This is a genomic window from Streptomyces sp. NPDC058257 (assembly GCF_042881845.1).
Taxonomy (GTDB): domain Bacteria; phylum Actinomycetota; class Actinomycetes; order Streptomycetales; family Streptomycetaceae; genus Streptomyces.
In genome coordinates this window covers 1-114030 of the sequence record NZ_JBHVXJ010000023.1, presented here as the reverse complement: position 1 = coordinate 114030, position 114030 = coordinate 1, and the positions used below count along the sequence as shown (strand labels likewise).

100 protein-coding genes and 1 tRNA gene (1 of these 101 only partly in view) are annotated in these 114030 nt (G+C 69.8%); 42 read left to right on the top strand and 59 right to left on the bottom strand.

Annotated elements, in window-relative coordinates; translation table 11 throughout:
• The 6 genes from ACFVXC_RS36465 to polA all read right to left on the bottom strand — a co-directional run.
• On the bottom strand, nt 1–218 hold the 5' portion of the coding sequence (locus ACFVXC_RS36465) for a DUF3068 domain-containing protein (protein WP_389914577.1). 775 nt of this gene lie to the left of the window's left edge; the window shows 218 of its 993 coding nt (coding positions 1–218); its start codon is at nt 216–218; its stop codon lies off the left edge, out of view.
• Nucleotides 219–232: 14 nt separating this feature from the next.
• The gene (locus ACFVXC_RS36460) at nt 233–367 is read right to left on the bottom strand and encodes an SPW_0924 family protein (protein ID WP_389914574.1); all 135 of its coding nucleotides are present in this window, start codon (nt 365–367) and stop codon (nt 233–235) included.
• Between the two features lie 228 nt (nt 368–595).
• Nucleotides 596–2317, bottom strand: a complete 1722-nt coding sequence (locus tag ACFVXC_RS36455) for a lytic transglycosylase domain-containing protein (protein WP_389914571.1) — start codon at nt 2315–2317, stop codon at nt 596–598.
• A gap of 137 nt (nt 2318–2454) precedes the next feature.
• Entirely contained in the window at nt 2455–2913 is a 459-nt protein-coding gene (locus tag ACFVXC_RS36450) for a hypothetical protein (protein WP_389914568.1), read from the bottom strand.
• 41 nt (nt 2914–2954) lie between these two features.
• Entirely contained in the window at nt 2955–3095 is a 141-nt protein-coding gene (locus tag ACFVXC_RS36445; RefSeq protein ID WP_389914565.1) for a hypothetical protein, read from the bottom strand.
• A gap of 229 nt (nt 3096–3324) precedes the next feature.
• Complete coding sequence (gene polA, locus ACFVXC_RS36440; RefSeq protein ID WP_389914562.1) at nt 3325–6069, bottom strand: DNA polymerase I; 2745 nt, start codon at nt 6067–6069, stop codon at nt 3325–3327.
• A gap of 122 nt (nt 6070–6191) precedes the next feature.
• Here polA and ACFVXC_RS36435 point away from each other — a divergent pair, with 122 nt between their 5' ends.
• From ACFVXC_RS36435 to ACFVXC_RS36395, 9 genes are all read left to right on the top strand, one after another.
• A complete protein-coding gene (locus tag ACFVXC_RS36435; protein ID WP_389914560.1) occupies nt 6192–8471 on the top strand; it encodes an FdhF/YdeP family oxidoreductase in 2280 nt (759 codons plus the stop codon).
• A 46-nt stretch (nt 8472–8517) separates the two neighbouring features.
• Nucleotides 8518–8991 carry a PaaI family thioesterase gene (locus ACFVXC_RS36430; RefSeq protein WP_383281676.1) on the top strand — a complete coding sequence of 158 codons (474 nt, stop codon included), beginning with the start codon at nt 8518–8520 and terminating at the stop codon, nt 8989–8991.
• A gap of 123 nt (nt 8992–9114) precedes the next feature.
• On the top strand, nt 9115–9489 hold the full coding sequence (locus tag ACFVXC_RS36425) for a hypothetical protein (RefSeq protein ID WP_389914556.1): 375 nt from the start codon (nt 9115–9117) through the stop codon (nt 9487–9489).
• A complete protein-coding gene (locus tag ACFVXC_RS36420; protein WP_389914553.1) occupies nt 9486–10121 on the top strand; it encodes a Tat pathway signal sequence domain protein in 636 nt (211 codons plus the stop codon). Before ACFVXC_RS36425 ends, ACFVXC_RS36420 begins: the two co-directional genes overlap by 4 nt.
• A 255-nt stretch (nt 10122–10376) precedes the next feature.
• Nucleotides 10377–11624 (top strand): branched-chain amino acid ABC transporter substrate-binding protein, encoded by a 1248-nt coding sequence (locus ACFVXC_RS36415; RefSeq protein WP_389914550.1) that lies wholly within the window; start codon nt 10377–10379, stop codon nt 11622–11624.
• 154 nt (nt 11625–11778) lie between these two features.
• Nucleotides 11779–12708: a branched-chain amino acid ABC transporter permease gene (locus ACFVXC_RS36410; RefSeq protein ID WP_389914547.1), complete on the top strand. Its 930-nt coding sequence runs from the start codon at nt 11779–11781 to the stop codon at nt 12706–12708.
• A 5-nt stretch (nt 12709–12713) separates the two neighbouring features.
• On the top strand, nt 12714–14558 hold the full coding sequence (locus ACFVXC_RS36405; RefSeq protein WP_389914544.1) for a branched-chain amino acid ABC transporter permease: 1845 nt from the start codon (nt 12714–12716) through the stop codon (nt 14556–14558).
• Nucleotides 14559–14561: 3 nt separating this feature from the next.
• Nucleotides 14562–15425 carry an ABC transporter ATP-binding protein gene (locus ACFVXC_RS36400; RefSeq protein WP_389914541.1) on the top strand — a complete coding sequence of 288 codons (864 nt, stop codon included), beginning with the start codon at nt 14562–14564 and terminating at the stop codon, nt 15423–15425.
• Nucleotides 15425–16141, top strand: coding sequence for an ABC transporter ATP-binding protein (locus tag ACFVXC_RS36395; protein WP_389914538.1), 717 nt, complete (start codon nt 15425–15427; stop codon nt 16139–16141). The genes ACFVXC_RS36400 and ACFVXC_RS36395 overlap by 1 nt, the downstream gene beginning before the upstream one ends.
• 93 nt (nt 16142–16234) lie before the next feature.
• Here ACFVXC_RS36395 and ACFVXC_RS36390 read toward each other — a convergent pair whose 3' ends face one another.
• A complete protein-coding gene (locus ACFVXC_RS36390) occupies nt 16235–16891 on the bottom strand; it encodes a response regulator (RefSeq protein WP_344526157.1) in 657 nt (218 codons plus the stop codon).
• A gap of 97 nt (nt 16892–16988) precedes the next feature.
• On the opposite strand from ACFVXC_RS36390, the gene ACFVXC_RS36385 reads away from it, so the two are divergent.
• The 3 genes from ACFVXC_RS36385 to ACFVXC_RS36375 all read left to right on the top strand — a co-directional run bounded on the left by ACFVXC_RS36385 (nt 16989) and on the right by ACFVXC_RS36375 (nt 19984).
• Nucleotides 16989–17074: transfer RNA gene (locus ACFVXC_RS36385), tRNA-Leu, on the top strand.
• An 82-nt stretch (nt 17075–17156) separates the two neighbouring features.
• Complete coding sequence (locus ACFVXC_RS36380; RefSeq protein WP_389914535.1) at nt 17157–17945, top strand: helix-turn-helix domain-containing protein; 789 nt, start codon at nt 17157–17159, stop codon at nt 17943–17945.
• A gap of 119 nt (nt 17946–18064) precedes the next feature.
• Nucleotides 18065–19984, top strand: coding sequence for an alkyl/aryl-sulfatase (locus tag ACFVXC_RS36375; RefSeq protein WP_389914532.1), 1920 nt, complete (start codon nt 18065–18067; stop codon nt 19982–19984).
• Nucleotides 19985–20096: 112 nt separating this feature from the next.
• On the opposite strand, the gene pyk is transcribed toward ACFVXC_RS36375, so the two are convergent.
• A complete protein-coding gene (gene pyk, locus ACFVXC_RS36370; RefSeq protein ID WP_389914529.1) occupies nt 20097–21533 on the bottom strand; it encodes a pyruvate kinase in 1437 nt (478 codons plus the stop codon).
• Between the two features lie 176 nt (nt 21534–21709).
• Nucleotides 21710–22423, bottom strand: coding sequence for an SIMPL domain-containing protein (locus ACFVXC_RS36365; RefSeq protein ID WP_389914526.1), 714 nt, complete (start codon nt 22421–22423; stop codon nt 21710–21712).
• A 208-nt stretch (nt 22424–22631) separates the two neighbouring features.
• Between ACFVXC_RS36365 and ACFVXC_RS36360 the strand changes: the two genes are divergently transcribed.
• On the top strand, nt 22632–24437 hold the full coding sequence (locus tag ACFVXC_RS36360) for a bifunctional metallophosphatase/5'-nucleotidase (RefSeq protein WP_389914523.1): 1806 nt from the start codon (nt 22632–22634) through the stop codon (nt 24435–24437).
• 62 nt (nt 24438–24499) lie between these two features.
• On the opposite strand, the gene ACFVXC_RS36355 is transcribed toward ACFVXC_RS36360, so the two are convergent.
• From ACFVXC_RS36355 to ACFVXC_RS36335, 5 genes are all read right to left on the bottom strand, one after another.
• A complete protein-coding gene (locus ACFVXC_RS36355; RefSeq protein WP_389914521.1) occupies nt 24500–25942 on the bottom strand; it encodes a lysine N(6)-hydroxylase/L-ornithine N(5)-oxygenase family protein in 1443 nt (480 codons plus the stop codon).
• Nucleotides 25939–27330, bottom strand: coding sequence for a pyridoxal phosphate-dependent decarboxylase family protein (locus ACFVXC_RS36350; RefSeq protein ID WP_389914621.1), 1392 nt, complete (start codon nt 27328–27330; stop codon nt 25939–25941). The genes ACFVXC_RS36355 and ACFVXC_RS36350 overlap by 4 nt, the downstream gene beginning before the upstream one ends.
• A 244-nt stretch (nt 27331–27574) precedes the next feature.
• Nucleotides 27575–30103, bottom strand: coding sequence for an aminopeptidase N (pepN, locus tag ACFVXC_RS36345; protein WP_389914519.1), 2529 nt, complete (start codon nt 30101–30103; stop codon nt 27575–27577).
• A gap of 103 nt (nt 30104–30206) precedes the next feature.
• Nucleotides 30207–30542 (bottom strand): chorismate mutase, encoded by a 336-nt coding sequence (locus ACFVXC_RS36340; protein WP_389914517.1) that lies wholly within the window; start codon nt 30540–30542, stop codon nt 30207–30209.
• An 11-nt stretch (nt 30543–30553) separates the two neighbouring features.
• Complete coding sequence (locus ACFVXC_RS36335) at nt 30554–31462, bottom strand: helix-turn-helix domain-containing protein (RefSeq protein ID WP_389914515.1); 909 nt, start codon at nt 31460–31462, stop codon at nt 30554–30556.
• A 137-nt stretch (nt 31463–31599) separates the two neighbouring features.
• Here ACFVXC_RS36335 and ACFVXC_RS36330 point away from each other — a divergent pair, with 137 nt between their 5' ends.
• A complete protein-coding gene (locus ACFVXC_RS36330) occupies nt 31600–33435 on the top strand; it encodes a beta-galactosidase family protein (protein ID WP_389914512.1) in 1836 nt (611 codons plus the stop codon).
• Nucleotides 33436–33493: 58 nt separating this feature from the next.
• On the opposite strand, the gene ACFVXC_RS36325 is transcribed toward ACFVXC_RS36330, so the two are convergent.
• Together ACFVXC_RS36325 and ACFVXC_RS36320 are read right to left on the bottom strand one after the other, a co-directional pair.
• Nucleotides 33494–36607 (bottom strand): endo-alpha-N-acetylgalactosaminidase family protein, encoded by a 3114-nt coding sequence (locus tag ACFVXC_RS36325; RefSeq protein ID WP_389914509.1) that lies wholly within the window; start codon nt 36605–36607, stop codon nt 33494–33496.
• Nucleotides 36608–36874: 267 nt separating this feature from the next.
• The gene (locus ACFVXC_RS36320; protein WP_389914506.1) at nt 36875–37756 is read right to left on the bottom strand and encodes a S1 family peptidase; all 882 of its coding nucleotides are present in this window, start codon (nt 37754–37756) and stop codon (nt 36875–36877) included.
• A gap of 211 nt (nt 37757–37967) precedes the next feature.
• Here ACFVXC_RS36320 and ACFVXC_RS36315 point away from each other — a divergent pair, with 211 nt between their 5' ends.
• Entirely contained in the window at nt 37968–38861 is an 894-nt protein-coding gene (locus ACFVXC_RS36315; protein ID WP_389914503.1) for a hypothetical protein, read from the top strand.
• Between the two features lie 37 nt (nt 38862–38898).
• Here the strand turns inward: ACFVXC_RS36315 and ACFVXC_RS36310 are convergent, their stop codons facing one another.
• The 3 genes from ACFVXC_RS36310 to ACFVXC_RS36300 form a co-directional block, all read right to left on the bottom strand.
• On the bottom strand, nt 38899–39816 hold the full coding sequence (locus ACFVXC_RS36310) for a pentapeptide repeat-containing protein (protein WP_389914501.1): 918 nt from the start codon (nt 39814–39816) through the stop codon (nt 38899–38901).
• Nucleotides 39817–39950: 134 nt separating this feature from the next.
• A complete protein-coding gene (locus ACFVXC_RS36305; protein ID WP_389914499.1) occupies nt 39951–41657 on the bottom strand; it encodes a DEAD/DEAH box helicase in 1707 nt (568 codons plus the stop codon).
• A gap of 94 nt (nt 41658–41751) precedes the next feature.
• Complete coding sequence (locus tag ACFVXC_RS36300) at nt 41752–41955, bottom strand: cold-shock protein (RefSeq protein WP_030362889.1); 204 nt, start codon at nt 41953–41955, stop codon at nt 41752–41754.
• A gap of 393 nt (nt 41956–42348) precedes the next feature.
• On the opposite strand from ACFVXC_RS36300, the gene ACFVXC_RS36295 reads away from it, so the two are divergent.
• Nucleotides 42349–43329, top strand: a complete 981-nt coding sequence (locus tag ACFVXC_RS36295) for a tyrosine-protein phosphatase (protein ID WP_389914496.1) — start codon at nt 42349–42351, stop codon at nt 43327–43329.
• A gap of 22 nt (nt 43330–43351) precedes the next feature.
• Here the strand turns inward: ACFVXC_RS36295 and ACFVXC_RS36290 are convergent, their stop codons facing one another.
• Nucleotides 43352–44077 (bottom strand): vWA domain-containing protein, encoded by a 726-nt coding sequence (locus tag ACFVXC_RS36290; RefSeq protein ID WP_389914493.1) that lies wholly within the window; start codon nt 44075–44077, stop codon nt 43352–43354.
• A gap of 71 nt (nt 44078–44148) precedes the next feature.
• Between ACFVXC_RS36290 and ACFVXC_RS36285 the strand changes: the two genes are divergently transcribed.
• The 4 genes from ACFVXC_RS36285 to ACFVXC_RS36270 all read left to right on the top strand — a co-directional run bounded on the left by ACFVXC_RS36285 (nt 44149) and on the right by ACFVXC_RS36270 (nt 46984).
• Complete coding sequence (locus ACFVXC_RS36285; protein WP_389914618.1) at nt 44149–44880, top strand: SDR family NAD(P)-dependent oxidoreductase; 732 nt, start codon at nt 44149–44151, stop codon at nt 44878–44880.
• A 111-nt stretch (nt 44881–44991) separates the two neighbouring features.
• Nucleotides 44992–45462 carry a winged helix-turn-helix transcriptional regulator gene (locus tag ACFVXC_RS36280; RefSeq protein WP_389914490.1) on the top strand — a complete coding sequence of 157 codons (471 nt, stop codon included), beginning with the start codon at nt 44992–44994 and terminating at the stop codon, nt 45460–45462.
• A 64-nt stretch (nt 45463–45526) separates the two neighbouring features.
• Nucleotides 45527–45940, top strand: a complete 414-nt coding sequence (locus ACFVXC_RS36275) for a nuclear transport factor 2 family protein (protein ID WP_389914488.1) — start codon at nt 45527–45529, stop codon at nt 45938–45940.
• Between the two features lie 144 nt (nt 45941–46084).
• A complete protein-coding gene (locus ACFVXC_RS36270) occupies nt 46085–46984 on the top strand; it encodes a chitosanase (RefSeq protein WP_389914485.1) in 900 nt (299 codons plus the stop codon).
• A 29-nt stretch (nt 46985–47013) separates the two neighbouring features.
• Here the strand turns inward: ACFVXC_RS36270 and ACFVXC_RS36265 are convergent, their stop codons facing one another.
• The 4 genes from ACFVXC_RS36265 to ACFVXC_RS36250 all read right to left on the bottom strand — a co-directional run bounded on the left by ACFVXC_RS36265 (nt 47014) and on the right by ACFVXC_RS36250 (nt 52703).
• A complete protein-coding gene (locus ACFVXC_RS36265) occupies nt 47014–47847 on the bottom strand; it encodes a carbohydrate ABC transporter permease (RefSeq protein ID WP_389914482.1) in 834 nt (277 codons plus the stop codon).
• Nucleotides 47844–48839, bottom strand: coding sequence for a carbohydrate ABC transporter permease (locus tag ACFVXC_RS36260; RefSeq protein ID WP_389914479.1), 996 nt, complete (start codon nt 48837–48839; stop codon nt 47844–47846). Before ACFVXC_RS36260 ends, ACFVXC_RS36265 begins: the two co-directional genes overlap by 4 nt.
• A 19-nt stretch (nt 48840–48858) precedes the next feature.
• Nucleotides 48859–50157 (bottom strand): sugar ABC transporter substrate-binding protein, encoded by a 1299-nt coding sequence (locus tag ACFVXC_RS36255; RefSeq protein ID WP_389914476.1) that lies wholly within the window; start codon nt 50155–50157, stop codon nt 48859–48861.
• A gap of 1883 nt (nt 50158–52040) precedes the next feature.
• Nucleotides 52041–52703, bottom strand: a complete 663-nt coding sequence (locus ACFVXC_RS36250) for an ATP-binding protein (RefSeq protein ID WP_389914473.1) — start codon at nt 52701–52703, stop codon at nt 52041–52043.
• A 189-nt stretch (nt 52704–52892) separates the two neighbouring features.
• On the opposite strand from ACFVXC_RS36250, the gene ACFVXC_RS36245 reads away from it, so the two are divergent.
• Nucleotides 52893–53765: a helix-turn-helix domain-containing protein gene (locus tag ACFVXC_RS36245; protein ID WP_389914470.1), complete on the top strand. Its 873-nt coding sequence runs from the start codon at nt 52893–52895 to the stop codon at nt 53763–53765.
• Nucleotides 53762–53968: a DUF397 domain-containing protein gene (locus ACFVXC_RS36240; protein WP_389914468.1), complete on the top strand. Its 207-nt coding sequence runs from the start codon at nt 53762–53764 to the stop codon at nt 53966–53968. Before ACFVXC_RS36245 ends, ACFVXC_RS36240 begins: the two co-directional genes overlap by 4 nt.
• A 134-nt stretch (nt 53969–54102) precedes the next feature.
• Here the strand turns inward: ACFVXC_RS36240 and ACFVXC_RS36235 are convergent, their stop codons facing one another.
• The 3 genes from ACFVXC_RS36235 to ACFVXC_RS36225 all read right to left on the bottom strand — a co-directional run bounded on the left by ACFVXC_RS36235 (nt 54103) and on the right by ACFVXC_RS36225 (nt 61184).
• Nucleotides 54103–55563: a glutamate synthase subunit beta gene (locus ACFVXC_RS36235; protein WP_389914465.1), complete on the bottom strand. Its 1461-nt coding sequence runs from the start codon at nt 55561–55563 to the stop codon at nt 54103–54105.
• On the bottom strand, nt 55556–60142 hold the full coding sequence (gltB, locus tag ACFVXC_RS36230) for a glutamate synthase large subunit (protein WP_389914462.1): 4587 nt from the start codon (nt 60140–60142) through the stop codon (nt 55556–55558). Before gltB ends, ACFVXC_RS36235 begins: the two co-directional genes overlap by 8 nt.
• Before the next feature lie 310 nt (nt 60143–60452).
• The gene (locus ACFVXC_RS36225) at nt 60453–61184 is read right to left on the bottom strand and encodes a VIT1/CCC1 transporter family protein (protein WP_389914461.1); all 732 of its coding nucleotides are present in this window, start codon (nt 61182–61184) and stop codon (nt 60453–60455) included.
• A 225-nt stretch (nt 61185–61409) separates the two neighbouring features.
• Between ACFVXC_RS36225 and ACFVXC_RS36220 the strand changes: the two genes are divergently transcribed.
• The 7 genes from ACFVXC_RS36220 (at nt 61410) to ACFVXC_RS36190 (ending at nt 69220) form a co-directional block, all read left to right on the top strand.
• The gene (locus ACFVXC_RS36220) at nt 61410–62417 is read left to right on the top strand and encodes an ADP-ribosylglycohydrolase family protein (protein WP_389914459.1); all 1008 of its coding nucleotides are present in this window, start codon (nt 61410–61412) and stop codon (nt 62415–62417) included.
• A gap of 134 nt (nt 62418–62551) precedes the next feature.
• Entirely contained in the window at nt 62552–63742 is a 1191-nt protein-coding gene (locus ACFVXC_RS36215; RefSeq protein ID WP_389914615.1) for an ADP-ribosylglycohydrolase family protein, read from the top strand.
• On the top strand, nt 63702–64865 hold the full coding sequence (locus tag ACFVXC_RS36210) for an ADP-ribosylglycohydrolase family protein (RefSeq protein ID WP_389914458.1): 1164 nt from the start codon (nt 63702–63704) through the stop codon (nt 64863–64865). The genes ACFVXC_RS36215 and ACFVXC_RS36210 overlap by 41 nt, the downstream gene beginning before the upstream one ends.
• Nucleotides 64862–66304: an ADP-ribosylglycohydrolase family protein gene (locus ACFVXC_RS36205; RefSeq protein ID WP_389914455.1), complete on the top strand. Its 1443-nt coding sequence runs from the start codon at nt 64862–64864 to the stop codon at nt 66302–66304. The genes ACFVXC_RS36210 and ACFVXC_RS36205 overlap by 4 nt, the downstream gene beginning before the upstream one ends.
• Entirely contained in the window at nt 66301–67206 is a 906-nt protein-coding gene (gene rbsK / locus ACFVXC_RS36200; protein WP_389914452.1) for a ribokinase, read from the top strand. The genes ACFVXC_RS36205 and rbsK overlap by 4 nt, the downstream gene beginning before the upstream one ends.
• A complete protein-coding gene (locus tag ACFVXC_RS36195; RefSeq protein WP_389914449.1) occupies nt 67203–68390 on the top strand; it encodes a CaiB/BaiF CoA transferase family protein in 1188 nt (395 codons plus the stop codon). The genes rbsK and ACFVXC_RS36195 overlap by 4 nt, the downstream gene beginning before the upstream one ends.
• On the top strand, nt 68387–69220 hold the full coding sequence (locus ACFVXC_RS36190) for an HpcH/HpaI aldolase/citrate lyase family protein (protein WP_389914446.1): 834 nt from the start codon (nt 68387–68389) through the stop codon (nt 69218–69220). Before ACFVXC_RS36195 ends, ACFVXC_RS36190 begins: the two co-directional genes overlap by 4 nt.
• 73 nt (nt 69221–69293) lie before the next feature.
• On the opposite strand, the gene lgt is transcribed toward ACFVXC_RS36190, so the two are convergent.
• The 10 genes from lgt to ACFVXC_RS36140 form a co-directional block, all read right to left on the bottom strand.
• The gene (lgt, locus tag ACFVXC_RS36185; RefSeq protein WP_389914443.1) at nt 69294–70271 is read right to left on the bottom strand and encodes a prolipoprotein diacylglyceryl transferase; all 978 of its coding nucleotides are present in this window, start codon (nt 70269–70271) and stop codon (nt 69294–69296) included.
• A gap of 100 nt (nt 70272–70371) precedes the next feature.
• Nucleotides 70372–71151 carry a DsbA family protein gene (locus tag ACFVXC_RS36180; RefSeq protein ID WP_389914440.1) on the bottom strand — a complete coding sequence of 260 codons (780 nt, stop codon included), beginning with the start codon at nt 71149–71151 and terminating at the stop codon, nt 70372–70374.
• A 63-nt stretch (nt 71152–71214) separates the two neighbouring features.
• On the bottom strand, nt 71215–72030 hold the full coding sequence (gene trpA / locus ACFVXC_RS36175) for a tryptophan synthase subunit alpha (RefSeq protein ID WP_389914437.1): 816 nt from the start codon (nt 72028–72030) through the stop codon (nt 71215–71217).
• Nucleotides 72027–73313 (bottom strand): tryptophan synthase subunit beta, encoded by a 1287-nt coding sequence (gene trpB / locus ACFVXC_RS36170; RefSeq protein WP_389914434.1) that lies wholly within the window; start codon nt 73311–73313, stop codon nt 72027–72029. Before trpB ends, trpA begins: the two co-directional genes overlap by 4 nt.
• Before the next feature lie 100 nt (nt 73314–73413).
• Nucleotides 73414–73635 carry a tryptophan biosynthesis modulator TrpM gene (gene trpM / locus ACFVXC_RS36165; RefSeq protein WP_389914431.1) on the bottom strand — a complete coding sequence of 74 codons (222 nt, stop codon included), beginning with the start codon at nt 73633–73635 and terminating at the stop codon, nt 73414–73416.
• Between the two features lie 7 nt (nt 73636–73642).
• Nucleotides 73643–74452 (bottom strand): indole-3-glycerol phosphate synthase TrpC, encoded by an 810-nt coding sequence (gene trpC, locus ACFVXC_RS36160; RefSeq protein ID WP_389914428.1) that lies wholly within the window; start codon nt 74450–74452, stop codon nt 73643–73645.
• Nucleotides 74453–74637: 185 nt separating this feature from the next.
• On the bottom strand, nt 74638–75096 hold the full coding sequence (locus ACFVXC_RS36155) for a DUF2752 domain-containing protein (RefSeq protein ID WP_389914425.1): 459 nt from the start codon (nt 75094–75096) through the stop codon (nt 74638–74640).
• A gap of 113 nt (nt 75097–75209) precedes the next feature.
• The gene (locus ACFVXC_RS36150; RefSeq protein ID WP_389914423.1) at nt 75210–75446 is read right to left on the bottom strand and encodes an HGxxPAAW family protein; all 237 of its coding nucleotides are present in this window, start codon (nt 75444–75446) and stop codon (nt 75210–75212) included.
• A gap of 116 nt (nt 75447–75562) precedes the next feature.
• Nucleotides 75563–76258 carry a TIGR02234 family membrane protein gene (locus ACFVXC_RS36145; protein ID WP_389914420.1) on the bottom strand — a complete coding sequence of 232 codons (696 nt, stop codon included), beginning with the start codon at nt 76256–76258 and terminating at the stop codon, nt 75563–75565.
• Nucleotides 76242–77744, bottom strand: coding sequence for an anthranilate synthase component I (locus ACFVXC_RS36140; protein WP_389914417.1), 1503 nt, complete (start codon nt 77742–77744; stop codon nt 76242–76244). Before ACFVXC_RS36140 ends, ACFVXC_RS36145 begins: the two co-directional genes overlap by 17 nt.
• 78 nt (nt 77745–77822) lie before the next feature.
• On the opposite strand from ACFVXC_RS36140, the gene ACFVXC_RS36135 reads away from it, so the two are divergent.
• The gene (locus ACFVXC_RS36135; RefSeq protein WP_389914414.1) at nt 77823–78290 is read left to right on the top strand and encodes a hypothetical protein; all 468 of its coding nucleotides are present in this window, start codon (nt 77823–77825) and stop codon (nt 78288–78290) included.
• On the opposite strand, the gene hisI is transcribed toward ACFVXC_RS36135, so the two are convergent.
• Entirely contained in the window at nt 78271–78711 is a 441-nt protein-coding gene (gene hisI, locus ACFVXC_RS36130) for a phosphoribosyl-AMP cyclohydrolase (protein WP_389914411.1), read from the bottom strand. The genes ACFVXC_RS36135 and hisI overlap by 20 nt on opposite strands.
• An 82-nt stretch (nt 78712–78793) precedes the next feature.
• Between hisI and ACFVXC_RS36125 the strand changes: the two genes are divergently transcribed.
• Both ACFVXC_RS36125 and ACFVXC_RS36120 read left to right on the top strand, forming a co-directional pair.
• Entirely contained in the window at nt 78794–79429 is a 636-nt protein-coding gene (locus ACFVXC_RS36125; protein ID WP_389914409.1) for a TIGR03085 family metal-binding protein, read from the top strand.
• Nucleotides 79429–79830 (top strand): VOC family protein, encoded by a 402-nt coding sequence (locus ACFVXC_RS36120; RefSeq protein WP_389914406.1) that lies wholly within the window; start codon nt 79429–79431, stop codon nt 79828–79830. The genes ACFVXC_RS36125 and ACFVXC_RS36120 overlap by 1 nt, the downstream gene beginning before the upstream one ends.
• 9 nt (nt 79831–79839) lie before the next feature.
• Here the strand turns inward: ACFVXC_RS36120 and ACFVXC_RS36115 are convergent, their stop codons facing one another.
• From ACFVXC_RS36115 to hisD, 10 genes are all read right to left on the bottom strand, one after another.
• The gene (locus ACFVXC_RS36115; RefSeq protein ID WP_389914403.1) at nt 79840–81105 is read right to left on the bottom strand and encodes an MFS transporter; all 1266 of its coding nucleotides are present in this window, start codon (nt 81103–81105) and stop codon (nt 79840–79842) included.
• A 13-nt stretch (nt 81106–81118) separates the two neighbouring features.
• Nucleotides 81119–81700: an ArsR/SmtB family transcription factor gene (locus tag ACFVXC_RS36110; RefSeq protein WP_389914401.1), complete on the bottom strand. Its 582-nt coding sequence runs from the start codon at nt 81698–81700 to the stop codon at nt 81119–81121.
• Between the two features lie 115 nt (nt 81701–81815).
• Nucleotides 81816–82571 (bottom strand): imidazole glycerol phosphate synthase subunit HisF, encoded by a 756-nt coding sequence (gene hisF, locus ACFVXC_RS36105; RefSeq protein WP_389914398.1) that lies wholly within the window; start codon nt 82569–82571, stop codon nt 81816–81818.
• Entirely contained in the window at nt 82568–82963 is a 396-nt protein-coding gene (locus tag ACFVXC_RS36100; RefSeq protein ID WP_389914395.1) for a RidA family protein, read from the bottom strand. Before ACFVXC_RS36100 ends, hisF begins: the two co-directional genes overlap by 4 nt.
• Nucleotides 82960–83685: a bifunctional 1-(5-phosphoribosyl)-5-((5-phosphoribosylamino)methylideneamino)imidazole-4-carboxamide isomerase/phosphoribosylanthranilate isomerase PriA gene (priA, locus tag ACFVXC_RS36095; protein ID WP_389914612.1), complete on the bottom strand. Its 726-nt coding sequence runs from the start codon at nt 83683–83685 to the stop codon at nt 82960–82962. Before priA ends, ACFVXC_RS36100 begins: the two co-directional genes overlap by 4 nt.
• Nucleotides 83686–83702: 17 nt before the next feature.
• On the bottom strand, nt 83703–84344 hold the full coding sequence (hisH, locus tag ACFVXC_RS36090) for an imidazole glycerol phosphate synthase subunit HisH (RefSeq protein ID WP_389914392.1): 642 nt from the start codon (nt 84342–84344) through the stop codon (nt 83703–83705).
• 17 nt (nt 84345–84361) lie between these two features.
• On the bottom strand, nt 84362–84526 hold the full coding sequence (locus tag ACFVXC_RS36085; protein ID WP_202121127.1) for a hypothetical protein: 165 nt from the start codon (nt 84524–84526) through the stop codon (nt 84362–84364).
• Nucleotides 84527–84530: 4 nt separating this feature from the next.
• Nucleotides 84531–85124 (bottom strand): imidazoleglycerol-phosphate dehydratase HisB, encoded by a 594-nt coding sequence (gene hisB / locus ACFVXC_RS36080; protein ID WP_383271190.1) that lies wholly within the window; start codon nt 85122–85124, stop codon nt 84531–84533.
• Entirely contained in the window at nt 85121–86248 is a 1128-nt protein-coding gene (locus tag ACFVXC_RS36075) for a histidinol-phosphate transaminase (RefSeq protein WP_389914389.1), read from the bottom strand. Before ACFVXC_RS36075 ends, hisB begins: the two co-directional genes overlap by 4 nt.
• Complete coding sequence (hisD, locus tag ACFVXC_RS36070) at nt 86224–87585, bottom strand: histidinol dehydrogenase (protein WP_389914386.1); 1362 nt, start codon at nt 87583–87585, stop codon at nt 86224–86226. The genes ACFVXC_RS36075 and hisD overlap by 25 nt, the downstream gene beginning before the upstream one ends.
• A gap of 305 nt (nt 87586–87890) precedes the next feature.
• Between hisD and ACFVXC_RS36065 the strand changes: the two genes are divergently transcribed.
• The 4 genes from ACFVXC_RS36065 to ybaK all read left to right on the top strand — a co-directional run bounded on the left by ACFVXC_RS36065 (nt 87891) and on the right by ybaK (nt 91900).
• A complete protein-coding gene (locus ACFVXC_RS36065; RefSeq protein WP_389914609.1) occupies nt 87891–89405 on the top strand; it encodes an oxidoreductase in 1515 nt (504 codons plus the stop codon).
• A 208-nt stretch (nt 89406–89613) separates the two neighbouring features.
• Nucleotides 89614–90621 (top strand): hypothetical protein, encoded by a 1008-nt coding sequence (locus tag ACFVXC_RS36060; RefSeq protein ID WP_389914383.1) that lies wholly within the window; start codon nt 89614–89616, stop codon nt 90619–90621.
• Between the two features lie 11 nt (nt 90622–90632).
• Nucleotides 90633–91373, top strand: a complete 741-nt coding sequence (locus ACFVXC_RS36055; RefSeq protein ID WP_389914380.1) for an LON peptidase substrate-binding domain-containing protein — start codon at nt 90633–90635, stop codon at nt 91371–91373.
• Nucleotides 91374–91390: 17 nt separating this feature from the next.
• Nucleotides 91391–91900, top strand: a complete 510-nt coding sequence (gene ybaK, locus ACFVXC_RS36050; protein WP_389914377.1) for a Cys-tRNA(Pro) deacylase — start codon at nt 91391–91393, stop codon at nt 91898–91900.
• Nucleotides 91901–92060: 160 nt separating this feature from the next.
• Here the strand turns inward: ybaK and ACFVXC_RS36045 are convergent, their stop codons facing one another.
• The 4 genes from ACFVXC_RS36045 to ACFVXC_RS36030 form a co-directional block, all read right to left on the bottom strand.
• Nucleotides 92061–92735: a DUF2567 domain-containing protein gene (locus ACFVXC_RS36045; protein WP_389914374.1), complete on the bottom strand. Its 675-nt coding sequence runs from the start codon at nt 92733–92735 to the stop codon at nt 92061–92063.
• Nucleotides 92736–92822: 87 nt separating this feature from the next.
• Nucleotides 92823–93641 carry an ABC transporter permease gene (locus ACFVXC_RS36040; RefSeq protein ID WP_389914371.1) on the bottom strand — a complete coding sequence of 273 codons (819 nt, stop codon included), beginning with the start codon at nt 93639–93641 and terminating at the stop codon, nt 92823–92825.
• 130 nt (nt 93642–93771) lie between these two features.
• Entirely contained in the window at nt 93772–94794 is a 1023-nt protein-coding gene (locus tag ACFVXC_RS36035) for an ABC transporter ATP-binding protein (RefSeq protein ID WP_389914368.1), read from the bottom strand.
• Between the two features lie 123 nt (nt 94795–94917).
• Nucleotides 94918–96171, bottom strand: coding sequence for an NYN domain-containing protein (locus tag ACFVXC_RS36030; RefSeq protein WP_389914365.1), 1254 nt, complete (start codon nt 96169–96171; stop codon nt 94918–94920).
• Between the two features lie 258 nt (nt 96172–96429).
• Between ACFVXC_RS36030 and ACFVXC_RS36025 the strand changes: the two genes are divergently transcribed.
• On the top strand, nt 96430–96615 hold the full coding sequence (locus ACFVXC_RS36025; RefSeq protein ID WP_383271199.1) for a hypothetical protein: 186 nt from the start codon (nt 96430–96432) through the stop codon (nt 96613–96615).
• Between the two features lie 117 nt (nt 96616–96732).
• Here ACFVXC_RS36025 and dnaE read toward each other — a convergent pair whose 3' ends face one another.
• The gene (dnaE, locus tag ACFVXC_RS36020) at nt 96733–100275 is read right to left on the bottom strand and encodes a DNA polymerase III subunit alpha (RefSeq protein ID WP_389914362.1); all 3543 of its coding nucleotides are present in this window, start codon (nt 100273–100275) and stop codon (nt 96733–96735) included.
• A gap of 248 nt (nt 100276–100523) precedes the next feature.
• Between dnaE and ACFVXC_RS36015 the strand changes: the two genes are divergently transcribed.
• From ACFVXC_RS36015 to ACFVXC_RS36005, 3 genes are read left to right on the top strand one after another with little or no spacing between them, the layout of a single operon-like run.
• The gene (locus tag ACFVXC_RS36015) at nt 100524–101864 is read left to right on the top strand and encodes a DUF2252 domain-containing protein (protein WP_389914359.1); all 1341 of its coding nucleotides are present in this window, start codon (nt 100524–100526) and stop codon (nt 101862–101864) included.
• Nucleotides 101865–101921: 57 nt separating this feature from the next.
• On the top strand, nt 101922–102608 hold the full coding sequence (locus ACFVXC_RS36010; protein ID WP_389914356.1) for a hypothetical protein: 687 nt from the start codon (nt 101922–101924) through the stop codon (nt 102606–102608).
• A gap of 44 nt (nt 102609–102652) precedes the next feature.
• Nucleotides 102653–103471: a thioredoxin domain-containing protein gene (locus tag ACFVXC_RS36005; RefSeq protein ID WP_389914353.1), complete on the top strand. Its 819-nt coding sequence runs from the start codon at nt 102653–102655 to the stop codon at nt 103469–103471.
• A 199-nt stretch (nt 103472–103670) separates the two neighbouring features.
• Here ACFVXC_RS36005 and ACFVXC_RS36000 read toward each other — a convergent pair whose 3' ends face one another.
• Nucleotides 103671–104240 carry a dienelactone hydrolase family protein gene (locus ACFVXC_RS36000; RefSeq protein WP_389914351.1) on the bottom strand — a complete coding sequence of 190 codons (570 nt, stop codon included), beginning with the start codon at nt 104238–104240 and terminating at the stop codon, nt 103671–103673.
• Between the two features lie 30 nt (nt 104241–104270).
• Here ACFVXC_RS36000 and ACFVXC_RS35995 point away from each other — a divergent pair, with 30 nt between their 5' ends.
• A complete protein-coding gene (locus ACFVXC_RS35995) occupies nt 104271–105362 on the top strand; it encodes a mechanosensitive ion channel family protein (protein WP_389914348.1) in 1092 nt (363 codons plus the stop codon).
• A 36-nt stretch (nt 105363–105398) separates the two neighbouring features.
• On the opposite strand, the gene ACFVXC_RS35990 is transcribed toward ACFVXC_RS35995, so the two are convergent.
• The 5 genes from ACFVXC_RS35990 to ACFVXC_RS35970 form a co-directional block, all read right to left on the bottom strand.
• The gene (locus tag ACFVXC_RS35990) at nt 105399–106988 is read right to left on the bottom strand and encodes a Na+/H+ antiporter (protein ID WP_389914345.1); all 1590 of its coding nucleotides are present in this window, start codon (nt 106986–106988) and stop codon (nt 105399–105401) included.
• A gap of 129 nt (nt 106989–107117) precedes the next feature.
• A complete protein-coding gene (locus tag ACFVXC_RS35985; protein ID WP_389914342.1) occupies nt 107118–107588 on the bottom strand; it encodes a GNAT family N-acetyltransferase in 471 nt (156 codons plus the stop codon).
• Entirely contained in the window at nt 107585–108526 is a 942-nt protein-coding gene (locus ACFVXC_RS35980) for an RluA family pseudouridine synthase (protein ID WP_389914339.1), read from the bottom strand. The genes ACFVXC_RS35985 and ACFVXC_RS35980 overlap by 4 nt, the downstream gene beginning before the upstream one ends.
• A gap of 103 nt (nt 108527–108629) precedes the next feature.
• Entirely contained in the window at nt 108630–109178 is a 549-nt protein-coding gene (gene lspA, locus ACFVXC_RS35975) for a signal peptidase II (RefSeq protein WP_389914606.1), read from the bottom strand.
• Between the two features lie 153 nt (nt 109179–109331).
• Nucleotides 109332–110165 (bottom strand): TraR/DksA family transcriptional regulator, encoded by an 834-nt coding sequence (locus ACFVXC_RS35970; protein ID WP_389914337.1) that lies wholly within the window; start codon nt 110163–110165, stop codon nt 109332–109334.
• A gap of 626 nt (nt 110166–110791) precedes the next feature.
• Between ACFVXC_RS35970 and ileS the strand changes: the two genes are divergently transcribed.
• Nucleotides 110792–113932 (top strand): isoleucine--tRNA ligase, encoded by a 3141-nt coding sequence (ileS, locus tag ACFVXC_RS35965; protein WP_389914335.1) that lies wholly within the window; start codon nt 110792–110794, stop codon nt 113930–113932.
• Nucleotides 113933–114030 lie beyond the last annotated feature (98 nt).

The window sequence follows — 114030 nt, the reverse complement described above, 5'->3', positions numbered from 1 at the left end:
CCCTTGAGCGTCTGCACGATGGTGACCTTGTCGATCTTCTTGGCCCGCATGCTCCCGTAGTCGATGAGTGTCGGGCTCTTCGCTTCGAGGACCGCCTCCTGGTACTGGCCCGGCGGGATCTTGGCCAGGCGCGGGAAGGCGTACCAACGCATGAGCGGGGACATCGCCGTGAAGAACACGGCGAAGGCGAGCAGGATCAGGCTGGCCTTGCGGCGCATCGCGGCGGCCCTCCCTACGGGTGCTTGGGGACGGTGGTGAGCAGGGGCTCGGGCGATGTCTCGCCGGGTGGGGCCCCCATCGCCGTGATCGTCATGACCAGGGCGAGGGCGACGGCAAGACCGGTCGCGGCGGCGATGAGAGCACGCATGCGGATCCTCCCGAGGCGGGAAAACTGCTGACACTGATGAACGTCGACAAACACTGATCAACACTGATGGACACAGACCATGAGCTGACAGGTCGTCAGGGCTGGGGCACCGTAGCAACGCGGCGGCCAGATGAGAACACGTTGCACACACACGAACGCCCCTGCGCCGGGCGGGCGCAGGGGCGTTGCGTGCGGGGCGTGCGTGCGGGGCGCGGGACGCGCGTGCGGCTAGGCCGCGGGCGCCGCCACCTTCAGTTCGACCGTGAGCGTCGCGCCGCCCGCGGTGGTGACGCGGAGCAGGAACGTGCCCGCGTCGTCGTCCGCGTACATCTTGGGGAGCTTGAGCACGCCGTTCGCGTCGGTCTTCAGGGCCTTGAGGGTGCGGACCGGCTTGCCGTCCGCGCCCTTGAAGTACGGACCCTTGTCGTTGGCCGTGGCGCCGGCCGCCGACTTGATCATGGTCGCGGTGGCCGCGACACGGTCGGCGGCCTCGCCCTCGTACGTCGCCTTGACCTCGACCTGGTCGGCGAACTCCTTGCCCGGCTCGCAGATCAGCGCCTTGTCGCTGGTCCTGGCCAGCTTGTCGGCCTGGCGCGCGGTGACCGTCGCCGTGTGGTCGAGGCCGGGCAGTGAGCGGCCGACGACCTTGGCCCGGACCGTGAACTCGCCCGTCTTCTCGCCCGCCCTGAGCGCCGGGGCGGTGGCCTTGCCCGAGGCGCTCGTGGTGACGGTCGCGCTGGTGGCGCCGCCAGGGAAGCGCGCGTCGGTGTCACCGACGATCGAGAACTTCACCTTGACCTTGGCCACGCCCGAGCCCGACGCGGACTCCGTGCGCACCGCGACGTGCTCGGTGAAGGCGTCGCCCGCCGTCGCGGAGAGCTTGCCGGTACCGGCGTTCTCCAGGCTCGCGACCCGGTCGGTGGGCGAGGGGGCCGGAGTGGACGGGTCGGGGCTCTGGGAGCCGCCGCCGTTGCTCGGCGGCTTGGACGGGCTGCCGCCGCCGCTGCCGGGCTTGGACGGCTTCTCGGGCTTGTGGGTGCCGGGAGCGGACGGCTTCGTCGAGGGCGAACCGGACGTCGAGGGTGTGGGGGACGTGCTCGGGCTCGTGCTCGGGCTCGTGCCCGGGCTGTCGCCGTCGCTGAGGTCGCCCGGCAGGTCGCCCGTGCCGTCGGGGATCTCGCTGACGCCCTTGCGGTAGTGCTCCAGCCACGTCAGGACCGTGTTCAGGTAGTCCGTCGAGTGGTTGTAGCTGAGGATCGCCTTGTGCAGATCGGCCTCGACGGACAGGTCGCGGTCGCTCGCGCAGAGATAGCTTCCCGCGGCGAGCGCGGCGTCGTAGATGTTGTTCGGGTCCGTCTTGCCGTCCGCGTTGCCGTCCTTCGCCCAGGTGTCCCACGTCGAGGGGATGAACTGCATGGGGCCGACCGCGCGGTCGTGCGTCTTGTCGCTGTCGTACGCGCCGTTGTCGGTGTCGGTGATCTTCGCGAAGCCGTCGCCGTTGAGAACGGGGCCGAGGATCGGTGCGATCGTCGTGCCGTTCGCGTCCACACGGCCGCCACGCGCCTGGCCCGACTCGACCTTGCCTATCGCGGCGAGCAGCTGCCAGGGGAGGTTGCAGCCCGGCTTGGAGGTGGCCAGGGACGCCTCGGCCTTCTTGTACGCGTCGAGGACGGTGGCCGGGATCTCCGATTCGGTCTCGTCGTCGCCGCCGTCGGGCGCTCCGGTCGGCGGGACCGGGGTCTTCAGGTCCGGCAGGTCGGTGTAGTACGGGGAGTTGCCGGTCGCGGAGTCCTCGGGTGGCTGCGTGGTTTCGGACGCCCCCGCCCGCTCGTCGCGCGGGACGTCCGTCACGCCCGGTGCCTGGGACGCCGCGAGCGCCGCCACCGCTGCCGCGGCCACCGCGGTGGTCACCGCTCCCCTGCGCATCCGCCTGCCGAATACCGCCGCCATGACTGTGGACCCCTCCCCTTGACGACTGTGCCTGTCGCCACCCGCTCTGTGGTGTTTTCCGTTGCGCTCCCCAGCGGGCCGACTCAGGCGACACTACGACAACTTCCGGCGCCCAGACACCCGTTCGTGCCCGATTTTCACCGGTTGGCCGTGCTCCGTTCGGTCGGGGCCTCGGGAGGGACGTCATCGGATCCCTCGGCCGAGCCGTCGTACGGCGCCGAGCCGTCGGACACTTCGCTGATCTCGCTCTCCGGGGTGAGCTCCCGGACCGCGGAGCGGCCCTTGGCGAGCGCGCGGTGCACGGCCTGAGCGACGCGTTCGATCGTACGGACTCCGTACTTCATCGTGGGGTTGTCGTGCGAGAGGACGACGATGCGGTAGGCACGGTCGCGGGCCCTCGTTGTCGGCTCGGCCGCCGGTTTCGTCGTCGTCGCCTTCTCCTTCTCCGCCGCCTTCGCTGTCGACGGTCCGGCGAACGCTCCGATGCTGTGTACCCGCCAGCCGTGCGTGGACCGGGGCAGCCAGCCGTTCTTGAGGTACGCCTTGGTGCCGCGCGGCATTCCGGCGGGCACGCCCCAGCGCTGGTCGCGCCGCACCTCGTTCAGCTGCTTCAGTCCGTACGCGCGTGAGCTCGCCCTCAGCAGGGCACGGGCTCTGGCCCGGTGAGGACGCCGAGGAGTTTGAGCTGGTCGGCCGCGGAGGTGCGGGTCAGGCCCCAGAGGCCGTACGGGTTGAGCGTGGTGGCGGTGGTGCCCGCACGGCCCAGATAGCGGGCCACGCAGGGCTGGCCCAGACGGAGACGGTGCCCCGCCGGGCCGCCAGGACGGCGCGGATGTCGCGGGGTTTGCGGGGCTCGGGGGCGGGGTCCACGTGGGTGAGGGCGCCGGGGGCTCTCCCCTGAATCGCCGGACGGGCTGAGATCTTCAGCCCGTCCGGCGATTGAGGACGAACTCGGCGAAGCCGGTGATGACGGCGCGCCCAAGGAACGCCGCTCAAGCCCGACGCAGTCAGTGCGCCGCCGACTCCCAGTCCGCCCCGACTCCCACCGACACATCCAACGGAGCCCGCAGCGACGCCGCGCCCGCCATTTCGTGGCGGACGATTCCCTCCACCTCGGCGCGCTCGCCCGGCGCGATCTCCAGGACGATTTCGTCGTGGACCTGGAGCAGCATCCGGGAGTCGAGCTTCGCCTCCGTCAGGGCGCGGTGCACGTTCAGCATGGCGATCTTGACGATGTCCGCGGCCGTGCCCTGGATGGGCGCGTTCAGGGCCATCCGCTCGGCCATCTCACGGCGCTGGCGGTTGTCGCTGTTGAGATCGGGGAGATACCGGCGGCGGCCCAGCATCGTCTCCGTGTAGCCCGTCGCGCGGGCCTCGTCGACGGCTCGGCGCAGATAGTCGCGGACGCCGCCGAAACGCTCGAAGTACGTGTCCATCAGCGCGCGGGCCTCGCCCGCCTCGATGTTCAGCTGCTGGGAGAGGCCGAACGCGGAGAGGCCGTACGCGAGGCCGTACGACATGGCCTTGATCTTGCGGCGCATCTCGGCGTCGACGGCGGAGCCATCCACGCCGAACACCTGGGACGCCACGGTCGTGTGCAGGTCCTCACCCGACGCGAACGCCTCCAGGAGGCCCTCGTCCTCGGAGAGGTGGGCCATCACGCGCAGTTCGATCTGGCTGTAGTCCGCGGTCATCAGGGACTCGAAGCCCTCGCCGACCACGAAGCCGCGGCGGATCGCCCGGCCCTCGTCCGTGCGCACCGGGATGTTCTGCAGGTTCGGTTCGGTGGAGGACAGACGCCCCGTCGCCGCGACCGTCTGGTTGAACGTCGTGTGGATGCGGCCGTCCGCGGCGATCGCCTTGATCAGACCCTCGACCGTGACGCGCAGCTTCGCCTGCTCGCGGTGGCGCAGCATGATGACCGGCAGTTCGTTCTCGGTCTGGGCCGCGAGCCAGGCCAGGGCGTCCGCGTCCGTGGTGTAGCCGGTCTTGGTCTTCTTCGTCTTGGGGAGGTTCAGCTCGCCGAAGAGGACTTCCTGGAGCTGCTTGGGCGAGCCGAGGTTGAACTCGTGGCCCGCCGCCTCGTGCGCCTCCTTCACCGCCTGCTGCACCGCGCCCGCGAACTGCTGCTCCATCGCCTCCAGATGGGCGCGGTCCGCCGCGATGCCATGCCGCTCCAGGCGGGCCAGGAGGGTGGACGTCGGCAGTTCGATGTCCGTGAGGAGATTGCCCGCGCCGACCTCCTCAAGCTTCTCGCCGAAGGCCGTGCCCAGGTCGAGGATCGTGCGGGCCTGCGACATCAGCGCGTCGGCCTCGGCCCGGTCGTCCTCTTCTTCCGTACCGAAGGCGAGCTGCCCTTCGGGGGCGGACGCGGGCGCCAGCTCCCGGCCCAGGTACTCCAGGGAGAGGGCGTCCAGGGCGAAGGAGCGGCGGCCCGGCTTGACCAGGTACGCGGCGAGCGCCGTGTCCATGCCGACGCCGTCCACGGTCCAGCCCTGTTCCGGGAAGACCCGCATCGTGGCCTTGGCGTTGTGCAGGACCTTGGGCTTCTTCGGGTCGGCGATCCAGGCCGCGAAGGCGTTCTCGTCGGCCTCGTCCAGGCGGGAGGGGTCGAACCAGGCCGCCGCTCCCCCGGCCGCCGCGAGGGCGACCTCGGTCACCGAGCCCGTGCCGAGCTGCCAGGTGTCGACCGTGGCCACGCCCAGGACGGCCTTGCCGTGCTCGGCGAGCCACGGCGCGAGCTCGCCCGCGCCGAGCACCGAGCCGTCCAGCTCCACGCCCGGCTCGGCCGGGGCCTCGTCGGCCTCCTCGGCGCCGGGGTCGACGGCAAGGAGACGCTCGCGCAGCGAGGGGTTGCGGATCTCCAGGGTGTCCAGGACGAGGGCGAGGGCCGTGCGGTCGTACGGAGCGCGCTCCAGGTCGGTGACCGCCTTGGGAAGCTCGACGTCGCGCACCATCTCCGTGAGGCGGCGGTTCAGCTTCACGGCGTCCAGGTGGTCGCGGAAGTTCTGCCCGGCCTTGCCCTTGACCTCTTCGGCACGCTCGACGAGGTCCGCGAAGGAGCCGAACTGGTTGATCCACTTCGCGGCGGTCTTCTCGCCGACGCCGGGGATGCCGGGGAGGTTGTCCGACGGGTCGCCGCGCAGGGCCGCGAAGTCGGGGTACTGGCTGGGCGTGAGGCCGTACTTCTCCTCGACCTTGTCCGGTGTGAAGCGCGTCAGCTCGGAGACGCCCTTCGTGGGATACAGCACCGTCACGTGGTCGGTGATCAGCTGGAAGGAGTCGCGGTCGCCGGTGACGATCAGGACGTCGAAGCCGGCCGCCTCCGCCTGGGTGGCGAGCGTGGCGATGACGTCGTCCGCCTCGAAGCCGTCCACCGCGAACCGCACCGCGTGCATCGCGTCGAGCACCTCGCCGATCAGCTCGACCTGGCCCTTGAACTCGTCCGGGGTCTTGGAGCGGTTCGCCTTGTACTCGGGGAACTCCGAGGAGCGCCACGTCTTGCGCGAGACGTCGAAGGCCACCGCGAAGTGCGTGGGCGCCTCGTCACGCAAGGTGTTCGCCAGCATCGACGCGAAGCCGTAGATCGCGTTCGTCGGCTGGCCCGTCGCGGTCGTGAAGTTCTCCGCGGGCAGCGCGAAGAACGCCCGGTAGGCCAGGGAGTGCCCGTCCATGAGGAGCAGGCGCGGACGCTGCTCGCCACTCGGCTTCGTCGCGGTCTCGGACTTCTTCTTCGCTGCTTTTTCTGCCACGTCCCCGATCCTGCCACGCCCCACTGACACTCAGGCCCAACCCTCACCCGCGGCCGCGCTGTCACTGCCGCGTGGGAGGATCGAAGACGTACCTCACGCACGTGCTCGAAGGGGAGCCGACCATGGCAAGGAAGTCGCCCAAGGGTGATCCGGTCCAGGACGCACCGCAGGTCGCCGAGGTGCAGCACGCCGCGGCGGGCCTTCCCGCCATCGGGCACACGCTGCGCATCGCCCAGCAGCAGATGGGGGTGCGCCGCACGGCGCTGACCCTGCTGCGGGTCAATCAGAAGGACGGCTTCGACTGCCCCGGCTGTGCCTGGCCCGAGCCGGAGCACCGGCACAAGGCGGAGTTCTGCGAGAACGGCGCGAAGGCGGTCGCCGAGGAAGCCACCCTGCGCCGCGTCACCCCCGGCTTCTTCGCCGAGCACCCCGTGACCGACCTCGCCACCCGCAGTGGGTACTGGCTGGGTCAGCAGGGCCGCCTCACCCACCCGATGTATCTGGCGGAGGGCGCCGAGCGCTATGAACCCGTCCCCTGGGAGCGGGCCTTCGACATCATCGGCGAGGAACTGGCCGCCCTGGACAGCCCGGACGAGTCCGTCTACTACACCTCGGGCCGCACCAGCAACGAAGCGGCGTTCCTGTACCAGCTGTTCGCCCGCGAGCTGGGCACGAACAATCTGCCCGACTGTTCGAACATGTGCCATGAGTCGTCCGGCTCCGCCCTCACGGAGACCATCGGGGTCGGCAAGGGCAGCGTCCTCCTTGAGGACCTGTACAAGTCGGATCTGATCATCGTCGCGGGGCAGAACCCGGGCACGAACCATCCGCGCATGCTCTCCGCCCTGGAGAAGGCGAAGAACAACGGCGCGAAGATCATCACGGTCAATCCGCTGCCCGAGGCCGGCCTGGAGCGCTTCAAGAATCCGCAGACCCCGCAGGGCATGCTCAAGGGCACCGCCCTCACCGACCTCTTCCTGCAGATCCGCCTCGGCGGCGACCAGGCCCTGTTCCGTCTCCTGAACAAGCTCATCCTCGACACGGACGGCGCGGTCGACGAGGAGTTCGTCCGCGAGCACACCCATGGGTACGAGGAGTTCACCGAGGCCGCGCGCCGCGCCGACTGGGACGAGACCCTCGCCGCGACCGGCCTCCCCCGCGAGCACATCGAGGAAGCCCTCGCCATGGTCCTCGCCTCCGAGCGCACCGTCGTGTGCTGGGCGATGGGCCTGACCCAGCACAAGCACGCCGTGCCGACCATCCGCGAGGTCGTCAACTTCCTTCTGCTGCGCGGCAACATCGGCCGCCCCGGCGCGGGCGTGTGCCCGGTGCGCGGGCACTCGAACGTGCAGGGCGACCGCACGATGGGCATCTTCGAGCGGCCCGCCCCCGCCTTCCTCGACGCCCTGGAGAAGGAGTTCGGCTTCGCCCCGCCGCGCGAGCACGGCCTGGACGTCGTCCGCGCGATCGAGGCGCTGCGGGACGGCAAGGCGAAGGTCTTCTTCGCGATGGGCGGCAATTTCGTCGCGGCGTCGCCCGACACGGACGTGACGGAGGCGGCGATGCGCAAGGCCCGCCTGACCGTCCATGTGTCGACGAAGCTGAACCGCTCGCACGCCGTCACGGGCGCGCGGGCGCTGATCCTGCCGACGCTCGGCCGCACCGAGCGGGACCTCCAGGGTGGCGGCGAACAGTTCGTGACCGTCGAGGACTCCATGGGCATGGTGCACGCCTCGCGCGGCCGTCTGGAGCCCGCGAGTCCGCACCTGCTCTCCGAGCCGGCCATCGTGTGCCGCCTCGCCCGCCGCGTCCTTGGTCCCGAATCGGCCACGCCCTGGGAGGAGTTCGAGAAGGACTACGCCACGGTGCGCGACCGCATCGCGCGCGTGATCCCCGGCTTCGAGGACTTCAACGTCAAGGTGGCCGACCCCGCGGGCTTCGCCCTGCCGCACGCCCCGCGCGACGAGCGCCGCTTCCCCACGGCCACCGGCAAGGCGAACTTCACGGCGGCCCCCGTCGAGTTCCCCGACCTGCCGGAGGGGCGGCTGCTTCTGCAGACGCTGCGCTCCCACGATCAGTACAACACCACGATCTACGGCCTCGACGACCGCTACCGAGGCATCAAGAACGGCCGTCGGGTCGTCATGGTCAACCCCGATGACGCCCGCGATCTCGGCCTCGCCGAAGGGTCGTACGCCGACCTCGTCAGCGAGTGGAAGGACGGCGTCGAGCGGCGCGCGCCCGGCTTCCGGATCGTGCACTATCCGACGGCCCGGGGCTGCGCGGCGGCGTACTACCCGGAGACGAACGTCCTGATCCCGCTGGACGCGACGGCCGACACGAGCAACACCCCCGCCAGCAAGTCCGTCGTCGTCCGCCTGGAACAATCGGGAACCGACTGAGCGTTCGCTCAGCAACAGGTGAGGACGACGGACGGAGCAGGGTCCCATGGGCGAGCAGCACAGCGTGAAGTTCCCGCAAGAGGTCATCGACGAGTACGCGGCGCTCGGCGTCGACCTGCCCGCCCTCTTCTCCGCGGGCGACCTCGGCACCCGCATGGGCGTCCAGATCGTCGAGGCCTCCGCGGACCGTGTCGTCGGCACCATGCCGGTCGAGGGCAACACCCAGCCGTACGGCCTGCTGCACGGCGGCGCCTCCGCCGTCCTCGCCGAGACCCTCGGTTCGGTCGGCTCGATGCTGCACGGCGGGAGCAAGAAGCTCGCCGTCGGCGTCGACCTGAACTGCACCCACCACCGGGGCGCGCGTTCGGGCCTGGTCACCGGCGTGGCGACGCCCGTACACCGGGGTCGCTCGACGGCGACGTACGAGATCGTCATCACCGACGAGCAGGACAAGCGGGTGTGCACCGCGCGGCTGACCTGCCTGCTGCGTGACGTGGAGCCCAACGGCTCTGCCGGATAAGACGGTTGAGGGCGGCGCGCCCCCACACGATCAGGAGTTCCCCCACACGATCGGGAGTTCCCCACGGGATCAGGCGCGCCCCACGCATTGTCGGAGCGTGCGGCTCCGGTCTAGCTTCTGTGCATGAGGCACCGGAAACCGCTCTGTGCGCTCGCCTTCGCCACCCTCCTCGCCGCCACCGGATGCGGGAGCTCCCCTTCCGCCGACTCCCCTGAATCCTCGCCCGCCACGACATCACCCGAGGACCTCTGCACGGCCCTGATCACCACGTGGGGACGGCAGATCTACGACTCGGGCAAGGAGACCTACGGCGACTACCAGTCGATGGGCCTCTCCAACGGGCAGTACATGATCCTCCGGGACACCCTCGACCTGGCCCGCGCCGAGCGCGAGCGCCACGGAGCCGCCGCGGGACGGAAGTTGATCGCCCGCGAGGCCCACGAGCGGTGCGAGAAGCGCTACCGCCACGGTGAGCCGAGCGGCGGGCCGTGGGTGTGAACGCCATCGGCCCGATCGAGCCGGGCGACAACACCTACGACACCAGCACCGACACCGGAACCGACGCAGCGGATCGGGCAGCCGCACACCCCGTACGCCCCCGCCGGCTCCTCACCCGTCACCGCCGCACCGCCCTGGCCCTCGCCGCGGCCGCGGTCCTCGGGGCGGCCGGAGTCAGCCTCTACCTGACCCGCCCCCACCCCCCGGAGCCACCGCCCCCGCTCTATCCGTCGCAGACCGTGTCCGTGACGTACAGGGGCGAGATGACGCACCCGAAGGCCGGTGACCGCACGTTCAGCTTCGCCGTCAGCATCGGTCAGTACTCGGGGCCGCCGGTGTCCGTCAGACGGATCGCCCAGCCGACGGCAGCCCTTTCGGTCACCGCCACCCCCCATACCCCATTCACAGTGAAAGCGGGAAGGCCTCGTACGGCACGAATCACGATGCACATTCGCGAATGTGGAAAAGTGCAGCGGAATGCCGGACTCCCTTTCCTGAACGTAACACTGCGTAATGCGCGCGCAATGCAGATACAGAGCTTCATCCTCGGCCCGGCGTACGCGAAAGATCTTTCCGGGGCCCTGACAGCCGCATGCCCTCCGAACACTGATGTCATGAGTGAAACACCCTGACAGTCCTGCAAGTTCTCACCATGCGGGATACGCCGAAGATGGCGCATTCCGCCCCAACCACCCCCTGAGTTCCAGCGCGGAATACTCCGTGGCATAACAAGAGCGTCACACCTTTGCCCGGACTACTCCACCAGGAACAAAGCGCCCCTTAGAGTCACGGCCAGTCACCGCGCCCACCGGATTCCTGTCAGTTCGGTTCCGCGCTCGACTCGGCCACCCAACAGGGGACGGCCGTGCCAGGGGAAAGGACTGACCGTGCGTCAACGTTCGCTCATAGCCATCACCGCTGCACTCACCGCGGGGGCACTCACCCTCACCGCCTGTGGCTCACGCGACGACAAGGACAAGAACGATGCCGGGGGCGGCGGCACCACCGTGGTCATCGGCGTCGACGCGCCACTGACCGGCGACCTGTCCGCGCTGGGCCTCGGTATCCGCAACTCCGTGGATCTCGCCGCCAAGCAGGCCAATTCGAAGAAGTACGTCGACGGCATCACCTTCAAGGTGGAGTCCGCCGACGACCAGGGGCAGCCCGCGTCGGGCCAGACCAACGCGACCAAGTTCGTCGCGAACAAGGACATCCTCGGCGCCGTCGGCCCCCTGAACTCCTCCGTCGGCGAGTCGATGCAGAAGGTCTTCGACGACGCGAAGCTCGTCCAGGTCTCCCCCGCCAACACCAACCCGGCCATGACCCAGGGCCAGGACTGGAACGGCGGCAAGAAGGTCCGCCCGTACAAGGCCTACTTCCGTACGGCCACCACGGACGCGATCCAGGGCCCGTTCGCCGCGCAGTACCTGTTCAACAAGGCAAAGAAGAAGAAGGTCTTCGTCGTCGACGACAAGAAGACCTACGGTGCCGGTCTGGCCGCCACCTTCAAGGACGAGTTCACCAAGCTCGGCGGCAAGGTCGCGGGCACCGAACACGTGAACCCGGACACCAAGGACTTCGGCGCCGTCGCCACGAAGATCAAGAACTCTGACGCGGACGTCGTCTACTACGGCGGCGAGTACCCCGCGGCAGGCCCGCTCAGCAAGCAGATGAAGAAGGCCGGTGCCAAGATCCCGCTCGTCGGCGGTGACGGCATCTACAGCGCCGACTTCGTGAAGCTCGCGGGCGCGGAGGGCAAGGGTGACTACGCCACCTCGGTCGGCCAGCCCGTCGAAGAGCTGCCGTCCGCCAAGGAGTTCATCGCGAACTACAAGAAGGCCGGCTACAAGGAGGCCTACGAGGCCTACGGCGGCTACTCGTACGACTCGGCCTGGGCGATCATCGAAGCGGTCAAGAAGGTCGTCGACGACAACAACGGCAAGGTGCCCGACGACGCTCGCGCCAAGATCGTCGAGGCCATGCAGGGCGTCTCGTTCGACGGTGTGACCGGCAAGGTCTCCTTCGACAAGTACGGCGACGCCACCAACAAGCAGCTCACCGTGTACCAGGTGAAGTCCACCCAGGACCCGACCAAGGGATGGAAGCCGGTCGAGTCCGGCACGTTCACCGGCTGACCCACCCCGCAGCCCACGACACCCCCGCGCGGGGCGCTGCTCCTGTCAGCGCCCCGCGCGGCGTCGCATCCGTCACCTGAGTCGTACGGCCGCCGCGAGGCACCCCGCCCCCGCGAACACGCCGCACGACACCGAAAGACTCGGAGGACCTGCGGTGCACGAACTGCCGCAACAGCTGGTCAACGGCCTGCTACTGGGATCCATGTACGGCCTGATCGCCATCGGCTACACAATGGTCTATGGCATCGTCCAGCTCATCAACTTCGCCCATGGCGAGATCTTCATGGTCGGCGGATTCGGCGCCCTCACCGTCTGGCTCTGGCTGCCGGGCGGCACCAGCATGTGGCTCGCCCTGCCACTGATGCTCATAGGCGCCGTCATCGTCTCGACCCTCATCGCGGTCGGAGCCGAACGCTTCGCCTACCGCCCACTGCGCGGCGCACCCCGCCTCGCACCCCTCATCACCGCCATCGGACTCTCCCTCGCGCTGCAACAGGCCGTCTGGGCCTGGTACCCCAACGCGAAGTCGTCCCGCACCTTCCCCGAGTTGCCAGGCGGCTCCATCCACATCGGCTCCGTCACCATCCAGCCCGGCGACATCTTCCTGCTGATCACCGCCCCGATCTGCATGTTCGCCCTCGGCTACTTCGTGATGAAGACCCGCGTCGGACGCGGCATGCAAGCCACCGCGCAGGACCCCGACACCGCCAAGCTCATGGGTGTCAACACCGACCGCGTCATCGTCGTCGCCTTCGCGATCGGCGCCGCCTTCGCCGGCATCGCCGCCGTCGCCTACGGCTTCCGCTACGGAGAAGTCCAGTTCCGCATGGGCTTCCTCTGGGGCCTCAAGGCCTTCACGGCCGCCGTACTCGGAGGCATCGGCAACATCTACGGAGCGATGATCGGCGGCCTCGTCCTCGGCGTCGCCGAAGCCATGGCCACCGCCTACATGAACGACATCCCCGGCATGAGCCAGCTCGGCGGGCAGTCCTGGGCCGACGTCTGGGCCTTCGTACTCCTCATCGTCGTACTCCTCGTCAGGCCACAAGGTCTCCTTGGCGAGCGCGTCGCGGACAGGGCGTGACAACCATGACCACACAGAACACCGCGGCCGACGCGCCGAGCCCCAAGCAGAACCACACCCGTACCGGTCTCATCCCCATCCCCGAGGGCCCCGCCCGCGCACTGGCCACCGGCGGCGGCATCCTCACCATCATCTCCACGTTCCTCGCCTGGACCTGGACCTCCGCGTTCCCCGGCGACCTCACCGTCTACGGCTACCCCGGCGGCCTCCAGGTCCTCGTCCTGATCGCCGGCGCCCTGACGACGCTCTTCGGCCTCGCCTCGTACGGCGTCAAGGGCGTACGCGCCCTCGCACCCGGCGGAGCCGACGCCGCGCTCAAATACGCGACGCTCGCCGCCTTCGCCACCACCTGGTACACGATCATCTCGATCAGCTACCAACTCGGCGGCCTCGCCAACCTGGAAGCCGGCGGCTGGATCGCCGCGCTCGCCACCCTCGCCGCCTTCGTCGGCGCCCTCGCCCTGCCCTTCACCCGGCCGCACACCTACGCGGTCGACACCGAGGACACCGGCAGCGAGCAGTTCAAGCACCGCATGCGCAACGGGAGGATCATCTTCAAGGGCGCCTTCGCGGCCGAAGCACCGCCCACACCGCGCAAACTCCCCAACTACGTCGAGATCCTCGTCATCGTCGCCGCACTCGCGGTGGGCCTCCTTGTCTTCACCTACGGCATCGGCACCGAGTACGACGAACTCTTCATCGGCTTCCTGGTCACCGTGGCCTTCGGCTTCGCCGCGCTGACCAAGGCGGGCCTCGTCGCGCAGGTCTCCACGTACACCGCGCGGCACCGCCACGTCACACTCACCGGCGCGTTCCTGGCCGCCGCCGCCTTCCCGTTCACGCAGAGCGACGACCAGTACGCCACCATCGGCGTCTACATCCTCATCTTCGCCACCGTCGCACTCGGCCTGAACATCGTCGTCGGCCTCGCCGGACTCCTCGACCTCGGATACGTCGCCTTCCTCGGCGTCGGCGCCTACGCGGCGTCCATGGTCTCCGGCTCCCCGTCCTCCCCCTTCGACATCCACCTGCCGTTCTGGGGCGCGATCCTGGTCGGCGCGGGCGCATCACTCGTCTTCGGCGTGCTCATCGGCGCGCCGACCCTGCGACTGCGCGGCGACTACCTCGCCATCGTCACCCTCGGCTTCGGAGAGATCTTCCGGCTCGTCGCGATGAACTCCGACGGCACATCGGGACCGGACATCACGAACGGCTCGAACGGCATCTCCTCGATCCCGAACCTCAAGATCCTGGGCTTCGACCTGGGCATCGAGCACAGCATCGGCGGCTTCACCATCGGCCGCTTCGCGAACTACTTCTTCCTGATGCTGCTCATCACCCTCGTCGTCGTCCTGGTCTTCAAGCGCAGCGAGGACTCCCGCATCGGGCGTGCCTGGGTCGCCATCCGCGAGGACGAGACCGCGGCGCTCGCCATGGGCATCAACGGCTTCCGCGTGAAGCTCATCGCCTTCGCGCTCGGCGCCTCGCTCGCCGGACTCGCGGGCACGGTACAGGCACACGTCACCTACACCGTGACACCCGAGCAGTACCAGTTCGCCAACACGGTCCCGCCCAACTCGGCGTTCCTGCTCGCCGCGGTCGTCCTCGGCGGCATGGGCACCATCAGCGGACCCCTCGTCGGCGCGGCGCTGCTCTACCTCATCCCGAGCAAGCTCTCGTTCCTGGGCGACTACCAGCTCTTCGCCTTCGGCCTCGCGCTCGTACTGCTCATGCGCTTCCGCCCCGAGGGCCTCATCCCCAACCGCCGCCGCCAGCTCGAATTCCACGAGGCCGAACTGGCTCCCGGCGACACGCCGCCACCCACAGTCCTCAGCAAGACAGGGGCCTGAGCCATGACCACCGACACCACCAGCAAGGACAACCCGGCCGCGACACCGACCGGCGAGACCGTCCTGGACGCCAAGGGCGTCACGATGCGCTTCGGCGGCCTCACCGCCGTGCGCTCCGTCGACCTCACCGTCAACAGCGGCGAGATCGTCGGCCTCATCGGCCCCAACGGCGCGGGCAAGACCACCTTCTTCAACTGCCTCACCGGCCTCTACATCCCCACCGAGGGCGAAGTCCGGTACAAGGGCAAGGTCCTGCCCAGCAAATCGTTCAAGGTCACCGCGGCCGGCGTGGCCCGCACCTTCCAGAACATCCGTCTCTTCGCCAACATGACGGTCCTGGAGAACGTCCTCGTCGGCCGCCACACGCGGACGAAGGAAGGCCTCTGGTCAGCCCTCCTGCGCGGTCCCGGCTTCCACAAGGCCGAGGCCAAGTCCAGGGCCCGCGCCCTGGAACTGCTCGAATTCGTCGGCCTCGCCGAGAAGGCGGAACACCTCTCCCGCAACCTGCCCTACGGCGAACAGCGCAAGCTGGAGATCGCCCGGGCACTCGCGAGCGAGCCCGGCCTGCTCCTCCTCGACGAGCCCACCGCGGGCATGAACCCGCAGGAGACCCGCGCCACCGAGGAACTCGTCCTCGCCATCCGGGACATGGGCATCGCCGTACTCGTCATCGAGCACGACATGCGCTTCATCTTCAACCTGTGCGACCGCGTGGCCGTACTCGTCCAGGGCGAGAAACTCGTCGAGGGCGACAGTGAAACCGTCCAGCAGGACGACCGCGTCATCGCCGCCTACCTGGGCGAGCCCTTCGAAGGTGCCCCCGGCAGCACAGAGGCCGACGCGACGGGCGACGAGGAGAACAGCTGATGACCGCACTGCTCGAAGTCGAGGACCTCAAAGTCGCCTACGGCAAGATCGAGGCCGTCAAGGGCATCTCCTTCAAGGTCGAGGCCGGCGAGGTCGTCACCCTGATCGGCACGAACGGCGCAGGCAAGACCACCACGCTGCGCACGCTCTCCGGGCTCCTCAAGCCGGTCGGCGGCTCCATCAAATTCAACGGGAAAGCACTGCGGAAATACCGCGCCGACCAGATCGTCGCGCTCGGCCTGGCCCACTCTCCCGAGGGCCGGCACATCTTTCCGCGCATGACGATCGAGAACAATCTGCGGCTCGGCGCATATCTGCGCAGCGACAAGCCCGCCATCGAAAAGGACATCGCGCGCGCCTACGAACTCTTCCCCATTCTCGGAGAGCGCAGAAAGCAGGCGGCGGGCACGCTCTCCGGCGGTGAGCAGCAAATGCTCGCCATGGGACGCGCGCTCATGTCCCAGCCGAAACTGCTCATGCTCGACGAGCCTTCCATGGGCCTTTCACCGATCATGATGCAGAAGATCATGGCGACCATCTCCGAGCTCAAGTCCCAGGGCACGACCATTCTGCTCGTAGAACAGAATGCCCAGGCGGCACTCTCGCTCGCCGACCACGGTCATGTCATGGAGGTCGGCAAGATCGTCCTGTCCGGGACGGGGAACGACCTACTGCACGACGAGTCCGTGCGCAAGGCGTACCTCGGCGAGGACTGAGCACTTCGTACGCGCCTACGCATACGTAACGGCCCGCACCCCGAATCCGGGGTGCGGGCCGTTACGCGTACGAGGACAAGCTGTCCGGGGCTGCTACTGCCCCTTCGCCGCCTTCTTCTCGTCGGCGTCCTCGATGACCGCCTCCGCGACCTGCTGCATCGAAAGGCGCCGGTCCATCGACGTCTTCTGGATCCAGCGGAACGCGGCGGGCTCGGTGAGGCCGTACTCCGTCTGAAGGATCGACTTGGCGCGGTCGACCAGCTTGCGCGTCTCCAGACGCAGAGTGAGGTCGGCGACCTCCTTCTCCAGCGTCTTCAGCTCCGTGAAGCGCGAGACGGCCATCTCGATGGCGGGCACCACGTCGGTCTTGCTGAAGGGCTTGACGAGGTACGCCATCGCGCCGGCGTCCCTGGCCCGCTCGACCAGGTCACGCTGCGAGAACGCGGTCAGCATGAGCACCGGGGCGATGCTCTCCTCGGCGATCTTCTCGGCCGCCGAGATGCCGTCCATGACGGGCATCTTCACATCCAGGATCACCAGGTCCGGCTTGTGCTCGCGGGCCAGCTCGACGGCCTTCTCACCGTCACCGGCCTCACCGACGACGGTGTAACCCTCTTCCTCGAGCATCTCCTTGAGGTCGAGCCGGATAAGAGCCTCGTCCTCTGCGATGACGACACGGGTCGTCAGCGGAGGCACGTGCGACTTGTCGTCGTCATCGGCTACGGGCTGGGGCGACTCGGGGGAAGTCACGGGGGCTCCTTGTTGCGGGCCGGGCAGGTACTGCTGCCTCGCCAGCCTACCTAGCTGCAGGGTCCGGCGGAGACCCGGTATAGTTCCGGCAGTGCCTGCCGGGTTGGTGGAACGGTATACACGGAGGTCTCAAACACCTCTGCCTGAAAGGGCTTGCGGGTTCGAGTCCCGCACCCGGCACCAGCGAACAAAGCGGATGTTCACGTTCTCGTGAACATCCGCTTTTTGCTACTCGCCGCCACGATCAGTCACACAGAGTGGTGGCGTGAACTTCCACGGCACAGAAGTACGACAAAAGGCCCTCACACTGCTGCGAGACGGCACGAAGAACGCCGAGGTCGCCCGTCGGCTGAATGTCCCGAGCGGCACCATCTCGTACTGGCGGCATATGGACCGCGCCAAGCGCGGAGAGTGTCCGGGCAAGCGCAGGCCCCAGTGCCCACAGTGCGACGGTCGTGGCCTCGACAAGTCGGCGTACTCCTACCTCCTGGGGCTCTACCTCGGAGACGGGCACATCATCCAGTACTCCGGCCACCGTGTGCCTAGCCTCATGATCACCTGCAGTCAGTCGTGGCCGGGCCTCATGGACGCCTGCGAGCGGGCCATGAGCGCCGTCTTCCCGGAGAACTCTGTCTGCCGAGTACGCAGGACAGGGTGCAGCAACGTCAAGGTCTACTCGAACCACTTGTGGTGCATGTTCCCGCAGCATGGAGCGGGCAAGAAGCACCAGCGCCGGATCGTCCTGGAACTCTGGCAGCAGGAGATCGTCGACGCCCATCCATGGGACTTCGTCCGAGGGCTCATCCACTCGGACGGCTGCCGGAACATCAACTGGACGACGCGCATAGTCGGCGGGGAGCGTAAGCGCTACGAGTACCCCAGGTACTGGTTCACCAATGTCTCCGACGACATCCGGGAGCTCTACACCGACACCCTCGACAAGCTCGGCGTCGAATGGAAGCACTGCACCCGTCAGGGCAACCCGTACAACATCTCCGTCGCCCGGAGGGAATCCGTAGCCCTCATGGACACCCACATAGGCCCCAAGTACTGACCCCGGCGCCCCTCCCGCAATAGGACACGTCACCCCTCTCCCCCACCCGCCCTGGGACCTGTCCCAAATTCCCGGCGGACCCTTGCCCCGCCCTCCGCCCCGCTGCGATCTTCGGCCCCATGACTCCTTTGAACCGGCGCAGCTTCGTCGTCGCCGCCGCGGGTGCTGCCGCGGCGGCCGTGGCCATGAATCCTCACACCGCGTTCGCGGTCGACCGCGAGGGCGACAGCGAGGGCGACAGCGACGGCGGGGACGACTTCGCCGACGCCGACAAGGGGTTCATCGCCGCCCTCACCCCGGGTGTCGTGAAGAACGCCAAGGGTCAGGTCGTCTGGGACGGCGACGCGTACGACTTCCTTGAGGGCGATGCGCCCAGGACCGCGCACAAGAGCCTGTGGCGTCAGTCGCGGCTCGTGTCGAAGCAGGGGCTCTACAAGGTCACGGACCGCGTCTATCAGGTGCGTGGTCTGGATCTGTCGAACATGACGATCATCGAGGGCGACACCGGCATCGTCGTCATCGACCCTCTGATCTCGGCGGAGACCGCGGCCGCCGCCCTGAAGCTGTTCCGTGCTCACCGGGGCGACAAGAAGGTCACCGGGCTCATCTATACGCATCCGCACGTCGACCACTTCGGTGGCTGTCGCGGTGTGCTGCCGGACGGTGCGGGGGACGGCGTACCGATCCTCGCTCCCGAGGGTTTTATGGAGCATGCCGTCTCGGAGAACGTCTACGCCGGGACGGCGATGCAGCGGCGCTCCGGATACATGTATGGAGCCCAGCTGCCCAAATCCCCTGCGGGGCAGATCGGTTGCGGTCTCGGGCAGACCGTTTCGGTGGGGTCGATCGGGTTGATTCCGCCGACCAAGGACATCACCAGGACGGGGCAGGTCGAGACCGTCGACGGGGTGAGGATCGAGTTTCAGATGACGCCGGGTACCGAGGCCGCGGCGGAGATGAACTTCCTGCTGCCCGAGTTGCGTGCCGTCTGCATGGCGGAGAACGCGACGCACACGATGCACAACATCATCACGTTGCGCGGTGCGCAGGTGCGTGATGCCCGGCAGTGGGCGCGCTGTCTGGGTGAGTCGGTGGTCCTTTTCGACGGGCGGGCCGATGTCGCCTTCGCCTCGCATCACTGGCCCACGTGGGGCGGGGACACCATCGTGGAGCTGCTCGAACAGCAGCGGGATCTGTACGCGTACATGCACGATCAGACGCTGCGGATGATCAACGCGGGGATGACGGGGCGTGAGATCGCCGAGGAGATCGTGCTGCCGCCCGCTCTCGCCGGCGTATGGGCGAATCGCGGGTACTACGGGTCGCTGAGTCATAACGTGAAGGGGATCTACCAGCGGTACATGGGCTGGTTCGACGGCAACCCCGCGCACCTGTGGGAGCATCCGCCGGTCGAGGAGGCCAAGCGCTATGTGAAGGCCATGGGGGGCCGTACGGCGACGGTCGCGAAGGCGAAGGCGTTCGCGCGCGGCGGCGATCTGCGGTTCGCGGTGACGCTGCTCAACCATGTGGTGTTCGCGGACCCGGGGCACAAGGGCGCCAGGTCCGAACTTGCCTCGCTGTACGTCAAGTTGGGGCAGGCTTCGGAGAACGCCGTGTGGCGGAACTTCTATCTGATGGGTGCTCAGGAGCTGCGTGAGGGGGTGGCGGCGTCCCCGACGACCGTGACGAGTGCGGACATGTTGATGGCGCTCTCCGTGGATCAGCTCATCGATTCGGTGGCGATCCGTGTGAACGGTCCGAAGGCGTGGGATCTGAGGCTGCGGATGGACTGGAGCCTTCCGGCGCTGGGCAAGGTCTGGCATCTGACGTTGCGGAACGGCGTGTTGACGTATCGCAGCGATACGGAGAAGGACCCGGACGCGGGTGTCACGCTGACGATGACCAAGCCTCAACTGCTCGCGTTGCTGGGGGGCAAGGGGCTCGGGGACATCGGGGTCGAGGGTGACGCGTCGCTGCTGGCCGAGTTGCTCGGTGTGGTGGAGAAGCCGGATCCGAATTTCGCGATCGTGACGCCCTAGGCGCGCACGGGGCTGGGCGCGTACGGCGCTGGGCGCGTACGGCCAAGGGTGGACGAAGACCGAGGGGCCGCTTCTCCCTGAAGCGGCCCCTCGGCCCATGTATCCGATCCGCCTACTTCGGGCTGTCGTCCTCGCCGATGTGGTGGATGCGTACGAGGTTGGTGGATCCCGCGACTCCGGGCGGGGAGCCGGCGGTGATGACGACCACGTCGCCCCGCTCGCAGCGGCCGTACTTCAGGAGCAGTTCGTCGACCTGGTTGACCATGGCGTCGGTGGATTCGACGTGCGGGCCGAGGAAGGTCTCCACGCCCCAGGTGAGGTTGAGCTGTGAGCGCGTCGCCCGGTCCGGGGTGAAGGCGAGGAGCGGGATCGGGGAGCGGTAGCGCGAGAGGCGGCGGACGGTGTCGCCGGACTGGGTGAAGGCCACCAGGAACTTGGCTCCCAGGAAGTCGCCCATCTCCGCGGCGGCGCGGGCCACCGCGCCGCCCTGGGTGCGGGGCTTGTTGCGTTCGGTCAGCGGCGGGAGGCCCTTGGCGAGGATGTCCTCCTCGGCGGCCTCGACGATGCGGCTCATCGTGCGGACCGTCTCGATGGGGTATTTGCCGACGCTGGTCTCGCCGGAGAGCATCACCGCGTCCGTGCCGTCGATGACGGCGTTGGCGACGTCCGAGGCCTCCGCGCGGGTGGGGCGGGAGTTGTCGATCATCGAGTCGAGCATCTGGGTCGCGACGATGACCGGCTTGGCGTTGCGCTTGGCGAGCTTGACTGCGCGCTTCTGGACGATCGGCACCTGCTCGAGGGGCATCTCGACGCCCAGGTCGCCGCGGGCGACCATGATCGCGTCGAAGGCGGCGACGATGTCGTCGATGTTCTCGACGGCCTGCGGCTTCTCCACCTTGGCGATGACGGGGAGGCGACGGCCTTCCTCGTCCATGATGCGGTGCACGTCCTCGATGTCGCGTCCGCTGCGGACGAAGGACAGGGCGATGACGTCGAACCCTGAACGCAGGGCCCAGCGCAGGTCGGCCTCGTCCTTGTCGGAGAGGGCGGGGACGGAGACGGCGACGCCGGGGAGGTTGAGGCCCTTGTGGTCGGAGACCATGCCGCCCTCGACCACGGTGGTGGTGACACGGGGCCCGTCGACCGCTGTGACCTCCAGGGTCACTTTGCCGTCGTCGACGAGGATGCGCTCACCGGGGGTGACGTCGTCGGCGAGGCCGTCGTAGGTCGTCCCGCAGGTCTGCCGGTCGCCTTGGACGCCTTCTTCGACGGTGATGGTGAACTCGTCACCGCGTTCAAGGAGTACAGGCCCTTCGCTGAATCGGCCGAGGCGGATCTTCGGGCCTTGAAGGTCGGCGAGGACGCCGACGCTGCGGCCGGTCTCGTCAGCGGCTTTCCGAACGCGCTGATAGCGCTCTTCGTGTTCGGCGTACGTGCCGTGACTGAGGTTGAAGCGAGCCACGTCCATTCCGGCTTCGACCAGTGCCTTGATCTGGTCGTACGAGTCGGTGGCGGGGCCCAGGGTACAGACGATTTTTGCTCGACGCATACTTCGAGCCTAGGCCTTACCGGTGGGTAGGGAATTGGCTGGGCATGACTACTCAACAACCGTTGCGTGAAAGGTTATTGACAAGTGTTGAATTGTGCGAGGCGCCGCTCTGATGAGCGATTTCCCCGGCGCCTCGCTGCGTGAATTCCTCCGTGGCCACAGCCGCGACTCCGCTGCTACAGCTGCGGCGGTGTCATCGTGAAGCGTGCGTTGACCTGTGCGTAGACGTGCTGCCGCTGGGGTTCGAGGTCGAGGGGTGCGGCTTCCTCGCCCATGTCGGCCGCCCCGCCGTACGCGACGGTGCGCATGGCGGGTGACGGGCCGCCGTAGCCGTACGGCTGGGCGTTCTCGGCGCCGATGTCGGCGAGCTCGACGAGGGCGGCCAGGCCCGTCCCCAGTGCCTCGGCGTACTCGCGGCCCCGCTGCACCGCTTCCCTGACGGCCTCCTGTCGCGCTTCGCGGTGGGTGGGCGAGTCGTGGCGCAGGGCCCAGTAGGGGCCGTCGACGCGGGTCAGTTCGAGGTCCGCGAGGCGTGTGGTGAGCTCGCCGAGCGCGGTGAAGTCGGTGAGCTCGGCGGTGACGTGGACCTTGCCGTGGTAGGCGCGGACGCGTTCGCCGCGGCCGTGCTTGGTCAGTTCGGGGCTGATGGAGAAGGCGCCGGTCTCCAGCTTCTCGACGGATTCGCCGTACGTCTTCACCAGGTCGATGACGCCTGCGTTGCGGCGCGTGAGGTCGTTCAGGGCGTCGCGCCGGTCGGTGCCGCGGGCGCTGACGGTGATGCCGATGCGGGCGATCTCGGGGTCGACTTCGAGGTGCGCCTCGCCCTTGACGGCCAGGCGCGGGGCGTCGGGGGTGCCGTAGGGGGCGACGGTGGGGGTGGTCTCGTCCATGCGGCCACTCTCGCACTGGGGCGCGGCATCGCACAGTCATCGGGCGCGGCACCGCACGGTCATCTGGACGCGGCACCGCACGGTCATCTGGGCGCGGCACCGGACAGTCATCGGATCGAAACCTGCGAGGTCTGTTGCCGGTGGGTCCGCCGGGGTCAGAATCTACGCGCGTTACATTGATCGACCAAGGGTCCAAGGGGAGTACGAAATGCCGCTGAACCGCCGGAAGTTCCTGGGCAAGTCCGCCGCCGCCACGGGTGTGGCACTCGCGGGCGGCGCGGCTGCCGCGCCCTCCGCGTCGGCGCACGCGCCCCAGAAGCCCGCCAAGCGGAAGAAGCGGTACTCGTTCACCGTCATGGGCACGACGGACCTGCACGGCAATGTCTTCAACTGGGACTACTTCACGGACAAGGAGTTCGACGACAAGGACCACAACGACGTGGGCCTGGCGAAGATCTCCACCCTCGTGAACGAGATCCGCGAGGAGAGAGGCCGCCGCAACACGCTTCTCATCGACGCGGGCGACACCATTCAGGGCACCCAGCTCTCGTACTACTACGCGAAGATCGACCCGATCACCGCGAAGCGCGGCCCGGTCCACCCGATGGCGCAGGCGATGAACCGCATCGGGTATGACGCGGCGGCGCTCGGCAACCACGAATTCAACTACGGCATTCCGGTTCTGCGGAAATTCGAGGAGCAGTGCGAATTCCCGCTGCTCGGCGCCAACGCGCTCGACGCGAAGACGCAGCGGCCCGCTTTCCCGCCGTACTTCATGAAGCGCGTGCGCACCCCGCACGGCCGCGACGTGAAGGTGGCCGTGCTCGGCCTGACCAATCCCGGCATCGCGATCTGGGACAAGGTGAACGTCCAGGGCAAGATGACGTTCCCGGGTCTTGAGGAGCAGGCGGCGAAGTGGGTGCCCAGGCTGCGGTCCATGGGCGCGGACGTCGTGATCGTCTCGGCGCACTCCGGCTCGAGCGGCACCTCTTCGTACGGTGACCAGCTCCCGTACATCGAGAACGCGGCCGGTCTGGTGGCCGAGCAGGTGCCCGGCATCGACGCGATCCTGGTCGGGCACGCGCACACGGAGATCCCCGAGTACTTCGTGGAGAACAAGAAGACCGGCAAGAAGGTCGTCCTCTCGGAGCCGCTGAAGTGGGGTCAGCGCCTGACGCTCTTCGACTTCGACCTGGTGTGGGAGAAGGGCCGCTGGACGGTGGAGAAGGTCGGCGCGAAGGTCCTCAACTCCAACACGGCGGCGGAGGACCGCGAGATCACCGGGCTCCTGGCCGACGAGCACAAGAAGGTCGTCGCGTACGTCAACCAGGTCATCGGCACGTCGACACAGGCGATGAGCACGGCCGAAGGCCCGTACAAGGATGTCGCGATCATCGATCTGATCAGCCACGTCCAGGCGGAGACGGTCAAGGGGGCGCTGGCGGGCGGCCAGTACGCGGCGCTGCCCGTGCTCTCGCAGGCCTCGTGCTTCTCGCGTACGGCGGGCATCCCGGCGGGCGAGGTGACGATCAAGGACGCGGCGGGTCTCTACCCGTTCGAGAACACGCTTGAGGCGCGGCTCGTCACGGGTGCGCAGCTCAAGGAGTACCTGGAGTACTCGGCGCGCTACTACGTACGGACGGCGGCCGGCGGCCCGGTGGACCCGGAGAAGCTGACGAACGCGGACAACATTCCGGACTACAACTACGACGCGCTGTACGGCGTGACGTACGAGATCGACATCGCCAAGCCCGTGGGTTCGCGGATCGTGAAGCTGAGCTTCGACGGCAAGGACATCGATCCGAAGGCGGAGTTCGTGCTCGCCGTCAACAACTACCGGGCGAGCGGCGGCGGGAACTTCCCGCATGTGGCCGCCGCCAAGCAGCTGTGGGCGGACTCGGACGAGATCCGCAACACGATCATCCAGTGGGTCCAGGCGAAGGGAACGATCGACCCGGCGACGTTCGCGTCGGTGGACTGGAAGCTGACCCGGGACGGCACTCCGGTGTTCTGACGCCCGTCAGCGCGTCAGCTCTTCAGCGCGTCAGCTCTTCAGCGCGTCAGCTCTTCAGCGTGTCAGTTCTTGAGCCGTACGAGGTTGCCGCGCTGCTCGCCGATGAGGCCGGTGGCAGCGCGGGCCTGCGGTTCCTGGAGGCCGAAGCTGGTGAACGCGGTGCGCTCCGGGAGGGGGTAGGGGGACGTCCCCGTCAGGCTGTTGAGGATGGTGGCGCTGCGCCAGGCGGCGAGGCCGAGGTCGGGGGCGCCGACGCCGTGGGTGTGGCGCTCGGCGTTCTGGACGTAGACGTTCCCGCCGCCGCCGGTGATGGAGGGGTCCAGGACGAGGCGGTACTGCTCGTCGATGCGGGGGCGCTCCGAGGAGTCCCTGCGCATGTAGGGGTCGAGGCCCGCGAGGAGCTGGTCGAGGGGGCGCTCGCGGTAGCCGGTGGCGAGGACGACCGCGTCCGTGGTGAGGCGGGAGCGGGTGCCCTGCTGGAGGTGTTCCAGGTGGAGTTCCACGCGGGTGTTGGCGACGCGGCCCGCGGTGCGCACGGAGACGCCCGGGGTGAGGACGGCGTCGGGCCAGCCGCCGTGCAGGGTGCGTTGGTAGAGCTCGTCGTGGATGGCGGCGATGGTGTCGGCGTCGATGCCCTTGTGGAGCTGCCACTGGTCGGGGACGAGCCCGTCGCGCACGTTCTCGGGCAGGGAGTGGAAGTAGCGGGTGTAGTCCGGGGTGAAGTGTTCCAGGCCGAGCTTGGAGTACTCCATGGGCGCGAAGGCCTCGGTGCGGGCGAGCCAGTGGATCTTCTCGGCGCCCGCAGGCCGGTGTTTGAGCAGGTCGAGGAAGACCTCGGCGCCGGACTGGCCCGAGCCGATGACGGTGATGTGGTCGGCGGAGAGCAGCCGGTCGCGGTGCAGGAGGTAGTCCGCGGAGTGGATCACGGGGACGGCCGGGGCGTCCGCGAGGGGCTTGAGGGGCTCGGGGATGTAGGGCGCGGTGCCGACGCCGACGACGATGTTCTTCGTGTACGTCCGGCCGAGCGCCTCGGCCTCCCCCTCGGCGTCGAGCTGTGTGAAGTCGACTTCGAATAGATCCCGTTCGGGGTTCCAGCGCACCGCGTCGACCTGGTGTCCGAAGTGCAGCGCGGGCAGGTTCTCGCTGACCCAGCGGCAGTACGCGTCGTACTCGGCGCGCTGGATGTGGAACCGCTCGGCGAAGTAGAAGGGGAAGAGCCGCTCGCGGGACTTGAGGTAGCTGAGGAAGGACCAGGGGCTCGCCGGGTCGGCGAGGGTCACCAGGTCGGCCAGGAAGGGCACTTGGAGGCTCGCGCCGTCGATGAGGAGGCCGGGGTGCCAGTGGAAGCCGGGCCGCTGTTCGTAGAAGGCGGTGTCGAGACCGGCCAGGGGCTGGGCGAGGGCGGCGAGGGAGAGATTGAAGGGGCCGATGCCGATGCCGACCAGGTCCCTGGGGTCCTCGGGGGTGGTGAGCGGTGGGGCGGGCTTGTCGTTCTGGCCGGTCATCGGGGGGTGGTTCCTTCCACGAGCTTCAGGAGTTCGGCGAGGTCGCCGGGCCGGGTGTGCGGGTTGAGCAGGGTGGCCTTGAGCCAGCGGCGTCCGTCGATCCTGGCGCGCCCGAGCACGGCACGGCCCTGGCCGAGCAGTTCCCGCCGGACGTACGCGATGTGGTCGTCGTCGGCGCCGACGGGCCGGAACAGGACCGTGCTGATGACGGGCAGGTCGTGGAGCTCGAAGCCGGGGTGCGCGGTGATGAGCCCGGCGAACTCCTCCGCCTGCGCGCAGACCTGGTCGACGAGCGCGCCGATCCCCGCACGCCCGAGTGCCTTGAGGGTGACGGCGATCTTGACTGCGTCGGGCCGGCGCGTGGTGCGCAGGGAGCGGCCCAGGAGGTCGGGGAGGCCCGCTTCGGTGTCGTCGCCCGCGTTGAGGTAGTCGGCGTGGTGGCCGAGGGCCGCGATGTCGTGCGGGTCGCGGACCAGGAGAAGTCCGGCGGCGACGGGCTGCCAGCCGAGCTTGTGCAGGTCGAACGTGACGCTGTCGGCGCGCTCCATGCCGTGCAGGCGCACTCTGCGTACGTCGCTGAAGAGGAGCGGGCCGCCGTACGCGGCGTCGACGTGCAGGCGGGCGCCGTGGCGTGCGCAGAGGTCGGCGATCTGGTCGAGGGGGTCGATGAGTCCGGCGTCGGTGGTGCCCGCGGTGGCGGTGACGAGGAACGATCCGGGCGGTCCGGTGAGTTCGCAGAGCGCCTCGTCGAGCGCGGCGGGGTCCAGGACACCGGCGGGCGCGGGTACGACGACCGGTTCCGGCATGCCCAGGAGCCAGGCGGCGCGGCCGAGGGAGTGGTGGGCGTTCTCGCCGACGATGAGCTGGACGGGGCCGTGGGCGGCGGTGCGCTCGCGGGCCAGGAGCAGGGCGAGCTGGTTGGACTCCGTGCCGCCGGTGGTGACGAGGGCGTCTCCCGTGCCGGTTCCGTAGGCCTCCGCGGCGAGGGCGCGCGTGACCAGGGTCTCGATCTCCGAGGCGGCGGGGGCCTGGTCCCAGGAGTCCATGGAGGGGTTGAGCGCGGACGCGGCCAGGTCGGCGGCGACGGCGAGTGCGAGCGGCGGGCAGTGGAGGTGGGCGGCGCACAGCGCGTCCGCGGGGTCGGCCGCGCCCTCGGCGAGTGCGTGGACCAGCGTGCGCAGGGCCGCTTCGGCGCCTTCGCCCCGGGCGGGCAGGACCTCCCCCGCGGCTTCTCGCACCCGGGCGGCGACGGCGGCGGGGCCGCCCGCCGGGAGCGGTCCGCCGCGCGCGGTCGCCCCGGTGCGCAGGGCCTCCAGGGTGGCGGTGAGCAACGGCCGCAGCGCGTCGGGTCCGTGGGCGCCTCCGGCGAGGGGCGGCGGGGTGCTCATGGCAGACATGGGCGGCGTCCTTCGGGTGCGCGCGGACTGGGACTCCAGCCTGTCTGCCGAGCAGACGGCGCGCCCGGGGACCTCGACGATCCGAACCCGAAAGTGGTATTGCCGTGCGGAGAGAGGGTGTTGGCGTAGGCGGTAGTGCTAGGCGCTCCCGCGCGTGGAGGGGCGGCGAGGGACCTGCGGGCCGGTGGGGGCTTGTCGCGTGGTTCCTCGCGCCCCTCACGGGGGCCGTGGGGGCTCAGGAACCTGTCGCCTCCTGTACTCGCAGTGCCCTTGCCAAGTCGTCCAGTTGGTCTGCCAGCTTTCGGCGCAGGGCCGGGATCGGGTCCGCGTCGCGCAGGCACTGTTCGCCCAGGCGGAGTGTTTCGGCGTCCACCGAGGTGACGGGGAAGGCCCACCGTCCCGCCACGTCGGCGATGGCGGGGCCGCGGCGGGCCGCGAGGGCGACCGCGTCCTCGTAGTAGCGGGGGATGTACTCCCGTACGAGATCGGCCTGTTCGGGCTGCCAGAAGCCCTGGGCCGTGGCGGTGAGGAGGTAGTTCGAGAGGTCGTCGGAGGTGAACATCGCCTCCCACGCGCGGCGCTTGGCCTCCGGGTCGGGCAGTGCGGCCCGGCAGCGGGCCGCGCCCTCCGCGCCGGTGGCGCTGGGGTCGCGCTCCAGTTCGGCGGCGATCGTGGTCTCGTCGGCGCCGCCGAGGACGGCGAGGCGGGTCAGGACGCGCCAGCGCAGCTCGGGGTCGAGCTCGGGTCCGCCGGGGACGGTGCCCTCGGTGAGCCACTCCTGGAGGGGGTCGGGGCGCGTCGCCACGTCGATGAAGCCGCGCACGGCGGTGAGCCGGAGCCCCGGGTGGGAGCCGTCCTCCGTGCGCCGGATCAGGTCGCGGCACAGCTCGGTGAGCGTGGTGAGGGCGATGGGCCGCTGGGCGGGGGGCACGAAGCGGCCCGCGACGTGGGTGGTGGCGAAGGCGAGGACGCCCTGGACGAGGGCGAGGTCGGTCTCGTCGGGGAGGTGGGCGCGGGCCGTCTCCAGATAGGCGGTGCCTTCGAGTTCACCGTCGCGGACCATGTCGCGCAGGCTGTTCCACAGGACGGCGCGGGTGAGTGCGTCGGGGACCCGGGAGAGGCTGCGCAGGGCCGTCTCCATGGAGACCTCGTCGAGGCGGATCTTGGCGTATGTGAGGTCGTGGTCGTTCGGCACGATCAGGGCGGGGCGTCCGCCGTCGCGCGCGGGGGCGGAGGGCCCGGAGTGGGGGACGTCCGTCTCGTACCGCTCGCGCAGGACGAGGCCCCGGGTGTCGGTGAGGTCGCGGTCGTACACCCCGACGGCGATGCGGTGGGGGCGGCTGCCGTCGCGGCCGACGGCCAGGGTCCACTCCCGGGCGTCGTGCGTGACCGTCGAGGTGAGCGTGTCGACGCCGGTGGTGCGCAGCCAGGCCTCGGCCCATCCGTGCACGTCGCGGTCGGTGTTGTGGGCGAGGGATTCGATGAAGTCGGCGAGGGTCGCGTTCGAGAACTTGTGCCGGGCGATGTGGGTGTTGATACCGGCGAGGAAGTCCTTCTCGCCGAGCCAGGCGACGAGTTGGCGCAGGGCGGAGGCGCCCTTGGCGTACGAGATGCCGTCGAAGTTGAGCATCGCGGACGCGGTGTCGGGCACGGCGTTTGGGTCGGGCGCGACGGGGTGGGTGGAGGGGCGCTGATCGGCGTCGTACCCCCAGGCCTTGCGGGCGACGCCGAAGTCCGTCCAGGTGTCCCTGAAGCGGGTGGCTTCGGCGGTGGTCTGGAAGCCCATGTACTCGGCGAAGGATTCGTTCAGCCAGATGTCGTCCCACCACCTGAGGGTGACGAGGTCGCCGAACCACATGTGGGCCATCTCGTGGGCGATGACCATGGCGCGGGTCTGCCGCTCGGTCTCGGTGACGGCGGAGCGGTAGATGAACTCGTCGCGGAAGGTGACGAGTCCGGGGTTCTCCATCGCTCCGGCGTTGAACTCCGGGACGAACGCCTGGTCGTACGAGTCGAAGGGGTAGGGCTCGTCGAACTTCTCGTGATACCGGTCGTAGCAAGCGCGTGTGACGTCGAGGATCTCGTCGGCGTCGGCGTCCAGGAAGGGCGCGAGGGAGCGGCGGCAGTGGATGCCGAAGGGCAGCCCGCGGTGTTCGGTGCGGACCGAGTGCCAGGGGCCCGCGGCGACGGCGACGAGGTAGGTCGAGATCAGCGGCGTCGCCGCGGCCCGCCACCTTCCCTCGCCCATGTGCTCGCTCACGCCGTTCGCGAGGACGGTCCAGCCCTCTGGGGCGGTGACGGTCAGCTCGAAGACGGACTTCAGGTCGGGCTGGTCGAAGGCGGCGAAGACGCGCTGCACGTCCTCCATGAACAGCTGGGTGTACGTGTACACCTCGCCGTCCGTGGGGTCGGTGAAGCGGTGCATGCCCTCGCCGGTGTGCGAGTACCGCATGGACGCGTCGACGCGCAGTTCGTGCTCGCCCGCGGTGAGTCCGGTGAGCGGGAGCCGGTTCTCGACGAGGTCCTTCGGGTCGAGCGGCCGGCCGTCGAGGGTGACGGAGCGCAGCTCGACGGGCTTGAGCTCGACGAAGGTGTCCACCGTGGCCGTGGCCGTGGCCGTGGGCTCGCCGAGCGCCGAGAACCGGATGACGGTACGGGAGTCGAAGGTCTCGGCTCCCTGGGTCAGGTCCAGCTCCACCGTGTACCGGTGGACGTCGATGAGGCGGGCTCGGGTCTGCGCTTCGTCGCGCGTCAGTACGGGCATGGGTCCATGCTGCCCGATGCCACTGACAACGGCGCCGGGTGCCCGGACATCGGGGCCCGGCCCTGAGCGACGCCGCCGCCCACGCGGCTGCCGCGGGACCGTGTCAGGACGACTTGGCGATCGTCTCGTGGTGGCGGATGACCTCCGCGATGATGAAGTTGAGCAGCTTCTCGGCGAACGCCGGATCCAGCTTCGCGCTCTCCGCGAGTTCGCGCAGGCGGGCGATCTGGCGGGCCTCGCGGGCCGGGTCGGCGGGCGGGAGCTGGTGGTTGGCCTTGAGGTAGCCGACCTGCTGGGTGCACTTGAAGCGCTCGGCGAGCATGTGGACGACGGCCGCGTCGATGTTGTCGATGCTGTCGCGCAGGCGGGACAGCTCGGCGCGCACGGCCTCGTCCGTGGTGCCGGCGCCGTTCGCGTCACTTGTGTGGCTGGTGGTCATGGTGCACGAGCCTACGTGGTGGGTCCTTCGCCCCCGACGGCGGAAGAGCGCAAAATCGGCGGGTGGTCGGGGTCGGGAATCTGCTGCGACCAGCCGCCAGGGACCGCGCGTCCCTGCTGCTCACGGAAGCGGACGGGCGCCATCCCCACGCGGCGTGTGAACAGCCGCGAGAAGTACGCGGGATCGTCGTACCCGACGCGGCGCGCGACGGCCGCGACCGGCAGCTCCGTGGCGGCGAGCAGTTCCTTCGCGCGTCCGAGACGGATGCCGAGGAGGTAGTCCTTGGGGCTGCAGCCGGCGCCCCTGCGCACCGCCGTACGCAGTTCCGCGGGAGTCATGCCGTGCCGCGACGCGTGCTCGGCGACGGAAAGTGGCTGGAAGGCGTCGCGGGCGAGGGCCTGAAGCACCGGGTCGCCGTCGGGGGCGATGTCGGCGCGGGCCCGGCGCAGCGCGACGAGCAGTTCGTGGACGGCGGCGCCCGTCTCGACCTCCAGGAGCGGGTTGCCGCGCCGCGCCGCCCGCGCGATGCGCCCGACGGCGGCCCGCGCCCCTGTCGCGTCGGAGAGCGGCACCACGGGCCGGTCGGGTTCGATGAAGCCGAGTTCGGTGTACGTCGTCGTGGCGGGCCCCGTGAAGTCGACGAAGCACTCGTCCCAGCCGCTCTCCGCGTCGGGCCCGTAGTGGTGGCGCACTCCGGGGGTGAGCCAGATCAGCGCGGGCGCCGTCACCGTCGTACGTCTGCCGTCGGGCCCCTGGAACCAGCCGCCGCCCGCGCTCACGACGACGGCCACGTGGTGGTCGAGTGTGCGCGGTCCCACGGTCGGCAGGAGGCCGTGCTGCAGGCCGACCCCGAGGCAGGCGAGGCCGAGGCGGTGGTGGGCCGGGCTCGGCGTGAAATACCGCATCCAGGTGTGGTACATCCGCTTGTGCCCCTTCCGTCCGGGCCGCGGCCCGCTCGCTGCGTCCAACCCACCTCGATCTTTGTCCATGGACCCCGCCTCCCGCCAGGGGTGATCGTGGCGGAGCAGTCCGTGAGCGAGAGGGACACAGGGACACGATGAACGGCTTCAGGGTGGGCGAGGACGATTTCGAACTGGACGGGCGGCCCGTGCGGCTGCTCTCCGGCGCGCTGCACTACTTCCGGGTGCACGAGGAACAGTGGGGCCACCGCCTCGCGATGCTGCGCGCGATGGGGCTCAACTGCGTGGAGACGTACGTCCCGTGGAATCTGCACGAGCCGCACCCCGGGGAGTACAGCGACGTCGAGGCGCTCGGCCGCTTCCTGGACGCCGCCCGGGACGCGGGCCTGTGGGCGATCGTCCGCCCGGGGCCCTACATCTGCGCCGAGTGGGAGAACGGCGGCCTTCCGCACTGGCTGACGGGCGCCGTGGGGGCACGCGCGCGTACCCGTGACGCGGAGTACCTGGGGCACGTGGACCGCTGGTTCGGCCGCCTCCTGAAGGAGGTCGTCCCGCGCCAGCACGACCGGGGCGGCCCCGTGATCATGGTGCAGGTGGAGAACGAGTACGGCAGCTACGGCTCGGACCAGGTCTACCTCCGTCACCTCGCGGAGCTGCTGCGCGCCGAGGGCGTGGGCGTCCCGCTCTTCACGTCCGACGGCCCCGAGGACCACATGCTCACCGGCGGGTCCGTCCCCGGCGTCCTGGCCACGGTCAACTTCGGCTCGCAGGCCGAGGCGGCCTTCGGGACGCTGCGCGGACACCGCCCCCAGGGGCCGCTGATGTGCATGGAGTTCTGGTGCGGCTGGTTCGACCACTGGGGCGCCGAGCATGTCGTGCGGGACGCGGCGGACGCCGCGGACGCGTTGCGCGAGATCCTGGAGTGCGGGGCCTCGGTCAACCTCTACATGGCGCACGGCGGCACGAACTTCGCCGGGTGGGCGGGGGCGAACCGGGGCGGCGGCGCGTTGCACGACGGCGTCCTCGAGCCGGACGTCACCTCGTACGACTACGACGCGCCCATCGACGAGTTCGGCCGCCCCACGGAGAAGTTCCGGCGCTTTCGCGAGGTGCTCGCCGCGTACGCACAGGGCCCGCTGCCCGAGCCGCCCGCACCGCCGCCCTCGCTCGGAGAACACGCTCCGGTCGGCCTCACCGAGTGGGCGCCGCTGTCCACCGTCATGGAGTCGCTCGGCGGCCCCCTGGCGGAATACGCCGTACCGCCCACCTTCGAAGAGCTCGATGTGGATCGCGGCCTGGTCCACTACGCACTGACCGTGCCGGGTCCGCGCCGGCCGTATCCGCTGCGTGTGCGGGGGCTGCGGGACCGGGCCGTGGTGTACGTGGACGGGGTGCGGGCGGGCGTCCTCACCGAGGAGGAGCCTGCCCTCGCAGAGCCTGTCGCGGGGCACGCGCGCGTGGAGCTGTGGGTGGAGTCCCTGGGGAGGGTCAACTACGGGCCGCGGACCGGCGAGGCGAAGGGCGTCACCGGTGGGGTCCTGCATGAGCGGCAGTACCTGCACGGGGTGGAGGCCAGAGGGCTGCGGCTCGACGCGTTCTCCTCGCCGGAGGCCGTACGGGGGGTGCCGGCGTCCGAGGAAGGGGCGTCGGGCCGCCCGGGTCTGTACCGGGGCACGGTGGAGGTCGGCGTGCCCGGTGACGCCACTCTCGAACTCCCCTCCTGGACAAGGGGGTTCGTGTGGGTGAACGGCTTCAATGTGGGCCGCTACTGGTCGGCGGGCCCACAGACCTCGCTGTTCGTCCCCGGTCCTGTGCTGCGGGAGGGGACGAACGAGGTGTGGGTGCTGGAGCTTGAAGGGCTGGAGGGGCTGGAGGGTACGGGCGCGGGAACGATCGCGCTCTCACCAGTGCCGCCGGTCCCGCCAGTGCCGCCAGTGCCGCCAGTGCCGCCAGTGCCGCCGACGAGCCTGTAGGCGGCAGTCCCGCCTGGGGGCTGTGGCTGTGAACAGCCACAGCCCCCCCCAGGCTTCCTCAGATCTCGCGCACCTCGAAGGCGTCAAGGACGAACTCCGCGGTGCCGTCGTCCCCGCTCTTGCGCAGCCCGACCCACGCCTCGCCCTTGGCGGGTGCGGTGAACTCATAGGCCAGGACCGTGGGTTCGGTCGCGACGGGCAGCTCCTTGCGATCGATCTCACGGGCCGCGGGCTCGTCGACGGCGGTGATCCACGCGTACTGGCCCGCCTTCTCGTTCTCGTACCGGAAGGTGACGCGGTAGCGCTTGCCCGGCTCGAAGCGGGCGGTGTGCGGGACGGTGCGGTAGACGAGCCCGGTGTTCTCGCCACGGGACTTGAGGGACTGGGCGCCGTCGATGACGTCGTCGATCGCCTTGCCGTTCCAGCCGCGCTGTGTGAACGGCGCGTGCCGCTGCGCGATGTGCGTGCGCGGGTCGGTGACGTCGCCCGCGTCGCCCTTCATGAACGGCCCCCAGCCCTGCGGCACCTGCTCGAAGTCCTCGGCGACGAGCCGCCCTCCTCCGGGTGCGCTGCCACGCGTGGAGACGACGCGTACGTTGTCGAAGCGCACGCGCGCGTGGCCCGCGTCGGCCCGGAGCGTCAGCTCGGCCGGGCCACCGCCCTCGGGGACGGTGAAGGGCACGGACATCCGCTGGAAGCGGGTGCCGTGCTTGCGGTCGGCCGCCACGTAGTTGCCCGCCGTGGAAGTGCGCGTCCAGTTGGCGGCGGTGACACCGTCGGCGGTGCGCACCTCCAGGGTGGCCTTCCGCTCGTCGCCGCTCTTCTCACCGACCTCGACCTGCACGGAGGCGACGTACGTTCCTGCCTTCAGGCGGCGCAGCCGTTGACCGACGGCGGCCTTGCCGCCCGAGCCGATGACGAGTTCGTGGTCGCCGAGCTTGCTGAGCGCGACAGAAGCCGGTCCTGAGACCTTCCATCCCTCCAGGGAGCCGGAGTTGAAGCCCGGGTCGCGCAGCGGGGTCGCCTGCCCCCAGGCGGGGTCGGGCACTGCGGCGGCGCGCCTGCGGTAGAGGACGTAGGGCTGTTTGGCCTTGGCGTCGAGGGTCACCTTGCCGCCCCGCACCGGAACATCGGCGACGAAGACGCGCCCTTGGTCGGTGAGCCGGTACAGCGCGACCTCGCCGAGCCGGGACCACCCGCGCGGCAGCTGCCAACTCCCCTTTCCGCCCTTGGGGTTGTAGTGATAGAGCTTGCCGGGATCGGAGGCCTTGCGAGGCTCCCAGGGAAGCAGATAACTCCCCCCGTCGTAGACGACACGGCCGTCCGTCACGATCCGACGGACGCCTCCCGTGTCGGAGACCGCAGTCCCGCTCTCCCCAGCCTCTCCGCCCTCTCCGCCCGCTCCGAAGAAACTGATCTCGTGCTCGCCCCAGGACTTGATGGGATAGGCCTGGAGATATTTGGCGGGCAGTGAATCGGTCCAGATCAGGTCATAGAAATAGGACCAGTCGGTCTTTCCGACCCACCCCTCGAAATTACCCATGCGGGCAATACCCAGAAGCGTCGGCCACTTATCGGCGAAGACATCCTTCTGATGGTTCCGGATGAAGCGGATCAGCCTGGAGTTGATGCCCCGCGAGGTATCAGGACCGTAATCCGTCTCCGTCGCCCAGTGCGACCAGACGGACGAGCGCTCGAAGCCGTGTCCCCACTCGCTGGTGACGATCCAGCCCTGCTCGCGCAGGGCCCGCTGCAGCCTGTCGGACGTCCACCCCGACTCGCGGAACACATCGATGTAGAGGGCATTGAGCGCACCATCGGCTTCGTCCCGCAGGTCGGCGAACCGCTTGATGATGTCACCGGACACCAAATCTCGCCGTTGATCGATGCGATAGCTCTGATCCAGCCAGTCCCACTGCTCATCGGCCTTGTCGACGAGCTTTTCGGAGAAGGCGTTCGCGACGGGATAGGACTCCGTGGCGTTCACATGCACACTGAAGTCGCTGTTCCACTTCTTGCCCTCCCTGACCAGAGTGTTCAGGTCGTCCAGGCCGCCCGCGCGCGTGTTGTAGTTGCCCGCGTAGTCGGGGTGCGCGGAGTCGTGCCCCTCGGACTGATAGCCCTTGAGCAGCGTGTACTGCCGCAGGCCGTCGGTGGCCAGGTGGATCCGCTTGACGTTGTCGAGGGTCGCGAGGAACGGGTTCGTGGCCTGCGAGGCGAAGTTGAAGGGGATGTGCGGGACGACACGCAGATGCTGCTCGTCCGCGCCGACCGGCTCCACCATGATGTCGCGGAACGCGATGGCGGCGTCCTGCCAGTCGACCTTGCCGTCTCCGTTGCGGTCGCCGGTGATGACGACGGTGGCGTACGGAAGGGGCTCGGTGTCGCCGACGGCGGCGGTGGCCGCGCGGTGCGTCCACTGGCCGGGGGTCAGGCGGGCCTCCACGTAGCCGCTCTTCCTGACGGTCTCCCGCCGGAGCCGGCCGTTGTCCCAGGTGGTTCCGGCCTCGGAGGTGGGCTTGTCGTAGACGGTGTTGGTCTCGATGGCGCCGCCCAGCGCGTCGTGCGCGACGACGGCGTAGGCGCACCCGGCGGGCGCCTCCGCGGCGGTGTCCGCGGTCAGCTTGACCTCGGTGTCCCCGCTCTTGTCCTTGTCGAGCTGGACCTTGGCGGCGAGGAGAGCGGCGCCCGGCTGATCGCTGCGCACGGAGAGCAGGGCGAGGCCCGGGATGCGGAGGGTGCCGACGCGCAGGGCGTCGGTGTCGTCGATCTCCGTCACGCGCCACTGGACCTGGCGCCCCTTGAGGGCGATCTCGACGGTGACGGTGGTGCCGCCGCCGAGGGTGAGGACGTACTCGACCCGGTTGGCTCCGGTGGTCGCCGTCACCTTCGGGGTGTGCGTCTTGTCGTCCACCAGGAGCGTGCTGACGGTCTCCGGCTGGGCGTGCAGGACCGCTTTGCTGGCGCGGTCGGTGTACGAGATGACGCGGGGGAAGTCGGTGGCGACACGCACGTCGAGGTCGGCGGAGCGGAGGACGGCTTCACCTGGCGCGGCTGTCCTTGCCGCGGCGGAGGCGGCTCCGCCGAGGCCGACGGCGGCTCCGACGCCGGCCAGCGCGCCCGTGGCGACTACGACTCTGCGGCTCGGCCCTGACGTGTCTGACGGCTGCATGGCACCCCTCCGTGGAACGGATCTCGGTGCGGTCACCCTGCGCCGGGAGGGTCTTGCACGCCCATGGACAAAGGGGAGGCAGGTCTTGGACTAACGGGGTTCCCCTGCCGGGGGCTTGAGCGGTGAGGGTCCCTTGCCGGTGCCGAACAAGCCTTTACCGCCCGCCGCCCTCCGCCCTCCGCCCACCGCCCTCCGGCCGTCGGCGAGGGCGGACATACCGGCGCGGCCCCGCCCCACAACCGGAGCGAGGCCGCGCCCAGCGACGTGTCAGAGGGACGACGCCGCCTTCTCTATGTCACTGGCGAACGTCGACACCTCGGTGTAGACCCCGGGGAACTTGGGGCGCGCGCACCCGTTGCCCCAGCTGACGATGCCGACCTGGACGTACTCCCCGGCCTCGTCCTTGCGGAACATGGGGCCGCCGGAGTCACCCTGGCAGGTGTCCGTGCCGCCCTCCGCCAGCTTGCCGGCGCAGAGCTCCTCACCGGGGGTGAGGTCGCCGCCGTACGCGGCCTCGCAGTCCGCGTCGCTCACGAACGGAACCGTCGCCTTGAGCAGGTAGCGCTGCTGGTCGCCACCCTCCTTGTCGGCTCCCCAGCCGGCGATGGTGAAGTCGCCCTCGTTGAGCTTGTCGTCCTTGGCGATCTTCAGCGTGGGCTGGTCGATCGGCTTGGCGAGCTTGATGAGCGCCCAGTCCTTGCCCTTGCCGTCGTAACCCGGCGCCTGCAGAACCTTCGTGGACTTGACGCTGACCGCGTCCGAGCTCTCCAGGTCCACGACACCACCGGTGGCGGTAATGCTCGTGTTGTCGCCCGAACCATCCACACAGTGGGCGGCGGTCAGCACGATGTCCTTGGCGTACAGCGCGCCGCCACAGCCCATCGACAGACGGACCATGAACGGGAATTCGCCCTGCTCGGCGGGGGTACCGCCGACCACGCGCTCACCCGGAGTGGGGCCGGGGTGCGGGGCCGCGGAGGCGGCGACGGGCTGGAGACTGACGGCGGCGAGGGCGATGGCACCGAGGGTGGCGGCTCTCTTGACTCCACGCAGCTTGGTGTTCAACGGGCTTCCCTTCGTGGGGGGTTCGTGGGGGGTTGCACGCGTTCGCGGCCCCACTCCCTCCCCGCGCAAGCACGAGGATGGCATGAGCCCGCCAATGCGTTGTTGCGGATTATGGAGATCAGTGTCCGCATAGAGCAAGGGGCGGTTTTCGGCCACGGGCTCGCGCGCGGGCTGGTTCCGAATACGGGAGCGCGCCTTAGCATGCGCCGTACAGTGGAACCGAGTTGAGGCGAATCGCGGCGACTCGATACAAGCTGAGGCGACACGAACCGTCTCATTCTTGGGGGGTGCGGACGTGGCTGACGGCGGCCCGGTGGTGCACGGCTACCCCCACCTGGAGACGGTGCGCTCCGCGATCACCGCGCTCTACAAGCGCCTCTCGTACGACGGCGTCCACACCTTCGACACCAGCATCGCCCCCGCCGACGTCGCCTTCTCCGACCAGGAGGATCTTCATCTGGGCGTGCAGCGGGTGGCCCGCGAGATGGTGCGGCACCTCCGCCTCCCGGACGCCCGCATGATCGTCAGCTTCCGCGAGATGGAACACGCGGCGTACGTCGAACTCGCCGCCGGGCCCGAGTACTTCATCGAACTGAACGACCGGTTCCGTACGCACCGCAGGGACATCGGCGCCGCCCTCGCCCACGAGGTCATGCACGTGTATCTGCACCGGCTCGATCTGGCGTTCCCCGGCACACGCGACAACGAGATCCTCACGGACACCGCCACCACCTACCTGGGCGCGGGATGGCTCCTCCTGGACGCCTATCGGGAGGACGGCGCCTCGTCGCAGAAGCTCGGGTACCTGACGCCGGAGGAGTTCGGGTACGTACTCGCCAAGCGGGCCATCGCCTTCGGTGAGGCGCCGGAGACGTGGTTCACCAGCGCGCAGGCGTACACCGCCTATACGAAGGGACTCGCGCAGGCCCGCATCGACGAGCAGCAGCCACCGCTGACGGCCGCGGGGTGGACGGGGCGGCGGCGGTACGCGAAGGATCGGCGGTACGCGCTGACGCACGGCTCCGGCGGGGCGGGGGCGTACTCGTTCTCCCGCACGTCAGGCGGGACCGAGCCGCTGCGGGTCTCGTTCCCCTGCCCCACCTGCCGGCAGCGGATCCGGTTGCCTGCCCGGGGGCGGATGCGGGCGCGGTGCACGCTGTGCCGGACGGTGCTGGAGTGCGACACGTAAGGGTGCGGCGGCACGTAAGGGTGCGGGCCCGTCCTGTCTAGCCCTGGCCCCAGTGCGCGGGGCGCGTCAAGGACGGGGGAAGTTTCGTCTCCGCGTCACCCTTCGCCGCGTTGACCTGCGACTGGGTCAGGAAGAGGCCGCCGGTGAGGTCGGCGCCGCGCAGATCCGTGTCCCGGAAGTCCGCGCCGATCAGGTCGGCCTGACGGAGGTCGGCGCCACGAAGATCCGCGGCGATGAGACAGGCACCGCGAAGGGTGACGCCTCGGAGGTCGGCGCCCTTGAGGCGGGCGCCGAACAGATCGGCTCCCCTGCGGTCCTTCTTCTTCTGGTTCTTCTGGTTCTGGTTCTTCTGGTTCTTCTGATGGACGTCCGCGCGTACGAGTTCGCTGGTGCGCAGAAGGAGGACGTTGACGTCCGCACGGTGTGCGGCCACGTCCGTCCCGGCCACGGCCGCGGGGGCGCCCTGGGTGAGCTGCTCGGTCGCGTCCAGCGCGCGCTGGAGCTCGGCTCTGATCGGGCGGGCCTGCGGCAGGGCGAGCGCCTCGGTCAAGTACCAGAGCAGTTCGTGGAGTTGGCGCATCACCGGGAACACGTCGAACATCTGGCGGGCGGCGTCGGGGTTCTGCCGCCAGTCGGTTCCACCGTAGGTGACCTGCGAGACCTTCTGCCCGGCGCCGAAGCAGTCATAGACCGTGCAGCCCGAGAAGCCCTTCTGGCGCAGGTTCTGGTGGATGCCGCAGCGGAAGTCCTGCTTGAGGTTCGCGCAGGGAGTGCCTGCCGCCTTGTCGACGGGGAAGTCCGAGGACTTGGAGAGAGTGAGGGCCACGCAACAGAGCCCGAAGCAGCTGCCGCAGTCGGCCCGCAGATCCTGCCGAGCGCCGTCGCCGCCATCGCCGTCGTCACCGACCAGGGGCAGCAACTGACGCTGACGCGACTGGGGTTGCTTCTCGGGCATCGGGGCCTCCCTCGGACTCTGTCAGGTGTGGCAATCAGGCGGGCGGGCGAGACGCACACGACGCCCGCCCCTCCCGACAGCAGGGAACAACACCCCACCGCCGGGCACCCGCACCACTACCACCCGGCCTACTATTACGCCGCCCGGCGCGCCCCGCCCCCACTGGGACGGCCGCCACCGCCACGCCGCGCACGGCCACCACCGGCACCGCCACCCGCGGAAGACCGACCGCCACCGGCACCGCCACCCGCGGAAGACCGACCGCCACCAGTGCCGCCACCGGCGGAAGAGCGACCGCCACCCTGCGACTGGGACCTGGACTGCGCCTGACCACCCTGACCACCCTGACCGCCCTGGCCACCCTGCGACTGCCCCTGGGGCCGACCCCGGCGCTGACCCTGGCCACCGCCGCCCCCGCCCTGCCCGGCGGGGCGCCCCCGCCGGGCACGCTGCGGCGAAGCCTGCTGCTGGGGGACCTCGATGACCACCGGCACCCCGGAGGGCTCACGCGCACCGGTGATGCGGACGAGCTCCTCGTCGGTGGACTTCACTCGCGCCGTCTTCGGGCTGATCTCCGCGTCGGACATCAGACGCGACATCTCCCGCTTCTCGTCCGGCAGGACGAGCGTGACGACACTGCCCGACTCCCCCGCCCGCGCGGTACGCCCGCCACGGTGGAGGTAGTCCTTGTGATCGGTGGGCGGGTCGATGTTCACGACCAGGTCGAGGTCGTCGACGTGGATGCCGCGGGCCGCCACATTGGTGGCGACGAGCGCGGTGACCTGCCCGGTCTTGAACTGGTCCAGGGTCCGGTTGCGCTGCGGCTGCGAACGGCCGCCGTGCAGCCCGGACGCCCGTACACCGTTGGCGAGGAGCCGCTTGGTGAAACGGTCCACCGCGCGCTTGGTGTCGAGGAACATGATCACCCGGCCCTCACGGGCGGCGATACGCAGGGCGACGGCCTTCTTGTCGGTCTCGTCCGCCACGTACAGAAGGTGGTGCTCCATCGTCGTCACGGCGCCCGCGGACGGGTCGACCGAGTGCACGACCGGGTCCGTCAGGAACATCCGGACCAGACGGTCGATGTTCTTGTCGAGCGTGGCGGAGAACAGCATGGTCTGGCCATCCTGCTCGACCTGCTTCAGGAGCGCGGTGACCTGCGGCATGAAGCCCATGTCGGCCATCTGGTCGGCCTCGTCGAGGACCGTCGTCCGCACCTGCGAGAGATCGGCGTCGCCGCGCTCGATGAGGTCCTTCAGACGCCCGGGGGTCGCCACCATGATCTCGGCGCCGCGGCGGAGCGTGCCCGCCTGCTTGGCGATGGAGAGGCCGCCGACGACCGTCGACATGCGGAGGTTCACGGAGGTGGCGTACGGCGTCAGCGCGTCCGTCACCTGCTGTGCCAGCTCACGCGTGGGGACCAGGACCAGGGCGAGGGGGGAGCGCGGCTCGGCGCGGCGGCCCGCGGTGCGGGCGAGGAGCGCGAGGCCGAAGGCGAGGGTCTTGCCGGAGCCGGTGCGGCCACGGCCGAGGATGTCGCGGCCCGCGAGGGAGTTGGGGAGCGTGGCCGCCTGGATCGGGAAGGGCTCGGTCACGCCCTGTGCGGCCAGCGTCTTCAGCAGAGCCTCTGGCATGTCCAGGTCGGCGAACGCCTCGACCGAGGGCAGCGCGGGCGTGATGCTCTCGGGCAGCGCGAACTCGCCCCCCACCGGCCTCGCCTTGGCGCGGCCGGGCTTCTTCGCGGCGCCCCTCGCCTGGCCGCCGCCAACCACCGGGGCCTTTCCGCGTGCGTTCGTGGAGCGCCCGCGGGCAGGACGTGCGGGGCGATCGGAGCGATTCATACGGAAATGCCTTCCTGGACCTGGTGACAGCACAAGCCGGGGCCCGCACCTGTCCGGTGCGGGCCCCGGCTATGAGGTTCGCGTGCTACGACGATCAGGCGGGAACGATGTTCTCCGCCTGCAGGCCCTTCTGGCCCTGCGTGACCTCGAAGGAAACCTTCTGGCCTTCGAGGAGCTCACGGAAGCCCGAGGACGCGATGTTCGAGTAGTGGGCGAAGACGTCGGGGCCGCCGCCGTCCTGCTCGATGAAGCCGAAGCCCTTTTCCGAGTTGAACCACTTAACGGTGCCGGTTGCCATGTCAATCTCCTCAACAGGGGCAGAGTAAGGAAAACCACGGAATTGTGGATTCCAAGCGCTGCAATGACCCCCATCCCGGAGAGACCGGAAAAAAACAATAATGCGCCTTCGGAGCATTCCCGTCAGGCGCACATAAAGTTCATGGGTACCAAAACTGCGACGCATAAGCCTAACACGGACGAGGGACTCCTTGTTTCGGGCCCCCGCTGACCGCATGGGGCAGGGCCCGCCGCCCTTACTCCACTCGCCGCGCCGCCGGGCAGGGGCGCCGGGACACCGAGGCACAGAGGCGCCGGGGCGCCGAGCCCAGATACCTGCCGCACACACCTTCCTCCTGTCGGGGCACCCCGCTACCTTCAACCAAACAATCGCTTGGTTGAGCGACGAGTGGCCATGGCGACCGCTATCGAGGAAGGCGGCCCGATGCGCATCACCCGTACACGTACAGCGGTCGGAGTCGCGGTCTGCGCGCTCGCTCTGGGCACCCTGCCCGCCTGGGCGGCGCAGGCCGGACCCGCCGCACCCGAGCACGGCACGGCGCGGCACGCCCCGCACCACTCCTTGCGCCCCGCGTCCGACGGCGTACACCGGATACCTCTCCAGGGCGCCGTCAACGTAAGAGACGTCGGCGGTTATCGGACCTACGACGGCGAGCGGGTCCGTTACGGCCAGGTCTTCCGCGCCGACGCCCTGGCCAAGCTCACCGACGCCGACGTGGCCACTCTCACCGGGCTCGGTCTGAGGAAGGTCGTCGACTTCCGGGTGCCGGCCGAGGTCCAGTACGACGGGCCCGACCGGCTGCCCGCCGGGCTCGCCCCGACGCCCCGGGCCATCAGTGACAACGGTCTCTTCGCGACGCTGATGACCGTCATCGGCTCCAAGGACCCGGTCAAGCAGGAGGAGATGCTGGGCAACGGCAAGGCGGACGCCTTCATGCGCGGCGTCTACCGCACCTTCGTCTCCGACGCCGCGAACCGCGCGCAGTTCGCGGCGACCCTGCGTGACATCGCGCACGGCGGCAGGAAATCACCGCTGCTCTACCACTGCACGGCAGGCAAGGACCGTACCGGCTGGACCAGTTATCTGCTGCTGCGCGCCGTCGGTGTCCCCGAGCGCACCGTCGTGGGCGACTTCCTGGCGTCCAACACCTACCGGGCCGCGTACGACGCGAAGGTGCGCGAGGGCCTCAAGCAGAGCGGCCTGATGCAGAACCCGGAGCTGCTGATACCGCTCCAGGAGGTCCGCAGCGGCTATCTGGAGGCGGCGCTCGCCCAGGTGGAGAAGGAGTACGGAAGCCTCGACGGCTATCTCAGGAAGGGACTCGGGCTTGATACGCGGACGGTTCTCGCGCTGCGGGAGCGGATGGTCGGCTGAGTCGCTCCCCGGGGCACGGAGGTCACGTGGTCACGATGCCCTGCGCCCGCGCCGCCGCGAGCCAGGTCGGGAACTCGCCGAGGAGTTGGTCGTACAGGTGGTCGTCGGGGACCTTGTGGGGCTTCTTCCCGGCGTGGAAGAAGCCCGCGTTGTCGACGACGCGGGCGGCGGGGACGGCGAGTTCGTCGAGCCTGCGGAGGTAGTCGAACTGCGTGCTCTTCTCGTTGCCGAAGCCGATGAACTGCCAGAAGAGCGGGAGGTTCGCCGCCTTGCAGAGATATCGCTCGGCGGCACTCTTGCTGGTGGGGCCGCCGTCGGTCTGGAAGACGACCAGGGCGGGAGCGGTGGAGCCGCTGTCCATGTAGTGGTCGATCACGGCGTCCATCGCCACGTGGTAGTTGGTCAGGCCCATGCGGCCGAGCCCCTCGACGATCTCGTCGATCCTGCCCTGGTGGCGGTCGAGCGAGATCTCCGTGACGGCGTCGACATCCGTGGAGAAGAAGACCGTGGGCACGATGCCGTCGTCGTCGAGGTGCGCGGACAGACCGAGCACGCGCTCGGCGAGGGCCTGGACGCTGCCCTTCTTGTAGTACGACCGCATGGAGCCGGAGTAGTCGAGGACGAGATAGACGGCGGCGCGCATGCCCTCAAGGCCGTGCTTGCGAAGGCTCACTCCGGCGGACTTGTAGAGGCTGACAAGGGCGGGCGCCGTCTCCTCCACCTTGCGCAGGCTGATCGCCGGTTCCACGTTCCGCTCCGTTCTCCCGACCCGTTCCAGTGGGCCGAGGGTACGGGACATGCTGGTGGAGGCGTGAAGTGATCTCTTACGGGCTTGAGGAGAAGGTCGTACTGATCACCGGTGCGGGCCGGGGTCAGGGGGCGGCCGAGGCGCGGCTCTTCGCGGAGGCCGGGGCGCGGGTCGTGATCACGGATGTACGGGAGGAGGAGGGGCGGGGCGTCGCCAAGTCCCTGGGCGATCAGGGCCTGTTCGTACGTCATGACGTCACGGAGGCGGAGAGCTGGTCGTCGGCCGTGACGGCGGGGGTGGAGGCCTTCGGCCGCCTGGACGCGCTCGTGAACAACGCCGCGCTGTGGCGGACGGCGTCCGTGGAGAACGAGACGTACGAGAACTTCGAGGCCCTGATCCGGGTCAATCTCCTTGGACCGTTCCTGGGCATCCAGGCTGTGCTGCCCGCGCTGCGGGAGGCGGGTGGGGGCTCGATCGTGAACGTCTCGTCCACGGCCGGGCTCGTGGGGATCCCCGGCCATGCGGCCTACGGCTCCACGAAGTTCGGTCTGCGGGGCCTGACCCGGTCCTCGGCCCTCGACCTGGCGCGGTACGGGGTGCGGGTCAACTCCGTGCATCCGGGGGCGATCGACACGCCGATGATCTCCACGGCCTCCGCCGGGCGGGACTGGTCCCATCTGCCGCTCGGCCGGATGGGGCGGCCCGAGGAGGTCGGGGAGCTGATTCTCTTCCTTGCCTCGGAGGCGTCTTCGTACATCACGGGGGCGGAGTTCGCGGTGGACGGGGGGTCGACGGCGGGGTGATCCCTCCCGGCCGGATGGTTCCTGCCGGGCCGGTCCGGCACGCGAGCCGACTGATAGCATTCCGGAACTACTAGTGACTTTATACCACTGGGCCACCGGAGAGGAGAAGCCGTGTCCGACCGGACGGACCACGTCACCTTCCAGCATGGGCAGGAGTTCCTGAGCGCCATCTCGGAGCGCTGGAACTACCAGATCCTGCGGGAGGTGTTCTTCGGGGTCGGCCGCTTCGGAGAGCTCAAACGAGCGCTCGGCATCTCGGCGAACATTCTCACCGCGCGACTGGCCAGCCTGACGGAGCTGGGCCTGCTCTCCAAGCACCCGTACCGCACGGACAAACCGTGGTACGAGTACCGGCTCACCGACAGCGCCCGCGAACTCGTCGTCCCCGCGATCGTGGCGATCACGCACTGGGCCGAGACCCGCGCGACCGGCACGGACGCCACGCGTCACCCGCTGATGCACACGGTGTGCGGCAATCCGACCGACCCCTACCTCGCGTGCAGCAGCTGCCACCAGCCGATGGAGGCCCCGACCCTGCGCCCCATGCCCGCCCAGGAGGGCAGCCAGCCATCCCACTGGTAGCAGTTCAGTACTAGTATCGTTACGCTACTAGTACTAGTGCTGAACCAATGAGGAGATGGTGACGATGACCAACACGGCACAAGCGACGACCGCCCCCGAGTGGGCCCTGAAGTTCATGGACGCCATCGACACGCTGGAGTTCGATGAGGGCTTCGCGCCGCTGACCGAGAACACCGACATGTTCTTCGGCACCGAACACATCCACGGCGTCGAGGCCATCAAGGCGTTCTTCGTCAAGATCGACGAACCGCTGATCATCAACCACGAGATCCTGGAATTCTGGACCGCGGGCGACGGCGTCCGCCTGTTGCGCGGCGAGGCCACCATGGCCAAGAAGACCGAACCCGACCGTGTGGTGCGCGCCCCGTTCATGCACATCTTCTACCTCGCCGACGAAGAGCTCCCCGACGAGAAGACGGTCCGCATCCGCGAGCTGCGCATCACCGCGGGCCCGCTGCAGACCGACGCGGTGATGTGACCGCCACGCACCGCCGAGCCGGGGTACCTACCGAAACGCCAGCAGCTCAAAGATCCGCGTCTTCGCCATGCGATATTGACTATTAGTCAATAGAGCCGGATCCGGAAGGCGCGCTACCGCCGAACCGCACGTAATCTTGTGTGAATGAAACGTGCAGGCCTCCTTCTTCTCGCCGTCGCCCCGGTCGCCACGGTCGCCGTCTACTTCCTCGGCGGGGACTCGGACAAGGGCGGCTCCGGGGCCGACCAGAAGGCGCCAGGCACCCACCGGCCCTACGACGACGACAAGTCGGCGGACGAGATCAAGGCCGACGACGAGCTGATCGCGGACCTGCCCCCGGGCCTCGCGGCACCCGCCAAGAAGGACCTCGCCCAGCAGCTGATAGCCAGCGCGGAGAACTCCACGCTGAACTGGCGCGGGCAGTACGGCTACATCGAGGACATCGACGACGACCACGGCTACACCGCCGGGATCATCGGCTTCTGCACCGGCACGCACGACCTGCTCACCCTCGTCGAGCGGTACACGAAGGACCACCCGGACAACGGCCTGGCCCGCTACCTGCCCGCCCTGCGCGAGGTCGACGGCACGGACTCGCACGAGGGGCTCGACCCCGGCTTCACCAAGGCGTGGCAGGCGGAGGCCGACGAGCCCGCCTTCCGCAAGGCCCAGAACAGCGCGCGCGACCGCGTCTACTTCGACCCCGCCGTCCGCCTCGCCAAGCTCGACGGGCTCGGCACGCTCGGGCAGTTCATCTACTACGACGCGATGGTCCTGCACGGCCCCGGCACCGGACCGCGCGGCTTCTACGGCCTGCGCGAGGCGACGCTGAAGGAGGCGGACACGCCCTCGCAGGGCGGCAAGGAGAAGGCGTACCTCGACATCTTCCTGGACATCCGCCGTGCGGCGATGAAGTCCGAGAAGGCGCACCGCGACACGACGCGCGTGGACACGGCGCAGCGGGAGTTCCTCTACGACGGCAACCTGAGCCTGCGGACGCCGCTGACGTGGAAGGTGTACGGGGAGACGTTCAGGGTTCCGTAACCACCCCGAACGCCTCCCCGGTCTCAGCCTCAGCCCTTGACGGCCCCGGCCGCCAGGCCCGATCCGAGCTTCCGGTGGACGATCACGAAGAAGATCATCACCGGCACGGTGACCAGCGTGGAGCTGGCCATGACCGGGCCCCAGGCCGTGGAGTTCTCGCCGAAGAACTGGTAAATGCCCACGGCGGCCGTGTACTTGTCGCTGCCCTTCATGAAGGTGTACGCGAAGACGAACTCGTTCCACGCCGTGATGAAGGCGAAGATCGAGGTCGCGACGAGTCCGGGCGCCACCAGCGGAAGCAGCACCGACCAGAACATCCGCGGCCAGGACGCCCCGTCGATGTATGCCGCCTCCTCGACCTCCTTGGGCACGGTCTGGACGAAGCCGCGCAGGGTCCAGATCGCGAAGGGGAGCGAGAGCGCGATGTAGACGATCGTCAGGCCGATCAGCGAGTTGAGCATCTCGTAGTCCCGCATCTGGATGAAGAGCGGGATGACGAGCGCCTCCAGGGGCACCATCTGCACGATCAGGACCATGATCAGTACGGAGGTGCGGAACCGGAACTTGAAGCGGGCCACCGCGATCGCCGCGAAGAGCGAGAGCACCCCGGCGGCCAGGATCGTGCCGAAGCCGACGAGCGCCGAGTTCAGCAGATACGTACCGAAGTTGCCCTTCTCGAACACGTAGGTGAAGTGCTCGAAGCTGATGCCGCTCGGCAGCACGTCCGAACCGCGGGTGACCGCCTTCGGGTCGAGTGCCGTGGAGATCATCCAGTACACGGGGAAGAGCGTGAAGAGCAGCAGCGCGGCGACCGCCGCGGGCAGCCCGATGCGTGCGGCGAGTGTGGTGCGACGGGCACTCACAGGTCCTCCTCCCCCTGCCGGAACAGCGTGCGGATGTAGACGATCGTGATGGCGAGGAGCAGCACGGTAAGGAGGACCGCGGCTGCCGCGCCCGTGCCGTAGTCGTTCTTGGCGAAGGCCTGGATGTACGAGAAGACGCCGAGGTTGTAGACCTCTTCGTTGGCGCCGTCGCCTCCCGGCATCAGATAGATCTGGGTGAAGACCTTGAAGTCCCAGATGGTGGAGAGGATGGTCACCACGAGGAAGACCGGCTTGATCGTCGGCAGCGTGATCTTCCAGAACCGCTGCCAGGCGTTGGCGCCGTCCAGCTCCCCCGCTTCGTAGAGCTCCTTGGGGATCGTCATCAGGCCCGCGAGGACGGTGATGGCGACGAACGGGAAGCCGTGGTGGACGACGTTCAGGGTCGCGATCGCGTAGAACGGCCCGCGCTCGGTGAACCAGTTGCTGGTCTCGGGGTCGATGAGCCCCATCGATCCCGCGATCTGACTGACCATGCCGTCCTGCGGCTGGAAGAGCCAGATCCAGACGTACGTCCCTGTGACGGCGGGCATCGCCCAGGCCGCGAGGATCGCGATGGAGCAGATGAGGCGCCAGATGGGACCGAGGCGGTTGAGCAGCAGCGCGACGAGCGTGCCGAGGGCGACGGTGAGACCGACGCAGGCGATCGCGAAGAACGCCGTGTTGGGCAGGACCGTCTTCCACAGGAGTCCGCTGCCGAGCAGGTCGGTGTAGTGGTCGAATCCGGTGTACGTGCCCACTCCGCCGCCGAATTTGACGACGTAGTCCTGCATCGAGAGCTTGACGACCTGGATCAGCGGCCAGAGCAGCAGGCCCGCGAGGACCAGGAGGGAGGGCGCGAGGAGCAGCCACGGCCGGGTGAGGCCGACCAGCTTCTTCTTACGGAGGGCTGCTTCGTGTTCCGGTCGGGTGGCGGGGCGGCGGCGGGCCGTGGTGTCTTCCTCCGGTCCGCCGCCGACAAGCGTGTCTTTCACAGTGCCGACTCGCCCCTGCCTACTTGTCCTTGGCGAAGATCGCGTCCATGTCCTTGGCGGCCTTGTCCGCCGCCTCCTGGACGGAGGACTTCCCGGTCAGGATGGACTGCACCATGCCGGGGATGACCTTCGACGCCTGGATCTCGCCGTACGCCTTGGTCTTGGGGACGGTCGCGCCGGCTTCGAGCATCTGCTTGGCGAAGGGCTCGACCAGCGGGTCCTTCTTCGCCTCGATCTTCTTCAGCTCGGAGTTCTGACCCGGGAAGTAGTTGGTGTCCGCGGCCCACTTGGCCGCGAAGTCACCCGTGGTCAGCATCTTCACGAACTCCCAGGCGAGGTCCTTCTTGTCCGTGTTGAACGTGGACAGGTAGGAGCCGCCGAGGAACGACTTGCTCATGCCGCCGTTCTCGCCGGGGATCGGCACGGCGGCGAGCTTGCCCTTGAGGTCCGGGTTCGCCTCGACGATGGCCTTGGGCGTCCAGTTGCCGCCGACGGCCATGGAGATCTGGCCCTTGTTCCAGGCGTCGCCGACCTCCTTCTCCGTCCATGTGTTGACCTTGGCCGGGGAGACCTTGTCCTTGGTGGCGAGCCCGGTGTAGAACTCGATGCCCTTGACGGCCTCCGGGGAGTTGATCCCGGACTTCCACTTGCCGCCCGACTCCGTGGCGAGTTCGCCTCCGGCGCCCCAGATGAAGGGGGTGGCGAACATTTCGGCGCCGCCCGCGACCGGGAAGGGGATCATCCCGGGCTCCTTGTCCTTCAGCGTCTTCGCCGCCGACTGGAGCTCCTTCCAGGTGGTGGGCGCCTTCAGGTTGTGCTTCTCGAAGATGTCCTTGCGGTAGACGATGCTGCGTACGCCCGCGTACCAGGGCATGCCGTACTGCTTGCCGTCCAGCGTGCCCGCGTCCTTGAGGCCCTCGACGAGGTCGCCGTTGAGCCCCGACTCCTTGACCTTGTCCGTCACGTCGACGAGACCGCCGGTCTCGGCGAACTGCGGCACCCAGGTCGTACCGACCTCGGCCACGTCCGGGACCTGGTCCTCGCCGCCCTCGATGGCGGTGGTGAACTTCTTCTGCGCCGTGGCCCACTGCTGGTACTCGACGTGGATCTTGGCGCCGGTCTTCTTCTGGAAGGCCTTGCCCGCCTCGTCGAAGAAGGGCCTGGCGTCGGGGTTGGTCCCCTCCATGATCCATACGGTGAGGGTCTTGCCCTTGCCGTCGGTGGCGTCGCCCCCGTCGCCCCCGTCATCGCCGCCGCATGCCGTCGCGGTCAGTCCGAGCGTCATGGCGATACCTGCCGCGATGACCCGTCGCTTCATACCGGCCCCCTCATGGGTTCGTGCTGGGTTCGCGCTGGCTTCGTACTGGACTCGTACTGGTTCCCGCGCCGATCCGTTTGTGGAGTGATTGTGGCCACACGGACTCCATGCGGTCTAGACCCATCTGGGCCCGCTGCCGAACCGTAATGAGCATTGCGGGCTGCGCAATGCACAACGCGTGTTGCGCAGACCGCAACGGGTTTGGGGGGTGTCTGGGGCTCTGGGGGGTCAGGTGGGGTGGGGGGGAGTGATCGGTCTGGGGTGACGGGGTGACGGTCCGGGAGTGCGGGTGGGCCGGTGTTGGTCGGGTTGCCGGGGCCGTCCGGTTGACCCGAGATTGGCGGTTACGGGCCGGGCGTCAAGGGCGCTCCTACGTCGCGTCGGCTACGCCGATTCCGCTGCGCTCCACCCTTGACTCCCGTCCCTCCACCGCGCGAGGGAAAGCGACCGGACGGCCCAGGGGCGGGACTCTCGACCACTGCCGTCGGGTCGTCCGGTTTGGCTGCCGGGTGCGGACTGGTTCGTTGGGGGAGGCGGGGAGTGGGTGAGGTGCGCGGCTGGTTCGGGGAGGGGTGACGGTCTCGTCAAGCGACTGCCGACCGGATCGTCGGGGGTGGCCCGAGTGCTCAGGGGTGCGCGGCCTGTTCGGGGAGAGGTGACGGTCTCGTCAAGCGGCTGGAGGCTGGTTCGTCGGGGTGGCCCGAGTGCTCAGGGGTGCGCGGCCTGTTCGGGGAGAGGTGACGGTCTCGTCAAGCGGCTGGGGGCTGGTTCGTCGGGGGTGGCCGCCGGGCGGGGGCGCGATTGCCCCCTCGGCCCATCACATGGGGCTGTCGTGGCGGGGGGCGTCGGGCGACGGTGAGGTGATGGAGCGGGAGGGGACGCTGGTGAGCGACGCGCGCGGAGTGACTGCTGAGCCCACCCGTCCCTCACTCCCGAAGCCACAAACCGGGTCATACCACCCTGAGGAGAGATGGATTGCAGAAAAGTCCCACCGAGACCCACCCTGCCCCGGCGTCTCGCGGGACTTTCCTGCAATCCACTGCCGGTGGTCGGCTTTGCGGGGCCCGGCCAGTGCCCCGTCACATGCGAGACACCCGCGCCCAGTGGTCCGAGCGACAGGCGCCCGACGCCACCGGCGCCCCTCGCCACGCGCCGTGCCACTCCCCTGGCCGCCACTCCAGTGGATCCGGTCGACAGCCGCCGACGGACCGGCGCCCTTCACCGAACGCCCAGCGCCCCGCGTCCCCTTGCCTCTGGCGGTCACCCCGGAATATCCGATCGGCAGCCGCTTGACGAGACCGTGACCGATCCCCGGAGCGTCCGTGTGCTCCCGCCCTCTTCCTCGTGACGCTGCCCCGACGATCCGGTCGGCAGACGACGCGACCGGCGCCCATACCCGGAGCTCCCGCACGCCCCGGCCACTGACGGCCACCCCTGACGAGCGAGTCGGCAGTCGCTTGACGAGACCGTCACCTCTCCCCGAACAGGCCGCGCACCCCTGAGCACTCGGGCCACCCCCGACGATCCGGTCGGCAGTCGCTTGACGAGACCCGCACCCCTCCCCGAACCAGCCGCGCACCGCACCCACTCCCCGCCGCCCCCAACGAACCAGTCCGCACCCGGCAGCCAAACCGGACGACCCGACGGCAGTGGTCGAGAGTCCCGCCCCTGGGCCGTCCGGTCGCTTTCCCTCGCGCGGTGGAGGGACGGGAGTCAAGGGTGGAGCGCAGCGGAATCGGCGTAGCCGACGCGACGTAGGAGCGCCCTTGACGCCCGGCCCGTAACCGCCAATCTCGGGTCAACCGGACGGCCCCGGCAACCCGACCAACACCGGCCCACCCGCACTCCCGAAACAGCAACCCCCGGCTGACGCCCCCCCGCCATCAGCGCGGCCCCGCCGCCTCCCCCGATACCGTCTGCACCGTCAGCGGCTCGGCGGAGGACACCCTCAGTGGTGGACCCTCGTCCAGTCCGAGGATCACAGTCGGCCCACCCGCCGGGTACCGCTCGCTCCGGACGCGCCGGACACTGAGGACCGTGCGCCACGCGCCCCACACCCGTACGCGCTGGCCTGCCCTAACCGTGATCGCCGCCATCTCCGTCCCCGCCGGTTCGGGCACGATGTCCGGGGACTTCAGCTCTGCCCAGACCGTCTTGCCCATGCCGCCCTCCCCGGCCCACACTCCCCAGCGGTGAGCCAGCGCCTCCACGAGCAGCAACCCCCGTCCGCGCGTCTCGTCCTCCCCCGGCGCCCGTACCTCCGGTCTGCCCTCGCCCGCGTCGCTCACCTCGACGCGTAGTAGCCCCTCCTCCTCCGAGCGCGCGAGGCGAACCCCTACCTGACCGCCCTCCGGAGCCCGCGCCCGCAGGGCGTTCGTCACCAGTTCGGAGAGCAGCAACTCCGCAGTCCCGGTCGTGTCTTCGTCGATGCTCCAGCCGCCGAGCACTGCGTGCAGCAGGGCGCGTGATCTTGGGACGCTGCGGCGGTGCCGGGGTAGCCGGAAGCTGACTTCGTACGGGGTGGAGTGCGCGGAGTGGTCTGCCATGACGCCCCCTGGGGGTCGGTCGATCGCCGTCGATCAAGTCGCGTTGCGGCGTGGGGTGTTCAGCTGCAACGCGAAGAGGTTCCCGCGAAACAGAACTCGTGCGCAACGTTGAAGGGTAGGTTGCTTCTCGATTCACCCTTTCGAGCAATGTCCAGCCTGTAAGCCTTCGGCGCTGATAGGGAGTTGTCCATGCCTAACGTCAAGCCATCGACCGTGCTCGGACGCCAACTCGGAGACGAACTCAGGCGACTCCGCGAAGCATCAGCCATGACCACCACAGCCTCAGCAGAAGTGCTCGACTGCACCAAGGGCAAGATCAGTCGCATCGAGAACGGGCATGTTCCTGTCCGCTCACCAGATCTGATCGCCCTGATGACCGCGTATGGGGTCGAGGACGCTCAGACACGCGAACGGCTGAGCACCCTCGCCCGGCGAGCGAACCGACGTCGCCGCGAAGGCTGGTGGCACCAGTACGCCTCGGTGCTCGGCGACACGTACCGCGACCAGATCGAGATGGAGGCCATCTGCGACAGCGTCCGGACCTACCAGGTGCATCTAGTGCCTGGGCTTCTGCAGACGGCGGAATACGGGCGCGCCGTGACGGTCGCCTCGCGAGCCTGGCAGACCCCCGAGGAGATCGATCAGTTCGTTCAGGTGCGCCTCGCCCGGCAGCAACGCCTCACAGGCGACGCACCCATGGAGCTGTGGGCCGTCCTCGCTGAAGGAGTTCTCCGCCAACAGGTAGGCGGAGAAGCGGTGATGCGCGACCAGTTGGAGCACATGGCGAACCTGGCCGAGCAGCCGAATATCACTGTGCAGGTGCTGCCATTCTCGCGCGGGGCACACTCAAGTATGTTCGGCCCGTACCTGCTGCTGAGCTTTCCGCAGGTGGCTTCGCTGGACCTTGTACTGACAGAGACCCCGGCCGGAAACATCTGGACCGAAGGGGAGTCTGAAGTCGCGCACTACCGCACGCTCTTCGACGACGCTCGCACCACAGCTCTGCCACCCACGGAATCGCTCAGTCTGATCCATCGCATCGCCAAGGAGTACAGACCATGAGCCAGCACCGTCGCCCTCTGCCCGATCTCACGAAAGCATCTTGGCGCACCAGCAGTTACAGCGGCGGACAAGGTGATTGTGTCCAGATAGCCCACGCCATACCCCACCTAACCCCCATCCGCGACAGCAAGCAGCCCCCCACCGCCCCAGTGATCTGCTTCGGCCACGACGCCTGGCGGGCGTTCCTCGCGCACCTCCGCTGAGCCCGGGGCCGAACCCGGCCCCCGCCGCAGACGCCACGACGCCCGCCTTGGTCCGGTCGGGGACGAGGCGGGCGCCGCTCAGTTCCGTACGCCGTTGTACGGGACGAATATGGGGTTGTGGTGGTACTGAAGGACTAGACCATCAGAGATCGGTCCGTGGGTCGAATCGGCGACGGGAGGTCGCTCGCGCCGGTCAGGAAACGGTCCACGCCCTGTGCGGCCGAGCGGCCCTCGGCGATCGCCCAGACGATGAGCGACTGACCGCGGCCCGCGTCACCGGCGACGAAGACGCCGGGCACGTTGGTCTGGAACTCGCCGTCGCGGGCGACATTGCCGCGCTCGTCGAGGTCCAGGGAGAACTGGTCCACCAGGCCGTTCTCGCGGTCCGTGCCCGTGAAGCCCATGGCGAGGGTGACCAACTGGGCGGGGATCTTGCGCTCCGTGCCCGGCTTCTGGGTCAGCTTGCCGTCGATGAACTCGACCTCGGCGAGGTGCAGGAACTGTACGTTCCCGTCCTCGTCGCCCTCGAAGTGCGTGGTCGAGACGGCGTAGACGCGCTCGCCGCCCTCCTCGTGCGCGGAGGTGACCTTGTAGAGCATGGGGAAGGTCGGCCACGGCTGGTTGGCGCTGCGGTCCTCGCCCGGGCGCGGCATGATCTCCAGCTGGGTCACGGAAGCCGCGCCCTGGCGGTGGGCCGTGCCCACGCAGTCCGCGCCGGTGTCGCCGCCGCCGATGACCACGACGTGCTTGCCCTCGGCGGTGATCGGGGGCGCCACGTAGTCGCCCTCCTGGACCTTGTTGGCGAGCGGCAGGTACTCCATGGCGAAGTGGATGCCGTTCAGCTCACGGCCCGGCACCGGCAGGTCGCGGGAGATCGTGGCACCGGCGGCGATGACCACCGCGTCGTACCGCTTGCGCAGCTTCTTCGCGTCGATGTCGCGGCCGATCTCCACACCCGTACGGAACTTGGTGCCCTCCGCGCGCATCTGCTCGATGCGGCGGTTGATGTGGCGCTTCTCCATCTTGAACTCGGGGATGCCGTAGCGGAGCAGGCCGCCGATGCGGTCGGCGCGCTCGTAGACGGCGACCGTGTGGCCCGCCCGCGTCAGCTGCTGCGCCGCGGCGAGACCCGCCGGGCCCGAGCCGATGACGGCGACCGTCTTGCCGGAGAGGCGGTCGGGTGCCTGGGGGAGCACGTCGTTCGCGTCCCACGCCTTGTCGATGATCGAGACTTCGACGTTCTTGATGGTGACGGCGGGCTGGTTGATGCCGAGCACGCACGCCGACTCGCAGGGCGCCGGGCAGAGGCGGCCGGTGAACTCCGGGAAGTTGTTCGTGGCGTGCAGCCGCTCGGAGGCGGCCGACCAGTCCTCGCGGTACGCGAAGTCGTTCCACTCGGGGATCAGGTTCCCCAGCGGACAGCCCTGGTGGCAGAACGGGATACCGCAGTCCATGCAGCGCGACGCCTGCTTGGAGATGATCGGCAGGAGGGAGCCGGGAACGTAGACCTCGTTCCAGTCCTGGACGCGCTCGCCGACCGGGCGGGTCTGCGCGACCTCACGGCCATGGTTCAAAAAGCCCTTGGGATCAGCCATTGGTCGCCGCCTCCATCATCTTCTCGGTGATCTCGTTCTCGGAGAGACCGTCTCGCTCGGCGGCGTCCTTGGCGGCGAGCACTGCCTTGTACGTGCTGGGGATGATCCTGCTGAAGCGCTCCACGGTGGTGTCCCACTCGGCGAGCATCTTCTCGGCGACGGTCGAGCCCGTCTCCTCCTGGTGGCGGCGCACGACGTCGTGCAGCCACTTCTTGTCGGAGTCGTCCAGGGCCTCGACGGCCTCCAGATTGCCGGGGTTGACGTTGTCCCGGTCGAGGTCGACGACGTACGCGATACCGCCCGACATGCCGGCCGCGAAGTTGCGGCCCGTCTCGCCGAGGACCACCGCGTGGCCGCCGGTCATGTACTCGCAGCCGTGGTCGCCCACGCCCTCGGACACGACCGTCGCACCGGAGTTGCGGACGCAGAACCGCTCACCCGTGCGGCCACGGAGGAACAGCTCGCCGCCGGTGGCGCCGTACGCGATGGTGTTGCCCGCGATCGTCGAGTACTCGGCGAGGTGGTCGGCGCCGCGGTCCGGGCGGACGATGACGCGGCCGCCGGAGAGGCCCTTGCCGACGTAGTCGTTGGCGTCGCCCTCCAGGCGCAGCGTCACACCGCGCGGCACGAACGCGCCGAACGACTGGCCCGCCGAGCCGGTGAAGGTGATGTCGATGGTGTCGTCGGGCAGGCCCGCGCCGCCGAACTTCTTCGTCACCTCGTGGCCGAGCATGGTGCCGACCGTGCGGTTGATGTTGCGGATCGCGACCTGTGCGCGGACCGGCTGTGCGTCGGTCGCGCCGGAGGCGGAGAGCGCGTCGGCCGCGAGCTTGATCAGCTCGTTGTCGAGCGCCTTCTCCAGGGCGTGGTCCTGGATCGCGGTCTGGTGGCGCGCGGCGCCCTCGGGCAGGGACGGCACGTGGAAGAGCGGCTCCAGGTCCAGGCCCTGCGCCTTCCAGTGGTTGACGGCCCGCTCGGTGTCGAGGAACTCGGCGTGGCCGACGGCCTCCTCGATGGTGCGAAAGCCCAGCTCGGCCAGGATCTCGCGGACCTCTTCGGCGATGAACTCGAAGAAGTTGACGATGTACTCGGCCTTGCCGGAGAAGCGCTCGCGCAGCGCCGGGTTCTGCGTGGCGATGCCGACCGGGCAGGTGTCCAGGTGGCAGACGCGCATCATGACGCAGCCGGAGACGACGAGCGGCGCGGTGGCGAAACCGAACTCCTCGGCGCCGAGCAGCGCGGCGATGACGACGTCGCGGCCGGTCTTGAGCTGGCCGTCCGTCTGGACCACGATGCGGTCGCGCAGGCCGTTGAGGAGCAGCGTCTGCTGGGTCTCGGCGAGGCCGAGCTCCCAGGGACCGCCCGCGTGCTTGAGCGAGGTGAGCGGCGAGGCACCCGTACCGCCGTCGTGTCCTGAGATCAGGACGACGTCCGCGTGTGCCTTGGAGACACCCGCGGCGACCGTGCCGACGCCGACCTCGGAGACCAGCTTCACGTGAATCCGCGCCTGCGGGTTCGCGTTCTTCAGGTCGTGGATCAGCTGGGCCAGGTCCTCGATGGAGTAGATGTCGTGGTGCGGCGGCGGGGAGATCAGGCCCACGCCCGGCGTCGAGTGACGCGTCTTGGCGACCCACGGGTAGACCTTGTGTCCCGGCAGCTGGCCGCCCTCGCCGGGCTTGGCGCCCTGCGCCATCTTGATCTGGATGTCGTCCGCGTTGACCAGGTACTCGGAGGTCACACCGAAGCGGCCGGACGCGACCTGCTTGATGGACGAGCGGCGGGCCGGGTCGTACAGACGCTCCGCGTCCTCGCCGCCCTCACCGGTGTTGGACTTGCCGCCCAGCTGGTTCATGGCGATGGCCATGGTCTCGTGGGCTTCCTGCGAGATCGAGCCGTACGACATGGCGCCGGTCGAGAACCGCTTGACGATGTCGGCGGCCGACTCGACCTCGTCGATCGAGATCGACGGGCGGTCCGACTTCAGGTTGAACAGGCCGCGCAGCGTCATCAGGCGCTCGGACTGCTCGTTCACACGGTCCGTGTACTTCTTGAAGATGTCGTAGCGGCGGGTGCGCGCGGAGTGCTGCAGGCGGAAGACCGTCTCCGGGTCGAAGAGGTGCGGCTCGCCCTCGCGGCGCCACTGGTACTCACCGCCTATGTCGAGCGCGCGGTGCGCGGAGGCCACGCCGGAGACCGGGTACGCCTTGGCGTGCCGGGCGGCGACCTCCTGTGCGACGACGTCGATGCCGACTCCGCCGATCTTGGACGTCGTACCGACGAAGTACTTCGCGACGAAGTTCTCCTGGAGGCCGATGGCCTCGAAGACCTGCGCGCCGCGGTAGGAGGCGACGGTCGAGATGCCCATCTTGGACATGACCTTCAGGACGCCCTTGCCGAGCCCGTAGATCAGGTTCCGGATGGCCTGCTCGGCGTCCATACCGGGCAGGAACGTACCCGCGCGGACGAGGTCCTCGACGGACTCCATCGCGAGGTAGGGGTTGACGGCCGCGGCGCCGTAGCCGATGAGGAGGGCCACGTGGTGGACCTCGCGGACGTCGCCCGCCTCGACGAGCAGGCCCACCTGGGTGCGCTGCTTCGTACGGATGAGGTGGTGGTGGACGGCCGCGGTGAGCAGCAGCGAGGGGATCGGCGCGTGCTCGGCGTCGGAGTGCCGGTCGGAGAGCACGATCAGGCGGGCGCCGGCCTCTATGGCGGCGTCCGCCTCGGCGCAGATCTCCTCGATGCGGGCGGCGAGGGCGTCGCCGCCGCCGCTGACGCGGTAGAGACCGGAGAGGGTCGCGGCCGTCATGCCGGGCATGTCGCCGTCGGCGTTGATGTGGATGAGCTTGGCGAGCTCGTCGTTGTCGATCACCGGGAAGGGCAGCGTGACGCTGCGACAGGTCGCGGCGGACGGCTCCAGGATGTTGCCCTGCGGGCCGAGCGATGAGTGCAGCGAGGTGACGAGCTCTTCACGGATGGCGTCCAGCGGCGGGTTGGTGACCTGCGCGAACAGCTGTGTGAAGTAGTCGAAGATCAGCCGGGGGCGCTCGGAGAGTGCCGCGATCGGGGTGTCCGTGCCCATGGAGCCGAGCGGCTCGCCGCCGGTCTTGGCCATCGGCGCGAGGATGACGCGCAGCTCTTCCTCGGTGTAGCCGAAGGTCTGCTGGCGGCGCGTGACGGAGGCGTGCGTGTGCACGATGTGCTCGCGCTCGGGCAGGTCGGAGAGCTCGATCTCGCCGGCTTCGAGCCAATCCTGGTACGGGTTCTCGGCGGCGAGCGTGGCCTTGATCTCGTCGTCCTCGACGATGCGGTGCTCGGCGGTGTCGACGAGGAACATCTTGCCGGGCTGCAGGCGGCCCTTGCGGACGACCTTCGCGGGGTCGATGTCGAGGACACCGACTTCGGAGCCGAGGACGACGAGGCCGTCGTCGGTGACCCAGTAGCGGCCGGGGCGCAGACCGTTGCGGTCGAGAACCGCGCCGACCTGGATGCCGTCGGTGAAGGTGACGCAGGCCGGGCCGTCCCAGGGCTCCATCATCGTGGAGTGGTACTGGTAGAAGGCGCGGCGGGCCGGGTCCATCGAGCCGTGGTTCTCCCACGCCTCGGGGATCATCATCAGGACGCTGTGCGGAAGCGAACGTCCACCGAGGTGGAGGAGTTCGAGCACCTCGTCGAAGGACGCCGAGTCGGACGCGTCCGGGGTGCAGATCGGGAAGACACGGTCGAGCTTGTCGGTGCTGCGCTCGGCGGCGGAGGCGAACAGGCCGGAGGCGAGCTGCGACTCACGCGCCCGCATCCAGTTCCGGTTGCCCTTGACCGTGTTGATCTCGCCGTTGTGCGCGACGAAGCGGTAGGGGTGCGCGAGCGGCCAGCTCGGGAACGTGTTCGTGGAGAAGCGCGAGTGGACGAGCGCGACGGCCGTGGCGAAACGGCGGTCGGACAGGTCGGGGAAGAACGGCTCCAGCTGGCCGGTGGTCAGCATGCCCTTGTAGACGATGGTCCGGGCGGAGAGCGAGGGGAAGTACGTCCCTGCCTCACGCTCGGCGCGCTTGCGCAGCACGAAGGCCTTGCGGTCGAGCGCGATGCCGGAGCTCTCGCCGTCGGCCACGAAGATCTGCCGGAAGACCGGCATCGTCGAGCGGGCGGTGGCACCGAGCAGCTCGGGGGCGACGGGAACGTCGCGCCAGCCCAGGACCGTCAGGCCTTCCTCCGAGGCGATCGTCTCGATCTGTGAGACGGCGGCGTCGGTGGTGCCCGCGGTGTCGACCGGCAGGAAAGCGATGCCGACGGCGTACGTGCCGGCCTCGGGGAGCGCGAATCCCGCGACCTCGCGCAGGAAGGCGTCCGGCACCTGGAGCAGGATGCCCGCGCCGTCGCCGGAGTCCGGCTCGGAGCCGGTGGCACCACGGTGTTCGAGATTGCGCAGTACGGTCAGCGCCTGTTCGACCAGCTCATGGCTGGCTACACCGGTGAGGGTGGCCACGAACCCGACACCGCAGGCGTCGTGCTCGTTACGGGGGTCGTACATGCCCTGAGGGGCGGGGCGACCGTCCATGGGCGACCAGGCGTGCGTACGCATTGGCTCTCCCGTCGTCGTCGTGGCATATGCAATAAGCGAGGGACGACGTTGGCCCAGGCGAAATTTCGTGCAGGTTACATGATGGAACGCTTCTCGAAAAGCGGATAGCTCATTCCACCATGTGGACACCGCTCATAAGTGTGGAGAGCGATCAGAAGGGGGGCCTATGCGGACAGATCCATGGCCGTAGGCCCGAGAGCGGCACGAGCCTCATTGCCCGCAGCGCTTTCACCTCATGCCCGGTGGTTAACGACTCGAAACCGCCGAGTAACGACTACTTATGCAGGGTCCCGCATAGGACTGCAAGAGTTCATCCTACGGCGCTACCGAACAAGCTGCCCAGGGCGTACGTCACACCCGCCGCCGCCCCGCCGAGCGCCAGCTGCCGAAGTCCGCTGAACCACCAGGATCGCGCTGTCACCTTCGCCACAACGGCACCGCAGGCGAAGAGCCCGATCAGGGCGAGCAGGAGCGCGGGCCAGAACGTACCGGCGCCGAGCAGATACGGCAGTACGGGGAGCAGGGCGCCGAGCGCGAAGGCACCGAAGGAGGAGACCGCGGCGACGGTCGGCGACGGCAAATCGCCGGGGTCGATGCCCAGCTCCTCGCGCGCGTGGATCTCCAGGGCCTGCTCGGGGTCCTTGGAAAGCTGCTTGGCGACCTCACGGGCGAGCCCCGGCTCGACGCCGCGCGACTCGTACAGCGCGGCGAGCTCCTCCTCCTCGTCCGCCGGGTGCTTGCGCAACTCCCGCCGCTCCACGTCGAGTTCGGCCTGGACGAGCTCTCGCTGCGAGGCGACGGAGGTGTACTCGCCCGCCGCCATGGAGAAGGCGCCGGCGGCGAGGCCGACCAGGCCCGTGACGACGATGGCCTGCTGCGACACGGATCCACCCGCGACACCGGTCATCAGGGCCAGGTTGGACACCAGGCCGTCCATCGCGCCGAAGACGGCGGGGCGCAGCCAGCCGCCGTTCACGTCGCGGTGGGTGTGGTTGTCGCGATGCGCTTCGTGCAGCGTCGCTTCGGTCTCGATGATCGCCATCGTGGGCCCCCTCAGTGCTTGGACGATCTCGAAAGTACGCGCGAAAAATCGCTCTCGCCAGCAAGGAAGGCCGTACTTACCTGCCCTGACGCAGGCGCGAACAGAGGTCTTTCGAACCGGTGACCGCATGGGGCGGAGGGGTGATGTCAGCGTCCCGGATGCTCGCGCCAGGGGTGCCGCGTGGCAGAGATACAGACACACGTCTCGGCACCAGGGAGGCACAGCATGACGGGCTTGACCGGTGTGGCAGGAGTGACCGGAACAACCGGATCGATGGGGCTGCGAGAGCGGGCGCGGGGCGCGCTGCTCGGTCTCGCGGTCGGCGACGCCCTCGGCGCGCCCGCCGAGAACATGAAACCTTCGGAGATCCGCCGCCGCTGGGGACGCATCACCGGGTACGTCGCCGAACATCCCTCGGGCACGGACGACACCGAGTACGCGATCTTCTCGGGGCTCCTGCTCGCCCGGCACGGCTCGGCCCTCACCGTCGCGCATGTCGAGGCGGCCTGGCACGAGTGGATCGCGGACCTGGACGAGGGCCCCTTCCGGGGCGCGGGCTTCAGCGAGCGCGGCACGCTGGAGAACCTGCGCCGTGGTCTCGCCGCGCCCATCTCGGCGCAGCACCGGCACGCGTGGAGCGACGGGCTCGCGATGCGGGCCGCCCCGTTCGGGGTCTTCGCCGCCGGGCGGCCCGCCGAAGCGGCCCGGCTCGTCGCGATCGACGGCTCGGTCAGCCATGACGGCGAGGGCATCTACGGCGGGCAGGTGGTGGCGGCGGGGGTTTCGGCGGCGATGGGCGGGGCTCCGGTGGACGCGGTGGTGGACGCCGCCCTGTCCGTCATCCCGGAGGACTGCTGGACGTCCCGTTCGCTGCGGCGGGCGGTGGCGGTGGCGCACCGGGGCGAACGCGCGGTGCGCTCCGCGGTGGTGATCGGCGGCTACCCGTGGACCGACCTCGCCCCTGAGGCGGTGGGGCTCGCGTTCGGGGCGTACGCGGCGGCCTCCGGCCATTTCCCGGACGCGGTGCTGACCGCCGTCAACATGGGGCGGGACGCGGATACGACCGCGGCGGTCGCCGGGGCGCTGGCCGGGGCGTCGTGCGGGACGTCGGCGATTCCCTTGGCCTGGGCGGCTGCGATCGGCCCCGCGCGGGGAAGCTGCCTTCCTTCCATGCGCGGCCATCACGTACTGGATGTGGCGGAGTTGCTCGTCCCGGACGGGGAGGCCTCGTGACCGCCGACAAGCCCGCCGCATCGCGGCGGATCTCTCCGGCCCACCCACCCGTCCACCCCTCATCCACCAGAGCCGAGGAACCCGCTGCGGGCGGATGGGTACAGCCCCCGACGCCGGGTGCCGGTGGACGTGGCATCCACCGGCACGAGGCGCCCGGAGCGCGCATCGAGGGTCTGCTCCTCGGCCTCGCCGCAGGCGACGCCGCTGGTTGGCCCGCCGCAAGACACAGAGCCGCACGCATGCCCGAGTGGACCCGCAGGCTCACCCGCGAGCTGGACACCTTCGCCGAGCAGAACGCCACCACCACCCTCCCCGTCCCCATCGCGCTCAACCAGCCCCCCGAACCCCTCCGCCTCGGCCCCTCGGACGACGCCGAATGGGCCGCCTTCACCGCCGAGTCACTGCTCCGCGCGGCGGACGGGACCCTCGACCCCCGGCTGTCCCCGGACCGCCGGGTCCGCGCGGCACTCGACCTGGCCTGGAACACCCTCGCGAGCGAGATCGCCGCGGCGGCCGCCCGCGCCCCCGAGGTCGAGTCCGCGGTACTCCCCCTGCGCGCCCGCATCTCCGTACGGGCGGGGCTCGGCAACCTCGCCGCGGGCCTGCGTCCACCCGCCACCGGCCATGACAACCCCCACTTCTTCGACGACGCGGGCTGCGTACGCGCCTGCGTCCTCGCCCTGGTCCATCCGGGCGACCCCGAACAGGCCGCCGACCTCTCCGAATTCGACGCCCGCTACACCCAGGACGGCGACGGCGTGCACGGCGCACGGGCCATGGCCGCGGCGATCGCCGCGGCGCTCGGCGGCGCCGACGTCGACACGGCCGTGGACGCCGCTCTCGCCCAGCTCCCCGAGCACACCGAGATCGGCCGCAACGCCTGGCACGCCGTCAAACTCGCCCGCACCCAGGCGGAGGAGGACGGCGCGTTCGGCCTCGTGCCCCTCCTGGAGCATCAGATCGTCGACCACGTCTACAGCTACGGCATCGCCGCCGCGGAGACCGTCCCGGTCGCCCTCGCCCTGACCACCGCGGCCCGCGGCCGCATCCGCGACGCGGTGCCCGCCGCTGCCTGCCTCTCCCGCGTCGCCGACTCGGCCCCCGCCCTCGCCGGTGCGCTGACCGGCGCGCTCGGCACGGCCGCCGCCATCCCCGAATCCTGGCGCGACGCCTGCCGCACCCTCTCCGGCTGCGCGCTCCCCCGTCTCGCGGGCACCGACCTGGTGGAACTCGCCGGGCACCTGGCAGCCACGGAACTGACCAGTCCGGGAGGACAATCCCGGCATGACGTCATCAATGGAACCAACGGGACCGGATCTCCCTGAACGCATCACCGCCTGCCTGGTGGGAGCAGCCGTCGGCGACGCGATCGGCGGCCCGGTCGAGGGCTACTCCCCCGAGCAGATCGTCGAACGGCACGGCGGTCGCGTACACGGCATCGTCGGCCCCTGGAACGGCGACCAATGGCGCACCGCCCGCCCCATCGCGCCGTACCACAAGGGCGACGGACACGTCACCGACGACACCTTGATGACGCACGCGCTCATCCGCGTGTACGCGTCCGTCCGCGACCACCTGGACGCCTACGCGGTCGCCGACCATCTGGTCCCCGACCTCATGACGACCCCGCGCTGGATCCCGGAACTGGAAGCGGAGGCCGTCCCCCTGCACCGCCTCTTCCTCGCCGAGAAGTGGATCGTCGCCCGGCTCCACTACGGCCACGTCGACCCGCGCGAGGCAGGCACCGGGAACATCGTCAACTGCGGTGCGGCGATGTACATGGCGCCGGTCGGCCTGGTCAACGCGGCGAACCCGAAGGGCGCGTACGCCGAGGCCCTCGACATCGCGGGCGCGCACCAGTCGTCGTACGGACGTGAGGCGGCCGCGGTCTTCGCGGCGGCGGTGGCGGCGGCGTGCGCACCGGGTGCGACACCGACCTCGGTGATCGACACCGCCCTCGGTCTCGCGAAGGACGGAACGCGGGCCGCCATCGAATCAGTGGTCGAAGTGGCCGCCCATCACCAGGACTTCGAGTCGGCGCTGACCCCGCTCCGCACCGCGGTCACCCCCTTCGACACGGTCGGCCCCGACTACCGCGCCCCGTCACTCGGCGCCCGCCGCCCCTCCCGCCTGCACGCCATCGAGGAACTTCCCGTCGCGCTCGGCATGCTCCTGGTGGGCGAGGGCGACTACCGCCACACGGTCCTCGGCTCGGTCAACTACGGCCGGGACTGCGACTCCATCGCGACCATGAGCGGCGCGATCGCCGGCGCCCTGGGCTCGATCGCCCCGCCCGAGTGGTCGAAGGCGGTCGCGGAGGCGAGCCGCCTCGACCTGCACGCCCCCGCGACGACGCTCGCGGAGGTCGCCCAGGAGATCTTCACCCGCGACGTACGACGCCGTCGCGCCCACGAGTCGGCGTACGCGGCCCTGACGGCCACCCCATGATCCGCCTCACCTGGATCCAGCCGGAGGACCTGGTGGGCCACGAACTCCGCCAGGCGCAGGAGGAGGGCAAGGACGCCCGGGGGATCCGGACCCGCTGGCTCGCGGCGGGCGGCCACCTGGCCCCCGCCAGAGCGGGCGCGTCCCCCACCCCGCCGTCCCCCCGGCTCCGGGCCTTCGCGGAGGAACTACTGGCCGAACTGTCCCAGCTGCCCGCGTCGTGGGCAGGCGTTCCGCAGGGCGAGTGGGGTCTCCCCTGCCCGAGCGGAGCCGAGAGCTCGGGGAAGGGTGGGCACAACGCCACCCACCGGGCCGCACCGGAGAACAGGGCCCCGCGGCGGGCGGTCTCGGGAAGGGGCGGGATTGGGGAAAAGGAAGCCCTACGCCACCGCCTACACGCCGCCTGGCTAGGCAGAGCCGTCGGCTGCCTGCTAGGCAAACCGGTCGAGAAACTCCCCCTGGAAGGCATCAGAAGCCTGGCCAAAGCAACAGGCAACTGGCCCCTGAACACGTGGTTCACGGAACGGGGCGTACCCAGGGAACTGACGGAGACGTACCCCTGGAACAGACGCTCCGCGCCCACCTCCCTCGCCGAGAACATCGACGGCATGCCCGAGGACGACGATCTCAACTACCCCCTCCTCAATCTCCGTCTCCTCCAACGCCACGGAAAGGACTTCACCACCACGGACGTGGCCAGGCTCTGGCTGGACGAGCTGCCCGCCGCCCGCACCTTCACCGCCGAACGCGTCGCCTACCGCAATCTCCTCAACGGCATCGAACCTCCGCACACCGCCACCCACCACAACCCGTTCCGCGAGTGGATCGGCGCCCTGATCCGCGCCGATGTCCACGGCTGGACCAACCCCGGCGCCCCCATGGCGGCAGCCGACAGCGCCTACCGCGACGCGTGCCTGACCCACACCGCCAACGGCGTGTACGGCGCGATGTTCGCGGCGGCCACCATCGCCGAGGCCGCGGCAGGCACCGGGGACGTCCACCACTGTCTGCGTACGGGCCTGACCGTCGTGCCGCCGGACTCACGCCTGGCCCGCGCGATCCGGCACGGCATTCAACTGGCCTCCGGCACAAGGACCTTCGACCACGTGGCGGACGACCTGCACGCCGCCTACGGCCACCACCACTGGGTCCACGTCATCCCCAACGCCGCCCTCCTGTCCGCCTCCCTCACCCACGCCGACGGCGACTTCACCGGCTCCATCACCCGCGCCGTCTCCGGCGGCTGGGACACCGACTCGAACGGCGCGACCGCGGGCTCGATCGCGGGCCTGCTCGCGGGCCACCCCGACGCGCTGGAAGAACGCTGGACGTCCCCGCTGAAGAACCGCGTCGCCAGCTCCGTCCCGGGCTTCGACGGCACCGGCTTCGACACCCTCGCGGACCTCACCACCGAACTCGCCCAGGAGAGACCTCAGCCATGACCCACATCGCCGTGCTCGGCAGCACGAACATGGACCTCGTCGCGTACGTCGCCAAGGCCCCGCAGCGCGGAGAGACCGTCACCGGGCGCGAGTTCCGTACGCTCCCCGGCGGCAAGGGCGCCAATCAGGCCGTCGCCGCGGCCCGCGCGGGCGCCGACGCCGTGTCGATGATCGGCGCGGTCGGCAACGACGCCTACGGCACCCAGCTCCGCGCCGCACTCGAACACTCCGGCGTCGACACCGACCTGCTGCGCACCGTCGAGGCCGCCACCGGCACCGCCCACATCGTCGTCGACGACGAGGGCGGCAACGCGATCGTCGTCATCCCCGGCGCGAACGCCACGCTCACCGCGCTCGCCCCCGGCGACGAGGGCCTGATCGCCTCCGCCGACGCCCTCCTGCTCCAGCTGGAGATCCCCGTCGACGGAGTGCTCGCCGCCGCACAGGCCGCCCGCGGGCACGGCGTGCGCACCATCCTCACCCCGGCGCCCGCGCAGCCCCTCTCCCCCGAACTCCTCTCCTCCATCGACCTGTTGGTGCCGAACGAGCACGAGGCGGCCACGCTCACCGGACTGACCGACGCGCACGACGCCGCCCGTTCGCTCCTCTCCCAGGTCCCCGAAGTCGTCGTCACGCTCGGCGCGCGCGGCAGCCTGTACGCGGCCCGAGGCGCCGATCCTGTCCTGGTGGCGGCCCCGGACGTCACCGCAGTGGACACGACCGGCGCGGGCGACACGCTCGTCGGAGCCCTGGCGGTGGCGCTCGCGGAAGGCCGTTCCGTGCCGGACGCGCTCGCCTGGGCGGCGTCGGCGGCGGCGCTCTCCGTACAGCGGACAGGAGCGTCGTCGTCCATGCCGTTCCGCTCCGAGATCGATACCCAGGCGAATGGGGCGGCCTCGTGACCGCACCCCTCACCGGCCTGCGCGTCCTCGACCTGGCGACGCTCTTCGCGGGGCCGCTCGCCGCCACGATGCTCGGCGACTTCGGTGCGGAGGTCATCAAGGTCGAGCACCCGCGCAGGCCCGACCCGTCCCGGGGGCACGGCCCGTCGAAGGACGGCGTCGGCCTCTGGTGGAAGCTCCTGGGCCGCAACAAGCGCACGATGACGCTCGATCTCTCCACACCGGGCGGTCGCGAGACCCTCCTGCGCCTGGCCGCGACGGCGGACGTGGTCATCGAGAACTTCCGCCCGGGGACCCTGGAGAAGTGGGACCTGGGCTGGGAAGAGCTGAGCGAGGTGAATCCCCGTCTCGTGCTGACCCGCGTCACGGGCTTCGGCCAGTTCGGCCCGTACGCACGGCGCCCCGGCTTCGGCACGCTCGCGGAGGCGATGAGCGGCTTCGCCGCGATCACCGGTGAACCGGACGGGCCGCCGACCCTGCCGCCCTTCGGCCTCGCCGACTCCATCGCGGGGCTCGCGACGGCGTACGCCGTGATGACGGCGCTCGCCGGCCGCGACCGGACGGGCCGAGGTCAGGTGGTGGACATGGCGATCATCGAGCCGATCCTCACGGTCCTTGGCCCGCAGCCGCTCTGGTACGACCAGCTGGGCCATGTGCAGCCCCGCACCGGCAACCGCTCCACCAACAACGCGCCCCGCAACACCTACCGCACGGCGGACGGCAGTTGGGTCGCCGTCTCCACGTCGGCCCAGTCGATCGCGGAGCGCGTGATGCGTCTGGTGGGCCGACCGGAGTTGATCTCCGAGCCGTGGTTCGCGACGGGCGCGGACCGCGCGGCCCACGCGGACGTGCTCGACGGGGCGGTCGGCGGCTGGATCGCCCGGCACACCCGCACGGAGGTGATCGAGGCCTTCGAGAAGGCGGAGGCGGCGGTCGCCCCCATCCAGGACGTACGTGATGTCATGACGGATCCCCAGTACGCGGCCCTGGACACCGTCACCACGGTCGACGACCCGGAGCTCGGCCCGCTGCGCATGCAGAACGTCCTCTTCCGGCTCTCCGAGACCCCCGGCTCGATCGGCTGGGCAGGCCGCCCCCACGGAGCGGACACACAGGACGTCCTTGCCGAACTGGGCCTGACGGACCGGGAGATCGCCGGCCTGCGCGAGGAGGGCGCGCTGTGAAGGACACGCCTCTGACCTGGCTGTACGCTCCCGGAGACCGGCCGCCCGTGGTGGCGAAGGCGCTGCTCGCGGGCGCCGACGCCGTCATCATCGACCTGGAGGACGCGGTCGGCCCCGACCGCAAGGAGTACGCGCGAGCGGCGACGGCCGAGCTGCTCTCCGAGATCCCCGCCGTCCCGGTCCACGTCCGTGTGAACGCCCTGGACAGCCCGCTGGCCGATGCCGACCTCCGGGCGATCGCGCACCTGCCCGGTGTCTTCGGCCTGCGCCTGCCCAAGGTGACCTGCCCCGCCGACGTCGTCCGCGTCGCGGAGCGGTCGGCCCCGGCGGACGGCGGCGCTCCCGCCCTGCACGCCCTCATCGAATCGGCCGTCGGCCTGGAGCACGCCTTCGCCATCGCCACCGCGCACCCGGCTCTGCACGGGCTCTCCATCGGCGAGGCGGATCTCCGCGCGGACCTGGGCGTACGTGACGACGCGGGCCTGGACTGGTCCCGTGCGCGCGTGGTGGTGGCCGCGCGGGCGGCGGGTCTGGCACCGCCCGCGCAGTCGGTGTACACGGACATCCGTGACACCGCGGGCCTGGCGGCGTCCTGCGCGCACGGCCGTTCCCTGGGCTTCCTGGGCCGCGCCGCGATCCACCCCCGCCAGCTCCCCGCCATCGAACGCGCCTACCTCCCCACCCCGGAGGAGATCGACCACGCCGAGCAGATCGTCAAGGCGGCCACTACGGAGGCCGGTGCCCTGGCTCTCCCGGACGGCACGTTCGTGGACAAGGCCGTGGTGGAGGGCGCGCGGCGGGTCCTGGACCTCGCGCGTCGGCGCCCATAGCGATGGGGCCGCCGGATCGGTGATCCGGCGGCCCCATCGGCGTACGCAGCAGACGTACTGGGCGAAGAGCGTGTCAGCCCTTCTTGGCGGACTCGGCAGCTCCGTCCTTGTCCGCTTCCCTGTCCGCTTCCTCGCCTCCCGCGTCCTCCGCGTCCTTGGACGCGTCGGCGTCGGCGTCGGTGTCCGTGGACTTGGACGGCTTCGCGTCCTCGCCGTCCAAGTCTTCCTCGTCGGCGGGCACGGGCTCGACGATCTCCTCGCGACCGGGGCGCTTCTTCGCCGAGAGCACGAAGTAGATGACGGCGAGGACGAAGACCGCGATGGCGGTCCAGACGTTGAGGCGCAGTCCGAGCACGTGGTGCGCGTCGTCGACCCGCATGTACTCGATCCAGCCGCGGCCCGCGCAGTACGACGCGACGTACAGCGCGAACGCCCGGCCGTGTCCCAGCTTGAAGCGGCGGTCGGCCCAGATGACCAGGAAGCCGACGCCGATGCACCAGAGGGATTCGTAGAGGAACGTCGGGTGGTACGTGCCGGGGACCCGGCCGTCCTCCGCCGACGTGATCTTCAGCGCCCACGGCAGATCCGTGGCCTTGCCGTACAGCTCCTGGTTGAACCAGTTGCCCCAGCGGCCGATCGCCTGGGCGAAGGCGATACCGGGGGCGAGGGCGTCGGCCCAGGCGGGCAGCGGGATGCCGCGCCGGCGACAGCCGATCCAGGCGCCGACCGCGCCGAACGCGATCGCGCCCCAGATACCGAGGCCGCCCTCCCAGATCTTGAAGGCGTCCACCCAGTCACGGCCCTCGCTGAAGTACAGCTGGTAGTCCGTGATCACGTGGTAGAGACGCCCGCCGACGAGGCCGAACGGCACGGCCCAGACGGAGATGTCGGCCACGGTGCCTGGGCGGCCCCCGCGAGCGATCCACCGCTTGTTGCCGAGCCAGACGGCGACGAAGACGCCGATGATGATGCAGAACGCGTAGCCGCGCAACGGAATGGGTCCGAGTTCGACCACACCGCGCGACGGGCTGGGAATGAAGGCAAGGTCCATGGCAGGTCCGACGCTATCGTGCCGGGCGGTACCCAAGACAACCAGCCCGGCTACGTCTCCGTAACAGGTACCCCCGGGGGCCTGCCCCCGAGGGGTGCGGCTAGCCCCTGTTCGCCGCCTCCACCTTCGCCTTCAGCTTCGCGGGGGTCAGCGGATTCTTCTGGTCACCGAAGATGTTCTTTCCGTCGAGCAGCACGCTCGGCGTGCCCTGCAGGCCCGCGTCCTGGAAGGCCTTGTTCGACTTGTTGGCCCAGCTGTCGTGCTTGCCGTCGTCCACGCACTTCTTGAAGGGGTCGGTGACGAGGCCGTCCACCTTGCCCGCGAGGTCGATCAGCTTGCTGTTCTTGCTGAACGCGTCGTCGGTCTCCGCGGGCTGGTTCTCGTACAGCACGTCGTGGTACTCGGTGAACTTCCCGTCGTCCTGGGCGCAGGCCGCCGCGTTGGCCGCGCGCAGGGAGCCGCTGCCGCCCATGTTCCCGTCGATGATCGTCGCCAGGTGGTACTCGACCTTGAGCTGGCCCTTGTCGGCGAGCTCGTGGATCGTCTTGCGATACGTGTCCTCGAACTGCTTGCAGGCGGGACAGCGGAAGTCCTCCCAGATGGTGAGGGTGGACTTGGCGCTTGCCTTGCCGACGGGGATCGAGAGTTGGTCCTCGCCGTTCGCGCCCTTGGGGGCGGACAAGGGGCCGCCCGAAGTGTCCTTGTCGTCACCCGAGTTGGCGGCGACCAGGCCGACCACGGCGGCGAGCGCGAGCACGCCCACGACGGCGGCACTCACGATCAACACTCTGCGCTGCTTGTCCCGCGACTTCTGCCGCTCTCGCTCTTCCGCCAGCCGGTCGCGGGCCGCGCGCTTTCCCTCACGGTTCTTCTCGCTCACACCCGGCCAACGAACCGGGGAGGCACGAGCGTGCCTCCCCGGTCCCAGGTCCACCCATACGAGTTACGCGTTGCCACGAACTCCCTGGGCGAGATCACCGGCGAGCGCACGGACGGCGGCGAGGCCCGCGGCCTCGTCCTCCGCGTCCAACATCCGCTGCACGAAGGCGGAACCGACGATCACGCCGTCGGCGAAGCCCGCGACCTCGGCGGCCTGGCGGGCGTTGGAGACGCCGAGGCCGACACAGACCGGCAGGTCGGTGGTGGCCTTGGTGCGCCGCACCAGTTCCTGCGCCTGCTCCCCCACGGACGCGCGGGTACCCGTGACGCCCATCAGCGACGCCGCGTAGACGAAGCCGGAACCGGCCGCCGTGATGGTGGCGAGCCGCTCGTCCTTGCTGCTCGGCGCGACGACGAAGACGGTCGCGAGGCCGTGCTTCTCGGCGTGCTCCCTCCAGGTCGCCGACTCCTGGACGGGCAGGTCGGGCAGGATGCACCCGGCGCCGCCCGCCTCGGCGAGTTCGGCGGTGAAGCGCTCGATGCCGTAGCGGTCGATCGGATTCCAGTACGTCATGATGAGCACCGGCTTGCCGGTCGCCTCGTGGGCCTCGCGCACCGTGCGCATCACGTCGGCGATCTTCAGGCCCGCCTTGAGCGCGATGTCGTCGGCGGTCTGGATGACGGGGCCGTCGAGGACCGGGTCGCTGTGCGGGAGGCCGACCTCCACGACATCGGCTCCGCCGTCGAAGACCGCCTTGATGGCCGCGATGCCGCCGTCCACGGTCGGGAACCCGGCCGGGAGGTAGGCGATGAGGGCGGAGCGTCCCTCGGCCTTGGCCGCCGCGAGGGTGTCGTCCAGCAGACTGATGTTGCCGCTCACTTGGCGTCTCCCTCGATCTCCGCGCCGGTGCCGGCCGCGTCCGCCTCGACGGCGGCGTCCGTGTCGTACAGGCCGAAGTAGCGGGCGGCCGTGTCCATGTCCTTGTCGCCGCGCCCGGACAGGTTGATGATCAGCAGCCCGTCCTTGCCGAGCTCCTTGCCGATGTCGAGCGCCCCGGCGAGCGCGTGGGCGCTCTCGATGGCCGGGATGATGCCCTCGGTGCGGGAGAGGAGACGCAGGGCCTGCATGGCCGCGTCGTCGGTGACGGCGCGGTACTCGCCGCGGCCGCTGTCCTTGAGGTAGGCGTGCTCGGGGCCGATGCCCGGGTAGTCGAGTCCCGCGGAGATCGAGTAGGGCTCGGTGATCTGGCCTTCCTCGTCCTGGAGGACGTACGACCGTGAGCCGTGCAGGATGCCCGGCTCACCGGCGGTCAGCGTGGCCGCGTGCTCGCCGGTCTCGATGCCGTGGCCCGCGGGCTCGCACCCGATGAGGCGGACACCCGCGTCCGGGATGAAGGCGTGGAAGAGGCCGATGGCGTTGGAGCCGCCGCCCACACACGCGACGGCGGCGTCGGGGAGACGGCCCGCGCGCTCGATGATCTGGCGCCGGGCCTCCACGCCGATGACGCGGTGGAAGTCGCGCACCATGGCGGGGAAGGGGTGCGGGCCCGCCACGGTCCCGAAGAGGTAGTGCGTGCGGTCCACATTGGCGACCCAGTCGCGGAACGCCTCGTTGATGGCGTCCTTCAGGGTGCGGCTGCCGGACTTCACGGCGATGACCTCGGCGCCGAGCATGCGCATGCGGGCCACGTTCAGGGCCTGGCGCTCGGTGTCGATCTCACCCATGTAGATGGTGCATTCGAGGCCGAAGAGCGCGCAGGCGGTGGCGGTGGCGACGCCGTGCTGTCCGGCGCCGGTCTCCGCGATGACGCGGGTCTTGCCCATGCGCTTGGTGAGCAGGGCCTGGCCGAGCACGTTGTTGATCTTGTGCGAGCCGGTGTGGTTCAGGTCCTCGCGCTTGAGGAAGACCCGGGCACCACCGGCGTGCTCGGCGAACCGGGGCACTTCGGTGAGGCTGCTGGGGCGGCCGGTGTAGTTGACCAGGAGGTCGTCGAGCTCGCGGGCGAACTCGGGGTCGCTCTTGGCCTTGTCGTACTCGACGGCGACCTCGTCGACGGCGGCGACGAGGGCCTCGGGGATGAACTTGCCGCCGAACGCGCCGAAGTAGCCTTCGGCGGTGGGGACTTGACCCTCTGGGTCGGGGTGGAAGTAATCGCTGGACATGCTTCTACCTCACAGGGCGTGAATGGGTGATCTGCGATGCGATCGACCCCGCCAGGGGCGCGGGGAACTGCGCGAGCAGGCCCCACCGGGGTGAGGGCGGCTACACGCCGTGAAGGGCAGACGGTTCGTCCGGCCGACGCGACGCCGTGGCTGGTCGCGCAGTTCTCCGCGCCCCTGACGGGGCGCTCGGCCATCGCATCCCGTTCACCTGACCCGGCTCATCACCGATGACGTACCGCACCCTGCGGCCCCGCACGCGCCGCGCGGGCGCCCGGCAGCCGCGGGGGCGGCAGCCGGGTGCGAGGCGGGCGAAGGCGGTCATCGGGAGGTCAGCTCCGGCCGTGGCGCAGGGCGGGGTGTGCGCCCGCGGCGACGAGGTCGGACACCGCGGACTTCGGGTCGCGGCCGGTGACCAGGGACTCCCCGACAAGCACCGCGTCGGCGCCCGCGTTGGCGAACGCGATGAGGTCGTGCGGCCCGCGCACACCGGACTCGGCGATCTTGACTACGTTGTCCGGCAGCTCGGGCGCGACACGCTCGAAGGTGGAGCGGTCGACCTTCAGGGTCTTGAGGTCGCGGTTGTTGATGCCGATGACCCGCGCTCCCGCGTCGACGGCCCGCTCGGCCTCGTCCTCGTCGTGCACCTCGACGATCGGCGTGAGGCCGATCGAATGGGCGCGCTCGATGAGCGACTCCAGGGCGGGCTGCTCCAGGGCGGCCACGATCAGGAGGGCGAGGTCGGCGCCGTACGCCCGCGCCTCCCACAGCTGGTACGAGGTGACGATGAAGTCCTTGCGGAGCACCGGGATGTCGACCTTGGCGCGGACGGCCTCCAGGTCGGCGAGCGAGCCGCCGAAGCGGCGCTCCTCGGTGAGCACGGAGATGACGGCGGCGCCGCCCGCCTCGTAGTCGGCGGCGAGTCCGGCCGGGTCGGCGATCGCGGCGAGCGCGCCCTTGGACGGGCTTGAGCGCTTGACCTCGCAGATGACCTTGACGCCGTCGCCGCGCAGCGCGGCGGCCCCGTCCTTGGCCGCAGGAGCCTTCGCCGCGCGCTCCTTGAGCTCGTCGAGGCTGACGCGCGCCTGCCGTTCCGCGAGGTCGGCACGGACTCCGTCGATGATCTCGTCGAGCACACTCACGCGAGCGGCCCCCTTCCCTGACGGTGAAGCTGCTGTTTGAACCTCAAGCTGTTCGGCTGCCTCATCAGGCATTCCGATGGTCACTGCGATGGTATCCGCAGGAGGGCGAAGGCCCCGCATCCGGTTGACGCCAGTCCCACGACCTGGACACCCTCCACCCCTGCGGCCTGCGGTTTCTCGATATGTCAAGGATGCAGCCATGCCCCGAACGGCAGATTGCGTACGAGGGTGAAGACGGCGATGAGGACCCCGACTCCGTACAGCTGTGCGGGACCCAGATCGATCCGCAGCGCTCGCCCGCGCGCCGCACGGGCCGCCCAGAGGGTCCAGACGACCGCGAAGACGACGTACCCGGCGACGGCGAGCGCGTTGGCGCCCAGTGCCGTGGTGAAGTCGCCGTGGATGAAGGCGTGGGCGCTGCGCAGGCCGCCGCAGCCGGGGCAGAACACGCCGGTGATCTTGAGCAGCGGGCAGGTGGGGTAGTGGCCCGGCTCGTTCGGGTCGACCGTGCCGACGTAGGCGAAGGCGGCGATCACCGAGCCGAGCACGCCGACGGGCACGGCGAGCCGCCGCAGTGCGGAGCCGACAGGAGGTGCCGCGCTCTCGGGTGCCGCGCTCTCGGGTTCAGCGTTCACCCGATGCATTGTGCCCTCCGGCGGGGGCCTGTGCCCGGCAGGGAAACGCGGTAGGGAGACGCGGAAGGAGGCGGCCTCGGCACACCTGCCGGGACCGCCTCCCACGTACGTCGGTCGAGGACTCAGCCCTCGGAGTGCGCGAGCTGCCCCGTCGGCTGCGGCCTGCGCTTCGCCTGGCCGAGGCCGGCGGCACGCATGATCATGCCCACGACGCCACCGGCGGCGATGATGACCATGCCGGCCCAGAAGCCCAGCGGGTTGGCCATCACCATGAAGGCACCCGAAACGCAGAAACCGATGAAGGCGATGATGACACCGGTCCAGGCGGCCGGGGTGTGTCCGTGGCTGCTGCCCGACATGGCTTGCTCCTCGTTGCTGTATGCGTGGTGGTGATGCATGAGGTGGTGCTGCATGGGGTGAGCGGAACGCTCACCGCTCCATTGTCCCGTACGCGCGCGCGTGCCTGAGCCCGGGGTCACGTCTCTTGCGTGGGGTCCTCGCCGCGGTCGAGCGCCTTCCACAGGTCTTCGGGCCGGTCCGGGTCCACCGTGGGCGGCGCCTTGCGCGGGCGCGGGGCGCCGTCGCGTTCGTAGCGTCCCGACATCGCGGGCCAGGACTTGCCGTACGTCAGGGCGAGCAGCCCGGCGACGAGGATCAGCGCGCCCGCGGCGGCGGCGGCGTACGGCCAGGCCGTGTGGCTGAGATCACCGATCGTGGCGGCGGCGTCGCCGGAGGCCTCCGCGGCCTTCTCGTCGAGCGCGCCGCTGTCGTCGGCGGCGAGCAGGGCGGCGGCCACGGTGCCCGCGCCGCTCAGCGCGAGCAGCAGCGAGACGAGCATCCGTCCGGCCTTGCGGACGGCGAAGACGGCGACGAGCGCGGCAAGACCCACTATCGCAAGCGCCGCGGGCACGCCCGTGACGTCGCTGCCCGTGGCGCTCAGCGGCAGTTCGCCACCCGCCACCGAAACGGTGCCCTTGGCCCAGGTCTGGCGGGACGCGAGCAGCGCGAGGGCCGCGCCGACCGCGCCGAACAGCAGGGCTACGGCGATACTGCGCCGACCGCTGCGCTGGGCCCTGGTCTCGGGCTCCGCGTCGGCATCGGAGGCGTCGGCAGCCTGGGTGCGGGGCGGTGGTACGGCAGAAGTCACCCCTCCACTATCCCTCACGTCCATCGGGGCGCCGCAGCCGGTTCGCCGTGTGGACGGCCCGCAGGACCGCCGCCGCCTTGTTGCGGCACTCGGTGTCCTCGGCCACCGGGTCGGAGTCGGCGACGACCCCGGCTCCCGCCTGGACGTACGCCGTGCCGCCCCGCAGCAGCGCGGTGCGGATGGCGATGGCGGTGTCGGAGTCGCCCGCGAAGTCGAGATATCCGACACAGCCGCCGTACAGACCGCGCCTGGAGGGTTCGAGCTCGTCGATGATCTGCATCGCGCGGGGCTTGGGGGCCCCGGAGAGGGTGCCCGCGGGGAAGCAGGCGGTGAGGACGTCGAAGGCGGTGCGCCCTTCGGCGACCTGGCCGGTGACCGTCGACACGATGTGCATGACGTGGGAGTACCGCTCGACGGACATGAAGTCGACGACCTCGACCGAGCCGGGCTCGCAGACGCGCCCCAGGTCGTTGCGGCCCAGGTCGACCAGCATCAGGTGCTCGGCCCGCTCCTTGGGGTCGGCGAGCAGTTCGTCGCCGAGCGCCTGGTCCTCCTGCGGGGTCGCGCCGCGCGGCCGGGTGCCCGCGATGGGGTGCACCATGGCGCGCCCGTCCTCGACCTTGACGAGGGCCTCGGGCGACGAGCCGACGACGTCGAACCCGTCGAAGCGGAAGAGGTACATGTACGGCGACGGATTGGTGGCCCGCAGTACGCGGTAGACGTCGAGGGCGCTGGCTTCGCAGGACGTCTCGAAGCGCTGCGAGGGGACGACCTGGAAGGCCTCGCCCGCGCGGATGCGCTCCTTGATGTCCTCGACGGTCTCCTGGAACTGCTCGCCGCCCCACAGCGCGGTGTACTGCGGCAGCTCGGACGGCGGCAGCGCGGCCGGGGGCTGGGCGACGGCCCTCGACAGGTCGGCCTCCATGGCGTCCAGGCGGGCGACGGCGTCGGCGTACGCCTCGTCGACGCCCGTCCCCAGGTCGTTGTGGTTGATCGCGTTGGCGATCAGCAGCACGGACCCGTCCCAGTGGTCGAGGACCGCCAGATCGCTGGTGAGCAGCATGGTCAGCTCGGGCAGCTGGAGGTCGTCGCGCTCGCCGGGGCCGATCTTCTCCAGGCGCCGCACGATGTCGTAGCCGAGGTACCCGACCATCCCTCCTGTGAAGGGCGGCATCCCGGCCGCCAGGTCACGGGGTGTGTGCAGGGCCTCGACGGTGGCGCGCAGGGCGTCGAGCGGGTCGCCGGAGGTGGGCACGCCGACGGGCGGGGCGCCCAGCCAGTGGGCCTCGCCGTCACGGGTGGTGAGGGTGGCGGCGCTGCGGACGCCGACGAAGGAGTAGCGAGACCATGATCGACCGTTCTCGGCCGACTCCAGGAGGAACGTGCCGGGCCGCTCTGCGGCGAGCTTGCGGTAGAGCCCGACGGGGGTGTCGCCGTCCGCGAGGAGCTTGCGGCTGACGGGGATCACTCGGCGGTCGCTCGCGAGCTTGCGGAAGGTCTCGACATCCATGGGAGGAGCTTACGGCCGTGCGGGTGGCGGACGGTGTTGCGGACCGACAGGCGAAACGCCGGCCGCTACAACTGGACGATGACCAACCGCCGTACGCTGCCTGCCCTTGTCCTCATCCTCGCCTCGACCGCGTTCGCGGCCGTCGCGCCCGACCCCGTGGTGTGGCCCGCCCCCAAGGACGTGCCCGAGCGGGTGCGGGCCGCGGGTCTTCAGATGCTCGACAACGAGGCGATGGACATGCACATCCACACCACCCTGAAGGTGTACTCCGGCGGCCGCCCCGTCACGGTCCCCGCGGACATCGGCATCGACCGCTCGGGCGCCAAGCCCCGCTACAGCCCGCTGCACACGCACGACACGACCGGCACCCTGCATGTGGAGTCGGAGCGGTGGCGGGACTTCACTCTGGGGCAGTTCATGACCGAGTGGGGCGTGAGCGGCGTACGGGAGAGGTGTGGCGCCGCTGTCGGCGGGCGCCCTCAGGCCGGCGACCCGTCCCGCATCGTGCTGCGGGACGGCGAGACGATCACTCTTCGGTGCCGGTGATTCCCGCGTCCGTGATCCCCGCACCCGTGATTCCCGTTCCGGTGATTCCCGTTCCGGTGAAGGTGACCGGCAGGGAGTCGGCGTCGAAGCACGTGCGCGTGCCCGTGTGACAGGCGGCGCCGACCTGGTCGACCTGGACCAGGACGGTGTCCGCGTCGCAGTCGAGGGCGACGGACTTCACGTACTGGAAGTGGCCGGACGTGTCGCCCTTGACCCAGTACTCCTGGCGGCTGCGCGACCAGTAGGTACAGCGCCCCGTGGTGAGCGTGCGATGCAGCGCCTCGTCGTCCATCCAGCCCAGCATGAGCACCTCACCGGTGTCGTACTGCTGGGCGATGGCGGGGACGAGTCCGTCAGCGCCGCGCTTGATGCGGGCGGCGATCTCGGGGTCGAGGCTGCTGGGCGGAGGCGTGGCGGTCATGGGCCCATTGTGCCGCGCCTTGGGAACTCGGCCGGGCCCTGTCCACTGGGCGGGCCGGTCGGCGAGTCGTAGGCTGGGGCGCATGTCGACCCATGCCAAGCGTGAACGACTTCTCCTCGCCGATCTGTTGGAGGCTCAGGGCCCCGATGCCCCCACCCTCTGTGAGGGCTGGAACACCCGTGATCTCGCGGCCCACGTGGTGGTCCGCGAGCGCCGCGCGGACGCCGCGGGCGGGCTGCTGATCAAGCAGCTGGCCTCGCGCCTGGAGCGTGTCCAGGCCGAGTTCGCCGCGAAGCCGTACGAGGAACTGATCCAGCTGATCAGGACGGGACCGCCGCGCTTCTCGCCCTTCTCCCTCAAGCAGATCGACGAGGCGTCGAACGCCGTCGAGTTCTACATCCACACCGAGGACGTGCGCCGCGCTCAGCCGGACTGGACGCCGCGCGAGCTCGACCCGGTCTTCTCGGACGCCCTGTGGTCCCGGCTGGAACGGATGGCCCGCCTGGTGGGCCGCAAGGCGCCGGTGGGCGTGGTCCTGCGGCGCCCGGACGGCCAGACGGCGGTGGCGCACCGCGGCACGCCGGTGGTGACGGTCACCGGAGAGCCCGCCGAGCTGCTGATGTTCGCGCACGGGCGGCAGGACGCGGCCAATGTCGACCTCGACGGCGACAAGGACGCGATCGCCCAGCTGCATGAGACGAAGCAACTGGGCCTCTGATGATCAAGATCGCCATGACCGGTGTGTACGTCGACGACGTGGCCAGAGCCCATGCCTTCTACAGGGACGTCCTGGGCTTCGAGACCCGGCACCACGTGGACATGGTGGGCGGACAGGTCTTCGTCACCGTCGGGGCGGCGGGCGGTCAGGGCGATGTGGAACTGCTCCTGGAGCCGGGCGAGGGCCCCATCGCGGAGCCCTACCGCAAGGCGCTGTACGAGGCGGGGATCCCGTGCATCGTCTTCGGGGTCGACGATGTGCGCGCCGAGCACGAGCGGCTCAAGGGGCTCGGGGTGCGGTTCACCCAGGGGCCCGAGGAGCAGGGGCCCGTGATCACCGCGGTGCTTGACGACACGGTGGGGAACTTGGTGCAGCTGATGCAGGACGCGTCCGCGGGGTAGCCGCACGTGTCACGGCCGGGGCGGGGCGGTCGGCAGCTCGGCCGCCCGCAGCCCCCGCGAGCACAGGCCGTAGACACCGGCGAGCGCGCACGTCGCCGCGCTTGCCGTGAAGACGGGGGCCGTGCCCCAGACGCCCACGGCCCAGCCCGTCAGGGGGTACGTCAGAGGTGCCACGCCCAGGCTGACCAGACCGCTGACGGCGGTGACCCGACCGATGTACGCGGGGTCCGACTCGGTCTGCGCCAGTGCGGCGGCCAGAGCTCCGGTGAGACCCACCAGGAGGCCGACGAGGAGCGCCGCCCCGGCCGCGAGCGACAGGCTCGGCACATACGCCACGGCCACGATCCCCACGGCTCCCACCGCGCAGGTCGCGGAGAGCAGGAGCCCCGCCCGCGGCAGCCGCCCCCGCACCGTCAGCAGGATCGCCGATCCCCCGGCCCCCGCGCCGAACCCGGCGAGGACGAGGCCCATGCCGGACGAGCCCCAGCCGCGTTCGTCGGCCAGCAAGGTGAGCCCGATGTTCAGAGGCCCCACGAAGCCCAGGTCCCCCAGCGCGACGACCACCATCAGCGGGGCGAGGACGCGGTGCCGCCGGATGTAGCGCAGCCCGTCGCCGAGTTCGCTCCACGCGGCCCGCCTGCCCCGCGCCCGCTCTTCGGGGAGCTTGCCGATACGGATGGACACCAGCAGCGGCAGCGACGACGCGAAGAGCAGCCCGGCGATGCCGAAGGCCGCGGCCGAGCCGCCGAGCGCGACGCCGAGACCGCCGAGCGGCGCTCCCACCACGTTGGCGAGTCGGATCACCAGGCCCCGCATGCCCTGCACGCGGGCCAGCTGATGGCGCCCCGTGATGCGCGACGGGAGTGCGCCCACCGCCGGCATGAACAGCGCGTCGACGGTGCCGAAGACGAAACCGAGCACGGCGAGCAGCCACAGTCCGGGGCTCGTCACGAGCAGCAGCCCCGCCACCGCGAACACCGCGAGGCACCGCACCGCGTCGCTGCCGATGACGACCCGGCGCGGCCCGAACCGGTCGGCGACGACTCCCCCGCCCAGCATCAGGAGCGCTCGCGGCACGGCGCTGACGGCCATCACCAGTCCCGCCTGTGTGGGACTGCCCGACCGGACGACGGCCCAGGACAGGGCGAGGTAGAAGACGTTGTCGCCGACGGCGGAAGCGCTGTAGGCGCCGAGCCAGCGCAGGACGTTGCCGTCCCGGTGCGCGGGCCTCTCCACGGCCGTGACAGGGGCTATCGGCAGGTCGGTGGCGGTCATGGCGTGAGGCCTCTCAGATCCGGAACGGAAAACTGGCCAGATGCAGCGCGACGTTCTCGCGCCCCTCGGTGTCGCCCGCCGCCTCGGCGGCCCTGCCCTGCTCCTCGTACGTCCTGACCAGGGCGTGGATCTCGGCGTTGAGCCGCGTGAGTTCGGCGGGGTTCAGACGGGCGAGGAAGTCCGACTGGTCCGACGCGATGCGCCACTCGGCGCCCCACGCCTCCTGCTGGTCCAGGTACGTCTCGTACTGCTCCCGGCGGTATGTGATCAGGCTGCGCACGACGGCCGCGTGCGTGGCCGCCCCCTCCGGTGAGTCCTTGAAGTCCTCGTGCCGGAAGCTCAGCGTGTCCTGCGCCGCCTGCCACCACCGCTCCCGCGCGTCCTCGCTCTGCACCTCGGCCTCTTCGATGAGGCCGTGCTCCGCGAGCTTGCGCAGGTGGTAACTGACGAGCGAGACCGCCTCGTCGACCTGTGAGGCGAGCTGCGAGGCCGTCGACGGGCCCGAGACCCGCAGAGCGCCGTAGACCCTCAGACGCAGCGGGTGCCCCAATGCCTTGAGCGTGCCGAGGTCGGTGATGCGGCGGGGATTCTCCATACCGCCACCGTAGATACGAAAGAAAAATTGCGCAATGAATATTGCGCAACAGATCTTTCGCATCTCGACAGGAGAATGCCGCCACGGCCCGAAGGCCGTGGCGGCAGAGAGCACGCTAACGAACCGGGCGCCCCGCCCCCCGCAACGTGTCCTTGACCTCGCCGATCCGCAGATCCCCGAAGTGGAAGACCGACGCGGCGAGCACCGCGTCCGCGCCCGCCGCGATCGCGGGCGGGAAGTGGTCCAGGCGGCCCGCGCCGCCGGACGCGATGACCGGGACGGTGACGTGACGGCGCACCGCCGCGATCATCTCGATGTCGTAGCCGTCCTTCGTGCCGTCCGCGTCCATCGAGTTCAGCAGGATCTCGCCCGCGCCCAGCTCCGCGGCCCGGTGCGCCCATTCGACGGCGTCGATCCCGGCGGACTCGCGGCCGCCGTGGGTCGTGACCTCGAAGGAGCCGGAAGACGTACGCCGGGCGTCGACCGAGAGGACGAGCACCTGGCGCCCGAACCGCTCCGCGATCTCGCGGATCAGCTCGGGGCGCGCGATGGCGGCCGTGTTCACGCCCACCTTGTCGGCGCCGGCGCGAAGGAGCTTGTCGACGTCGTCGGCGGTGCGGACACCGCCGCCCACCGTGAGCGGGATGAAGACCTGCTCCGCGGTGCGGCGGACCACGTCGTACGTCGTCTCGCGGTTGCCGGAGGACGCGGTGATGTCCAGGAAGGTGAGCTCGTCGGCGCCCTCGGCGTCGTACACCTTGGCCATCTCGACGGGGTCGCCCGCGTCGCGCAGGTTCTGGAAGTTGACGCCCTTGACGACCCGGCCGTTGTCCACGTCCAGGCAGGGAATCACGCGTACCGCGAGGGTCATGCGGGGGCTCCTCGGAAGGCTTCCAGTTCCACTTCGACCAGGATGCGCGGGTCGACGAAGCCGGAGACGACCGCCATGGTCGTCACCGGACGCACGGAGCCGAAGATCTCCTTGTGGGCCCGGCCCACCTCGTCGACGTCCCGCGCGTGGGTCAGAAGGATCCGCGTGCGGATCACGCACTCGGGACCGAGCCCGAGCTCGCCGATGGCTTCGAGGGCGTTGCCCATGGCGACCCGCGCCTGCTCGTAGGGGTCGCCCTCGCCGTACAGGATCTCGCCTTTGAAGGACGTGGTCCCGCCGACCACGACCCGGTCGCCCGCCTCGACGGCGCGGGCGAAGCCGAAGGCCTCCTCCCAAGGACTCCCGCTCTGCACTCGTCGTACACCGCTCATCGCGACACAGCCTCCAGCGCTTCCTCCAGCGTGAAGGCCTTCGCGTACAGCGCCTTGCCGACGATCGAGCCCTCGACGCCCTGCGGGACGAGCTCGGCGATCGCGCGCAGGTCGTCGAGCGACGAGACGCCGCCGGATGCGACGACCGGCCGGTCCGTGGCCGCGCAGACGTTGCGCAGGAGCTCCAGGTTCGGGCCCTGCAGCGTGCCGTCCTTGGCGATGTCGGTGACGACGTAGCGGGCGCAGCCCTCGGAGTCGAGGCGCGCCAGGGTCTCGTAGAGGTCGCCGCCGTCGCGGGTCCAGCCACGGCCGCGCAGGGTCGTGCCGCGGACGTCGAGGCCCACCGCGATCTTGTCGCCGTGCTCGGCGATGATCTTGGCGACCCACTCCGGGGTCTCCAGGGCGGCGGTGCCGAGGTTCACGCGGGTGCAGCCGGTGGCGAGGGCCGCGGCGAGCGTGTCGTCGTCGCGGATGCCGCCGGACAGCTCGACCTTGATGTCCATGGCGTCCGCGACCTCGGCGATGAGCGCGCGGTTGTCGCCGGTGCCGAACGCGGCGTCCAGGTCGACCAGGTGCAGCCACTCGGCGCCCGACCGCTGCCAGGAGAGGGCGGCCTCCAGCGGGGAGCCGTAGGAGGTCTCCGATCCGGACTCGCCGTGCACGAGGCGTACGGCCTGGCCGTCGCGGACGTCGACGGCGGGGAGGAGTTCGAGCTTGCTCACAGAAATCCCTGACATCGCTAGAGGGTTCCGATCCAGTTGGTGAGGAGCTGGGCGCCGGCGTCGCCGGACTTCTCGGGGTGGAACTGCGTGGCCCACAGCGCGCCGTTCTCGACGGCGGACACGAACGGCTCGCCGTGCGTGGTCCAGGCGACCTTGGGCGCGCGGAAGGCGGGGTTGCCCGCCTCGAAGTCCCAGTGCTGAACGGCGTACGAGTGCACGAAGTAGTAGCGGGCATCGGCGCCGAGGCCCGCGAACAGCTGCGAGCCCTCGGGCGCGGCGACCGTGTTCCAGCCCATGTGCGGGACGATGCCGGCCTTCAGCGGCTCGACGGTGCCGGGCCACTCGTCGAGGCCCTCGGCCTCCACGTCGTGCTCGATGCCGCGCGCGAAGAGGATCTGCATGCCGACGCAGATGCCCATCACGGGACGGCCGCCCGCGAGCCTGCGGCCCACGATCCAGTCGCCGCGCGCCTCCTTGAGCCCCTGCATGCAGGCGGCGAAGGCGCCGACGCCGGGGACGAGGAGGCCTTCGGCGTTCATGGCCTTGTCGTAGTCACGGGTGATCTCGACCTCCGCGCCCGCGCGCGCCAGGGCGCGCTCGGCGGAACGGACGTTCCCGAAGCCGTAGTCGAAGACGACGACCTTCTTGGGAGCGGTCATACGTGGATCAGCTCCCCTCAGTTCCAGTAGTCGAGCCGCATGACACCCGCGACGATGCACATGGCCGCGCCGATGGAGAGCAGCGTGATCAGACTCTTGGGCATCCCCTGCTTGACGAAGGAGATGATGCCGCCGATCAGGAAGAGACCGACGACGATCAGGATGGTGTTGAGACCGGTCATGGCTTTACAGCGCGCCCTTCGTGGAGGGGAGAATTCCGGCGGCGCGCGGGTCGTGCTCGGACGCGTAGCGCAGCGCGCGGGCGAGGGCCTTGAACTGGCACTCCACGATGTGGTGGGCGTTGCGGCCGTAGGGCACGTGGACGTGCAGGGCGATCTGGGCCTGCGCGACGAAGGACTCCAGGATGTGCCGGGTCATCGTCGTGTCGTACGTGCCGATCATCGGCGCCATGGTCTCGGGCTCGGTGTGCACGAGGTAGGGGCGGCCGCTGAGGTCGACGGTCACCTGGGCGAGCGACTCGTCGAGCGGGACCGTGCAGTTGCCGAAGCGGTAGATGCCGACCTTGTCGCCGAGCGCCTGCTTGAAGGCGGCGCCCAGGGCGAGGGCGGTGTCCTCGATGGTGTGGTGCGTGTCGATGTGCAGGTCGCCCTCGGTCTTGACCGTGAGGTCGAAGAGGCCGTGGCGGCCGAGCTGGTCGAGCATGTGGTCGTAGAAGCCGACCCCTGTCGATACCGCCACCTCGCCCGTGCCGTCGAGATCGATCTCGACGAGGACCGACGTCTCCTTCGTGGTGCGTTCGACCCGTCCAACGCGGCTCATGCCTGCTGCTCCTTCTTCAGTTCGCGTACCGCATCGAGGAACGCGTCGTTCTCTTCGGGGGTTCCGGCGCTGACGCGCAGCCAGCCGGGCACTCCGTTGTCCCGGACCAGGACGCCCCGGTCGAGGATCCGCTGCCAGAGCGCGTGTGAGTCTTCGAATCGCCCGAACTGGACGAAGTTGGCGTCGGAGTCGGTCACTTCGTAGCCGATCGCACGCAGCTCGCTCACCAGCCGGTCGCGCTCGCTCTTCAGCTGCTCGACGTACTTCAGGAGCGTGTCGGTGTGCTCGAGGGCGGCGAGCGCGGTGGCCTGCGTGACGGCCGACAGGTGGTACGGCAGGCGTACGAGCTGTACGGCGTCGACGACCGCCGGGTCGGCCGCGAGGTAGCCGAGGCGGAGCCCGGCCGCGCCGAAGGCCTTGGACATGGTGCGCGAGATGACGAGGTTCGGCCGTCCCGCGAGCAGCGGGAGCAGCGAGTCGCCGTGGCTGAACTCGACGTACGCCTCGTCGACCACGACCATCGAGGGCCCCGCGGCCTGCGCGGCTTCGTAGAGCGCGATCACCGTGTCGGCCGATACGGCGTTGCCCGTGGGGTTGTTGGGCGTGGTGATGAAGACGACGTCGGGCTGGTTCTCGGCGATGGTCCTCGCCGCCGCGTCGGCGTCGATGGTGAAGCCCTCGCCGCGGGGGCCCGAGATCCAGCCCGTGCCGGTGCCGCGCGCGATGAGGCCGTGCATCGAGTACGAGGGCTCGAAGCCGATGGCGGTGCGTCCTGGCCCGCCGAAGGTCTGCAGGAGCTGCTGGATGACTTCGTTCGAGCCGTTGGCCGCCCAGACGTTGGCGAGAGTGACCTCGTGGCCGCCGGTGTCCGTGAGGTAGCGCGCGAGCTCGGTGCGCAGCTCGACGGCGTCCCGGTCGGGGTAGCGGTTGAGGTCGCGGGCCGCCTCGCGGACGCGCTCGGTGATGCGCTCGACGAGCGGCTCGGGGAGCGGGTAGGGGTTCTCGTTCGTGTTCAGGCGTACGGGAACGTCGAGCTGGGGGGCGCCGTAGGGGGACTTGCCGCGCAGTTCGTCGCGTACGGGAAGGTCGTCGATGTTGGTCACTTGGTTTCCGGCACCTTCCATCCGCTGTGCCAGTTTTGTTCGCCTTCGGGGAAACGGGCCTTGACGGCGGCGCCGTGCGCGGGCAGGTCCTCGGCCTCGGCGAGCGTCACCACGTGGTGGGCGACCTCGGCGAGCGCGTCGCGCGTGTAGTCCACGATGTGGATGCCGCGCAGGAAGGACTGGACGCTGAGCCCCGAGGAGTGGCAGGCGCAACCGCCGGTCGGGAGCACGTGGTTGGAGCCCGCGCAGTAGTCGCCGAGCGAGACGGGGGCCCACGGGCCGACGAAGATCGCACCGGCGTTCTTCACCCGGTCGGCGACGGCGGTGGCGTCCGCGGTCTGGATCTCCAGGTGCTCGGCGCCGTACGCGTCGACGACGCGCAGGCCCTCTTCCAGGCCGTCGACCAGGACGATCGCGGACTGCCTGCCCTTCAGGGCGGGGATGATCCGGTCCTCGACGTGCTTGGTCGCCGCGACCTGTGGCTCTAGCTCCTTGGTGACCGCGTCGGCCAGGGCCAGGGAGTCGGTGACCAGGACGGCGGCCGCGAGCGGGTCGTGCTCGGCCTGGCTGATCAGGTCGGATGCGACGTGCACGGCGTCGGCCGTGTCGTCGGCGAGGACCGCGATCTCGGTCGGACCGGCTTCGGTGTCGATGCCGATGCGTCCCGTGAAGTAGCGCTTGGCGGCGGCGACCCAGATGTTGCCGGGCCCGGTGACCATGTTGGCCGGGGCGCAGGTCTCGGTGCCGTACGCGAACATCGCGACGGCCTGGGCACCGCCCACCGCGTACACCTCGTCGATGCCCAGGAGGGCGCAGGCGGCGAGGATCGTCGGGTGCGGAAGCCCACTGAAGGCACCGCAGTCCTTCTGCGGCGGGGAAGCGAGCGCCATCGACTCGACGCCGGCCTCCTGGGCCGGGACGGCGTTCATGATCACGGAGGACGGGTAGACGGAGCGTCCGCCCGGTGCGTAGAGCCCCACGCGCTCGACCGGCACCCACTTCTCGGTGACCGACCCGCCGGGCACGACCTGGGTCGTGTGCGGGGCGCGGCGCTGCTCGCGGTGGACGATGCGGGCGCGCCGGATCGATTCCTCGAGGGCCTCGCGCACGGCGGGGTCGAGGCCGGCGAGGGCCTCGGCGATGGCGGCCGCCGGGACACGGACCTGCGTCAGGCGTACTCCGTCGAACTTCTCCGCGTATTCGATCAGCGCCGCGTCGCCACGATGATGCACGTCTTCGCAGATGGGCCGCACCTTTTCCAGGGCGGCCGCCACGTCGAAGTCGGCACGGGGCAGCAGGGCGCGCAGGGCGGGGCCCTCAGGGAGGGCGTCGCCGCGCAGATCGATTCGGGAGATCACGTGCCCAATTCTCTCAGACCCCGATTCCGGGCCGGACGCCCGTATCACTGGCTGATATGGGCCCGCCCGTCCCCCACCACCGCCCTGCTTGAAACGCTTCGCGTCGCCCCTCGCTTTTCGTAGGACCCTGTTCACCACTAGCGTTCAGCCCGTCACTGAGCGGGCATGAAACAGGTGTACGAGACCAACGCGCGTCGCAGCACGAGAACGCGGTACGGGACCGCAGTACGGGGAGGGCAACAGCAGTGGTCGACGACACCGGCATCGGTGACCCGCCGGACGGACTGACCGCCGCCGAGATCGGCATGTGGCAGGCCTTCCGCAACGGCAGCGTCTACGACCTCAGGTCGGGGGACGCGATGGCGGACGATCCGCACGGCGGCCACCCCTGGGGCCCGGAACGCAGCGTGCGCGCGCGCATCGTGTGCTGGCTGCTCCTCGAAGGGCCGCCCGCGCTCTCGGGCCGGGTCTCGTCGCTGAAGCTCTCGGGCCTCCAGATCACGGACGTACTCGATCTGGCGGGCGGCGAGGTCCTTCCCTACGCCGAGCTGAAGCACTGCCGCTTCGAGAAGGAAGTACTCGTCCCGGAGGCCAAGTTCACCACTCTGCGCCTGGTCAACTGCTCGATCCCGCGCGTGGAGGCGGCCCGCGTGCACACGGAGGGCGATCTGCATCTGCCGCGCTGCCGGATCCACAACGGCATGCGGCTCACGGACGCCCAGATCGGCACCGACCTGCTCATCAACCAGGCCGTGATCTACCGCGACCGGCGCGGCAACTCGATCATGGGCGACGGGCTCTCGGTCGGCCAGGACCTGCAGGCCGAGATGATGGAGTCGCACGGCCAGCTGAGCCTGCGCGGCGCGAAGGTCGGCGTCTCCTTCAGCCTGCGCGGCAGCAAGCTCGCCAATCCGTACGGCCCGCGGGCGCTGAACGCCCCGCAGATGACCGTGGAACGCACGCTCTACATGACGCCCGCCGCGCTCGGCGATCCCCCCATGACCAGCGGCACGACTCCCCCGCGCGGCACCCGCGTCCAGCGCTTCGAGTGCCAGGGCGGCATACGGCTCGACGACGGGCGCTTCGGGGACGCCGTCGACCTGGCCCAGGCGCGCTTCGTCCTGGAGAACGACCAGGAGGTGTCGCTGCGCCGCGTCCAGACCCCCGAGCTGCGCTTCCTCGGCGAGGCACCGCAGCGCGGCAAGATCATCCTGTCCGGCATGAAGGTCGTCAACCTCATCGACAAGTCGACCAGCTGGCCGGGCCCCGGCGGCCTCCAGATGGGCGGCTTCAGCTACGAGAACCTCGTCCCGCAGGGCAGTTTCCCGCTCTCCAGGCGGCTGGCCTGGGTGGCGGCCGCGACCGCCGAGTACAACCCCGAACCGTACGAGAAGCTGGCGACCGTCCTGCGCAACGGCGGCGAGGACGCCGACGCCCGCGAGGTCCTGCTCGCCAAGCAGCGCCGACGCCGCGAGACCCTGCCCCTCGCGGCCAAGCTCTGGGGCTTCGCGCAGGACTGGACGGTGGCCTACGGCTACCGTCCAGGCCGGGCCGCCCTGTGGATGGCGGTGCTCTGGGCGGTGAGCGCGGTGGCCTTCTCGCACTCCGACCATCCGGCGATCAAGCCGGGCGAGCACCCGAACTGGAACCCCGCGCTCTTCTCCCTCGACCTGCTGCTCCCGGTCATCGACCTCGGCCAGGACAGCTACTGGCAGCTGCGCGGCGGCTGGCAGTGGTTCGCGGCGGTCCTCATCCTGCTCGGGTGGGTCCTTGCGACGACGGTCGCGGCGGGGGCGACGCGACTGCTGCGGAGGAACTGAAGGGGCGCGGGGATCCCCAGGTCAGCGTCAGCGATACCCGGGTCGGGGCTTCACGGGTCGGGGCCTCCCGGGTCGGGGCTTCACGGGCCCCCGGGCGGATATTTTACCCTCCCTTGACCTTGTGTCAGGCAACCTAACGACCGATGCGAAAGCTTCACCGGCCGCCCCCTGGCAGCCGCCCCGACCTGCGGCTTTCAATACCCATACGATGGCATTCCTGCACGCCCTGATCCGAACCGCACGCATGGTCAGGAACACCCCGCTCCTGGCGACCGGCCTCGCCCCCGACGACGAGGTGCTCCTCGACGCACCCGACGACCGGCTCGGCCCCGCGCTCGTCGCCGCGGGCCGGGGCGACTACGACCCCGCGGCCAAGCTGCTCGCCATGACCCGCGAGGGCAACGAGTGGGAGAACCGCGACCGCTACACGACGCGCCTGGCCGCCTTCGCCCGCTCCCGCTCCGAGTGGTTCGACGACTGGCAGTCCGCCGCGCCGCACGATCCGGACGCGCTGCTCGTCAAGGCGGAACTCGCGGTCGTCCGCGGCTGGGAGTCGCCCGCCCGCGCCGAGCTGCTTCGCCAGACGGCGCCCCTGATCACCGCCGCCGCCGACGCGGACCCGCGCGACCCCGTGCCGTGGCGGATCGCCCTGGACCACGCGCGCGGCACGCATGCCCCGCAGTCGGTCTTCGACTCGATCCGGGCCGAGGCGGTGCACCGCGCCTCGCACCACTACGGCTGCCACGCCTCCGCACTCCAGTACCTCTCGGCCGACTGGTACGGATCGCACCGCCAGTGCTTCGACTTCGCCGAGCAGGCCGCGCGGGACGCGCTGCCAGGCTCGCTGATCCAGGCGCTGCCCGCGCGGGCCGCCTTCGCATATCTCACCAGCGCGTCGGGGAGCGTGCCGCGCGAGCGCCTGGACGCCGCGGCCGACCTCGGGATCGCCGCGTCGCAGGAGTACGAGGCCGGGGATCCCTGGCCCGCCGAGGTCCGCAACCTCCTCACGTACGTCCTCGTACGCCTTGAGCGATGGAGCGACGCCCTCGAACAACTGCGCCTCATCGGGACCTGTGCGACGTCCTTTCCCTGGGACCGCATGTCCGACGATCCGCTCGGCCAGTTCCTGGAACTGCGCGACGGCGTACGCATCGAGGTGGCCTCCAGGACCCCGCTGCGCACCGGTGGCGGACGTGCGCGCTCCGAGGACCATTAGGCTTCGGGCTCGTGACCACCGTCCGGCTTCCGCTCTTCCCGCTCAACTCGGTGCTGTTCCCGGGGCTCGTCCTCCCGCTGAACGTGTTCGAGGAGCGTTATCGCGCCATGATGCGCGACCTGCTCAAGACTCCCGAAGAGGAGCAGCGCCTCTTCGCGGTCGTCGCGATCCGTGACGGCCTCGAAGTGGCGCCGAGCGCCCCCGGCCTCCCCGACCCCACCGCGCGGCCCGAACAGGGGCCGACCGCCGGCTTCGGCGAGGACCCGCTCAAGGCCTTCCACGCGGTGGGCTGCGTGGCCGACGCGGCGACGATCAGGGAGCGCGCCGACGGCGGTTTCGAGGTCCTCGCCACCGGCACCTCACGCGTACGCCTGCACTCGGTCGACGCGTCCGGGGCCTTCCTGACCGCGGAGGTCGAGGAGCTGCCCGAGGATCCGGGCGAGGAGGCCGGAGCGCTGGCCGAAGGCGTCCTGCGGGCGTTCCGCGCCTACCAGAAGCGCCTCGCGGGGGCGCGCGAACGGTCCCTTTCCACCGGCGCCGAGCTGCCGGACGACCCGTCCGTGGTGTCGTATCTGGTCGCGGCCGCCGCCGTCCTCGACACCCCCACCAAGCAGCGGCTCCTGGAGGCGCCGGACACGGCTTCGCGCCTGCACGAGGAGCTGAAAGTCCTTCGCGCCGAGACCGCGATCATCCGTAATCTGCCGTCGTTGCCCGCGACGGACCTCACGCGCGGCACGACCAGTCTCAACTGACGTAAGGCGCGAGCGCTGTGGCGAAGAAGCAGAAACAGCAGAAGCAGTCGGGCGCGGGCGGCACTCCCGCGACGGTCGCCCTCACGGCGGCGGGCGCCGACTACACCGTCCACGCGTACGAACACGACCCCGCACACCCCTCGTACGGCGAAGAGGCGGCGCAGGCCATGGGCGTCTCCCCCGACCGGGTCTTCAAGACCCTGGTCGCCGAGGTCGACGGAGAGCTGACGGTGGCCGTGGTCCCCGTGGCGGGCACCCTGAACCTCAAGGCCCTGGCCACGGCGGTCCGCGGCAAGCGCGCGGTGATGGCCGACCCCCCGGCCGCCGAGCGCACCACCGGGTACGTACGGGGCGGCATCTCACCCCTCGGCCAGCGCAAGAAACTGCGCACCGTACTGGACGACTCGGCCTCGTCGCACGCCACGATCTGCGTGTCGGCGGGCCGCAGGGGCCTGGAAGTGGAGCTGGCCCCCGGCGACCTGGCGCGTCTCACGGGCGCGGTACTGGCCCCGATCGGGCGTGAATAGGCCCTCGACGCGGGCCGTCGGCTCGACTAGTACCACCCTCATGTCGAAGAAGACGCGCAAGAGGAAGTGGCGGGTGAAGAAGGGCAAGGCCAACCATGGGAGGCGCCCCGCCTGACGTCCGGCCCCGATCCCCCGGGCGCCGACGGCGTCCGGGGTTTTCTCACGCCCCCGTGGAGTCCGGGCTCCCGTCGACCCGGCCGGGGTCCCCGTAGGGCAGAGGGTAGGGATCGGGATCACGCGGCCCGAACAGCGCGGTGAGTCCCAGGTGCACGAGCAGCGCGGCCACCGGCCAGGCCAGCAACGCGCCCTTCGCCTTGAGTTCGAGGGGCGCGTCGAACGCGACGCCCTTGCCCACCGACTTCGCGTGGGCAACGACATCCGTCTCCGGCCCGAGGAAGATCCCGAAGCGCCAGGCGACCACGGCCGCCAGCAGCCCCCCGGCCGTCAGCCCGACGACCAGCGGAATCCCGCCCCGCTTGCGCAGCAGGAACACCACGGCGCCACTCACCGCGCCGAACGCGAGCGCGAGCAGAGTGAACGTTCCGTCGACCCCGATCGCCTGCTCGCCCTCGGTGTCGTAGAGGTACACCGCCTCGTTGTTCGCGATCAACGGGACCCGTGGCGCGAGCCACATCCACAGGAGCCCGAGCAGTAGGCCACCGACCGCCATCGCGACCACGATCACTGCGGCCTGCCGCACTTCGGTCTTCATACCGGGACCGTCCTCCTCATGCGCCGACGTGGGAACGGCTCCGGACGGCTGAGCGGATTGCTGCCAGGCGTCGTGCGAGGGCTGGTCGTGGGGCGGCTGGGAGGGCGTCAGCGGTGCAGTCACCCACACATGGTGCCAGGCCCGGCCGTCGCCCGGCCGCCACCCCTCAAGGAGGCGCCGCGCGCGCCCCTCTTGTCACCGAGCACCGCTTCACCGCACGGCCGCACGGCGGTAGGCCCAGGTGGCGATGGCCAGCGAGGCGACGCCGACCCCCGCGCAGACCGCGAGATCCAGGGCGACGACCGCCCAGTCCGGATGCGGCCCGAAGGTACGGGCGAACGCTTCGACGCCGTACGTCGAAGGCAGCAGATCACGTGCGTACTGCAGGATGCCCGGCATCCGCTCGGCCGGGAGCACCCCGAGGAGCAGCGCCGCCGACATACCCAACTGACCGAGCAGTGTGGCCAGTTCGGGCCGGGGCGCGAGCAGCCCGAGGGCGGCACCGAGCCCTGCGAGCGCGGCACCGGCCAGCGGGATCACCGCGACGAGCACCCACAGGTGTCCCATCGGAAGCCCGAAGAGGCCGCACCCGACCACCGCGGTGACGAGCGTGCCCGGCACGGTGAACGAGGCGTAGGCGGCCGCGGCACCCAGGACCACCGCGGCGGGCGGCACGGGCAGCGTGGCGTAGTGATCGAGGCCGCCGTCGGCCCGCAGCTGCCCGAAGTACTGCGCGAGCAGGTTGAGCGCGACGAACGCGACGACGAGCACGGAGGACCCGGCGACGACGGCACGCGCCTCACCGCCCCCGTCGACGACGCCCCGCATCAGGATCATGATCCCGACGGACTGGAAGGTCGCCACGAAGAGCAGCGGAATCCGCGCGACCCGCGCCCGGGACAGCTGGGCCCGGTAGACGGCCGCGAGCGCGGGAAACAGCCGCGCACGGGGCCCCAGGGGCGCGGCGGCGTCGGCCTGCCGCTCCCGGTCGTCGGTCCGCACCGCGGCTTCCAGAGGAACCGCACTCATCGGACGCCCTTCCTGCTGATGTTCCAGTCACTGCGCCCACTGCTCGATGCGGGGCACTCGGGCAGGTGGGCGGGGAAAGTCCGCCGCGAAGCGGCGGCACGAGAACGGCCCCATCGGGCCGCGGAAGAAGTCACGCCTTCACCAGCCCCGTACCGCTCCCGCCAAGGGCCAGATACACATCTTCCAGGCTCGGCGTGGCCAACGTGAAGTCATCGAGCGAGGCAAAGGCGGCTCCGCCAGTGACCGCCGCGACAGCGGCCCGCGCCTCGTCGGGGGCGAGCCGCAGGGACCACCGCCGCCCGGACTCGACCGCGCAGGAGCGAAGCGCCATGACCTCGGGGACATCGAGCGGCGCCCGCTCCCGCCAGACGAGCTCCACCCGCACCTCACCCGCGACCTGCTCCTTCAGCCCCACGGGGCTGTCGCAGGCGATGACCTTGCCGTGGTCGAGGACGGCGACGCGGTCCATGACCGTCTCGGCCTCGATGACGTTGTGGGTGACGAGCAGCACCGTCGTGCCGCGCTCGGCCCTGCGCCGGTCGACCGCGCCCCAGACGGCGCGCCGCGCGATGGGGTCCATGCCGGTCGTCGGCTCGTCGAGGACGAGCAGCGGCCGCTCCCCCACCAGTGCGGTGGCGAAGCAGGCGAGCCTGCGCTGTCCGCCGGAGAGCTTCTTCAGGGGCCGGGAGGCGAGCGGGGTGAGCGCGAGCTCTTCGAGTACGCCGTCCCGCTCGGCCCGCGCCGCACGCACGTCGAGGCCGCGCAGCCGCGCGGTCGTCTCGACGGCGAGCGAAACGGTCAGCTCGTCGAGCGCGGTGGACTCCTGGCCCAGATACGCGAGGATCCGCGCGGCCCGCTCGGGGTGGCGCAGGATGTCGTGCCCGAGGATCTCGACGCTGCCGCTGTCGGGCCGCATCAGGCCGGTCAGCTGGCGTACGAGGGTGGACTTGCCGGCGCCGTTGGGGCCGAGGAGGCCGAAGATCTCGCCACGCCTGACCTCCAGGCTGATCCCGTCGGTGGCGCGCACCTCGGGGGTCGCGGGCCTGCCGCGCCTGCCACGGGCGGCGGGATACGTCTTGACGAGGTCGCGCACCGCGCAGACGGCATTGCTGCCGTGACCCTGTCGGACTGCCTGTGCCGAGCGCGTACTCACGAAGGACGAGACTACGGGGTCCGGTGCCCACTACGACGCCCGGGGCGCCCCGTACGCCCCGTATCAGTCATCTGCCCGGTCAGCCACGCCCGCGTTCCGTCACCCGTCCGCATACCCGTTCGGTCACTCGCCGGAGCGGTCGCCCACCGGCGCGTGCTCGACCGCCGTGTGGACGTCGATCTCGCGCCAGAAGCCCGCCCTGATCGCGTACCGGTCGTGTTCGTCGATCTGGTCGTCCTTGTGGGCGAGCAGGCCGAAGCGGGCCGCGTACCGCAGGAGCTCGCCGTCGACGCGGTGCGGGATGCGCGGGTACATCGTCGAGAGCTTCCGCAGATCGTGCTGTTCCGGCAGGCGGGCCATCCAGCGGCGCGCGAAGACCTGTCCGACCTCGAAGGGGTCGCCGCCGACGGTGGTGATGTCCTCCTCGCGGTCGGCCCAGCGCTGTTCGGCCGTCGTCAGCTGGGCGAGCGTCGGCAGGGCCGCGGCCTCGGGACTCTCCGCGGCGCCGCCGGGGCGCTCGACCCAGCCCTTGTCCGACGACCAGCGCAGCGTGGCGTTGGCGGGGTGCTGCGCGGCGGCCTGGGTGCCGGGTCCGCGCAGGGCGGCCAGGTCCTTGGGGGTGGGCACGCCCTTGCCCGGGGGGATGTGGTGGGTGCCGCCGCTGTCGCCGTTGGTCCCCGCCTCGACGTGCTGGCCGTGGTGCACGCCCGCGGCCTCGTCGGCGGCCCGCTGGGCGCTGGCCGCGAGGGCGGACTCCGGCAGGGGCGCGGAGAGGATCGCGGCGATCTCGGGGCGCGGAACCGGAGAGGGCGCGCAGACGCCGGTGAGCTCCTTGGGGCGCACCGCCTTGGTGATCCAGGTCCGGTCGAGGACGCGGCGCTCGTCGGCCTCGGCCACGAGGTCCTCGGACTGGTTGTAGTCCCCGTCGGCGGCCTGCACGGCCCACAGGTGGACGGCGACGCCGTGTTCCTTGGCGGCCATCATGCCGGGCAGCAGATCCCCGTCGCCGGTGACGAGCACGATGTCCGAGCAGGCGCGGTTGCGGGCCAGCTCCGTCAGCTCGGCGTGCATGGCGGCGTCGACGCCCTTCTGGGCCCACCGCCCGTCGCTCCGGGTCAGCGCGCCGAGCCGGACCGTCACGCGCGGCATGACCCGCAGCCTTCGGTGCTCGGGCTGCGGCACCCGGTCGGGGGCGCCGTCGAACCAGTAGATCCGCAGCAGGGGGCGCTCGGTGTCGGATTCGGCGCGCTCGCGGATGCCCTGGATCAGGGCGGTGTGATCGACGGTGATCCGGGACCGGGACGGCTCGCCCGCGAGGAGACTCGCGGCGGCACCCAGCAGATACCCGGCGTCCACCAGGACGATGCAGCGGTCCACGCGATCCACCCTCTTTCCCTGGAGATTCCCTGGAAGCAATGGTTCGGGTTTCCTTCGAGTCTGCCCGACCCTGCGGAGGTTAACGGCCGGAACTCGATCTTCGGCGTGGCGCAGCGCGACTTCGTTCTTCGACAGGACTGCGACAGGGCTACGACAGGGCTTATTACGCACGGTAATTCTCTGAAATGCGCTGCTTGTCAGCATATGTGAATCTGGTCGCGTCCTGGCCCCCAGATTTCCTTCAGGAGGAAGATCACTATGGCCAAGAACAAGAACCGCAAGCAGGGCGACGACCAGAACCGCGCTTCGGCCGCGGAGCAGGCGCAGGAGCAGGCCAAGTCGTCTGCGGAGCAGGCCGAGCAGCGGGTTCAGTCCGCGGTTCAGTCCCAGGGCAGCCCGGCCGAGGTCGCCCGCAAGCATCAGCGTCGCTTCGGCCACAACTGACGCGCGCACAGGCGTATATGCGTGAAGGGGCGCACCCGGACTTCCGGGTGCGCCCCTTTCGTCAAGCGTGAACCAGGTCTGGGCCAGGCCTGGACCGGATCCGGGCCGGGCCTGGACCTATCCGGCCAGACAGGACGCGCCGAGCAGCACCTTCAGGTCTCCGAAAAGGGCGGGATCCGGCTGCACACGGTGACGGTCGAGCCGCAGCACTGTCGTCTTCTGCGCGCCCTGGAGCTTGATCCGCACCTCGCTGTTGCCCCGGTGGTGGCTGAGGATCTCACCGAGGCGGCTGACCATCGGCGGGGTCACCCGCACCGTCGGGATGGTGATCAGGACGGGCGCGTTGGTACCCGCGTTCGACAGGTCGGGGACCTGCATCTCCATCGAGACCAGGCGCGGCACGTCCTCGCGCTTGTCGAGGCGGCCCTTGACGAACACCACGGCGTCCTCGACGAGTTGCGTCGACACCAGCTGATACGTCGCCGGGAAGAACATGCACTCGATGGAGCCCGCGAGGTCCTCCACGGTCGCGATCGCCCAGGCGTTGCCCTGCTTGGTCATCTTGCGCTGGAGGCCGGAGATGATGCCGCCGATGGTGACGATCGAGCCGTCCGAGTAGTCACCGCCGGTGAGCTGTCCGATGCCCGCGTCGGCCTTGTCGGAAAGGACGTGCTCCAGGCCGAAGAGCGGGTGGTCGGAGACGTAGAGACCGAGCATCTCCCGCTCCTGGGCGAGCAGATACGTCTTCTCCCACTCGTCGGTGGAGAACTCCACGTCGAGCCCGAAGCCCGGCTCGTCGCCGCCGCCCTCGTCACCCATGCCTCCGAAGAGGTCGAACTGCCCTTCCGCTTCCTTGCGCTTGACCTGCACCACGTTGTCGATCATGGGTTCGTACTGCGCGGTGAGTCCCTTGCGCGTGTGCCCCATCGTGTCGAAGGCGCCCGCCTTGATGAGCGACTCCGTGGTCCGCTTGTTGCAGGCGGCGGCCTCGACCTTGTCGAGGTAGTCGGGGAAGGAGGCGAACTTCCCCTTGGCCTTGCGCGAGCGGACGATCGACTCGACCACGTTCGTGCCGACGTTGCGGACGGCCTCCAGGCCGAAGAGGATCACGTCGTCGCCCTGGGCGGCGAAGTTGTGCACGGACTCGTTCACGTTGGGCGGAAGGACCTTGATGCCCATGCGCCGGCACTCGTTGAGGTAGATGGCCGACTTGTCCTTGTCGTCCTTCACCGAGGTGAGCAGCGCGGCCATGTACTCGGCGGGGTAGTTCGCCTTGAGGTAGGCGGTCCAGTACGTGACGAGGCCGTACGCCGACGAGTGCGCCTTGTTGAACGCGTATCCGGCGAAGGGGACCAGGACGTCCCACAGGGCCTGGATCGCCGCGTCGGAGAAGCCCTTCTTCTTGGCTCCCGCCTGGAAGAGAACGAAGTTCTTCTCCAGCTCCTCGGGCTTCTTCTTGCCCATCACGCGGCGCAGGATGTCGGCTTCGCCGAGGGAGTAACCGGCGATGATCTGCGCGGCCTTCTGCACCTGCTCCTGGTACACGATGAGGCCGTAGGTCAGGCCGAGCGTCTCCTTCAGGGGCTCTTCGAGCTCCGGGTGGATCGGCGTGATCTCCTGGCGGCCGTTCTTGCGCTCCGCGTAGTTGATGTGCGAGTTCATGCCCATCGGGCCCGGCCGGTAGAGGGCCGAGACGGCGGAAATGTCCTCGAAGTTGTCGGGCTGCATCTGGCGGAGCAGCGAACGCATCGGTCCGCCGTCGAACTGGAAGACACCCAGCGTGTCACCGCGGCAGAGCAGTTCGAAGGTCTTCGGGTCGTCCAGCGGGAGCGAGAGCATCTCCAGGTCGATGCCCTTGCCCGCCCGCACCATCTTGACGGCGTCGTCCATGATGGTGAGGTTGCGCAGACCCAGGAAGTCCATCTTGAGCAGGCCGAGCGACTCGCACTGGGGGTAGTCCCACTGCGTGATGGTCACGCCGTCCGTGTGCCGCGTCCACAGCGGCGCGTGGTCGACGATCGGCTCGCTGGACATGATCACGCCGGCCGCGTGCACACCCATCTGCCGGACCAGGCCCTCGACGCCCTTGGCGGTGTCGATGACCTTCTTCACGTCCGGTTCGTTCTCGTACATCCCCCGGATCTCGCCCGCCTCGCTGTAGCGAGGGTGCTTGGTGTCGGTGATGCCGGAGAGGTCGATGCCCTTGCCCAGGACGTCGGCGGGCATCGCCTTGGTGAGGCGGTCGCCCATCGCGTACGGATATCCGAGCACGCGCGCGGAGTCCTTGATGGCGTTCTTCGCCTTGATCTTTCCGTACGTGCCGATCATGGCGACCTTGTCGGCGCCGTACTTCTCGGTCACGTACCGGATGACTTCCACGCGCCTGCGCTCGTCGAAGTCGATGTCGACATCGGGCATGGAGACGCGCTCGGGGTTGAGGAACCGCTCGAAGATCAGGCCGTGCGTGATGGGGTCGAGGTCGGTGATGCCCATGGCGTACGCGACGATCGAGCCGGCCGCTGAGCCTCGGCCCGGGCCCACCGCGATGCCGTTGTTCTTGGCCCACATGATGAAGTCGGCGACCACGAGGAAGTACCCCGGGAAGCCCATCTGGATGATGATGTCCATCTCGTACTCGGCCTGCTTCTGCCGGTCGTCGGGGACACCGCCCGGGTAGCGGCGGCCCATGCCGACCCGGACCTCCTCCTGGAACCAGGTGACTTCGGTGAAGCCGTCCGGGATCTCAAACTTGGGCATGAGGTCGCGCTTCTCGAACATCCCGGTGGTGTCGATCTGCTCGGCCACCAGAAGCGTGTTCCGGCACCCCTCCTGCCAGGCGTCCGATGAGTCGACGGCGTACATCTCGTCCGTGGACTTCAGGTAATAGCCGGTCCCGTCGAAGCGGAAGCGGTCCGGGTCCGAGAGGTTCTTGCCGGTCTGGATGCAGAGCAGGGCGTCGTGCGCGGTCGACTCGTGGGCGTACGTGTAGTGCGAGTCGTTCGTGACCAGGGGCGGGATCCCCAGCTCCTTGCCGATCTTCAGGAGGTCGTCGCGGACCCGGCGCTCGATCTCGATGCCGTGGTCCATCAGCTCCAGGAAGTAGCGGTCCTTGCCGAAGATCTCCTGGTACTCACCCGCCGCCTTGCGGGCCTCGTCGTACTGACCGAGGCGCAGACGGGTCTGGAGCTCCCCCGAAGGGCAGCCGGTGGAGGCGATCAGACCCTCTGACCACTGGGAGATCGTCTCCTTGTCCATGCGCGGCCACTTCTGGAGCCAGCCTTCGGCATACGCGTCCGAGGAGAGCTTGAAGAGGTTGTGCAGGCCGGTGCTGTTCGACGCCCAGATCGTCTTGTGCGTGTAACCACCCGAACCGGACACGTCGTCGCGCTTCTGATGCGGCTGGCCCCACTTGACCTTCCGCTTGTTGCGGCGGGACTCCGGCGCCACATACGCCTCGATGCCGATGATCGGCGTGACGCCCGCCTTCTGCGCGGCGTGGAAGAAGTCGTACGCCCCGTGGAGGTTGCCGTGGTCGGACATGGCGATGTGCGTCATGCCCATCTCATTACAGGCGTTGAACATGTCCTTCAGCCGCGCGGCACCGTCCAGCAGCGAGTACTGGGTGTGGACATGGAGGTGCGTAAAGGGCGGCTTGGTCACGGTGGAAGGCCTCCGGAGAACAGATGGCAACAGGCTGCGGGCAGTCTGGGGGGACAGCGTGGAAGTCTAATCCGGAGCACTGACATCGTGGACGGATACGGCGACGCGAAGCGTCTCGACGAGGGGTGGCGGGCGGGCGGGCACTCGGGGGTACCGTCGTGCGTTGGACAGGTCGGAACGCCTGTCCCAAATGTTCTGAACACCCGTCCCACACGTCATGCACGACCTGTACCAGGAGGCACCCCGCGATGTCGGAACCGCAGCCCACCGCTGATCAGCGCGGCGAGCAGATCCTCTCCGTCTTCGACACCGCGTTCGGCGAGCTGCTCGCCGCGGACCCCGCCGCCTTCAAGGTGAAGTTCCGGAAGATGGCCGCCTCCGCCTTCGCGTTCTACCGCGGCACGGCCTGCCTCTTCTACGGGGACCTGGAGCGCGAGCAGCACGGCGGTCCGTACCTGGACGAGCGCACGGGACGGGTGTGGATCCACGGCGACCTGCACGCGGAGAACTTCGGCACGTACATGGACGCCCAGGGCCGTCTGATCTTCAACGTGAACGACTTCGACGAGGCGTACGTCGGCCCCTTCACCTGGGACCTGAAGCGCTTCGCCGCCTCCGCGGCCCTGATCGGGTACACGAAGGCGCTCAGTGACGAGCAGATCACCGACCTGGTGCGGATCTACGCGGCGGCGTACCGCGAGCGCATCCACGACCTGGCGACCGGCGCCAAGAGCGACGAGGTGCCGCCCTTCACCCTGGACACCGCCCAGGGCCCGCTCCTGGACGCGCTGCGCGACGCGCGCTCGCTGACCCGCTTCGGGCTCCTGGAGTCCATGACGGAGATCCGCGACTTCGAGCGCCGCTTCGCTCCGGGCGGCGGCTCGATCGAGCTCGACGCGGCCACCCGCTACAAGGTGCTCGCCGCCTTCGACGGCTATCTGGAGACGCTCCCCGAGTCCTCGCTCACCCGCCCCGACTCGTACCGCGTGAAGGACGTCGTCGGGCGCCGCGGCATCGGCATCGGCTCCGCGGGTCTTCCCTCGTACAACATCCTGCTCGAAGGCAACAGCGACGCCCTGGAGAACGACGTCGTGATCTACCTCAAGCAGGCCCAGACCCCGGCCGTCTCGCGGCACATCACCGACGGCGCGGTCCGTGACTACTTCCAGCACGAGGGCCACCGCACGGTCATCTCGCAGCGCGCGCTCCAGGCGCACGCCGACCCCTGGCTCGGCTGGACCGAGCTGGACGGCGCGGGCCAGCTGGTCGCCGAGGTCTCTCCGTACGCCGTGGACCTGGACTGGTCGGACATCGACGACTGGGACGAGATCGCCTCGGTCATCGCCGACCTGGGCCGCGCCACCGCCACGATGCACTCCGCCGCCGACGACGAGAGCGGCCACTCCGACCTGGTGCCGTTCTCCACGGAGCGCGCGATCGACGCCGCCATCGCGGCGGACGAGGAGGGCTTCGGGGACCTGCTCGTGGACTTCGCCCATGAGTACGGGGCGCGTGCCCGCAGGGACCACCAGATCTTCGTCGACCTGTTCCGTAACGGTCGGATTCCGGGTCTGCAGGCCATCGTGTAACTCATAGGCACCCTTTAGGGATGCCTTACGGGAGCACATGACAGACTCGGCTGCGCGATGGACATATCCGGAACCCAGCTCAGAGCCGTGCGCGCGGCCCTCTTCACGACGCTCGTCGTGACGCTCTCCGCCGCGTCGCACGTCCTGCTGTCCCGCGCCCCGCTGCCGCTGACCACCGTCGCCGTGATCACCGGTGCGGTCTTCGTCATCGCCTACGCCCTGGCGGGGCGCGAGCGCGGCTACGGCCGGATCGCCGCCCTGCTCATCCCCCTCGAACTGGCTGCCGACACGGTGTTCACCACGGGGCAGCACGTCTGTTACGGCCAGGCGGGCGGTCCCGTCGCGGGTCCGCTGCGCTCCGTCGGCTTCGACGTGCTGTGCGGCGGCGGCAGCGTCGGCACGCCGCTGGCCCGGATGACCGGCGACGGTCACCGTGCCGCCGTCCTTCTCGCCGACGCCGAGCCGAGCGCCGCCTGGCTGCTGCTCGGCGCGCACATCGGGGTCGGTCTGCTCGCGGCGGCCTGGCTTCGGCGCGGCGAGCGCGCCCTGGCCCAGGTCCTGCGCGCGATGGCCGCCTGCACCTTCCGGCCGCTGCTCATCGCGGTCGCCGTGGTGGGCGTCGGCATGCGGCCCGTGCGCCGCCGCGCCCCGCGCCCCGCGCGCCGGATACGGACCGCGCGTTCGCGGCTTCTCGTGCATTTCGTGGGACGGCGTGGACCGCCCTGCTCGGCCGTCTTCGCCTGAGCACCACCGTCCCCACGCACGTCACCCCTACGGAGAACATCATCATGAGCAAGCGCAACAGCCAGGCGGCCAAGTCGGCGGCCCGCGAGCGGATCCGCGCCCAGCAGGAAGCCGAGCGCAAGCGGCAGAAGCGGAAGCGGACGGCGATCGTCGGCGTCTCCGTCGTCGCGGTCCTGGCGATCGCGGGCGGCATCGGCTACGCCGTCATGCAGTCCAACAAGCCCGGCCACTGGGAAGCCGCCGCCGACGAGAAGCTGGTCAAGCCCGCGAACACCTCGGGCAAGGACGGCACGACCGTCGTCATCGGCAAGGACAGCGCCAAGAAGACCCTCAAGGTCTACGAGGACGCGCGCTGCCCCGTCTGCGCCAGCTTCGAGCAGACGGTGGGCCCGACGGTCGAGAAGGACCTGAAGGACGGCAAGTACAAGATCCAGTTCGTCGGTGCCACGTTCCTCGACCGCAACCTCACCGGTGAGGGTTCCAAGAACGCGCTCAGCGCGCTCGGTGCCGCCCTGAACGTGAGCGACCAGGCCTTCCTGGACTACAAGAAGGCCATGTTCTCCAAGGAGAACCACCCCTCCGAGACGGAGGACAAGTTCAAGGACGACGCGCTCCTGACCAAGATCGCGAACGAGGTCCCCGAGCTCAAGAAGAGCAAGACCTTCGCGAAGGACGTCAAGGACGGCACGTACGACCGCTGGGCCCTTGAGATGTCGAAGATGTTCGACGACAACAAGGACGGCGTCGAGGGCACGCCCTCCTTCGTCATGGACGGCAAGAAGCTGACCGGCCCCGACAAGAAGAACGCCCCTTCGTCGGTCAAGGACTACAAGACGGCCATCGACGCCGCGCTGAAGGGCTGAAGCACTTAGCTGAGGCACTTGGCTGAGGCACTTGGCTGCAGCACTTAGATGCAGCGCTTGGCCGAAGAGCGGGCGAACCTTTCACGGTTCGCCCGCTCTTGGCGTTCACGGACCCGGAGAGGCCCGAAGGGGTCCAGGAGATATGCCCAGAGGGGCAGAGGGTCTAGAGGGTCTAGAGGGTCTAGAGGGTCTAGAGGGACTAGAGGGACTCGAGGAAGCCGATCGCCGTCCGCCATGTCGACTCCGCCGCCTCGGCGTCGTAGTCGTCCAGGTCGGGGTCGGTGTAGATGTGGCCCGCCCCCGCGTAGCGGTACACCTCGACGTCGGCGCCGGCCCGTCCCATCTGGAGGTACCACGCGCTCAGCCAGTCGTCCGTCTCGAACTGGTCCGGCTCGGCGACGTGCAGCTGCACCGGCAGCTCGTCCACCGTCGTGTTCTCCGCGATGTCGGACGTGCCGTGCAGGAGCAGAAGACCGCGCGCCTTGTCGTCGCCGAGGGCGAGGGTCTGCGCGGTGGCGGCGCCGAACGAGAATCCGGCGTAGACGAGGCCCCGCTCGGAGTAGGGCGCGGCGGCCAGAATCGCCCGCTTGAGGAGCTCTTCCTTGCCGAGCTCGTCCTTGAAGGCCATGCCTTCCTCGACGGTGCCGAAAGTGCGCCCGTCGAACAGATCGGGCGTCCACACCTCGTGCCCCTCGGCGCGCAGCCGGTCGGCCGCCGCGTGCACCGCGGGCACAAGCCCGTACGTCGAGTGGAAAAGCATGATGTTCATGGGGCCATCGTGCCACTTACCCTCGGGGGCATGGAGAACGTACTGCGTCCGTTGATCGTGGTCGGCGGCTCGGTCGTGATCACGCTGGCCGTGGTGTGGCTGGCCGATGTGCTGCTGCGCCGGGCCGACGACCGCCACCCCGACAACCCTCTGTGGGGTCTGCTGCGCCGCTGCCGGCTCCCCTTCCAACTTTTCCTCTGTGCCGCTCTGCTGCGCGGCTCCTTCGAACAGGCGGAGATCGCCAAGGACCATTCGCCGGGCATCGGGCAGACTCTGACCCTGGTGCTCATCGGGTCCGTGGCCTGGCTCCTCGTCCGCATCGCGACGGCCATCGTCGAGTCCACGTACGCGCGCTACGCCAATGCCCACCGCGATCCCGCCCGGGTCCGCCGGGTGCGTACGCAGGTCACGCTCATCCAGCGGGTGGTCACCGCGATCGTCGGCGTCGTGGCCGTCGGGGCGATGCTGCTCACCTTCCCCGCCATGCAGGCTGCCGGAACGTCACTGCTCGCCTCCGCGGGGCTTCTCGGCATCGTCGCTGGCGTCGCCGCCCAGTCCACACTCTCCAATCTCTTCGCGGGGCTGCAGATCGCCTTCGGCGACATGGTGCGGATCGGCGACACGGTCGTCGTGGACGGCGAGTGGGGCACCGTGGACGAGATCACACTGACCTTCCTGGCCGTACGCACCTGGGACGAGCGCCGGATCACCATGCCGGTGTCGTACTTCGTCTCGAAGCCCTTCGAGAACTGGTCGCGAGGCGGGTCCCAGATGACCGGCACGGTCTTCTTCCAGCTCGACCACACGGCGCCCATCGCCGAGATGCGCGAGAAGCTCCAGGACGTCCTGCGCGAGTGCGCCGCCTGGGACGGCAGGGACTGGGGCCTCGCGGTCACGGACACGACGCCGAACACGATCCAGGTGCGCGCCCTGGTCACCGCCAAGGACGCGGACGACATCTGGACGGTGCGGGTCACGGTGCGCGAGCACCTGATCCGCTGGCTCACCGAGCGCCACGCCTACGCGCTGCCGCGGGTCAACACGGCCTGGGCCGAACTGCCGCCGGAGGACGAGCAGCCGCATCCGCCCCGGCCTGTCATGCCGCGCACCGGCCGGGGCTGAGCGGCGCCCTCCGTCAGCTCCGTCAGCCGTCAGCCGTCAGGACCGCAGGCTGCGTACGTCGAGGTGGTGCAGGACCCGGTCGACGATCTCGGGGTCGGCACCGGGTTCGCTGCGCGCGGCGAGGATCTCGTGGCGGGCGGCCGACATCATGTCGCGCTGGATGCGCTGCACCGCCTTGAGACGGACGGCGCGCTTGGAGTACCGCTCGCGCCGTTCGTCGTCGACGATGTCGGGGCTGACCCTGGCGCCGATGTCGAAGGCCCCGCGCAGCAGCCGCTCCGAGAGGTCCTCGGGCAGCTCCTCGACCTCTTCGATCTCCTTGAGGCGGCGCTTGGCCGCCTTGGCCGCCCGGATGGCGAGATCCCGCTCGATGGCCCGCTCGACGTCGGTGTCCGCGCGCACCCCGAGCTTCCTCACCAGCCAGGGCAGGGTGAGCCCCTGGACGACGAGGGTCGCCATGATGACGCAGAAGGCGATGAAGATGATCTCGTCCCGGGCCGGGAAGGGATCGCCGTTGTCCGTCTTCAGCGGAATGGCGAGGGCCAGGGCGACGGAGGCCACGCCGCGCATCCCGGACCACCACATGACCACGGTCTCGCGCCAGGTCGTCGGGATCTCCTCGTCGATGTCCCGCAGCTTGTGCAGCCGCTTGGCGAGATAGGTCGCGGGCAGCAGCCACAGCAGTCGTACGCCGACGACGACCGCGACGACCACCGCGCCCCAGCCGACCATCTGCCACTCACGGCCGCTCGCCGTGCCGAAGACGTTGTGCAGTTCGAGCCCGATGAGCCCGAAGGCGACGCCGGTGACCAGGGTGTCGACGATTCTCCAGAAGGTCTGCCCGGTGATCCGCCCGAGGACGTCGTCGGCGTCGGCGCCGTGCTCCGCGAGGTAGAGCGCGGTGGTCAGTACGGCGAGCACGCCGGAGCCCATCAGCTCCTCGGCGAGGACGTAGCTCACGAACGGGACGAGCAGTGTCAGGCCGGTCTGCAGGGTGGCCTCGCCGAGGATCCCCATGAGCTTGTTGGTGATCCAGCCCAGCGCAATCCCTATGGCGACGGCGACCACCGCGGAGAGCACGAGCTGCCCCACCGCCGACGGCCAGGAGAACGTCCCGCTGACAGCCGCCGCGATCGCCACGTGGTAGAGCACGATCGCCGTGACGTCGTTGAAGAGCCCCTCCCCCTCCAGGATCGACACGAGCCGCCGCGGCAGCCCGAGCGAACCGGCGACGGCGGTCGCGGCGACCGGGTCGGGCGGCGCCACGAGCGCGCCGAGCGCCACGGCGGCGGCGATCGGCAGCCCGGGGACGACCGAGTTCGCGATCGCGGCGACCGCCGCGGTCGTCACGAAGACGAGGGCGACGGCGAGCAGGAAGATGGGGCGCCTGTTGGCGGCGAACTGCCGCCAGGAGGTGCGCTGGACGGACGCGTACAGCAGGGGCGGAAGGACCAGCGGAAGGATGTAGTCGGGGGGAAGCTCGACGTTCGGGACCCAGCTCACGAAGGCGAGGACGATCCCGGCCAGCGTCATGAGGACGGGCGCGGGCAGCCCGAGCCGCTCGCCAAGAGGCACCGTCACCACGGCGCCGAGCAGCAGAATGAGCAGCAGCGCCAGTTGATCCACGGTGCGGCCTCCGGCGGTGTCGGTCAGTTCGAGAAAGTCCGGGACTCAGACGATCAAGACCTCAACCCTGCCACGCGTTCCCACGAACCGGGCCAATGCCCCTCCGGCACCGCTGCCGCTGTCCGGCGCTCAGCCCAGTGGCCTGCGCATCGCCCGGTGCGGGATGCCCGCGTCCGGGAACTCGGGGCCGTGGACCACGTATCCAAGGCGTTCGTAGAACCCCAGGGCATGCGTCTGTGCGTGCAGGTCGACGGCGGTGAGGCCACGCGCGCGTGCCGCGTCCTCGATCGCCCGCACCAGGGCCGCGCCGACGCCGAGTCCGCGCGCCTCGCGTGTCACCGCGAGGCGGCCGAGCGCGCCCACCCCGCTGTCCCCGCCGTTCTTGGCCACGGCCGCCGCGCCGGTGAGCAGACGGCCCGTGCCCAGCGGGAGGCCGTCGTCGCGGACCGCGAGGACGTGCACCGCGTCGGCGTCGTACGCGTCGTACTCCAGGTCCTCGGGGACCTGCTGCTCGACTACGAAGACTTCCTTGCGGACCCCGAAGCAGGCCTCCAGGTCGTCGGCCTCGACCGCGATCCGGCAGGTGACCCGCGCGTTCATGAACTCTCGGCCCGCACCCGGTCGAGCGCCTGCTGGAGGTCGTCGGGGTACGTGCTCTCGAACTCCACCCACTGCCCGTCACCGGGGTGCTCGAAGCCGAGCCGCACCGCGTGCAGCCACTGGCGTGTGAGGCCGAGCCGCTTGGCGATGGTGGGGTCGGCGCCGTACGTCAGGTCGCCGACGCACGGGTGGCGGTGGGCCGCCATGTGTACGCGGATCTGGTGCGTGCGCCCCGTCTCCAGCTTGATGTCGAGCAGCGAGGCCGCGCGGAACGCCTCGATGAGGTCGTAGTGCGTGACGGAGGGCTTGCCCTCGGCCGTGACCGCCCACTTGTAGTCGTGCTGCGGGTGGCGTCCGATGGGGGCGTCGATCGTGCCGCTCATCGGGTCGGGGTGGCCCTGCACCAGCGCGTTGTAACGCTTGTCGACGGTGCGCTCCTTGAACTGCCGCTTCAGGGAGGTGTAGGCACGCTCCGACTTGGCGACGGTCATGAGGCCGGACGTGCCCACGTCGAGGCGGTGCACGATGCCCTGGCGCTCGGCGGCTCCGGAGGTCGAGATGCGATACCCGGCAGCTGCGAGGCCGCCGATCACCGTGGTGCCGGTCCAGCCGGGGCTCGGGTGCGCGGCCACGCCCACCGGCTTGACGATCACGAGGATGTCGTCGTCGTCATGGATGATCTCCATGCCCTCGACGGGCTCGGCGACGATCTGTACCGGAGCGGGCGCCTGCGGCATCTCCACCTCCAGCCAGGCGCCGCCGTGCACGCGCTCGGACTTGCCGACCACGCTGCCGTCGACCATCACCTTGCCTGCCGCCGCAAGCTCGGCGGCCTTCGTGCGGGAAAAACCGAACATGCGAGAGATGGCGGCGTCGACGCGCTCGCCCTCCAGGCCGTCCGGCACGGGCAGGGTACGGATCTCGGGAATCGTGCTCACCCATTGAGTATGCAGGAGGCCACCGACACTCCCGCACCACGAGAGCCCCCGCAGGAGGCTCCGCCGCCGCTCGGGCCCTGCTCAGCCCCTGGTCAGCCCCTGGTCAGTCCTTGTGGACGGTGCCGTCCGGGTCCAGGCCTCGGAACGAGAGGATCACGATCAGGAAGCCGCCGCACACGATCGCCGAGTCCGCGAGGTTGAACACCGCGAAGCCTTTCGGCGCGATGAAGTCGACCACCGCTCCCTCGAACACTCCGGGGGCGCGGAAGATCCGGTCGGTGAGGTTCCCCAGGGCGCCGCCGAGCAGCATGCCGAGGGCGATCGCCCACGGCAGGCTGTAGAGCTTGCGGGCCAGGCGGGCGATCACGACGATCACGGCCGCCGCGATGCAGGTGAAGATCACGGTGAAGGCCTCGCCGATCCCGAAGGCGGCGCCCGCGTTCCGGATGGCGTTGAACTGGAGCAAGTCGCCGATGATCTCGATCGGCGCGTGGTGCTCCAGCTTCGCGACGACGATCATCTTGCTGACGAGGTCCAGGGCGTACGCCAGCACGGCGACCGCGAACAGGACGAGGATCTTGCGCTTGCCCTTGGGCCGCTGCGCGTCCGGCGCGGCCTGCTCGTCGGGCGACGCGTGCTCGTCCGGCGACACCTGCTCGCCGGCCTCGTCCCGCCCAGCCGCCTCAGGGATGTCCGGCGTACCGATGATGCGCTCCGCCTCTGCCACGTGAGTCCCTCAACCTAGGTACCTGACTGGGGACGAGAGTACGGCACACACGTACGGCGGCAGGTGGTCAGGCCGCCTTCAGTAGCGGCGCTCCTCCTTCTGCTTGCAGTCCATGCACAGGGTCGCGCGCGGGAACGCCTGCATCCGCGCCTTGCCGATGGGATTGCCGCAGTTCTCGCAGATGCCGTACGTTCCCGCGTCCAGCCGCTCCAGGACGCGCTCGGTCTGCTCGAGCATCTCGCGCGCGTTGGCGGCCAGGGACATCTCGTGCTCCCGCGTGATGTTCTTCGTGCCGGTGTCCGCGTCGTCGTCGCCCGCGCCGTCCCCGGAGTCGCGCATCAGACCCGCCAGGGCGTCCTCGGAGGCGGAGATCTCGGCTCCGAGCCGCAGCGCCTCGCTCTGGAGCTCCGCACGGGCCTCCGCGACCTCCTCCGGGGTCCAGGGGTCCTCGCCGGGCCGTACAGCGAGCTCACCGGGGTCCGCGGCGGCGATACGCGCCTTGGGCACCGCCGTCGGCTTCTTCGCTGCCGTCGCCGTGCCCGGAGTCTTCTTCGTAACCACTGTCGTGGCTCCCGTCGTCTCCGCGGCCTGAGCCGCACCCTCGGCCGCTGTCGCAGCCGTCTTCTTGGCCGTGCTCTTCTTGGCCGTGCCCTTCTTGGCAGCTGCCTTCTTCGTCGCGGAGGTCTTCTTCGCGGCGGAGGCCTTCTTCGCCGCGCCGGGCTCCTTGGCGGAGTCCTCCTCGGCCGCTGTCTTCCTGCCGGCGTCGGCGACCATGTCGACCGCCTTCTTCGCGACTGCTTTCTTGGCGGCCGCCTTCTTCGCCACTGCCTTCTTGGCGGCGGTCTTCTTCGTGGCCGCGCCCGTGGATCTGCCCGACGCCGAATCCTGTACGGCGGTCTTCTTCGCCACCATGGCCGCGGCCCCTTCACATTTTGTGATCTTGCACGCGAATCGTGCTGGGACGATAAATCGACTCAGAGCCCGCGGCAACGGGGCACGCCGCCCGATCCGCCCGCCCCATGGGTGCGCGCGAAAAGCATGCATGCGTTGTGCCCAGCTCCCAGCGCGGTAATCCGCCCGGTACGGCGGCCCAGGATCCGGCTACCCGGCATGTCGCCATTCGGGTCAGTTCCGGCGGTCCCGGCGGCCCGGGGCACAGGCCCGTTCCCGGGCGGAAACGGCCCCCTTGGCCCCACCCGAATAAGCGGTCGGCCTCGTCCGCCCCGGCCCCGTACACTGGGCGCAGCGAGAAGCGTGGATGGGGACGAGTAGCGGCGTACGCGGCCATGAGCGACCCGGGGACGGTGTGAGCCCGGGGGCAGGCACGACGCGAAGATCACCCCGGAGCCGCCGGAAGAACCACCGGCAGTGGGCCCTCAGGCCCGCCGCGGGCCAGTAGACCCGGTATCGCGACCCCAATGAGGGGGCGTTCCGAGCGCCACACGCGTCAGGAAGGCCAAGGAGGGTGGTACCGCGGGAGCGCGACAAGCGGCTCTCGTCCCTCCGACGGAACGGAATCGTCCGCCGGAGGAAGCGCGTTGAACACGCAGCCGCAGTACCGCCAGGTGCCCGCCCAGGTCGACCTGCCCGCCCTTGAGCACGCCGTGCTCGACTTCTGGCGCGAGCAGAAGATCTTCGCCAAGAGCCTGGAGCAGTCCGAGGGGCGCCCCGAGTGGGTGTTCTACGAGGGCCCGCCCACCGCCAACGGCATGCCGGGCGCCCACCACATCGAGGCCCGCGTCTTCAAGGACGTCTTTCCGCGCTTCCGCACCATGCGGGGCTACCACGTCGCCCGCAAGGCCGGCTGGGACTGCCACGGCCTCCCGGTCGAGCTCGCGGTCGAGAAGGAGCTCGGGTTCAGCGGCAAGAAGGACATCGAGGCGTACGGCATCGCCGAGTTCAACGCCAAGTGCCGCGAGTCCGTGACCCGGCACACCGACGCCTTCACCGACCTCACGAACCGCATGGGCTACTGGGTCGACCTCGACGACGCGTACCGCACCATGAACCCGGAGTACGTCGACTCCGTCTGGTGGTCCCTGAAGGAGATCTTCAACAAGGACCTCCTCGTCCAGGACCACCGCGTCGCCCCCTGGTGTCCGCGCTGCGGCACCGGCCTCTCGGACCACGAGCTGGCGCAGGGCTACGAGACGGTCGTCGACCCGTCCGTCTTCGTCCGCTTCCCGCTCACCGGCGGCCCGCTGGCCGGCGAGGCGGCCCTCCTGGTGTGGACGACCACTCCGTGGACCCTCGTCTCCAACACCGCCGTCGCCGCGCACCCCGACGTCACGTACGTCGTCGCGACGAACGGTGAGGAGAAGCTCGTCGTGGCCGAGCCGCTCGTCGAGAAGGCTCTCGGCGAAGGCTGGCAGACCACGGGGCAGACCTTCACCGGCGCCGAGATGGAGCGTTGGAACTACCGACGGCCCTTCGACCTGGTGGAGTTCCCGGCCCCCGCGCACTACGTGGTCAACGCCGACTACGTGACCACCGAGGACGGCACCGGTCTGGTCCACCAGTCCCCCGCCTTCGGTGAGGACGACCTCAAGGTCTGCCGTTCGTACGGCCTCCCGGTCGTGAACCCGGTGCGTCCCGACGGCACCTTCGAGGAGGACGTCCCCCTCGTAGGCGGTGTCTTCTTCAAGAAGGCCGACGAAAAGCTCACCGAGGACCTCCAGGACCGCGGTCTGCTCTTCCGTCACATCCCGTACGAGCACAGCTATCCGCACTGCTGGCGCTGCCACACGGCGCTCCTCTATTACGCGCAGCCGTCCTGGTACATCCGCACCACGGCCATCAAGGACCGTCTCCTTCAGGAGAACGAGAAGACCAACTGGTTCCCGGACTCGGTCAAGAACGGCCGCTTCGGCGACTGGCTGAACAACAACGTCGACTGGGCGCTCTCCCGCAACCGCTACTGGGGCACCCCGCTGCCCATCTGGCGCTGCGAGGAAGGCCACTTGACGTGCGTGGGCTCGCGCGCCGAGCTCTCCGGCCTGACGGGCACCGACCAGTCTGAGCTCGACCCGCACCGCCCGTACATCGACGCGGTGACCTTCCCCTGCCCGACCTGCCAGGAGACCGCGACGCGCGTCCCCGAGGTCATCGACGCCTGGTACGACTCCGGTTCGATGCCGTTCGCGCAGTGGGGATACCCGTACAAGAACAAGGAGCTCTTCGAGAGCCGCTACCCGGCGCAGTTCATCTCGGAGGCCATCGACCAGACGCGCGGCTGGTTCTACACGCTGATGGCGATCGGCACGCTCGTCTTCGACAAGTCGTCCTACGAGAACGTGGTCTGCCTCGGCCACATCCTCGCCGAGGACGGCCGGAAGATGTCCAAGCACCTGGGCAACACCCTGGATCCGATCCCGCTGATGGACCAGCACGGCGCCGACGCGGTGCGCTGGTTCATGGCGGCCGGCGGCTCACCGTGGGCGGCACGCCGCGTGGGCCACGGCACCATCCAGGAAGTCGTCCGCAAGACGCTCCTCACGTACTGGAACACGGTCGCCTTCCAGGCCCTGTACGCCCGTACGTCGAAGTGGGCCCCCAGCGACGCCGACCCGGCGCCCTCGGAGCGCCCGCTCCTGGACCGCTGGCTGCTCAGCGAGCTGCACGCGCTGACCGACCAGGTCACGCAGTCCCTGGAGGGCTACGACACCCAGCGTGCGGGCAAGCTCCTGTCCACGTTCGTCGACAACCTCTCCAACTGGTACGTACGCCGCTCACGGCGCCGCTTCTGGCAGGGCGACAAGGCGGCCCTGCGCACCCTGCACGAGGTCCTGGAGACGGTCACCCGCCTCATGGCCCCGCTGACGCCGTTCATCACCGAGCGCGTCTGGCAGGACCTGGTGGTGCCGGTCACCCCTGGCGCCCCGGAGTCGGTCCACCTGACGTCCTGGCCCGAGGCCGACCTGTCGGCGATCGACCCGGACCTGTCGCGGCAGATGGTCCTCGTCCGCCGCCTGGTGGAGCTGGGCCGCGCCACACGCGCCGAGTCGGGCGTCAAGACCCGCCAGCCGCTGTCCCGCGCCCTGATCGCGGCCACCGGCTTCGAGTCGCTCAACCCGGAGCTGCACGCCCAGATCACCGAGGAGCTCAACGTCTCCTCGCTGGCATCGCTCTCCGAGGTCGGCGGTTCGCTGGTCGACACGACCGCGAAGGCCAACTTCCGCGCCCTGGGCAAGCGGTTCGGCAAGGGCGTCCAGGCGGTGGCCAAGGCCGTCGCCGACACGGACGCCGCCGCGCTCTCCCTGGCCCTGCGCGAGGGAACGGCGTCGGTCGAGGTCGACGGGGAGAAGATCACACTGGCCCCGGACGAGGTCATCATCACGGAGACCCCCCGCGAGGGCTGGTCGGTGGCGTCCGACTCCGGTGCCACGGTCGCTCTCGACCTGGAGATCACGGAGGAACTGCGCCGGGCCGGTCTGGCCCGTGACGCGATCCGCCTGATCCAGGAGGCCCGCAAGAACAGCGGTCTGGACGTCGCGGACCGGATCGCCCTGCGCTGGACCTCCACGGACCCGGCCGTGATCACGGCTCTGTCCGACCACGCCGAGCTGATCGCGGACGAGGTGCTCGCCACGGACTTCGGTCAGGGTGAGGCCGACGACACGTACGGCGAGACGTTCACTGACGAATCGCTGTCCATGACGTTCCGCCTCCGCAAGGCGTAACCACCAGGCAGCCGACAGCACCCGGCAGGGCGCTGTTGGCGCGGTGCGCGGAGGTCGGGGCGGACCGGGGGGTCTGGTTGGGGTGCCTACGGGCTTGG

Excerpts from the sequence above, each read along its gene's own strand:
- ACFVXC_RS36460 (WP_389914574.1), bottom strand. The coding sequence starts at position 367 with ATGCGTGCTCTCATCGCCGCCGCGACCGGTCTTGCCGTCGCCCTCGCC.
- ACFVXC_RS36455 (WP_389914571.1), bottom strand. The coding sequence starts at position 2,317 with ATGGCGGCGGTATTCGGCAGGCGGATGCGCAGGGGAGCGGTGACCACC.
- ACFVXC_RS36435 (WP_389914560.1), top strand. The coding sequence starts at position 6,192 with ATGGCAAGGAAGTCGCCCAAGGGTGATCCGGTCCAGGACGCACCGCAG.
- ACFVXC_RS36430 (WP_383281676.1), top strand. The coding sequence starts at position 8,518 with ATGGGCGAGCAGCACAGCGTGAAGTTCCCGCAAGAGGTCATCGACGAG.
- ACFVXC_RS36425 (WP_389914556.1), top strand. The coding sequence starts at position 9,115 with ATGAGGCACCGGAAACCGCTCTGTGCGCTCGCCTTCGCCACCCTCCTC.
- ACFVXC_RS36405 (WP_389914544.1), top strand. The coding sequence starts at position 12,714 with ATGACCACACAGAACACCGCGGCCGACGCGCCGAGCCCCAAGCAGAAC.
- ACFVXC_RS36400 (WP_389914541.1), top strand. The coding sequence starts at position 14,562 with ATGACCACCGACACCACCAGCAAGGACAACCCGGCCGCGACACCGACC.
- ACFVXC_RS36395 (WP_389914538.1), top strand. The coding sequence starts at position 15,425 with ATGACCGCACTGCTCGAAGTCGAGGACCTCAAAGTCGCCTACGGCAAG.
- ACFVXC_RS36375 (WP_389914532.1), top strand. The coding sequence starts at position 18,065 with ATGACTCCTTTGAACCGGCGCAGCTTCGTCGTCGCCGCCGCGGGTGCT.
- pyk (WP_389914529.1), bottom strand. The coding sequence starts at position 21,533 with ATGCGTCGAGCAAAAATCGTCTGTACCCTGGGCCCCGCCACCGACTCG.
- ACFVXC_RS36365 (WP_389914526.1), bottom strand. The coding sequence starts at position 22,423 with ATGGACGAGACCACCCCCACCGTCGCCCCCTACGGCACCCCCGACGCC.
- ACFVXC_RS36360 (WP_389914523.1), top strand. The coding sequence starts at position 22,632 with ATGCCGCTGAACCGCCGGAAGTTCCTGGGCAAGTCCGCCGCCGCCACG.
- ACFVXC_RS36355 (WP_389914521.1), bottom strand. The coding sequence starts at position 25,942 with ATGACCGGCCAGAACGACAAGCCCGCCCCACCGCTCACCACCCCCGAG.
- ACFVXC_RS36350 (WP_389914621.1), bottom strand. The coding sequence starts at position 27,330 with ATGAGCACCCCGCCGCCCCTCGCCGGAGGCGCCCACGGACCCGACGCG.
- pepN (WP_389914519.1), bottom strand. The coding sequence starts at position 30,103 with ATGCCCGTACTGACGCGCGACGAAGCGCAGACCCGAGCCCGCCTCATC.
- ACFVXC_RS36340 (WP_389914517.1), bottom strand. The coding sequence starts at position 30,542 with ATGACCACCAGCCACACAAGTGACGCGAACGGCGCCGGCACCACGGAC.
- ACFVXC_RS36335 (WP_389914515.1), bottom strand. The coding sequence starts at position 31,462 with ATGTACCACACCTGGATGCGGTATTTCACGCCGAGCCCGGCCCACCAC.
- ACFVXC_RS36330 (WP_389914512.1), top strand. The coding sequence starts at position 31,600 with ATGAACGGCTTCAGGGTGGGCGAGGACGATTTCGAACTGGACGGGCGG.
- ACFVXC_RS36325 (WP_389914509.1), bottom strand. The coding sequence starts at position 36,607 with ATGCAGCCGTCAGACACGTCAGGGCCGAGCCGCAGAGTCGTAGTCGCC.
- ACFVXC_RS36320 (WP_389914506.1), bottom strand. The coding sequence starts at position 37,756 with ATGCCATCCTCGTGCTTGCGCGGGGAGGGAGTGGGGCCGCGAACGCGT.
- ACFVXC_RS36310 (WP_389914501.1), bottom strand. The coding sequence starts at position 39,816 with ATGCCCGAGAAGCAACCCCAGTCGCGTCAGCGTCAGTTGCTGCCCCTG.
- ACFVXC_RS36305 (WP_389914499.1), bottom strand. The coding sequence starts at position 41,657 with ATGAATCGCTCCGATCGCCCCGCACGTCCTGCCCGCGGGCGCTCCACG.
- ACFVXC_RS36300 (WP_030362889.1), bottom strand. The coding sequence starts at position 41,955 with ATGGCAACCGGCACCGTTAAGTGGTTCAACTCGGAAAAGGGCTTCGGC.
- ACFVXC_RS36295 (WP_389914496.1), top strand. The coding sequence starts at position 42,349 with ATGGCGACCGCTATCGAGGAAGGCGGCCCGATGCGCATCACCCGTACA.
- ACFVXC_RS36275 (WP_389914488.1), top strand. The coding sequence starts at position 45,527 with ATGACCAACACGGCACAAGCGACGACCGCCCCCGAGTGGGCCCTGAAG.
- ACFVXC_RS36270 (WP_389914485.1), top strand. The coding sequence starts at position 46,085 with ATGAAACGTGCAGGCCTCCTTCTTCTCGCCGTCGCCCCGGTCGCCACG.
- ACFVXC_RS36255 (WP_389914476.1), bottom strand. The coding sequence starts at position 50,157 with ATGAAGCGACGGGTCATCGCGGCAGGTATCGCCATGACGCTCGGACTG.
- ACFVXC_RS36250 (WP_389914473.1), bottom strand. The coding sequence starts at position 52,703 with ATGGCAGACCACTCCGCGCACTCCACCCCGTACGAAGTCAGCTTCCGG.
- ACFVXC_RS36245 (WP_389914470.1), top strand. The coding sequence starts at position 52,893 with ATGCCTAACGTCAAGCCATCGACCGTGCTCGGACGCCAACTCGGAGAC.
- ACFVXC_RS36240 (WP_389914468.1), top strand. The coding sequence starts at position 53,762 with ATGAGCCAGCACCGTCGCCCTCTGCCCGATCTCACGAAAGCATCTTGG.
- ACFVXC_RS36235 (WP_389914465.1), bottom strand. The coding sequence starts at position 55,563 with ATGGCTGATCCCAAGGGCTTTTTGAACCATGGCCGTGAGGTCGCGCAG.
- gltB (WP_389914462.1), bottom strand. The coding sequence starts at position 60,142 with ATGCGTACGCACGCCTGGTCGCCCATGGACGGTCGCCCCGCCCCTCAG.
- ACFVXC_RS36225 (WP_389914461.1), bottom strand. The coding sequence starts at position 61,184 with ATGGCGATCATCGAGACCGAAGCGACGCTGCACGAAGCGCATCGCGAC.
- ACFVXC_RS36220 (WP_389914459.1), top strand. The coding sequence starts at position 61,410 with ATGACGGGCTTGACCGGTGTGGCAGGAGTGACCGGAACAACCGGATCG.
- ACFVXC_RS36210 (WP_389914458.1), top strand. The coding sequence starts at position 63,702 with ATGACGTCATCAATGGAACCAACGGGACCGGATCTCCCTGAACGCATC.
- ACFVXC_RS36205 (WP_389914455.1), top strand. The coding sequence starts at position 64,862 with ATGATCCGCCTCACCTGGATCCAGCCGGAGGACCTGGTGGGCCACGAA.
- rbsK (WP_389914452.1), top strand. The coding sequence starts at position 66,301 with ATGACCCACATCGCCGTGCTCGGCAGCACGAACATGGACCTCGTCGCG.
- lgt (WP_389914443.1), bottom strand. The coding sequence starts at position 70,271 with ATGGACCTTGCCTTCATTCCCAGCCCGTCGCGCGGTGTGGTCGAACTC.
- trpB (WP_389914434.1), bottom strand. The coding sequence starts at position 73,313 with ATGTCCAGCGATTACTTCCACCCCGACCCAGAGGGTCAAGTCCCCACC.
- trpM (WP_389914431.1), bottom strand. The coding sequence starts at position 73,635 with ATGACCGCCTTCGCCCGCCTCGCACCCGGCTGCCGCCCCCGCGGCTGC.
- ACFVXC_RS36155 (WP_389914425.1), bottom strand. The coding sequence starts at position 75,096 with ATGCATCGGGTGAACGCTGAACCCGAGAGCGCGGCACCCGAGAGCGCG.
- ACFVXC_RS36150 (WP_389914423.1), bottom strand. The coding sequence starts at position 75,446 with ATGTCGGGCAGCAGCCACGGACACACCCCGGCCGCCTGGACCGGTGTC.
- ACFVXC_RS36145 (WP_389914420.1), bottom strand. The coding sequence starts at position 76,258 with ATGGACGTGAGGGATAGTGGAGGGGTGACTTCTGCCGTACCACCGCCC.
- ACFVXC_RS36140 (WP_389914417.1), bottom strand. The coding sequence starts at position 77,744 with ATGGATGTCGAGACCTTCCGCAAGCTCGCGAGCGACCGCCGAGTGATC.
- ACFVXC_RS36135 (WP_389914414.1), top strand. The coding sequence starts at position 77,823 with ATGACCAACCGCCGTACGCTGCCTGCCCTTGTCCTCATCCTCGCCTCG.
- hisI (WP_389914411.1), bottom strand. The coding sequence starts at position 78,711 with ATGACCGCCACGCCTCCGCCCAGCAGCCTCGACCCCGAGATCGCCGCC.
- ACFVXC_RS36125 (WP_389914409.1), top strand. The coding sequence starts at position 78,794 with ATGTCGACCCATGCCAAGCGTGAACGACTTCTCCTCGCCGATCTGTTG.
- ACFVXC_RS36120 (WP_389914406.1), top strand. The coding sequence starts at position 79,429 with ATGATCAAGATCGCCATGACCGGTGTGTACGTCGACGACGTGGCCAGA.
- ACFVXC_RS36115 (WP_389914403.1), bottom strand. The coding sequence starts at position 81,105 with ATGACCGCCACCGACCTGCCGATAGCCCCTGTCACGGCCGTGGAGAGG.
- ACFVXC_RS36110 (WP_389914401.1), bottom strand. The coding sequence starts at position 81,700 with ATGGAGAATCCCCGCCGCATCACCGACCTCGGCACGCTCAAGGCATTG.
- hisF (WP_389914398.1), bottom strand. The coding sequence starts at position 82,571 with ATGACCCTCGCGGTACGCGTGATTCCCTGCCTGGACGTGGACAACGGC.
- ACFVXC_RS36100 (WP_389914395.1), bottom strand. The coding sequence starts at position 82,963 with ATGAGCGGTGTACGACGAGTGCAGAGCGGGAGTCCTTGGGAGGAGGCC.
- hisH (WP_389914392.1), bottom strand. The coding sequence starts at position 84,344 with ATGACCGCTCCCAAGAAGGTCGTCGTCTTCGACTACGGCTTCGGGAAC.
- ACFVXC_RS36085 (WP_202121127.1), bottom strand. The coding sequence starts at position 84,526 with ATGACCGGTCTCAACACCATCCTGATCGTCGTCGGTCTCTTCCTGATC.
- hisB (WP_383271190.1), bottom strand. The coding sequence starts at position 85,124 with ATGAGCCGCGTTGGACGGGTCGAACGCACCACGAAGGAGACGTCGGTC.
- ACFVXC_RS36075 (WP_389914389.1), bottom strand. The coding sequence starts at position 86,248 with ATGGAAGGTGCCGGAAACCAAGTGACCAACATCGACGACCTTCCCGTA.
- ACFVXC_RS36065 (WP_389914609.1), top strand. The coding sequence starts at position 87,891 with ATGTGGCAGGCCTTCCGCAACGGCAGCGTCTACGACCTCAGGTCGGGG.
- ACFVXC_RS36060 (WP_389914383.1), top strand. The coding sequence starts at position 89,614 with ATGGCATTCCTGCACGCCCTGATCCGAACCGCACGCATGGTCAGGAAC.
- ACFVXC_RS36040 (WP_389914371.1), bottom strand. The coding sequence starts at position 93,641 with ATGAGTGCGGTTCCTCTGGAAGCCGCGGTGCGGACCGACGACCGGGAG.
- ACFVXC_RS36025 (WP_383271199.1), top strand. The coding sequence starts at position 96,430 with ATGGCCAAGAACAAGAACCGCAAGCAGGGCGACGACCAGAACCGCGCT.
- ACFVXC_RS36015 (WP_389914359.1), top strand. The coding sequence starts at position 100,524 with ATGTCGGAACCGCAGCCCACCGCTGATCAGCGCGGCGAGCAGATCCTC.
- ACFVXC_RS36010 (WP_389914356.1), top strand. The coding sequence starts at position 101,922 with ATGGACATATCCGGAACCCAGCTCAGAGCCGTGCGCGCGGCCCTCTTC.
- ACFVXC_RS36005 (WP_389914353.1), top strand. The coding sequence starts at position 102,653 with ATGAGCAAGCGCAACAGCCAGGCGGCCAAGTCGGCGGCCCGCGAGCGG.
- ACFVXC_RS36000 (WP_389914351.1), bottom strand. The coding sequence starts at position 104,240 with ATGAACATCATGCTTTTCCACTCGACGTACGGGCTTGTGCCCGCGGTG.
- ACFVXC_RS35995 (WP_389914348.1), top strand. The coding sequence starts at position 104,271 with ATGGAGAACGTACTGCGTCCGTTGATCGTGGTCGGCGGCTCGGTCGTG.
- ACFVXC_RS35985 (WP_389914342.1), bottom strand. The coding sequence starts at position 107,588 with ATGAACGCGCGGGTCACCTGCCGGATCGCGGTCGAGGCCGACGACCTG.
- ACFVXC_RS35970 (WP_389914337.1), bottom strand. The coding sequence starts at position 110,165 with ATGGTGGCGAAGAAGACCGCCGTACAGGATTCGGCGTCGGGCAGATCC.